This is a genomic window from Proteus sp. fly-1089 (assembly GCF_040138965.1).
Taxonomy (GTDB): domain Bacteria; phylum Pseudomonadota; class Gammaproteobacteria; order Enterobacterales; family Enterobacteriaceae; genus Proteus; species Proteus vulgaris_B.
Map to the genome: position 1 here is coordinate 368,049 of NZ_JBEETS010000002.1, position 115,343 is coordinate 483,391.

Genomic DNA, 115,343 nt, shown 5'->3' on the forward strand with positions numbered 1-115,343 from the left:
AATCGACACTTTCTCTTGGTATTTTACATTCATCAACGTCACTATCAATGCACAAACCGCAATTATAGCTGCCAAACCAAATCCACCACGATACCCTATTGTTGCCGTTAAACTCACTAACATCATTGCACACGCCATTTCACCAATATCACGCATACTTTGTACCGCGGTCATATCAGTACCGGCTTGATTATCGGTTGACGCAAAACGCATACCTGCGGTCATAATAGCCACAGAAGTGATCCCTGATGATAAAGAGCCTAATACAATACACACAGCAACTATTGTAAGATTGATAGAGCCTATTGATTGTGAAAGCCATAATAATGAGGAACCTAAAGCACACAGTAATCCGACAGAAAAAGCGCGCCACACACCAATTTTATTAATTAACCAAGCACCACCGCCACAACCGAAGAAAAGGGTTACCATGCCACCCATCATGCCCATTTTCCCAATCTCTGCTAAAGACCAACCACTGTCACTTAAAAAGAGCTTTGCTAAACCAAAGCCCGAAACTGCGGTTACTGCTGAAAGCAATGTCAGTGTTAATAGTCTTACCGCTCCTTTTCTCTGTACCGTTTTTAATAGGCTTGCATTAGGTGAATCATCATTTTCACCCTCATCATATTTTGCTTTTTGACGAAATAACGTAATAAAAAATAAACTGATAGCGGGCACTAAGGCAAATAACAATAATGCGGTATGCTGGCCTAATTTATCAGTGAGGATCATCATACCTGCTCCGCCTAAGAAAAAGCCGCCCATCACGCCTGCAATTTGAACTGCATTTATTTTCGATAATAACGTGCCACTCGCATGCTCAGCGGCCATACCATCTGTTGCAATATCCTGTGTAGCACTGGCTAATGAAGCGATAGCTAATAAAGTGACCCCCCATTTTGCTGTTTCGATAGAAATACCAAGGATTGCTAATAATAATAAACAGAACGTCACAATGATCTGCATGGGTATAATCCAGCTACGGCGACGACCTAAAGATTTAAACCAATAATTATCAACCACTGGCGCCCATAAAAATTTTAATACCCATGGCAACCCAACTAATGGAATAAATGCGATTGCACTTAAAGCCGAACCTTCTTGACGTAATAATGTAGGCAATGCATCCATCGCAATTCCCATCGGAATACCTTGTGCTAAATAAAGTAAACCTAGCGTTATCACTAATTGTCGATGTTTTAATAATTCTTGCATAACAGACTCCAATTACTGTCTTTTTAGTAGAAAAAGACCTATCAAAAAATAAAAAATAGCACTGATCAACAAGGCACAACTTATCCACCACAAAGCAGCATGGGTTATAAATAAGTGACTAAAGACACTGATAAATAAAACCACACTACTGATAGTTAAAATAAGAAAAGTAAGTTGGATCACTTGCGGATAAAAAAAATAAAAAAGAAGCGTTATCAACCAAACACCAAAAAAAGGCAGTATCGGTGATAACGCGGAGAAAATAGCGAAAGGAAGTAAACATGTACTGGCAAAAATTAATCCAGAACAACTCCCTAACACTAAACGGGAACTGATATTAATAGGCTTTTTTAATGCCCAAATTACTAATCCACTAAAGGTCAATACACAGGCCATCATTCCCATTAGGCAATGAAGTACCGATAAACTAAAGTTTGCTGAACCTGCCCATAAATATTGGCCATAATGCAAAGGTTGAACAGCAATAAAAGCACGTGTCCAAAATTGCTGAGACACGGAACTTTTTTCCGCAATCCAATGGTTATCTAAGCCAGAAAAAAATAACTGCTCAAAATTAGCGGTGCTGGGTAAATATAAATGAATACCACTCACCGTAATTTGCTGTTCAGTATTACTTCTATTTTTCCAATTAATAGTTTCAGGAATAAAGTCTGGTTTTTCTTGTGAAAGTTGAATTAATAATGAGCTAGGAGAAGATGCAATAAGCTCAGATGAAACAGGCGTTGATTGTCCCATTAATTTCATCATGACTTGTACTGGAGCATCTGGCTCTACATATTTTGCGAGCATTAATGTACCAAATGCCCCTAATCCTGATAATGCTCCAGTTAATGCAAACATTACTAACCAAGGATAACTCCATAATCCAATTACATTATGTAAATCAAAGAAAAATAGCCTACGCCCTTGATTAAAACGGAGTCGAAATAGTTGATAAACTTTACGGTGATGAATAACAATGCCAGTTATTAGTAATAGCGCAAACACAAAACCAAACAAACTAATAAATAACCGCCCAGAAAAACCCATAAATAGATTTTTATGTAAATTAACAATAGGAGAGATAACTTCTCTTACCGTAATTTCTTCACCCGTTTGTGCATTTAATTGCAGTGAACAATCCCCCATTCCTTGGCAGAAAGTAATAATTGGATGGTCTATAGAGGGTAATTTCACACTATTGAAACCGTTTTTACCTAATAGATATTCGCCTTTTGCTAATAACTGTTCTAATGGCAATAACTCTCTATCTAACGGCTTAAATTGAGTCCATAAATTTAAATTTTCATGTGCTAATGACCATGTTCCTGTCAATAGAATAATAAATAATAGAATACCAAACAAAGAACCCACTTGGTGATGAAGTTGTAAAAATTGGCGCTTTAATATTGCTTTCATACGATAAATTCCATCAATATTAAAGGTAATGGCCACCAGCTCCATGCGCGCCAAAATACCTGTTTTCCATTTAGTGAGAATAAGCTAAAACAGAGCAATCCACATAAACAGACAACGGGTAAAAAGACGGCTGCATATAGGCGATTAAGGGGATCAGTGCTGGGATAAAATGTTGCTATCAGTAATGACAGCGTAATACTCCCTATTACGCTACCTAAAACAGCACAACTGATCAGCAGTGCTTTTTGCATTAGAAATCAGCCTTGATATTCAACATAACGTTACGAGGTTCGCCGTAACGGTTATTCCATTGAGGTGAGAAAAGGCTTGAGTAATAACGTTTATCAAAGATGTTATTAATATTTAATGCAGCAGACCAATGTTCATTAATTTGGTAACCTAAACGCGAATTGAATACCGCATAGCCACCTTGGCGTAACGTAACTTCACCGTTTGTTTTGCTATATTCACTTTGCGCTTGAATACCACCACCCACACTCCACTTACGCGCATCCCAAGGTAACTGATAATTTGTCCACACTCTTACCATGTGGCGAGGCACTAATGAGTTAAAGCTATTTCCTTTATTCAAGGTATCTTCTTTATATTCTGTATCGGTATAGGTATAACCGACCGAGAGATCCCAAAATGGCGATAAGTACCCCATTCCTTCAATATCAAAACCTTGACTAACAACTTTGCCACCACTAATAAAATAGGTATTAAAACCACCGCCAGGATGTACCGGGTCTTCTTGTGGATTATTTTTCATGTCGATCCGGAAAACAGCGGCTGATACATTAAGCCCACCGTTCATCAACGCTCCTTTGATCCCGGTTTCAACTGTTTGTCCTTCCACTGGTTTCAACATGTCACCACTCCAGGTTTTCCCCGTTTGTGGTTGATAAACCGTAGAATAACTGCTGTACCATGACCATTGAGGTGCAAAGTCCCAAATCAAACCACCATAAGGGGTGATTTTTCCATTTTCAGTAAACTTAGCTTGGGGTTTTTTCACTTCCCACCAGCTCGCTCTCGCCCCTGCAATCAATGTTACTGGCTCAATAAGCTTGATCCGCCCCATTCCATAGACTCCAGTTTGTTCCGTTTTTGTCGCGCCTTGAGAGGAATAACCCGTTATTTGTGGTTTCGGTACACTATGAGGATCCCAACGATAAATATTTACAGGAACATTGAGAGGATCTTTAAATTGCCCAGTGTGCTGTTCTTCACTGGCTTTTGAGTAGCTCATTCCCACTATCAGATCATGTTGTAAGCCCCAACCATTAAGTTTTCCTGTGACGTTGGTATCAAGACTGGTTTGATAGTTATGAAACTTGTATGCTCCTCCCATTAGCATGGCACCATCACCGGTTTCAGGATCAATATTTCCCCATGCCCCTGCATACAACAAACGCGCTTTAGCATATTGATAATCGCCGTTGATTTTAAACAACCAATCATCATTAATTTGATGTTCAATTCCGGTAAATAACCGAGTGGTATCCCATTTAAAGCGATCCCAATCAGCATCTAAATAAGTTTTACGAGGAAGGTGTAAATCGCTACCATCTTTTCCCATTGGCACACCTGCCATATTGGTGATGGAGTCTATTGTTTGATATTGAATACCAGTACGTAATAGTGTGTTAGTCGTTAAGTCCGCATCCACTGTGGCATAAATCAAACGCGTCTTTTGATCTGAAATATCATAGAAAAAATCTTTATCTTCCCATGCCATTACGACACGACCGCGCACACTACCTTCTTGATTTAGACGTCCGCCCACATCGACTTCACCGCGATAACGGTTCCAACTCCCAGCCGTAAATGTTGCTTTTAATTGTGAGTCTAAAGGCGCATGTTTACGTACCATATTGACAGTTGCCGCAGGATTTCCCATTCCATGCATCAATCCGTTAGAGCCTTTTAAGATCTCTACACGCTCATACACTGCCATATCTTGTGGCGAACTTGCCATGTTTCCCATTAATGCGGGAACACCATCAAGTTCAAAGGCGTTAATTTGAAAACCACGTGCGTAATAAGCCGTTGTTAATAAAACAAAAGGTGCGCTAGTAACCCCATTAGCACGAGTCATCACTTCATCAAGAGTATTTAGGTTTTGATTTTCTATCTGTTCTCTATCTATCACAGAGACAGTTTGTGGGATCTCTCTAGGTTTAAGCGCCATTTTACTTAATGTACTAACACCAGGAGCAAGGTTATCTCGGTTTTGTGCTACGCTTTCAGTCACAACCAAAACATCGACTGCTTTATTATTTTCTGTTGCTGTATTTGCGATGGCAGAAAGTGAAAATAAAGCGGTAGAACACAAAATAGCACATTGTGTTAATGCCAATTTATTTTGTGTACGTTGATTTAATACTGGCGATAATTTCTGTGTTTTATCTAAGCCAGCTAAAGAAGAAATGTAAACCATATTCATCCCAAAACATTCAAATGATAATGGTTATCACTCTACCAATTTTAGGATTACGGTATTTTAGATTGCCAGATTATCTCTTTCGATTGCCAATCGATATTGATTGGCAATCAGTAAAGATCTAACACTCACAATGAGCCACAAAAATTCAGAAACCATGTTGAAGATGACAACAACGTATTAGGCGAACCTTCAGCAATCACTTTTCCGTTATCAAGCACAATCACGTGATCAGCATGTTTAGCAATATCAGGATCATGCGTGATCACAACACGAGTAGATGTTAGCTCTTCAAGATAACGTACCACTTTCTCACGACTGACGATGTCGAGGCTCGCCGTTGGCTCATCTAAAAATAAGATCTTAGGATCGGCTAATAATGAACGCGCTAAACATAGTCGCTGTTTTTGTCCACCGGAATAACGATCTCCCTGATCGCCCACATCTTCATCTAAATCTGTTTGAGTCACCGATAAATTCAATGCATTAAGTAGATGCAAAATATCATTATCACTGACAGTTGAGTTATCATCTTGTAATAATGACCAACGCAATGTGCCTCTAATCAATTGATTATGTTGAAATACAATTTGTCTTGTTTGCGCTAATACACTCTCAGATAAATCATTGACCCTTTTGTCTCCATAATAAATCTGCCCTTTATCAGCATCCCTAAGACGTGCCAAAACATGTAATAATGTTGTTTTACCCGCACCAGAACTGCCGACAATTGCCGTCATTTTTTTATCAGGGCATAGCACTGTTATGTTAGAAAGGATCAGCGCTCCTAAACTATTATTCACCTCCAGTTGTTCACAACGAATGTCATTGCTTTTAGGAGTATCACTTTGTTTTGGGCTTTGTAATGAGGGAGCATCCAACGTATTTTTTATTAAAGTAAGTGATTGTTTACTCTGCCTTAATGCTTGATCAATATGAGAAAGCTGAAATAAAGGTTCAATAAAACGAGCGATTAATACCACGACAGCCAACCACTGCGTTAAAGTAAGAGTATTAATATCAACATTCACTACACCAATAACTAAAACAGCAATGAAAATAACCTGAATACATAAAGAAAAAATCAGATGATAGGGTAAGCTTCGTTGTAATAATTGCACTTGTTGGTGGTGTTGATCCAATAAGTCTTGCTGTAATTGCTGTGAAAACAGCGTATTTCTCCCACTTTTTCGCAATAATACCTGATGTTGTGCAAAATCAGCCAATGTTTTAGCCACAACAGACTCTGCTGTTTGCAGTGTCACTTCTTGTCTATACAGCCCCTTGGCACTGATCCGCATCACTGCAACAAGTAATAATGCAGCTACGATAAAAATCAAAGCAAAAATGATGTTATAAAATAAAAGTCCAATAATTACAGTTAATGGCGTCACTACAACACTAATAACAGGCGCTAATAAATGGGCAGGGATACTCATTGCACTCATTGCAGCACCTGAGCATAACGTGTGTGCTTGAGGTGGTGGTGTTAAACTACGAGGTAAATGGCGGATCAACGCTTGAACTAAGATTTTCATCACCGTTGTACCCGCAAGAAAACCTTTTAATGTCGCAATGTACTGAAAAACAAGTGTAATTAATGTTAATCCCGCTAACATCCATAAATATTGGCTAGCATCCTGATCCCAATAGATAATAATCGGCAATAATAATAAACCACATAGCCCTTCTAAAATGGCGCTCAATACCATAAAACTGAGAGGATATTTTAAAGATAAGAGTAATGAAACAAAGGGATTAGTCTTCATTTTGCTCTCCTTGTTTCTGAACAAAATCACTATAGCGCTCACAATTGAGTAGCAAATCATCATGATTTCCCATTGCTACTAATCTTCCATCAACCATAAATATCACTCTGTTGGCTTGTTGTGCTAAAACCAGTGAATGTGTGACGATTATCCGTGTCATGGTTTTATTTTTTAATGCATTAAAAATATGTTGGGCATTATCAGGATCTAGTGCTGAAGAAGGTTCATCAGCCAATAACAGTGGGCTATTAGCAATGAAAGCACGCGCTATTGCCAAACGTTGTGCTTCACCGCCAGAAAGTGGCGTTTCATCATTAATTAAAGTAGATAAACCTCGGGGTAAGTTAGTAACGACTTCAGCAAAATATGTTTCATTCATTGCTGATTGTAGTTGCTCTTCACTGCAATGGGGATTAAATAACAATAAGTTATCTTTAATTGAATAAGGCAATGGTTGACTGTTTTGCATCACCACTGTAGTAATTTGGTTTAATGCATTACGTGAATACGTCTGTAAACGCTTATTCTCAACAAAAATCTCACCTGATGTTACATCCATAAATCGAGCAATCAGTTGTAGTAAAGAACTTTTTCCTGCACCAGAGGGGCCTACAATGGCAATAAACTCTCCTTTCTTAATTTCAAAATTAATATTATTGAGGATCTCTTTATCACCATACGAAAGGCAAACAGAGTGTGCTGTTAACGCTACGGCGTGAGATATCGTCTCTGTTGATAAATCACCATATTGCATTTCAGGCTGATTTAATAATTGCTGTATCCGCTGCGCTGATTTTTTTGCTACACGTAAGGCATCACCGCCATGCCCCATAGCCATAACAGGCTCTGCAATACGTCTTAACAATAAAATAAACAGTAATAAATCGGCCAATGGTAACGCTTGTTCAAAAATAGTAGCACCCAATAATAGCCATCCTGTTAATAAGGTGGCACTCAATAATAATTGGGTAAGTGATCCTAATAATCCAACTCGTTTAACCCAATTTTGAAAATGAAAAACAAAATTAAATAGTGCTTTCTCTGTTTTATCAACAATTCCTTTATGCGGAAATTGGCGTGCTACGAGAGGATTTTCAGCAAGAAGTTGATAATCTTCAAAGAGTATTTTCATTGCCTCATCACGCTGTTCACAATAGGTTTGATAACGTGATGATTGTGTTTGTTTAAAACAAAAATAAGCAATGATTAAAGGAATAAGAGAGAAAACCAGTAAAAAAGGATTTAATGTTGATAACACAATAATAGCAATAACAGGAACAACCATTAATTGCACGATATCAGCAGGTGCATGAGCAATTAATTGATGTAATGCTTTAATATCGCGCTGAACATATTGGTTGATACCATTTTTTCCTTGGCTAACAAACCAATTTAACGGTAATTTCTGCATTTTTTCTGATAATGCTAATCGTAATTGGTAGGTTAATTTTGCATCCATTAAATGTGTTAAATGAAATGCAATGGTTTGTGATATTAGCCATACAATGCCACCAATAACCGCAATAGTTAGCCAGAATGTATTAGTAGAAGGAAAAGAAACAATAAGTTGATAAAGTGCTAACCAAGGTACTAAAGAGCTAAAACCTGCAACAGCTTGTAGTAACAGCGCACCTATTAATAAAGGGCGATAAGGACGCAACAACATCCATAATTCATTATGCATAATAATCTCCACAACATCTTGTGGCACTATAGCGAAAAGGGTATTTTCCCTCTAGCAACAAGACTTTAGATTGCGTGACTATTACTTTCGATTTAGACGCATTTTGCTTATTTATTAAGCAAGATGGAAAAGATAGAATTAATTAAGTGTTTAATAGATGACAAATCAAGCGATGAAGATAATAAATATACCGATAAACCTAATAAAATCAATTAAGGCGTGAAATGCCCTTTGCGTACATCGCCCGGTAATATACCAAAACGTTTACGAAATGCGACGGAAAAATGAGCGGGTGTATAACCAACATAATAGGCAACACTTGAGATAGACTCCCCTTCATTTAGCAACATATTATATGCGGTTTGTAAACGATATTCTTGTAGCCAACCATAAACAGAATTGCCAAATAATTGACGAAAACCTTGAGTAAGTTTTCGAGTATTTAATCCCACACGAGTTGCTAATATTTCAAGCTTTGGTGGCGTTTCCATTTCAGCAATTAAAATTTCTTTGGCTTGTTTTAAACTGTTTTTTTCACGCTGACTTAATGGCCGATTGGCTGGCTCTTGTTCATGACATAAATATTGCAAACTTAATGAAGCAAATTCGCAAGCTTTACCTGAGTAGTAAAGTGGTTTTAAGGAATCGTGAACCGGATTTTGGAATAACTGCATGGTTAACGCTAAAAACGTATTATCCAAAGTCAGATGATGCAACATAAGTGATTGGTTTTGTCGCAGTATTGGAGGTAATAAAATATGTTGTTGCTCAAGCCACTGAGATGATAATTGCAATAATGTATATCTTAGGGGATCGCCAGATTTAAATTGATTCAATAAAGAATAACGTTCAACACTATTAGCAATAAAAATACTCGGTGTCGCTATCTCTATTTTCTGCCCATTGACACTTTCACTAATTACACTTCCACTATGAACAGCCACTAAATTAAAGCCGGCTTGATAAGTCTCTTCAATATGCAGATCTTCTGTAGTTTCTAATACACCTTGGCGTAATAGAATTTGGTCTTGAAAGCGATATTCTTCAACCTGCTGATGCTTAGGTTGATAACCAATATATGAATAGAATGAAGAGTGTTGAGACATAATAGAAAGATATCAGCAGAGTAAATAATCAGCTATGTTGTCAAACATTCAACGAAATAGCAATCATTATCATTTATATCCAAACTATCACAAAGAATAATTTAAAAGACAGGGTGCTTGTACCAAAACTCTGACAACTTGAAGAAAAATTGTGAGGGAGGAAACCTCCCCACCAAACTATTAATGACACATCAAAATAGCTTGAACGACTGTATTTCCGTTACTAATGTTAAGTGAACATAATCTTTCACCGACAATTAAAGCAAACATAAGTACCGTCACACAGACAACCGTAATGCCAAATAAGGTTATTTTCGTCAATTTGATTGACTCCTTTCAATGAAGGAGGCAGAATCAAGTTGTGAGTTTGTGAGACTGCCTCGGATTTTATACCTAATAAAATTCGGGGCTTTTCTCTTTTTGGCTCTAGCGAAATGCTTGAACCAAAACGATCCAAGCACCCGCCAATATAGTAACAGAAATTTCTCTATCCTCTATACCTTTTCCGTAGCAAATAACAAATTTAAATCAATTAAAACAACACGTTACTTAATGTCGCAAAATAATTTTCTCTTGACTCAAGCGACAAAAAAAGACAAAATCAACCCGCTAAAACAAAGAAATTAACTTATTTTATTTTCTTGACTCCTTACTTGAAAAAAAAGATCCGCACCCACCTCTTTGTTTTGCAATCGCCCCAAATAAATTTATTTGGGGCTTTCTTTTTTCCGTAAAATTTTCTTTTTTTTTAATAGCAATAAAAAAATAAAAAATCCCGAATACAAGTTTCCTCATATTCAGGATCATTATTACGGCAACAAATAAACTTAAGCTTTATTTATCTTTTTATGCATTTCTTGAACTGAAATAACACTCGCCGTAGGATCGGCCGCTAATGACAACGTTGTTGCAAATCCGCCATTTAACGTCGTGTCATAATGGACTTTATATCTTAATGCACTGCGACGAATAATTTTAGAATCTTCAATGGCTTGGCGACCAGATGTGGTATTAACAATATAGTCATATTCACCATTTTTAATTCTATCTTCAATATGCGGTCGCCCTTCATGTACTTTATTGACTAAACGTGGATTTATTCCCGCCTCACCTAATACAATGGCTGTACCATGTGTAGCATCTAATTCAAATCCACTTTTTAGTAATTTCGTTGCTAAATCAACAACTCGCTTTTTATCACCAGCACGCACAGAAAGAAGCGCTCTGCCTTTTTTCTTCATGGTAGAACTGCTGCCTAACATTGCTTTAGCAAAGGCTTGTGCAAAGGTTGCACCGACGCCCATTACTTCACCTGTTGAACGCATTTCTGGCCCTAAAATGGGATCAACGCCTGCAAATTTATTGAAAGGTAAAACGACTTCTTTTACTGAGTAATAAGGGGGAATAACTTCTTTTGTAACTCCCTGCTCTTCAAGAGTTTGGCCAATCATCACACGCGCGGCGACTTTGGCCAATGGCACACCTGTGGCTTTTGACACAAAAGGTACAGTACGAGCAGCGCGAGGATTGACTTCGATAAGGTAAACATCATCACCTTTTACCGCGAATTGTGCATTCATTAACCCTTTTACACCTAATTCAAACGCAAGCTCACGGACTTGTTTACGCATCACATCTTGAATTTCTTGGCTTAGGGTATAAGCAGGCAATGAGCAAGCGGAGTCACCAGAGTGAACACCCGCTTGTTCAATATGCTCCATAATACCGCCAATCACGACTTGCTTACCGTCACAAATCGCATCAATATCGACTTCAATCGCATCATCAAGAAAACGGTCTAACAACACTGGCGCATCGTTTGACACACTCACTGCGGTTTGGAAATAGCGACGTAAATCGACTTCATCGTAAACAATCTCCATTGCCCGTCCACCAAGTACATAAGACGGACGAACCACCAGCGGATAGCCAATCAATTGTGCTTTTTCTACAGCCTCTTCTAAAGCGGTTACAGTGGCATTTTCAGGCTGTTTAAGCCCCAATTTATCAACCGCTTTTTGGAAACGTTCACGATCTTCTGCTTTATCAATAGCATCTGGCGTTGTGCCAATAACTGGCACTCCTTCAGCTTCTAGCGCTCTGGCTAGTTTTAATGGTGTTTGTCCACCATATTGCACGATAACCCCTTTTGGTTTTTCGATACGTACAATTTCAAGCACATCTTCTAATGTGACTGGTTCAAAATAAAGTCTGTCAGAAGTGTCATAATCTGTTGAAACTGTTTCAGGGTTACAGTTCACCATAATGGTTTCGTAACCGTCTTCACGTAACGCAAGCGCCGCATGAACACAGCAATAATCAAATTCAATCCCTTGACCTATACGATTGGGTCCACCACCTAAGATCATCACTTTAGGTTTATCTTGATGTGGCTTTGCTTCGCACTCTTCTTCATAAGTCGAGTACATATAAGCCGTATCAGTAGCAAATTCTGCCGCACAAGTATCAACACGTTTATAGACAGGATGTAGCTGATATTGCTCACGTAATTGGCGAATGGCGTGCTCTTTTACGTTAAGTATTTTAGCTAAGCGTGCATCTGCAAAGCCTTTACGTTTTAACTGATGTAAAAAATCAGCACTCAACCCTTTGATACCGATTTCACTGACTTTTTCTTCAAGCCGAACGATTTCTTCAATTTGAACTAAGAACCAACGATCAATATTGGTGAGATTAAAGACGCCATCAACGGATAATCCAGCACGGAAAGCATCTGCGATATACCAAATCCGGTCAGAGCCTGCTTCTTTTAGCTCTCGACGAATTTTGGTTAATGCTTCAGGATCATCTAAATCAACTTTAGGATCAAAACCAGTAGCCCCAACTTCAAGGCCTCGTAACGCTTTTTGCATAGATTCTTGTAGCGTTCTACCAATTGCCATCACTTCGCCAACAGATTTCATTTGCGTGGTCAATCTATCGTTTGTTCCTGCAAATTTTTCGAAGTTAAAGCGAGGAATTTTTGTCACAACATAATCTATTGAAGGCTCGAAAGAGGCAGGTGTTCTTCCTCCTGTGATGTCATTCATCAGCTCATCAAGGGTATAACCTACCGCTAATTTTGCGGCAACTTTAGCAATTGGAAAGCCTGTTGCTTTGGATGCCAAGGCAGAAGAACGTGACACCCGAGGATTCATTTCAATAACAATCAAACGTCCTGTTTTCGGATCAACGGCAAACTGAACGTTAGATCCCCCTGTTTCAACGCCTATCTCACGTAATACCGCCATCGAGGCATTACGCATAATTTGATATTCTTTGTCGGTAAGGGTTTGTGCTGGCGCGACAGTAATGGAATCTCCCGTATGAATTCCCATTGCATCAAAGTTTTCGATAGAACAGACGATAATGCAGTTGTCGTTTTTATCGCGCACAACTTCCATTTCATACTCTTTCCAACCAATCAGTGATTCATCAATTAACAGTTCATTGGTTGGTGATAAATCTAAACCACGAGTACAAATTTCTTCAAATTCTTCACGATTATAGGCGATACCGCCCCCTGTACCGCCCATAGTAAATGATGGACGAATAATACAAGGAAAGCCAACCTGTTGTGCGACCGCAAACGCTTCATCAAGGTTATGTGCAATACCTGAACGTGCTGTATCTAAGCCGATTTTTTTCATCGATTTATCAAAGCGTTGTCTATCTTCTGCTTTATCAATCGCATCAGTTGTTGCCCCAATCATGGTGACGCCAAACTCAGCTAAAACACCTTGGCGCTCCAATTCTAAAGCGCAGTTCAGTGCTGTCTGCCCGCCCATTGTCGGTAATACTGCATCAGGACGTTCTTTTTCAATAATCTTTCTCACAACTTGCCAGTGAATAGGCTCAATGTACGTTGCATCAGCCATTTCAGGATCGGTCATAATGGTTGCAGGATTTGAATTTACCAAAACAACTCGATACCCCTCTTCACGTAGCGCTTTACATGCTTGAGCGCCTGAATAATCAAATTCACACGCTTGTCCGATTACGATCGGCCCTGCACCTAAAATCAGGATTGTTTTGATATCTGTTCTTTTAGCCATTTTCTTTCGCTCCTGATTTATTTTGTTGTTACTGATTGCAGGTTTTGACGATATTGCGCGATAAGTTCGATAAAGTGATCAAAAAGAGGTGCAGCATCATGTGGCCCAGGGCTGGCTTCTGGATGGCCTTGAAAACTGAATGCAGGTTTATCTGTGCGATGAATGCCTTGTAAAGAACCATCAAATAGAGATTTATGTGTCACACGTAAATTGGCAGGAAGAGAGGTTTCATCAACGGCAAATCCATGATTTTGCGCTGTGATCATCACCGTATTTTTATCTAAATCTTTAACTGGATGATTACCACCATGATGCCCAAATTTCATTTTGATGGTTTTTGCACCGCTGGCTAACGCTAAAAGCTGATGACCTAAACAGATGCCAAAGAGAGGAATATCGGTTGTTAAAAACGTTTGAATGGCGTTAATGGCATATTCACAGGGCTCTGGATCCCCGGGACCATTTGAAAGAAAAATACCATCAGGTGAAAGTGCTAAAACGTCTTGCGCAGGTGTTTGTGCTGGTACAATGGTAACTCGACACCCTCTATCCACCAGCATACGTAAAATATTACGTTTCACACCAAAATCATATGCCACAATATGCAATGGCAATTCATCTACTGATTTTGCTTTGGGTAACTCACCTTTTAATGTCCAACTTCCTTGAGTCCACTGATAAGGCTGTTTCACTGTTACCGTTTTTGCTAAGTCCATTCCTTTTAAACCAGGAAATGATCTGGCCTTTTCGAGAGCTTGTTGAGTATCAAGATGATTGCCTGCGATAATGCAACCGTTTTGCGCACCTTTTTCTCTCAATAAGCGTGTTAGCTTGCGTGTATCAATATCTGCAATCGCAACGATATTATGGCGTTTAAGATAATCAGATAATGTTTCTTGTGCACGATAGTTGCTCATCACTAATGGCAAATCACGAATAATTAAGCCTTGAGCATGAATGGTTTCTGATTCTTCGTCTGAATGATTAACGCCGGTGTTGCCAATGTGGGGATAGGTGAGAGTAACAATTTGTTGAGAGTAAGACGGGTCGGTTAGTATTTCTTGATAACCAGTCATTGAAGTATTAAAAACGACTTCACCGATGGCGGCGCCTTCTGCGCCAATCGACTTGCCATGGAATTCGGTCCCATCTTCTAGAACCAGTATAGCTGATTTAATCAAAACGCCCTCCAGAGAATAATAAATCACATTTCATGCATATTAATTCAGATTTAAGACTCTAAATCAATGCCAAAAATATAAAATTGGGCAAATTTTTGGCAAATTGGGCGCATTCTAAAGATCGAATGGACAGATGTCTAGAAAAAACACCTTTTTAATTAAAAAAATATCAATCATTAGCAATTTAATCAACCAAGTGACAATTAATATAACAAATCTTGCAAATTTAACCGTTTGCTTACTAAGATAATTTAAAATTGAGATTTTAAAAGAAAAAACAGAAGAATTGTGTCTATTTTTAGAAAAAAAACAGAAAAAACAAGAGATAACTAACATAAATAATAAAGAAGAGAATAAAAATAAAAAATGAAAGGAAAAAACTCACAGTTAAAAAAATAACCATGAGTTTTCAATTAATTATAAAAAATAATAAATCACAAATCCTCTAAAGAAAGAACATCTTTCATGTTATATAAGCCTGATTTTTTAGAGCTTAACCAAACAGCAGCCTTTACTGCACCATTTGCAAATGTCATTCGACTAGAAGCTTTGTGGCTTATCTCGACTCTTTCGCCAATATCGGCAAATATCGCAGTATGTTCACCCACAATATCACCTGCACGAATAGTAGCAAAACCAATACTTTTAGGGTCACGCTCTCCCGTATGCCCTACTCGCTCATAAACGGCACACTCTTTAAGATCACGACCTAATGCATCTGCAATAGATTCACCCATTGCTAATGCTGTGCCTGATGGTGCATCAACCTTATGGCGATGGTGCGCTTCTACAATTTCAATATCACTATAAGATCCCATCACTTTAGCGGCTTTTTCAAGTAATTTAAGCACCAAATTAACACCAACACTAAAGTTGGCTGCAAACACAATAGGGATGATTTTTGCTGCATCATCTATGGCTTTCTTGCCTTCATCATCAAAGCCTGTCGTACCGATAATCATACCTTTTTGTTGTTCTACACAAAATTCAATATGCGAAAGCGTGCCTTCTGGACGTGTAAAATCAATTAATACATCAAATGCATTAGCTTGTGCTAATAAGTTATCAGTTACCGTGACACCGATATGGCCAATGCCAGCCAACTCGCCCGCATCTGAGCCAATTAATGAAGAATTTGTACGTTCAAAAGCAGCACCTAGCACAGTTCCTTCTTGTTGAGAAATTGCCTGAATTAATTGGCGTCCCATGCGTCCACCAGCACCTACAACAGCAAGACGAAGTTCTTTTGCAGACATAACTAAATTTCTCCTTAACAATGCTTATGATCTCTATTTATTATTTACAGATTAACGATGTCATCCGTTTGATGCCAGTATTTAACGTTCTAGATAAGAAAAACACACCAAACAGCGCTAATTATCAGTAAAAGAGATGAATAGCATGATTATTCATTTAACTTTAGGTATAAAAAAAGCAGAGATTTAAACTCTGCTTTAAAAACCACGCTTTCTAGATGTCTTATTCGATAACTTTATAATCAAGTCGAAGTTCTTTAGGTACTTCAAAAACAATATTTTCTTCACGCCCTGATAATTCGATCACTTCATCAGCACCAAAGCTTTTTAGACGCTCTAATACCTGCTGTACTAAAATATCAGGGGCAGAAGCTCCTGCAGTCACTCCGACAATATTGACATTAGTCACCCATGACTCATCAATATCTTCAAAGCTATCGATAAGATAAGAAGGTTTTCCTGCACGCTGAGCCAATTCTGCTAAGCGGTTTGAATTTGATGAGTTCTTAGAACCAACAACAAAAACAACATCTGCTTTTTCAGCAAGTTCTCTCGCCGCTTCTTGACGATTGGTTGTTGCATAACAAATATCGTCTTTACGAGGCCCAATAATTTTGGGAAAACGTGCATTTAAAGCATCAATAACTTCAGATGTATCATCTACAGAAAGTGTTGTTTGGGTCATAAAACAAAGATTGTCTTCATCTTTGACTGTTAGCTTCCAGACATCAGCAGGTGACTCAACTAAATACATCCCTCCTTCAGGGTTATTGTATTGCCCCATTGTACCTTCAACTTCGGGATGCCCTGCATGACCGATTAGTATCGCCTCTTTACCTTTACGGCTAGCTCTAGCTACTTCCATATGAACTTTAGTTACTAATGGGCAAGTTGCATCATAAAGCATTGTTAAATTACGTGAACGAGCCTCTTGACGAATAGCTTGAGAAACACCATGAGCCGAAAAAATTAAAATCGCGTTATCGGGTACTTCTGAAATTTCTTCAATAAAGATAGCGCCACGTTCGCGTAAATCGTTAACTACATAACGGTTATGAACCACTTCGTGACGAACATAAATAGGTGCGCCATAGATTTCCAGAGCGCGGTCAACAATGCTGATAGCTCGGTCAACACCCGCACAAAAGCCTCGTGGGTTAGCCAGCAATATTTGCATGTGTTGTTTCCTCCTCAGGATTGATGCTGACAACTTCAATATCAAATGTCACTTCTTCTGACGCTAATGGGTGATTAAAATCAACCGTGACAGAATCTTCAGTGACATTTTTTACAATGCCCGGCATTTCACTGCCATTCATTGCTGTAAATAGCATGATAGTGCCAGCTTCTGGCACCCCAGACTCTGCAAAGTCAGAAGGCATAAAGTATTGGATCAAGTCAGGGTTGTATTTACCAAAAAGATGTTCGCCCGCAAGCGTAAAAGTTTTTTTATCTCCCGTTGATAACCCCAATAATTCAGCTTCTAAGGCTGGCGATAAACTTTCATCACCTAAACGAAAAAGAGCGGGTTTACCATGTGCTTGCGTAGATTCAGCAACAGAGCCATCGGCTAATTTTAAAGTGAAATTCAGCAATACCGCACTATTGTTGAGTACCTGCATAACCATACTAATACCTTCTATTAAGCGTAACCCCCGCCATAAGGCAGGGGTTATTTTAGTTAACTCATTGTCTGATTACTTTTGCTTTTTTGTATCTTGCGGACTGACATTTTTATCAGGGAAAAAGCTTTCAATGATAATAAGTCCAGCACCAATACAAATACCCATATCAGCAATATTAAAAGTGGGCCAATGCCAATCTCCGACATAAACATCAAGGAAATCGATAACAAACCCGTGGATCAGACGATCAGAAAGATTACCCAATGCTCCGCCAATAATAAGCGCATAAGCAATGTTACTTAGTTTGGCGTTCGCTTTATTTTTATACATCATTACTAATAAAGTAATGCAGATTGCTAATGCAATCAGTGCAAAAAACCAACGTTGCCATCCCCCTTTATCCGCTAAAAAGCTAAAGGCAGCACCATAGTTATGTGCGTAAGTGAAATTGAAAAAAGGCATCACAGCAACAGATTCATACAGACGAAATGTCTGCATGAAATACTGTTTTGTTCCTAAATCCAACACCACTACAGCAATTGCTAACCACAACCAGCGTAAACCTGTAGAGCAAAGTGTTTTCTTCATTAATTAAGCAAACTTACGTTCTTCACCGTTACCGGCTACGTTAGTAACACAGCGTCCGCATAATTCAGCGTGTTCCGCTACTTGACCGATATCTGTCGCATAATGCCAGCAACGAGGACATTTTTCGCCATCTGCTTTATTAAAGGCGATTTTTAAACCCGCCATATCAGAGGCTAATGCTGTTTCTGGTGCTTCACTAATATCAGCTACTGTCGCTTGAGATGTTAATAAAACAAAACGCAGTTCATTACCTAATGCATTTAATTTATCTGCTAAAGCGTTATCTGCATACAGTGTGACTGATGCTTCTAAAGAGCCACGTAGTTGTTTATCTGTACGTGCTTGCTCTAACACTTTATTGACTTCACCACGAACAGCCAGTAATTCAGCCCAGTAATCGTCATTTAAGGTTTCTGATGCATCTAAACCAAATAAATCAGTATACCACTCTTCAGTTAAGACATATTTTGCACGCTCACCTGGCAGTTCATTCCAGATTTCATCAGCAGTGAATGACATAACTGGCGCCATCCAACGAACTAATGCTTCACTGATATGGAATAATGCTGTTTGGCAACTACGACGAGCAACACTGTCGCTTTTCGCTGTGTATTGTCTGTCTTTAATGATATCTAGATAGAAAGAACCCATTTCCACTGAGCAGAATTGCATTAAGCGTTGAATAACATTATGGAAATCATAGTTTTCATAATGTTTTAAAATTTCTGCTTGTGCAGCTTGCGCACGCCCCACGGCCCAGCGATCTAACGTGACCATCTCTTCTGGCTTAACTTGATGTTTTGCAGGATCAAAACCATTCAAGTTTGCTAAGAAGAAGCGTGCAGTATTACGAATACGACGATAAGTATCCGCAGAACGTTTTAAGATCTCATCAGATACGGCGATTTCACCTGTATAATCTGTTGAGGCAACCCATAAACGTAAGATATCAGCACCTAATTTATCCATCACATCTTGAGGACTTACTGTGTTACCGATAGATTTAGACATTTTACGGCCTTGTCCATCTACGGTAAAACCATGTGTTAATACTTGGCGGTAAGGTGCTTTACCTTTGATTGCCGTTGAGATCATCAACGAAGACATAAACCAACCACGATGTTGGTCAGAGCCTTCTAAATACATATCGGCTGAATTACCATGGTATTCTGGGCGAGCATCAACAACGGTTGAGTGTGTTGATCCTGAGTCAAACCATACGTCCAGCGTATCTGGTGTTTTCATGTAATCGTCAGCTTCATCACCCAACACGTCACGAATATCTAAATCCCACCATGCTTGGATACCGCTAACTTCAACACGTTTTGCAACTTCTTCCATCAACTCTAAAGTACGTGGATGTGGCTCTTGTGTCTCTTTATGAACAAACAGAGACATTGGAGTACCCCAAGTACGTTGACGAGAAATACACCAATCAGGGCGGTTTTCAACCATTGACTCAATTCGTGCTTGGCCCCAATCAGGTATCCATTTAACACCCTTGATCTCTTTTAATGATTGTTGACGCAACCCATTTTTATCCATGCCAATAAACCATTGTGGTGTGGCACGGAAAATAACTGGAGTTTTATGTCTCCAACAGCAAGGATAACTGTGTTGCATCGCTTCGTGATGTAACAGAGCGCCTTTTTCTTTTAGCAACTCAACAATGACATCATTCGCTTTAAAAACAAAAACACCGTCTAATATTGGGTAAGTGCCAGGTAAATAACAACCATTTGGCCCAACTGGGTTTGCAACTTCTAAACCGTATTTTTGACCAACCACAAAGTCATCCGGACCATGACCTGGTGCAGTATGAACAGCCCCTGTACCTGCTTCTAAAGTAACGTGATCACCTAAAATAGCAGGAACATCAAAGCCCATAAACGGATGATTAAAGCGCAACAACTCTAGATCTGTACCTTTACATTCACCTAAAACAGCCCAGTCAGTTACGCCAATACGTTTCATGACGTATTCAACAAGATCAGCGGCTAAAATCAAACACTCATTATTAAATGAGACTAAGGCATAATTAAATTCTGCATTTAAAGCGATAGCGCGGTTAGCAGGTAATGTCCAAGGCGTTGTTGTCCAGATAACCAAAGAAATTGGTTTATCTGTTGCTGAGCCAAATTTAGCAGCAACGGCTTTTGAATCTACGGCGGTGAAACGCACATCGATAGAAGGGGATGTTTTATCGTAGTATTCGACTTCTGCTTCAGCCAATGATGAGCCACACGCGGTACACCAGTGAACAGGTTTAGCACCTTTTAATAGGTGACCATTTGCAATGATACGCGCCAAAGCACGGATAGTATTCGCTTCGGTTTTGTAGTCCATTGTGAGATAAGGTTTATCCCAATCACCCAAAACACCTAAACGAATGAAATCTTTTTTCTGTGCTTCAATTTGTTCGTAAGCGTATTTACGACATTCCTCGCGGAATTGTGCTGCAGATATTTTCTCTCCTGGTTTACCTACGATTTGTTCAACTTTTAGTTCAATAGGTAATCCATGACAATCCCATCCTGGAATGTACGGAGAATCAAAACCTGACAGCCCTTTGGATTTAATAATAATATCTTTGAGAATTTTGTTTACTGAGTGACCAATATGAATATTGCCGTTGGCGTATGGAGGGCCATCATGCAAAATAAATGTTTTTTTACCACTTTTCGCCTGACGAATAGCTTGATACAAACCTTCTTTGTACCAACGTGATAACATCTCTGGCTCGCGCTTTGCTAAATCCCCGCGCATAGGGAACCCTGTTTCTGGTAAGTTCAGGGTATTTTTATAGTCACTCATTCGATTCTCAGTTCCAATTTTCCGCTAGTTTATGACTCCGACTACTGCGATAAAAAATCCCTAGCAGTAGCCACATCATCTGCGATTTGCTGCTTCAATGCATCCAATGATGCAAATCGCTGTTCATTACGCAATTTCTTTCGTAACACAACATCAATACAACGTCCATATAAATCCATATTAACGTCGATTAAATGAACTTCTAATTGTACGCCTTTTCCTTTTACAGTTGGACGACTTCCGATATTTGCCACACCTGGCAAAGGTAATTGATTATCTGATAAATAGACATCAACGGCATAAACACCTTTCACTGGTGCAACTAAGCGCTTCATTGGAATATTGGCTGTCGGAAAACCAATAGTTCTACCCAATTCATTACCATGAACAACTCGCCCACAAACACTGTAAGGGTGTCCAAGAAGTGATTCAGCAAGAACTAAATCATCATTGAGTAACGCTTCTCTTACTGCGGTGCTACTGATACGTAACCCCTTATCGCAATAACTTTCTGTATTTGCGACGTCAAATCCATACCGAACACCTGCTTGTTGTAAAAAATGGAAATCACCTTCACGATTTTTGCCAAAGCGAAAGTCATCACCAATAGCAAGAAATTTCACCCCTAATTTATCGACCAGTAGAGATGAAACAAACTCTTCGGGTGTTTGTGCCGCAAATTGTTTATCAAATTTGACACACAAAAGGTAATCAATACCGCATTCAGCCAAATACTTTATCTTATCTCGTAAACGAGTCAGACGTGCTGGTGCTTTTTCTGGTAAAAAAAACTCAAGTGGTTGAGGCTCAAATGTCATCACAACCGTGGGTAATCCTCTCTGTGAGGCTTCTTGCTTCAAGTGTTTCAATAATGCCTGATGGCCTCGATGGACACCATCAAAATTCCCAATTGTTAAAACGCAACCATGATGTAGCGCTCTAATATTCTGTATACCGCGAATTAGCTCCATAACTGGCTCAATACCGTGGAAATTATTGGATTATACCTTGTCAAAGGCTTGAGAGTAACCCAATATATCAATGTTTATTGATGAGTAATATCTCGACAAGTCGATTCACTGTTGTTCTTAAATTTGATTGCTCACATCAAACAAAAATGGACTATCACTCGCTTCTTGGTTATAAAATCGCATAAAATCAATCGTAGATCCTCTTAGAATCTATTATTTATTACTCATATACACGATTTTGATGATTTTTTCACTCAAAAGACTGTATTCTACCCGCCTTAACTGATAAAATCTTGCGCCATCACAACGAAACAAGTGTCGCGTACAACGACGCTAATTTTGTATAAATCCATTGACAAACTTAGGTTGAAAAGGCATATTCCTTCACCTTTGTATTTGTCCTCGCTAGAATATATTTGGGAGTTGGAACTTGGCTAATATCAAATCAGCTAAGAAGCGTGCGGTTCAGTCTGAAAAGCGTCGTCAACACAACGCAAGCCGTCGTTCTATGATGCGTACTTACATCAAAAAAGTATACGCAGCAGTTGCTTCAGGTGATAAAGAAGCAGCACAAAAAGCATTTAATGACATGCAACCGATTGTTGACCGTCAGGCAACTAAAGGCTTAATTCATAAGAATAAAGCAGCACGTCATAAAGCTAATCTGCAAGCACAAATCAAAGCAATGTAATATTTGCTTTCTTGTGTTATAAAAAACCGGCTTATGCCGGTTTTTTGTTTTCTACTTTTTAACCATACTCACTTATGGATTTACAATACTCTTCTTATTCCCATTAAAAAGATCTGAAAAATCAGTATTACAAACGCGCTGAACCGCTGGATGCTGGATCATTCTCTCTGCAAAAATCGCGTAATACTCTTCTTTTACTGTATCAAGCATTCCAATTTCTTCGATATTACTATGAGCAAAAGTTTCATCGGTATACAGTGAAGGTGCTACAAAAATGGCATTATAATTTAATCCGAATGCTTTCATTAATGCAGCATCATCAAACTCTCCCAAAATTTCCACTTGCAGATTCTTATTACGTATCCACGTTAACAAATGGCGACCTAACATATATCGACGACCAGGGATCAGTAATTTTCGCTCTTCTAAACATTCAGGAAACGGTTTTTCAGGAAGTGGATGGCTACAAAAGAAACTCATATTACATTCACCGAGTTTTACAGAAAACAAGCCTTCTTGTTGTGAAGAATCTACTGGGCAATCCGATAAAATCATATCCAGCTTATGCTGGCTTAATTGTTCTAATAATAATTCATGCGTTGATTCAAAACAGCGCAAATGGATTTGCTCATGATCAATCACGGCCGTTTCTAATACGCGACTGACTAATTGTTTAGATAATGCATCCGCAACACCGACATCAAACAACAAGTTCGATTCACGACTATAGTTGACGATATCCAGCATCTCTTGGCTTAACATAAACATTTTATCGGCATAGCGAAAAATAAGCTGTCCCAATTCTGAAGGAACTAACCCCCTTCCTTGGCGTTTAAACAACTTACCACCCAATCTCTCTTCTAATGCTTTAATTTGCCCTGTAATTGTCTGAGGTGTCAGATACAGAGCTTCTGCTGCACCTACAACAGAGCCTTCTTTACACACATGCCAAAAATAATAAAGATGGTTAAAATTGAGATGTGACACCCGCATAGTTATCTTCCTTTCAACTTCTGTGCATTAAACACAGACTATGTAATAACGCATTAGTTTGCGATTGGCTTTCCTTGCATCCAATCCTCATAAAAACATCTACGGCACAATACACTGTATTGCACCGTAGATTTAAATATATAGCTCGGTATTTATTGTGTTGAGAAACTCAAATCCGTAATAAATTTCCTTATATTGACTTCGTTTTTGACTTCGGTAAAACAGAACGAAGCAACAAATATCCCACAACTGCAGCTACCGTTGAACCTACTAAAATACCCAGCTTAGAGTAGGTATTATAAGCTTCACTTGCACCATCAAATGCTAATCCTGCGATAAAGATAGACATAGTAAAACCGATACCACAGAGCACAGATACTGCAAATATTTGCTTAAGATTAATCGCATCTGGTAATTTTGCAATGCCTAGTTTTACCGAAACCCAACTAAAGAGGAAAATTCCAATCGGCTTACCCAAAAATAGTCCTAATGCGATACCTAACGGTAATGCGGATAACATGCCATCTAATGTCACACCATTTAAGGAAACCCCCGCATTACTAAATGCAAAGAGTGGCAAAATTAAATAGGCAACCCAAGGATGTAACACATGCTCTAATTCTTCAGAAGGCGAATCACCTTCTTTATTTCTTAATGGGATAATGAATCCAACTATGACACCCGCAATAGTGGCATGAATACCCGATTTTAAAATACACACCCACAAAACAAACCCAAGAACTAAATAAGCGGCGGTATTACCAACTTTACGCCAGTTCATTATGCCCAAAGCAATTACAATCACCCCAGCCAAAGCCAATGGCATCAGTGCAATACTCTTTGAATAAAAGAGTGCAATAATCACAATAACGCCCAAGTCATCGATGATCGCCAAAGCCAATAAGAAAACCTTTAATTCAACAGGGACACGCTTACCTAATAACGCCATCACCCCCAATGCAAATGCAATATCTGTTGCCGCTGGAATTGCCCAACCTTGTTGCCCAATAGGATCGGTATGATTGAACATAAGATAAACTAATGCAGGAGCTAACATTCCTCCTACAGCAGCAATTGCAGGGAAAATGGCTCTATCACGTTGAGCTAAAGAGCCTTCTTTTAATTCACGCTTAACTTCTAATCCAACCACCAAAAAGAAAATAGCCATTAAGGCATCATTTACCCAAAGTAGTAATGGCTTATCAAGTTCGAATGCACCAAACTTGAGCATAATAGGAATAGATAAAAACTCATTATACAAAGCACTTAGAGGTGTATTCGCCATAATCAATGCGATAATAGCAGCAATAATCAGAAGAATACCGCCTGATGCCTCTAATCTCAAAAATTGTCTAATAATTGCCGTCATAATATTAACCTCAAAATTACTAATCTTGTTAATAATATGCTAACCATGGATTCGTAAAAAACAGTTTATTTATGGATAACAATTCGTATTTTTCGAGTTAATTGAGAAATATTAAGTAAAACAAGATAGATAGTCGAAATTAATAAACATTAATTCTTAATAAAAAAACAAAACAATAATTTAAAAAATAATTTATAACGCATTAATAAATATATAATTTTTTTAATTATTGTTAAAAATAAGCATCTAATTTAATAAATGACACCAATCGATAAAATAGATCAAACATATTAATTTTTAATTATCAAAAAATAATACTATATTTATCTTTTCCGTTTATAACACCCTTAGATTATGAGGAAAAAAATGTTATATATTTCACTATTTACCCATTGTGTTATGGTTTTATAAAAATAATTTTCGCTTTAGTACAAAGGCCTCTATCAATATGTCGATTACCGTTTTTATTGCTGTGCTATTTGCCGCTGTCTTCCATGCATGTTGGAATGCATTAGTCAAAGTAGGTAGTGATCGATTTCTTGGGATCTCGTTACTTACCTTTTTTTCAGGTATTGTGACAATCCCAGCTCTGTTTTGGGTTGGACTTCCCGATATAGGAGCATGGAAATGGCTTATTCTTTCCGTCCTATTTCATATTGGGTACACCCTTTCTTTAAGCCGGTGTTATACCTTGGCAGACTTTAATCAGGTCTATCCGATTTCTCGTGGTAGTGCGCCATTAATGACCGCTGTTCTTGGTTTTTTTCTTTTTCATGAGACACTTCCTGTTACTGGCTTAATCGGCATTTTATTGATTATTTTAGGTATTATCCTTATTTCACGTAGCCGAAAAATAGCGACGCTTAATTTACGTAAAGATGCTCTCTTTTTTGCGCTCCTTACCGCATTATTTACCGCAAGTTATACCCTATCTGATGGTAATGGCTCCCGAGTGGGAGAAACACCTTTTGCTTATATTTTATGGCTCTTCTTTTTAAATGGTATCGCAATGTATTTGCTGGCATGGCTTCGTTATCGCCAACACTTAAAAACTAAAATAAAAAATTATTGGAAGCCCGCATTTTTAGGTGGTGTCATGCAATTAATCAGTTATGGCATAGTGATATGGGCAATGAGCCATGCTTCTATTGTGCTTGTGGCGGCATTAAGAGAAACCAGCGTACTATTTGCCATGGTTTTATCTGTTTATTTGCTAAAAGAACAATTTAACCGCAAACAATTATTAGCGTGTTTAGTCATTTTAGCCGGTATTGTCGCCATCAAGATGGGATAATCTTGAGCCACATTCAAATAAAAAGGCCCGATGATAAATACTGTCATCAGGCCTTTTTGAAAGGAGTAATAAAAATTATTTCGTTAAATCATCAAAGAATTTTTTCACACCATCTAGGAAGCTTTTAGAGCGCGGTGTATTTTTCTCACCACTTTTACCACCAAATGATTCACCAAGTTGTTCCATTAACTCTTTTTGTTTTTCATTGAGCTTAACAGGTGTTTCAACAACAACACGGCACATCAAATCACCGACAGTGCTACTACGTACAGACTTGACACCTTTACCTTTCATACGGAACATTTTGCCCGTTTGCGTTTCTGCTGGGATTTTAAGTTTTACACGGCCATCTAGTGTAGGAACTTCAATTTCGCCCCCCAAGGCAGCAATCGCAAAGTTAATCGGAACTTCGCAATAAAGGTTATTACCATCACGCTCAAATATATGATGTTGGCGAACATGAACCTGTACATATAAATCGCCTGCTGGTGCACCATTCTCGCCCGCTTCACCTTCACCGCTTAAACGGATCCGATCCCCTGTATCAACGCCAGCTGGGATTTTAACAGACAGTGTTTTATAACGCTCAACACGACCATCACCATGACATTTAGAACAAGGCTCTTTAATCACTTTACCGCGACCATGACACGTTGGACATGCTTGTTGTACAGTGAAGAAACCTTGACGTAAATGAACCTGACCCGCACCATGACAGGTAGAGCATGTTTCAGCCGAGGTACCTTCTTTAGCACCACTACCGTGGCATTTATCACAAGTTTCTAATGTCGGTATACGAATTTCTTTGGTTACACCACGAACCGCTTCTTCAAGCGTTAAATCCATGTTGTATTGTAAGTCAGATCCCCGTGATGCTCGTTGTTGACGGCGACCACCACCAAAAATATCACCAAAAACATCACCGAAAATATCACCAAAGTCAGCGCCACCACCGAAACCACCACCACCTTGGCCACCAAATCCGCCTTGCTCAAAAGCAGCATGACCATATTGATCGTAAGCTGCACGTTTTTGTGCATCACTTAAAATTTCGTAGGCTTCTTTGATTTCTTTAAATTTTGATTCTGACTCTTTATCACCCTGATTACGGTCTGGGTGATATTTCATTGCTAAACGCTTATATGCACGTTTAATTTCTTTTTCATCGGCGTTTTTGCTTAAACCGAGAACTTCGTAAAAATCTCTTTTTGCCATTCTAGATTACCCTTGACATAAGCACACGGGCGTAGAGTTTCCTCGACGCCCGTGTTCGGTATCAGTAACTATTCATAAGTGAGTTACCGTGGCCCGTTAAGGGCATTATTTCTTGTCTTTACCGTCAACTTCTTCAAATTCTGCATCGACAACATCATCATCTTTCTTCGCACTTGCATCTGCGCCAGCAGCATTACCTGCAGCACCAGCTTGTGCTTGTTGTTGTGCGATTTCTAACAATTTCTCAGAAGCTTCAACTAATGCTTTAATTTTTGCTTCGATAGCGTCTTTATCTTCACCTTTAGAAGCAATTTCTAACTCACTTACCGCTTTTTCGATAGCTTCTTTATCGTTCGCTGGTAATTTATCACCTGCTTCTTCAATTTGTTTACGAGTACCGTGAACTAATTGGTCAGCTTGGTTACGAGTTTGCACTAATTCTTCAAATTTACGGTCTGATTCTGCGTTGGCTTCTGCATCACGTACCATTTTTTGGATTTCTTCTTCATTTAAACCAGAAGAGGCTTTAATTGTGATGTTTTGCTCACGACCACTGTTTTTATCTTTAGCTGATACATGCAAAATACCATCAGCATCGATATCAAAAGTAACTTCGATTTGTGGCATACCGCGTGGCGCAGCCTGAATACCATCTAAGTTAAATTGACCCAGTGATTTATTATCACTAGCACGTTTACGTTCACCTTGTAATACGTGAATAGTTACTGCAGATTGGTTATCTTCTGCGGTAGAGAACACTTGGCTATGTTTAGTAGGAATTGTGGTATTTTTTGCAATCAGGGATGTCATTACACCACCCATTGTTTCGATACCTAAAGACAGTGGAGTTACGTCAAGTAACAGAACGTCTTTAACATCACCCGCTAATACACCGCCTTGAACAGCCGCACCCATTGCAACCGCTTCATCTGGGTTAACGTCTTTACGTGGTTCTTTACCAAAGAAGTCAGCAACAGTTTTCTGAACCATTGGCATACGAGTTTGACCACCAACCAGAATAACGTCGTTAACTTCACTTACTTTCAGGCCGGCATCTTCTAATGCAACACGTACTGGTTCCATTGAACGCTTAACTAAATCTTCAACTAAAGATTCTAGTTTTGCACGAGTTACTTTGATATTTAAATGTTTAGGGCCTGTTGCATCAGCAGTAACGTATGGCAAGTTAACATCTGTTTGTTGTGCTGAAGATAATTCAATTTTCGCTTTTTCAGCAGCTTCTTTCAGACGTTGCATTGCTAATGGATCGTTACGTAGATCAATGCCTTGTTCTTTTTTAAACTCATCAACTAAGTAGTTAATTAAACGGCTATCGAAGTCTTCACCACCTAAGTGAGTATCACCATTGGTTGACAGAACTTCATAGGTTTTTTCGCCATCTACTTCATCGATTTCGATGATAGAGATATCGAATGTACCACCACCTAAGTCATAAACTGCGATAGTACGGTTACCAACTTCACGATCTAAACCGTAAGCCAGAGCAGCCGCTGTTGGTTCGTTAATAATACGTTTAACTTCAAGACCTGCGATACGACCCGCATCTTTAGTTGCTTGACGTTGCGCATCATTAAAGTAAGCAGGAACAGTAATCACTGCTTCAGTAACAGCTTCACCTAAATAGTCTTCTGCTGTTTTCTTCATTTTTTTCAGGACTTCAGCAGATACTTGTGGCGGAGCCATTTTATCGTTACGAGCTTCAATCCAAGCATCACCATTATCAGCCTTAATAATTTTGTAAGGCATGATAGCGACATCACGTTGAACTTCTTCATCTTCAAAACGACGGCCAATTAAACGTTTGATGGCAAATAAAGTATTTTGTGGGTTAGTCACAGCCTGACGTTTTGCTGGCTGACCAACTAAGATTTCACCATCTTGTGCATATGCAACGATTGAAGGAGTAGTACGATCGCCCTCACTGTTTTCAATAACCCGAGCAGTTTTGCCATCCATTACAGCAACACAAGAGTTAGTTGTACCCAGGTCAATACCAATAATTTTACCCATTTAAACGCCTCCAAAGAGAATTCTTTATCAATTTGACTACCAATCTATATGAGGATGAATATTCATTTTTCAAGTCAAAAATTAATAGACTTAACAACATCATTTCAAAGCGGATATAAAATCAACGCAACTCAATAGTGGTAATTGCAGTTGAAAAGAAGATGGGGTCATAAATACATTCATCAAGGGGAATCATAAAAAAAAATGCAAAAAATACGAAAAAATTGGATCAGCCAAGTCTAAATAAATTAAAATTTATTACTTATCAAGTAGTTATATAATACGCAAATAATATCATGGTGAATTAACACACAAACTTTAAGACTTAACTCAAAACACAATCATAACCAATTGAAAATTAATATTTTTAATAAACAAAAAAGAAAAAAGAGATTGAATAGAATGAGGTTATTTTTGTACTACTTGAATACAGTACGAATTCCAAGCATGCATACAAACAGTTCAAATAACCTCTTAGATTATTTATGCAGAAGTAGAACGGCGGGCTGATTTCGGTCTAAAGGCTGTCACAATATCTTCGTTTGTTTCAACGTAAGGGCCATCTAGCAATTGGATACAATAAGGTACACTCGCAAAAATACCACTAACAATCACTTTGCCTTCGCTGTCTTTTAACCCTTCTAACGTTTCTGCAATCGCTTTAGGTTGTCCGGGTAAGTTTAAAATTAATGCTTGGTTACGAATAACACCCACTTGTCGGGATAAAATTGCAGTAGGTACAAATTTCAAACTAATTTGACGCATTTGTTCACCAAAACCAGGCATTTCTCTATCTGCAATGGCCAACGTCGCATCAGGAGTAACATCACGGCGTGCAGGCCCCGTTCCTCCCGTTGTTAGTACTAAATGGCAACCTGATTCATCAACAAGTTCACAAAGCGTTTGCTCAATCATCAATTGTTCATCTGGGATCAAACGAGATTCGATATGAAAAGGCGTTGTTAACGCAGTTTTTAGCCAAGCCTCTAAAGCGGGTAAGCCTTTATCTTCATAAACCCCACTTGATGCGCGATCAGAAACAGAAACTAACCCTATGCGTAATTCGTTCATATCAACCTCAATTAATCAATGACCATCTAACTTGCGCGCAGATATTACCATGAGAACACAAGAGAATTAAAAATAATCTCATTATATTAATGATGTTTAATATTTGATTATTGAGGACGGATAATAAAAATTGATAACTCTCTATTTTATTTATCGTTAACTAAAATAGAAAAAGGGAGCATAAGCTCCCTCTCTTTAATCCTAAATAATATTAATCAATATCATTCATCAATATATTTAGCTATATAAGACGCTGCTAAACTTTTAGCTTCTGCTAATTGTGCCGCATTTAATGCACGAGCAGTACGTTTTAGCATTGCTTCATCACCATCGCCATTTTCAACAGCAACAGTAAACCATGCATAAGCTTGTTTCAGATCACGTTTAACGCCTTTGCCGTAGTAATAGTTTAACGCAAGATTATTTTGTGCAAGACCATTACCTTGAATAGCTGATTTTCTGTACCATTCAACGGCTTTACGTGCATCTTTAGCCACACCATCACCTTCATCGTACATCACACCTAAGTTATTTTGTGCGTCACGATTACCTTGGTTTGCAGCCTTCGTATACCAGAAAACAGCTTTAGCACCGTTACGCTCTACACCCTCACCGTCATCATAAGAGACAGCAAGATTATATTGCGCATCAGAGTGGCCTTGTTCTGCTGCTTTCGTATACCAGACAACTGCTTTTTCATGATCTTGTTCTACACCGATACCTTCATCATAAGAGATACCAAGATTGTATTGCGCATCACTATCACCTTGCTCGCCAGCTTTAGTATACCAATACACGGCTTTCTCATGATCTTGCTCTACACCATCACCATCGTCATAAGAAACAGCAAGGTTGTATTGTGCTAAAGAAACGCCTTGAACCGCAGCTTTGTTATACCAATAAACTGCTTTTTCTGCATCGCGATCAATATCATCGCTCATGTCATACATAAGTGCTAAGTTTAATTGCGCTTCAGCATGACCTTGCTCTGCAGCTTTGGTATACCATTCCAGCGCTTTTTGTGCATCTTGTTCAACACCTTCGCCATTCTCATATTTTACGCCCAATTGATATTGAGACGCTGAGTTTCCACCTTCAGCACTTTTTTCAATTGCAGGTAAAGAGAAAGCGGTTTTGCTCTCTGCCATTGCAGCGCCACCAAAAAATAACGATGCAAGTACCGTTGCCAAGACAATCTTTTTCATAATTCACCAATAATAAATAGAGTATTTTAATAATATATTTTTATAATTATTACTGGATAAATAATATATTCCAATCAATTTAATCTTAAAATTTTCTTAAATGTTATTTTGAGAAGAAAAAAATGAAAATACCCACCTATAAAAGATGGGTATTTAAGATTTTTATAAGAATTTAACGACGAATTATAATAAATCCGCAATCATTTTCTCTAATTTTTCCTGATCGACAGCAAATTTACGAATACCGTCAGATAATTTATCTACTGCCATTGGATCTGCATTATGCTCCCAATAGAATTGTGCTTCAGTGATAGCTTCTGGACGTGCTTTCACTTCACCTTTATAAGATAACTTATGTTCAACTTCACCTTCAGCTTCTGATAATTCTTTTAACAGTGCTGGTGCGATAGTCAGGCGATCACAACCTGCTAATTCTAAAATCTCACCCATATTACGGAAGCTTGCGCCCATAACTACGGTGTTGTAACCGTGTTGTTTGTAATAATTATAGATTTCAGTCACAGAAATAACACCTGGATCTTCAGCAGGTGCAAATTCTTTTTTATCTGTATTAGCTTTATACCAATCCATGATACGACCAACAAATGGAGAAATCAGGTAAACACCTGCTTCAGCACATGCGCGCGCTTGAGCGAAAGAGAACAGTAAAGTCAGGTTACAGTTGATACCTTCTTTTTCTAATTGCTCTGCGGCACGAATACCCTGCCAAGTAGATGCTAATTTGATAAGAATACGATCGTTGCTAATACCTGCATCGTTATAAAGCTTCATTAAATGACGCGCTTTAACAATACAAGCTTCTGTATCATAAGAAAGACGTGCATCCACTTCTGTTGAAATACGACCAGGGATCAGTTTTAAAATTTCTAAACCGATATTTACTGCCAGCTTGTCACAAGCATCAACGATTTGTTGTTCACGAGAATCGCTTTGTGCGCGTGCCCATTCAATCGCTTCATCAATTAATTTACGATATTCAGGAATTTGAGCTGCATTTAAAATTAAAGATGGGTTGGTAGTTGCGTCTTGTGGTTGATACAGTTTCATTGCTGCAATGTCACCAGTGTCAGCAACAACCGTTGTCAGTTTACGCAAAGAAGTCAATTTGTTGGTCATTTTGTTTATCTCATCTACTAGGTAAATCTGTTTGCAGTCACCTGCGGATATCTATTGATAATAACATGGACTGCTCACACTACAAGACGCTTAGATTCATACAAAGCAATTATTTGAATGCCAAACGTTTTCGCAAAGCAAAAGCGGAAAAAAACAGAAGAAGATCATAAGCTGAATCGTTTAATTTGTCGATTTTTACGACAAATTAGCAAAATCATTGTTTTTTCCTATTGCTATAATTTAGTCTATCATCGAAAGAATTTGTTATATTCAGTCAATATTAAAATAACGTACCGAGGGAATTATGCTAATTACTATTTCACCAGCTAAAACACTGGATTTCGAATCGCCTTTAGCAACAACGCAGTTCACCCAACCTGAATTGCTAAAATATTCCCAGCAACTTATCGAAGAGTGCCGAAAATTATCTTCAAGTGATATCGCTAGTTTAATGAAAATAAGCGATAAATTAGCAGGATTAAATGCAGCACGTTTTGGTGAGTGGCAACCTAATTTCACACCAGAAAATGCACGCCAAGCTATTTTAGCATTTAAAGGTGATGTTTATACAGGCATGCAAGCCGAACTCTTTTCTGAAGATGATTTTCAATTTGCTCAACAACATTTACGCATACTTTCTGGCTTATATGGTGTATTGCGCCCTCTGGATTTAATGCAACCTTATCGTCTTGAAATGGGAATAAAACTAAAAAATAAAAAAGGGAGTGATTTATACCAATTTTGGGAAAACACCATTACAGAAACGTTAAACAAAGCGATTGAAGCACAAGGTGATAACGTTTTAGTTAATTTAGCCTCTGATGAATATTTTAAATCAGTTAATCCACAAAAACTCAATGCTGAAATTATTAAGCCTGTTTTTCTAGATGAGAAGAATGGAAAATACAAAGTCATTAGCTTTTACGCTAAAAAAGCGCGCGGATTAATGAGCCGTTTTATTATTCAAGAAAAACTCACTGACATAAAACAACTTAAAGAATTTGATTTAGAGGGTTATCAGTTTAACTCAGCAGAATCTGAAGGCAACACCTTAGTGTTTAAACGCGCAGAGCAATCTCTTTAATGAGTAAAGCCCACATTGAAATGTGGGCTTTACTGCTGATCTCTAATGCAAAATCAATACATAACGATCAATTTAAATGATTAATTATGACGGGTAATAATGACCAATTAGGTGTACTAGGAAGTTGCCCCCCGACCATCGAGGAAAGTTGTGTCTGATTAAATTGTGCCATTTCATAAATAATTGCCGATAAATTGACACTGTCTACTTCTTTTGCTTTCTGCTCAACTTGACATGAGGGTAAACTTTTGAAGTATTGATCTTTAATAGTTAACGTAAATTGATTATCCTGAGAACGAAATATTTCATCATCTCCTTCTCGTGATGAGATTAATGGTTTATTTTTATCAACCCCAGTAATAAATACCCTATTATGGCCTTGGTTATCCATGATAACCACATTTCCTTCACGTTGTGCTACCACGTAAATATCATTACCTACACTACCGTTCAGATAATCATGACCTTTATCTGAAATAAGTAAGTCATTACCCTCACCACCATAAAGTTTATCATTTCCCTCTTCGGCTAGAAGAATATGATGCCCTTTTTCTACAATCAATATATCATCACCGGCTCCTCCCGAGATCACTGAACTTGCTTCATTATGATTAATGACAATATCATTCCCTTCAAATACATCAATAATTGGTAATAATTCAATATTAGGAATATCTTGCTGTTTAAATGCCTGAGATAACAAAGAGGGTTCAGTATTATGCTGGTATACGTCCGATCCATTCCTAAGAAATTTATTAAATATAATATTATTTTGAATAACTAAATTATCATCACCCGATGATATTTCAAAAACATCAGGTACTATAGGAACAAGTAATCCATTTTCTTTATATTTATTAGGTAAAGAAAAAACCTTACTATCTTTATCAATAATACGAAATGTTAAGTTTTGGAATAAATTATTTTTTAATAACATTTCATTTATATCTAAATATAGATGTCCATTAGGATTGTAGCGATGAGAGAGAATACCATTATCTAACTTAAGCTCATAACCACTGACATCGGAAAGAATAATATTAGCACTGCTTTCTTTACTTTTATCAAAATTAGAGGAGTTAATAACTATATCAATATGCTCACCTTCAATGTTCGCAATAAATGTTTTTAATTGATAAGCATCTTGTCCATTACTCAGTTTTATTGTTGAATTTGGAGTCACTGAAAAATAAGTATTATCATCAGCACTACCTTCTAAAGTAAAGGAAATAACCTGGCCCAAAGCAATACCGCTGTATTTTAACTCAGGTAATAAGCTATACGCTTCATTATAATTAGAAAAAGTTGCTATAAGCTGTTTTTTTACTTCATCTAAATAAAAATGTGTCATTTTCTCCTTACGTTTTGAATAATTTTCCAAATAGCTAAAATTAAATAATACATTATTATTTGGCATCAAATTATCATTTATTGTTAACATAAAACCATCATCAGTAATCAAGTTATAATGATGATTAACTTCAGTACTTGTAATATTTTTATATACATTCTTTAATCTAATAAACGTTGGAATTATTTTATTTTCTTTATCTGAAAGAATTATTTTATTATTAACTTCAATAATAAGGTCTTCTTTATCACGAGTGATTTTTTTAATATCATTAAAGTAGTGCTCTAACTTTACAACACTATTACTTTTATTTTCAATATTTTCAAAAAGAGTAATATTAATCTTTTTTCTATCACTGTAATGTTTTGGTGCCAATGCGATAATATAAGTATCTTCACCATCTCCTCCTTCAGCAATCCCTTCAACTAACCGAATGACATCATTACCTTGATGACCATAAATCGTATCATTACCCGATACCCCATCAAGATAATTATCTTGATTATTACCAACCAGTAAATCATTCCCTTTATCACTGCCAATCACATTTTCAATACTGTCTAAATAAGCAATAACTTCATGAGATTGCAATTTTATATTCGGCATTGTATCAACAATCACTTTTGGAGCCCGTGTTTGTGTCTTCTTATCATGATAGAGATAAATTTTAGAGCCAAAGTTAAGGCTATTAGAGGGATTTAGTACATGAGTAAATTTTACGAAATTTGCCAATAAATTTACTTCATAACCTGAATGTATTTTTGATTTTTCAGCAATGCAAAGTGTATCATTACCTTCTCTTCCATAAAAACGGCTCGCAAATTGCGGAGATTTTGTCGTGTAAAGATTAAAAATATCATCTTTAATTCCTCCGCTTAACCGTTTAGTACCATTATAAATGTCAAAGGTATTTTTTGCGTTTTTCGGTGCTGCGATAATGTCATTGCCATTTTTAGTATTAAAATAGAAATCTTCATTTTCTTTGAATTGATAATAATAAACTTGCTGATTATTAACACAGTGTAACTCTTTATTTAAATCTTTTTTCAATGGTAAAATCTTATTTTCCGTCATAGTAATTTTATTTAGAAATTCATCATCAATCATTTCTAAATGACGAGCATCCCCTTTTTGAGGGACTATCTCTATAGTATATTTTTTTAGTTGATGGATATAAAAATCAAGATCAAAGATCAGCGTTTCATCGGTCGAAATTGCCTCCTGAGGTTCAAAATATTGATACTTTGTTTTTTTTAAAACTAAATGAGAAGATAAACTGGAAATTTTTTCAGCTTCTTCTTTAGACATTAATTCTGCTTGATTTTCAGCGATAAAAGTCACCATTGGTGGAATTAATAATCCAGTAGGATCCTTAAATAATTCAAAGACAACTTTATAATAATTTTTTGCTTTATATCGATATTCTTCATTAGTATAAAAATATTGACTATTTGGATTATATTTAACTAATTGTTGGTGGTAACTCTGACTCGCTTCTTCTGTTGATATTCTAAGATAATTTTTAGTATCCAATAAAGTAATTTCATTTTGTTTTTTAGCTGCAATCTTGCCAGTAAACGCGGCAAGAAAACCACTTTCTATTTCTTCCCATACAGTAAAAGAAACTTTATTTTTTGCATCTTCAACAACACGTACCGCATTATAAATAGTCGTTATTAATGCAACGGCGGCACCCACAACAATCCCTATAGGACCAGCAACGGTGCTTCCCGCCAAAATAGCAATAGAAACACCAATAGTAGCTAATGCCGATACAATAGCGAACGTACCGTTAACAATGTAATCATCACGTTTTCTCGCATTCGATTCTGATGATATTCGACTGAAATTATCGTACATGTTATAAATATCAAATCCCACAGAAAGTAGGTTTAATGCCATTCCCACACGAGTACTCATCTTTCCAGCATATTCCAAAGCATTTGTACGGTGTTTTAACATGCCTTTTGCTACCGCAATTTCAATGATTTCAGATAACCCGTTATAGGTCATTTCTGTCCACATTATGGCAAGATTAGCACTGATCTCTTTTCGCTGATCTTCACTTAAACTGTTATCCTTTAATAAATCCATCATATTTAAAGTTGAACTTATAGATTGCCACATACCAAAAGTGATATTTCCATAACCAATACCAGATATAATTTTCATATAACGTGGTATTTTTAAGGTTGGATAACGTAATTTATCCCAATAATTTTTATTTACGTCTACTTCATTTAATTCAATAATTTTTGCTAAACGCTCTTTTGCTGCTAAATAATCCATTCGGTTTATATCTGGTGAAAGTATTGAAGTAATATTTTTTTCTTTTTGATTTAATTGCTTTTTTAATAAAGAAATGATGGCATTATCATCATCACTACCTGATGCAGATAAGAAAAAATCATTAAGTTTATCTGCATAAAACGTTACCTTTTCATTTTTCAATGAAAATGCTTTTAGATCTGTTTTTAATATAGGCACATCATTAACATAACATCCTAATGAAGATAATATTTTTTTATTAATTTCAATATTATCAATTTTAATTGTATATTTATTATCCAAATCAAGTTTTATCTCTTTCCCCATAAGTGCGAATTTATTAAATAATGATATTGATTTAGTATCAAATTCGCTAATATGATAAATAGAACCTACTGTTTTATTACCCTCAATTCTATTTTTATAAATAATGTTATTTATTAAATTTAGTAAATCAGAAGTTATTTTATTTTTATCATGACCTATTATTTTTATACTACCAACCTTATTAATAAAAACATCAAATCTTATCATTCCTTCAGGAGAAGTATTAATGGTTAAATTTATTTTTTCGTGATCTATATCTAAGAGATAATTTCCTGGTTTTAATTCAATGATTATTTCATCTAATATGCCATAATTTAAGTGTTTAATATTTTCTTTTAGATCTTTACTCTCTGAAAGTGTTGAAAGCAATGTTTCAAAAAGAGATAAGTAGTGCTCTTCATGACTATTAATGTTATCTATCGAATTTTTATAATACAATTCCTCGATCATAGACAAGTGATCAATGCGCTCGACTTTATCTCTTATTTCACTTGATAAGTAATTAAATAAAATTAAAGAAGAGAAGTTTTCATTGCCTGAAAAAGAAAAATATTGAGGTAAATTTAAAAGTTTCTTTTGAAATGTATGATAACTATTTTTTTCTTGTTTATTTAAATCAGCAATGAATTGTGTAGTGATTTTTTTAAGATCTGTAGTTTCATTAATTTTTTGATTTGCATCATTGAAATTAGTACTTAGTGAATAAAACACCATCATATCTAGTTGATTAATAGTATATAAATACTTTTCTTGTGTTGATACTATTCGTAAAATCTCACCAATTAATTCATCCCCAGATAATGAAAAGAAATCAGATAATAATTGTTTAGAATTTTCTGATAGCTTTTTTATTACTCTGGGATCATCATTAATAGAACTAATTAATATTTTTATAGATACAATTTTATCTTTATTAAATAAGTCATGAACCTTATTATCAAATATATTCATGAAATTATTTTGATCAACATCATTAATAACAAATCGATTGAATCTCTTACTTACTAATGGATCATTAATTATTTCAATTAATTTATTTTTTATATCTTCATGAGAGTCAGAATGAAATAATTTAGAAAGTTCATCATAATATTTATATACTGAATAATCTATCGAAAATTTATGATAAATAATTCCATCAATAATTTCACTCGGTATCGCTAACTGAATTATTCTAGTTTCATCAATTAACATTTCATTTGTTATGCGTCTTTCAAAATCCTTATTAGGGTTAGTCATAATATCTAATTTATGTAAATCTAGAGGTTCTGTAATAAATTCCCTCATAGATTTACCATTTTTAAATTTAAAATTAATTAATGCCTCTGCGTTAATATTTAATATTTTATTAAACAAAAAATCGTCTGATTTTATTTTTTCTAATTTATATATTTTTTTAGCATTAATATCATCACCGTGAAAAAATTCTGTTAAATAATGTTTAAACTTATTTTCTTCTGAAAATTCAGCTAAGCCAAAATTAGGATCGTATAATCCATAGTTAGAATTATTTTTATTGCCCCATACAAATAAAGCATGATCTTTCGTATAAAGTTGTAAATAATTAGAAGATGTATTCTTATTATTAAAAAGACGATGAAAAACAGAGCTTAATGTTAGCTCATGAGTTTCTTGCTTAATACCCTCGGTGATTGAAGATAACGATAAATTACCACGACTAAGCTCTTGAAGTATAGAAAGTAAATTTTTCGTTGACTCATTTAATTCTAATTCATTATTTATTATTTTCTGCTTATTTATATCAGCATCAAAAAAATCAATTAACCAAGCCAGCTTTTTTAAAAATAATTGGCCACTTTGCTGATTTCCTTGATGCTCAAAATATTTCACTCCTGCAAATAACATACTTAATGATTCACAAAACCCTTCACCTCCCTCTTTTAATTTTGATAAAACAATCTTTTGAGGAAAAGAGAGAGATAATGCTTTACTATCAACCATTCCTTTCTTCTGAACTTTATTAAATAACTGAACAAATCGCTTTCTTTGTTTACCCAATTCTTCAAGACTTAATACTCTGTTATCTATTTCTCTAAGCAGTGCTCCTAGCTCCTCCATTTTTAAATTATATTTATTTTTTTCTATATAATTGAAAATATCATTTTCAGTCATATGACTTGAGAAATCATTAATAAAGTTAACAATTTTATTTCTATATCCAAATAGAAAATTGTTATCCTTTCTATAATCAGGATAAATAGAATTTATTTTTTTATATATTTTATTTGCATGATAAACACGATGATATTTTTTATTTTTTTCGATCGATGATATAGATTTTTCCGTCACCACTTCATTTAATATAAAGTCATTTATTATTTTATTTATTATATTTTTAGCATCAACAGGATCACTATAAAGAAGTGTTCCCTCAGTAGATAACATTATTTTATCATTGCTAATTTTGTATACTGGAACATTTATTTTTTGAGCAATGCCTTCAATAAATTGCTCACTATAAATAGAATTATAAATATTTTCTTTTTTACCTATATAAATAATTTTTTCGCTTGGAATGGTATTTTCATAGAGAGTATCGTATACATATTCAATTTCTTTTTTCTTCTTTACAATTTTACCAAAAACCCCCTCACTCTCCTCATAACTAATCATTGTGAATTTTATTTTTTTATCCTTACAAAAAGAGATAAATTCTTCTAATTGTGGGTATTTTTTAAATAAATTATTTATTAATTCATTCTTCACGCCTGTGATATTAAAAAATCTAATTTCTTGATTTAGATCTGTGGGGAAAATATCAATAAAAACATGAGATATATCATTATTTAAAATAATATTCTTATTATCTAATAAATATTTAATTATTTTTTCATCATATTCAAACAATACATTATGAGTATCTAGTTCAGAAATATATAATTCTATTGATTTATTTATTAATTTTTCTGGATCTTCCTCTTCAATATAAAATCTATTGGGAAAGTATTCTGCATCATTATCTTCCTTATAGATACTTTCTAATTCAGAGATCTCTTTTTGTAATAAAAAATCTTTATAATCTTGAGTGGAATATGTACTAATATAGATTTCATTATAAGTTTTATCTTTATAAATTATTTTTTTATCCAATTGATTTTCTATTACTTCTAATAAATAATTAATTGCAGGATCTTCCCTATTATTATTTAATTGATTATAGGTAATATTAGTATAAACTTTATCATTTGAAATGATAAAAAAACCGTCCTTTATATATTCAATACTTATCCCATCAATAATATTTTTTATATTTTCTTTTTCCAGCATAAAATAGTAATTTTTATAATTTATTTTATCAACACTACTTCTATTATTTAATAAAAAATTACTCTTTATATTATTATAAATAAAATCACTGATACCAAAATAACTTCCATTAGTCTCTGATACAATAATTTGATAAATTCTAGCTGCTACTGAGCTGTTTTTTGATGCTATAGATAAAAAGTTATCTTTATTAATATTTACAAAATAATTAAAAATCTTACTTTCTAATTTTTTGTATATTTTATTTAATATTTCATTAACTGAGCTATTTTCATATTGTTTAATATAATCAGGAATAATTTTTAATAATTCAATACTAGCAACAATTTTATTAAAATAAATATTTCCATTTAATATTTTAAGATTAGATAAAATAGCTGACAATCTTATTTTTGACTGTCCTATTGCCAAATCTTTATTTATATTAATTAAGTTTTCAAAGTAATTATCTTGAAAATCAATATATCCTCTATTATTTTCTCTTACACTAGGAAAATTAATTAATGTTGGTGTAATAATAGCTTCACCATCGCTATCTTTGCCTACAATCATTTTATTTATTGATTTATCATGGGTGATTTTATCAATATTTTTTTGAATATATAAAATAGTTTCATTAATAGAATTACTTTCAATACTTACTTCTATGCTCCTATTATTATCTAATATTTCAAAAATTAATGTATTCTCATCAATTAATTCAATTACTTTCCCTTTAATATTATCTTTAAATTCTAAAGAAAACCCTATTTTTTTTAAGTTCTCAACTAAGTTTTTATTTTTTTCTGCTAGACTTTCACTCCATTTAGTTTGGTAAAATGGGTTACTATTTTCTTCACACTCAACGATCCCAATATATTTTTTTCCTTTTCTAATTATGGGTTTATAATTAGATAATAACCATTTAAACTTATCTTTAAAATCATCAAAATGATAGAATTCAAATACTCCCAAGTTTGCATCAAACAATGAAAGAAAATATTCTTTCTCTGTATATACCTTTAATGAAAAGGCAATGTTATGAACTTCAGTTTGTATATGTGAATAATAGTTTTTTTTATTAATTATATTATCCATGATGATATTTAAAAAATCATCTATAGTTGATTCCCTTCTTTCTTTTAATGTTAATCCCATACTATAAATATATTGACTAAAACTAACCTCTTTATTATTAAACATCTCTCTTGGATCATAAATATATAAATCAAGATATTCTTTATATTTTCTAACCCTCCAATAGTCATCATAATGTGAAAACTGAGAAGATTGAGAATAAAATATTTTTTTTGTTTCCTCCATTAGTCTCATTAAATTGTATTCAACTTCATTATTAATCAAAATATTTTCCAATGCTTTTATTTTTTTATTTTTAGTATTGAAATAAAGTAACTCTGCACATTTTTTTAACCATATGATATAGTTAGTTCCATATTCTACACCATTATTTCTTATTTCTAATAAATAGTTCATACTTAACCCATAACAAAGCCCTCCTATCGCTTCATCATGCGAAAATTCATAGGTCGATTCAGCTGTTCCCAGTATACTAATATATTCCATTATATTCCTCATTGGTATAATGAAATCACTATCTTGATTAAATTCAATGTATCTATTATTTTTTGAAATCTTCGTTTTTATCCATTTATTTTCTTTTTGGCTAAAAATGGTTTCAATTCCATCATCCGCCTCTTTATAATATTGCATTGCTATATTTATACTTAACTCTATAGAGTCACTATAAATATGTAATATTGTTTCTCTTTTTTTCTCTTTATTTTTAACAATAAAAACAGATTTACTTTTGTTAGATTCTATCATTCTTAACGTATAATTATCATCCAATTCTCCTTCACCTTGTTTTTTTATGCTTTCTACCCATTCATTAAGCATAAAGTCTTTATTTACAATCCAATCACTTCTATAATAATAATTATTAATAAATTCATATTTTTGATATGAATTTACCTTTAAAGTCTCTAACTTATCTATATTTTTTAAATTTATAATGACATCACTAACCAAGTCACTTTTAGTATTAAAAAATTTAACAATATTATCAATAGAATAAATCGATATATAAACACCCTCACCTTCATTTATATAACAATAATAATATCCATTATTAGTAAGGATACTATGAACACCATCATTTTTATTGTGAAAATATGTTTCTATTTTATATTTCTTTACTAATGAAGGTTTCATTTCCTTTTGTTTTTTATAATTAAAAATAAGAGTATTTATATTTAAATTAATATTGTCTTCTATTTTTTTTATGACATAATTCTCAATTCTATTATTTTTAACATTCAAGTCATATAAATCAATAGTGTTTTTGATTTCTAATAAATAACCATTGGAAAAATATTCCCCTTTGTCTATCAGCTTATTTATATAACTTAATAACAACGCATTTTTGATTACATTATTATTAACATCTCTATTTCCAATTATTTCTCTTATGAACCTCTCAATATTATTTGAAATTTCATTAATTATGTCATTTACTAAAATCCTTTTATTATTTTTCATATTCCATTTCTTCTATTCTTTATTAAAATAACACCACTAACATTATAAATAGATAATATTCTAATTATTAAAACATTAACTTTTATAAATACTATTATTAGATGTTTTCTTTTTGTTGACTTGTGTAGATTTTATATTTGAAAAATTAATAGAAAGAAATAACTATAATTGCTTATTTAAAAAAAACGCCAGTATTTCACTGGCGTTTTTTATTGAGATCCTAGTAAATTATTTTATTTTGGTGCACGTTCTAATAAAAATTCACGTAATTTAGTAAAATCAGCTGGTAAAAAATGTGATAGTAATTCTTTATCTGCTCGCTCTGCTAATTCTTGAGGTAATGGTAGCTCCCCCCCTAAAATACGCTCTACACTTTCTTTAAACTTCGCTGGGTGCGCAGTACCTAAGAATAAGCCGTATTCACCCTCTTGAAGCTCATCACGTAATAAACGATAAGCAACAGCAGCATGTGGCTCTGAAATATAACCTTTTTTTGCAAGCTCACGTACTGTCTCTTCCGTTGTTTTATCACTAACAGCACCATGAGCCAGATCAGAGAGATCCCACTCTTTGCGACGGTACAATTCTTCAATACGTGGCCAGTTATTAGGCTGGCTAACATCCATTGCATTAGAAAGAGTTGCAACAGTACGGTGAGGTTCCCATTTACCATTATCTAAATAGCGAGGAACTGTATCATTTACGTTTGTTGCTGCAATAAAGCGTTTAACAGGTAACCCTAAAGATTTCGCTAATAGGCCCGCAGTTAAATCACCAAAGTTACCACTTGGCACAGAAATCACGAGTTGTTCATGTTTTTCAGCAGGAATTTGGGCAACGGCTTCAAAGTAATAACAAATTTGAGCCAATAGTCGGCTGATATTGATGGAGTTTGCTGAGTTCAAATACATTGTTTTCTTTAAGAACTCATCATCAAAAGCTTGTTTTACTAATGATTGACAAGCATCGAAGTCATCTTTAATTGCAACAGTGTGAATATTTTCACCTAATGTACAGAACAATTTTTCCTGTAATGGGCTAATTTTGCCTTCAGGATAAAGAATAACAACTTGTACATTTTCTAATTTGTAGAATGCATGAGCAACGGCAGCACCAGTGTCACCAGATGTTGCAGTTAAAATAGTTACAGGTTGATTGCCTGCAACTTCTGACAACATCTGTGCCATAAAGCGGCCACCAAAGTCTTTAAATGCTAATGTTGGACCGTGGAAAAGCTCTAAACAACTTATGTCGTCTTCAACCTGAGTCACTGGTGCAGGAAATGCAAATGCAGTGTTAATTCGTTTTGCTAATACATCAGCAGGAATTTCATCACCTATAAATGCCGTTAAAATACGGCTACTGCGTGTTGCAAAATCAAGCGCTAATAATTCATCAATTTCAGCTTTAGTAAACGACGGTAAGTCCTGTGGAAAAAAGAGACCTTGGTGCTTACCTAAACCTTGCTTTACCGCTTGAGCAAAGCTAACTTGCTCTTGATTATCTTTCAAATTGTATAATTTCATGACTTACCCTATCTGTCTTGCGCCACGCGTATCTAAACGGCAGATATGTACAAAACCTTCACTGTTTTGTACATAGTGTTGTTTTAACCATTCGGCCATATCTTGTGCAATTTCTAATGAATCGGTAATGGTAAAAAGAGTAGGGCCTGAGCCTGAAATGCCACAAGCCAATGCCCCTTTCTTTTGTGAAGCTTCTCTGGCTTTTTCAAATCCTGGAAGCAACTGAGTGCGGTAAGGTTCAGCTATCACATCTTTCATTAAATTTGCTGCTAATTCAGGTTGTTGAGTATGACAAGCATGAATAAAACCAGATAAATAGCGTCCGTGATTAATGATATCTGCCTTAGCATATTCTTTTGGCAATATGGCTCTGGCTTGTGCGGTAGAGACTTTAATTCCAGGATAAGCCATTACCCAGTACCAATCTTCAAATGTCGGTACAGATTGGCAAATGATGTCATTTTGTTCAAGAATGAGTTGTAGACCACCTAAATAGCAAGGTGCAACATTATCATAGTGCACACTTCCTGAAATACGCCCTTCCAACTCACCCATCATTAATAATAATTGTCTTTCATTGAAAGGCTTTTTAGCGAACTCATTAAGTGCAACTAATGCAGCAACAACAGAGCAAGCACTTGATCCTAAACCAGAACCAATTGGCATATTTTTTTCTAAAACCATTGCCACAGGAAGTTCTTTGCCTAGTTTCTCACAGAATAACTGCCAGCATTGATACACTATATTTTGTTTAGGATCAGTGGGTAATTTGCTGACAAAGTGCCCTTTACTTTCCAGTGTAAATGATGAAGCCGCATCAACGGTGACACAATCTCCAAGCAATTGCCCATCAATAGGTGAAACCGCAGCGCCAAGAACATCAAACCCGACACTCACGTTACCTATTGATGCCGGTGCGTAAAATTTAACCACGCTTAAACTCCCAATTTCCATGATAAGGTACGTAATACATCTGCAAACACTCCAGCGGCAGTAACATCATTACCCGCACCATATCCACGTAACACTAATGGAATTGGCTGATAGTAGCGAGTGTAAAAGGCTAAAGCATTTTCACCATTTTTTACTTTAAACAGAGGATCATTAGCATCAACAGCCATCATTTTAACTTGGCATTGACCTTCATTAATAACACCAACATAGCGTAATACTTTGCCTGCTTTTTGTGCTTCTTCGACTTTAGCGTCAAATTCAACATCAACTTGAGGTAAACGATTTAAGAAACTTGCAACATCACCTGTGCTGTCAAATGAAGTCGGTAACACTGGCTCTACATCGATATCACTTAACTCTAATTTATAACCCGCTTCGCGGGCTAAAATCAGCAATTTACGCGCAACATCCATACCCGAAAGATCATCACGAGGATCAGGTTCTGTGAAACCTTTTTCTTTCGCTGAAAACGTTGCTTCTGACAAGCTCTTACCCTCGTCTAATTGGCCAAAAATGTAAGAGAGTGAGCCTGAAAGAATACCATTAAATTGAACCAATTCATCACCTGCATTAAGCAAGTTCTGTAGGTTTTCAATGACTGGTAAACCTGCACCCACGTTAGTGTCATACAAAAATTTACGACGTGAAGCTTCAGCAGCTTGTCGGATTTGATAGTAATAATCCATCGACAGCGTATTCGCTTTTTTGTTTGGTGTAACCACATTAAAACCATTTTGTAAGAAATTTGCGTATTGTTGCGCAATTTCCTCGTTTGATGTGCAATCAACAATCACTGGATTTAAGAAGTGGTACTCTTTTTCTAAGCGAATAAGTTGACTAAAACTAAAAGGAGCTTTGGCTTCTTTTAAGGCTTGTTGCCAATTATCTAAATCAATACCTTGCATATTCGTTAACATGGCGCGTGAATTGGCAATGCCACATACACGAAGATCGATATGTTTATTTTTCAACCATGCCTGTTGGCGATGAATTTGTTCAATTAATGCATTACCTACACCACCCGCACCAATCACAAAAACTTCAACGATTTGATTTGTGTTGAATAGCATTTGGTGACATAACCGTACCGCATTAGTTGCTGAATCATTGGCAATAACTGCAGAAATAGAGCGTTCAGACGATCCTTGAGCAATGGCAACAATATTAATATTGCCTCGTGTTAACGCAGAGAAGAATCGTGCTGAAATCCCTTTCAGAGTACGCATGCCATCACCTACGACTGAGATAATCGCTACGTTTTCCATGATATCTAATGGATCAAGCACACCATCTTTTAATTCTAAATAAAATTCATCTGATAATGCTTTTTGCGCTCTTATTAATTCTTTTTGTGGCACACAAAAGCTGATGCTGTATTCAGAAGAAGACTGTGTAATAAGAACAACAGAAATACCTGCTCTCGACATCACAGAGAATACGCGAGCTGCCATCCCTACCATACCTTTCATACCAGGGCCTGATACGTTGATCATCGCCATGTTATTAAGATTGGTGATCCCTTTAACAGGAGTACTCTCATCTTTTTGGCCATCGCCAATCAGTGTACCCGGTGCATCAGGATTACCTGTATTTTTAATCAAACAAGGAATTTGGAATTGGGCGATTGGAGCAATAGTGCGAGGATGAAGTACTTTAGCACCGAAGTAAGACAGCTCCATTGCCTCTTGATATGACATGCCCTTCAATAAACGAGCATCAGGTACTAAGCGTGGATCACAAGTATAAACACCGTCAACATCAGTCCAAATTTCACAGCATTCAGCACGTAAACAAGCTGCTAATACTGCGGCTGAGTAGTCTGAACCATTACGGCCTAATACAACCAGTTCACCTTTTTCATTACCTGCGGTAAAACCAGCCATTAAAATTATATCGTCTTTTGCGATATTAAGTTCCAAGATGCGACGAGTAGATTCAGGAATATCAACGGTAGATTCTAGGTAGTGACCTTGTGCGAGTAAGTTTTTTACAGGATCAATAACGGTGACATTATAACCACGAGCTTGTAAAACAGACTCCATAATGGCGATAGAGAGCTTTTCACCACGGCAAATCATCGCTGCATTGATGCTATCAGGGCATTGACCTAATAAAGAAATACCATGAAGAATATGTTTGATCTCGGCAAATTCACGTTCAACCTTATCTTTTAGGCGCTCATAGTCAAAGCCTGGCTGTTTTTCTCTTAATCCTTGTAATAAATTAGCAAAAATTTGCTCGGCTTCTCGTACTTGAGTGAGAGGATCTTCACCTTCTGCCGTTTTTTCAATCATTGCAACCAAATAATTCGTTATTTTGGCTGGTGCTGATAATACAAGAGCGACTTGTCCTTGTTCTCTTTTTTTCTCAGCGATATCAGCAACATTCAGCACACGCTCTGCATTAGCAACTGAAGTTCCCCCAAATTTTAACACTCGCATACAACTCTCCTGATTTTTCACCCAAAAAAAAACCCGCATTTCTCAATGCGGGCTTTTTCGATTTTCGTTTTTTATATGCGACAGCCCGTCCCGCAATATAAAATTCCGGTGGTGGTGGTAATAATTGTCATTTTAGCTGGGCTGTAAATACGCATAACTATCCTGTCTGTCTCAAATTTAGTTTGACTATATACTGGTTAAAGCAAAGCGAGAGAGATGTCAAATTTTTTCTTTTTTTTACACAAAAAATAAATCTCACTTAAATGAAATTTTTTCGAACACTACCTCTAGTGTGGTATAGATATTCCTACCACAAAGGGATAAACAAAGAAAATAAAGCTACTATTTTGGGGTTATTTGGGTATTTGTACTTTTATAAGGAATAAGGTATTTTAGGCTCCTTTAATTTGTGTAACAAAACTGGTAAAAAAAATAATCCCCACTATATTTAACATATATTTTTCTTTTACATTACATAAATCAAATTATATAGTTAACTATTGAAATCAGGGTTAAGCTGTTATCTTGATTTTGATATGTGTCAACAAAAGTTAGCTTTTTAGATGGTATTTAATACAACTGGTGTTATATTGCTGTTAATAGACTATGGGCGTTTTGCATTCTGATTTTAGCGTTCATTGTCGATTAAAATCGTAATTTTTTTGTAATAACGTGATGGTTATTTATCGAATTTCAATCTGGGTCTAGTTTTTGCGTGCTAATAACAAAAATGAATAACCACACAAGTGCACACACAGAAGTTAAACACAGATTTCCTTTTTCTATTTTTGGTAATTTTAGGTAGCAAATATGCAAACCCCGCACATTCTGATTGTTGAAGACGAAGTAGTTACTCGTAATACCCTGAAAAGCATATTCGAAGCTGAAGGGTATATCGTACACGAAGCCACTGATGGCAACGAAATGCACAATGTTCTATCTGATCATGATATTAATCTGGTTATTATGGACATTAACCTTCCTGGTAAAAATGGGCTGTTACTGGCTCGTGAATTACGTGAACAGGCAAGTGTTGCATTAATGTTCCTAACAGGTCGTGATAATGAAGTAGATAAAATCTTAGGCCTTGAAATTGGCGCTGATGATTATATTACTAAACCATTTAACCCTCGTGAATTAACGATTCGTGCTCGTAACTTATTGTCACGTACCATGAATTTAGTTAATGGCACAGAAGAACGCCGTTTAGTCGAGAGCTATAAATTCAATGGTTGGGAGCTCGATATTAACAGTCGCTCACTGATCAGCCCTGCTGGTGAACAATACAAATTACCACGCAGTGAATTTCGTGCGATGCTACATTTCTGCGAGAATCCAGGAAAAATTCAAACTCGTGCAGAATTACTGAAGAAAATGACAGGCCGTGAATTGAAACCTCATGATCGTACTGTTGACGTTACTATTCGTCGTATTCGTAAGCATTTCGAATCTACACCAGATACACCTGAAATCATTGCTACAATCCATGGCGAAGGTTATCGTTTCTGTGGTGATTTAGACGAGTGATTTGATTTCATCTCAAACACTTACTAAGAAAAAACCCCTGAATGAAATTCGGGGGTTTTCTTTATGTAGTATCGTATTAATAAAATAACAAAAGGTGAAAATTGATCTCAACAACTATTTTGAAAAAAAATATAGCTATTTTTTAAAAAAAATTTTAAACCTCATTCATATTAATTTTATTAATCATTAAGTTATCTAATTAATAAAAATCACTCTTTCCACGGCATAATAGGCACGGCACTGATCGCATTTTTTGGCGAGCCATCAATGACCTTATCGGAATAAGTTAAGTAAATCAGTGCATGACGTTCTTTATCGTAAAAACGGACAACTTGAAGTTTTTTAAAGACTAAAGATGTTCTTTTTTGGAAAACTACATCACCTCGATTTTTTCCTTTAATCACCTTTTCACTTAACTCAATAGGCCCCACTTGCTGGCAAGAAATTGCCGCATCCGCCGTATCTTCAGCAAGACCTAGACTTCCTGAGATCCCACCTGTTTTTGCACGACTTAAATAACAGGTCACATTTTTAACTTCAGGATCATCAAATGCCTCAATCACAATTTTATGATTAGCACCAAAAAACTTAAATACAGTATCGACATAACCAATTTCTTCCGCTTTTGCCATGAAAGAAAAAGGGAGTAAGATAGACACCGCTAGCATCTTTTTGAAATTTAACATATTTACTTTGTTCCATTGAAAAGATGAAAGAATAATTAGGTCTAGAATAAAACAATCTTTTGCTAACTGATAGAAGAATTTGTGTACATCAGTCGTTGAAAAAGACTATATTTTACGACTGCCTAACAATATAACTTGTTATAGATGTTCAAGCTATTTAACATCTACCGCAATAAATAAACGAATATGACTAAGGGAGATGTATGGATCAAACCAACATCATACGTGATTTGCTCGCTTGGCTTGATAGTAACCTTGATAAGCCATTATCCCTCGATAATGTCGCAACCAAAGCAGGTTACTCCAAGTGGCATCTACAACGCATGTTTAAAGAAGTTACAGGACAAGCGATTGGTTCTTATATTCGTTCAAGGCGTCTATCGCGCGCGGCTGTTGCATTACGTTTAACGAGCCGCCCCATTTTAGACATTGCTTTGCAATATCGTTTTGATTCTCAACAGACGTTTACCCGTGCTTTTAAAAAACAATTTGATAGGACTCCGGCACTTTATCGTCGTACTGATGAATGGTGCGCGGTGGGAATTTGCCCACCTATTACCCTAGATCCTCAAAATTTACCAAAATGGGAATTTGTACAATTACCTGAGAAAAAACTTATTGGTATTGAGCAAACATGTAGCCATACACTTGAGCAATGGGCTGAAGCTTGTTCCGATATGCGCCAAACATTCTGGCGTTACTATATGAGCAAAATAAATGCGGTTCCTCACCAAGTTTATGGTCTTCATCATGCACAACATAGTGATGAACATGAAGATGAGCAACGTGTGCTTTATACCACTGCCGTTGAGCCTGACTATGCAACATTTATTGAGGATGATGCAGCCCATGAAGTCTCATTAGCCGGTGGTGATTACATTCGCTTTGATTTCGAAGGCGAGGCAAAACGAGGGGCAATGCAGGAGTTTTTATTCCTAATTTATGGTGTTTGTTTACCTAAAATGGGATTAACTCGCCGTAAAGGTTATGACGTCGAAAAATACTACCTTAAAAATGTGCGTTACAGCAATGAGATGGTGACAGAGCCACAAGATCATATACAACGCTTTGAATATTACATCCCCATTAAACGTGAAGATGTAACCGCATAAGAAAAAGCTCTCTTGATAGTCACGTCAAAGAGAGCTTTTATTTTTTAGCGTTGAACTTCATCTAGTGCTATATCAGTAAGATGACTCACATCTCCAGCCGTTTCAATCACCCAACCATTGGCAAGCCAAGGGCTATTTTGATAATCGACACGAGAAATTGAACAATTACGCAGTCTTAAACGGCGTTCTGCATATGCAGGTAATCCCAAGACGGTACTCAGCAAACATCCTAATGCAATACCATGGCTCACTAAGAGTGGGCGACTATTTTCGGGTAAATCAAGGCATTGATTTAACGCAGCCTGCATTCGACTCGCTAATTCTGCCATTGATTCTCCTTGGGGAATTCGCCCATCAGGTGTACCATCAATCAAACTCTTGCGCCAAGCCTCTTCTTGTGTCTTTAATGTTGCGATCTCTCGCTGTTCAAGAACGCCCATATTGAGTTCACGTAAACGTGAGTCAGTTATCACTTCACAACCACAAGCTTGTGCAATGATTTCTGCCGTTTGACGAGTGCGGCCAAGATCGCTTGAGATAATGTGGGTAATACCCGCTGATTTTACTTTTTCAGCAACTTGCTGTGCTTGACGCACACCATTTGCTGTTAGTGGGCTATCAGATTGCCCTTGAATACGTCTCGCCACGTTCCATTCAGTTTCACCGTGGCGAACAAGATAGACCTGTAACATACATTTTTTCCGTTATACTGCTCTAATTTTTCAAAGGATGATTAATTCATTATGTATCATGTCATTGCAGCCACTACGAATCCAGCAAAAATCAACGCGATAAAACTCGCTTTTGAGCAAGTGTTCGGTAAAGATACCTTTGATATTGAAGATATTAATGTCGATAGCCGTGTTCCACAACAACCTATCGGAAATACAGAAACGAGAACTGGCGCACGTCAGCGTGTAATGGCGGCTCGTCAAGTTCGCCCCGAAGCAGATTTTTGGGTAGGTGTTGAAGCCGGTATTGAAGATGATATGACTTTCGCTTGGATTGTTGTCGAACATGGAAAAATTCGTGGAGAATCACGTTCTGCAAGTCTTATGCTACCAGAGCAGATCTTAAAAGGGGTCCGTGAAGGCAGAGAGCTTGGTGATGAAATGGCTTTTTTAACCAAAATTGACAATATTAAACAACGTGGTGGTGCAATTGGTTATTTTACCGATGGCCTACTCAGTCGTACTTCTGTTTACCAGCAAGCATTAGTTCTGGCATTAGTGCCAGTGACTCATGATATCTATAAAGAACTCAATCAAAAAGAAGATTAATAATTAATCTGGTATGTGTTTTTTAGGTAAAAAGAAAGCAAAAAGCCATTTAATCAAATAATTAAATGGCTTTTTATCTTTCTAGCCCACATTATTATAATACAACTATTTTTTTGTCATTAGCTCTTTTTCTAGCCATAACTTCACTTCATGTGGTGCTGTTTTTAAGCTATTAGAGCCTCTAGTAATAGTCGCAATACCAACACCTAGCTCTTCTTTTAGCTCACGCTGACTTAAATCTCCCCGCATTAGCTCTTGCACAATGCGTACTCGTGTCGCCAAAGCACTTCGTTCATCAGGTGTCATTAAAAGCTGTAAAATAGGAAAATGCACATCTTGCTCAAATGCATGTTGTAATAACTCAACGAATCTTAGCCAGTGTTCATTCTCTTCAGGTGATAATGCAGGATCTTGCATCGTAAAAGCCTCTTTTTGCCACACTCATTAACTAGTACAAACTATATCATACTTTGCTAATGTACAAAGAGGCTCCCACGATAAATCGCCTTTTTATCCCTTAATAACGACTATTCCATTCATTCTCAGTTAACACCGGTTGTTGTTCACCCGCAAAATAGCTATAAAAAACAGCAAAAGAGAGTACATTTTTGACATAACCACGCGTTTCTGCAAAAGGAATACTTTCTACAAACGCAATAGCATCTAATTGACCATTTGCATCAGATAACCAACGATCAACACGCGCAGGCCCTGCATTATATGCAGCACTTGCCAAAATACGGTTTTGGTTAAATCGTTGATAAACAGAATCAAGATAAGCAGTACCAATCTCAATGTTTTTTACCGGATTAGTTAATTGCGCACTACTGACATAACCCGTAATACCTGCTTGTTTTACCGTAAATTCAGCCGTTTTTGGCATTACCTGCATTAAACCGGTTGCACCAGCTGAAGAGCGTGCTTGTGGGTTCCACGCGCTTTCTTGGCGAGCGATGGCCATTGCATAATTACGATCTATCGATTTATCTTGCGTGTATTGTTCAAACTCGTTTTTCCAGGCAAGAGGAAAACGTTCTTCTAAGTGATCCCACATTTTTCCTGTAATAGTGGCTTGCACTGCTAAATCAGCCCATTTTTGTTCAAATGCATAGCGTGCTAATTCAGACTGCATTTGTGCGGGTTGCGAAGCAACATAGTTTGCCCACTCTGAGCGCGCTAAGTTGTCCATTTGCCAATACATTAATTCGCGAACACGTTGTACTTCTGGCTGATTAGGGATGCTTGATGAAACACTCGGTGCTTTATCTATCACCATCACATAAGGCTTACCTAATTTGGTTGCGGCAACCATTGGATAAAAACCACGATTTTGCGTCAGCGCTTCTAAAATAGCTTGTGCTTCGCTATTTTTACCTTGAGATTGCAATACCATTGCACGCCAATAACGCCACTCTTCCTTATTTTTACTTTCAGGAGAGAGTCTTTCTAACCACAACGCCAATTCCGCTGGTTGGTTTTGGCTTAATGCTAAGCGTACACGACGTTCACGCAGTGTATCTGATGCGGTATCTTGAATAACGTTATCACGCCATTTTACCTGCTCTGGTGTGGCATAAGGCATATATTGCCACGCTACAGTATCACGCATTAATTGGCGTTCACTCGCCGTCATTTTTTGGGCATGTGCGATATTATCCAGTTGCGCTCTAGCCGCATCTGCATCTTTTCTTGCCCAACGTGAAAATGCCGATTGTATGATAGAACGAGTAAAATCGGTTGGTGAAAGCGCAGTTGCATAGCGCCCAACTAAGTTTGGATAGTCTTGTAATTCAACTAAAGCATCACTAATCGTTTGATAGTTTTCTGGAAGGCGTCTTGCTAAGTAAGCCGCAAGTCCTGTATTTCCATTTTTAATTGCTAAGTTAATTCGTTCTAATACTAACTCTGGTGTTAATTGATTAGCTTTTTGCCATTCATCAAAAAGGGGATCACAACTTGATGGCATTGATGTGCCGTTTAGCCATGCTTCTTTAGCTCCCATCCATGCCGTTTGAATATCACCGGTTGCCCACTTGGCATAATAATAGTTACATCTAGCTGCTTTGGGGTTAGGTGGATTAGGGCTAAAAGTCAGTAAATTTTGCCATTCTTGACGCTTAGCCAATTCATTTACAAATAACGAAGGAAGTGCTTTTGCTGGCGGTAATGTCGGATATTTCGCAACAAACTCACTCACTGCGGCAGGCGCAATAACATCAAGATTATCGGTGATTTGGCGATATTCCAGATAGGGATAAAGTGGATAGTTTTCTAATGTTGGGAGTAATTTTTCAACTTCATCTATTTTTTTAAGATCCCATGCCGCTTTAATCTCTTGATAGCGAACACGTTGTTCACTTAATGAATCCGCTTGTGCCCATGCTGAAAAACACAAAGCCCCTATTGCGACTGCTAATGACCACTTTTGCTTAACCACGTAATGCCTCCCACCTCAAATAGAACCACCAAATACTGAATACATTAGCTAATATGATAATCATTAACAATGTAAGTTCCCCTCTTTAAGAGAAATTTTCATTACTTTCAGAGGAAGCACGAAAGGTAGATAAAAACCTCGCTTTTGACTAAGGTTTTCTTTTATAAATCGGGTATACTGGCGACTTTCATCATTTTCGGGTCTTTGGCAAATTACTGACATTGACTTTGCTATTGTTCATTTAGGTGCTCTAAAAACGCAGCTTAATTACAAAAAATTTGTTTTTATTGCGAAAAACGGCACCTCAGAGAAAATCTCTTTTATAATCAAAGGGTAATTATAGTGGCTCAATACGTTTATAGTATGTTGCGTGTCGGGAAAATTGTCCCACCCAAACGACATATCCTTAAAAACATTTCACTCAGCTTCTTTCCGGGCGCGAAAATTGGTGTGCTTGGTCTAAATGGTGCCGGTAAATCAACATTACTTCGCATTATGGCGGGTATCGATACCGATATTGAAGGTGAAGCACGTCCACAACCAGGTCTTAAAATTGGTTATTTACCACAAGAACCAAAATTAAATCCTGAACATACCGTACGTGAAGCCGTTGAAGAAGCCGTTAGCGAACTAAAAAACGCATTAAACCGCCTTGATGAAGTTTACGCAGCTTATGCCGATCCTGATGCTGATTTTGATAAATTAGCTAAAGAACAAGGCCAATTAGAAGCGATTATTCAATCTCATGATGGTCATAACCTTGAAAATCAATTAGAGCGCGCAGCAGAAGCACTGCGCTTACCTGAGTGGGACGCTAAAATTGAGAAACTTTCAGGGGGTGAACGCCGCCGTGTTGCTATCTGTCGTCTTCTGTTAGAAAAACCAGATATGCTGTTATTAGATGAACCAACTAACCACTTAGACGCAGAATCTGTGGCTTGGTTAGAACGTTTCTTACACGATTATGAAGGAACTGTTGTTGCAATCACGCATGACCGTTACTTCCTTGATAACGTAGCAGGTTGGATTTTAGAACTTGACCGTGGTGAAGGTATTCCATGGGAAGGTAACTACTCTTCATGGTTAGAGCAAAAAGACGCACGTCTTGAGCAAGAAGCAGCAACTGAAGCAGCTCGCCATAAATCTATTCAGAAAGAACTTGAATGGATCCGTCAAAATCCTAAAGGCCGTCAAGCAAAAGGTAAGGCTCGTCTGGCCCGCTTTGAAGAACTTAATAGCGTTGATTATCAAAAACGTAATGAAACCAGTGAACTCTTTATTCCACCTGGACCGCGTTTAGGGGATAAAGTGTTAGAAATTAATAATCTAACAAAATCTTATGGTGATCGCGTTCTGATTGATGATTTAAGCTTCTCTATTCCTAAAGGGGCTATTGTGGGTATTATCGGCCCTAACGGTGCGGGTAAATCAACGCTATTTCGTATGATCTCCGGTCAAGAACAACCAGACTCAGGTACTTTAGTGCTGGGTGATACTGTTAAGTTAGCATCTGTTGATCAGTTCCGCGACAGCATGGATGACAGTAAAACGGTTTGGGAAGAAGTCTCAGGTGGCCAAGACATTATGCGTATTGGTAACTTTGAAATTCCAAGCCGTGCCTATGTTGGTCGCTTTAACTTTAAAGGCGTTGACCAAGGTAAACGTGTTGGCGAACTTTCTGGTGGTGAGCGTGGTCGTTTACACCTCGCTAAATTGCTACAAGTTGGCGGCAATATGTTACTGCTCGATGAACCCACCAACGACCTCGACGTTGAAACTTTACGTGCATTAGAAAATGCCCTGTTAGAGTTCCCAGGTTGTGCCATGGTTATTTCCCATGACCGTTGGTTCCTTGACCGTATTGCCACACATATCATCGATTACCAAGATGAAGGTAAAGTGGAATTCTTCGAAGGTAACTTTACTGAATATGAAGAATACAAAAAACGGACATTAGGCAAAGATGCTCTTGAGCCTCGTCGCATGAAGTACAAACGAATGAGCAAATAATCGAATTTATTTACTCTATTTTATAGCAAAAAAAGCAGAGATTATTCTCTGCTTTTTTATAGTTATATAACTATATGAGTTTGAAATTTAATAAATAATTGTAGAACCGTATTAATTAACTCTCTTGCCTGTAATCAAAACTTAAAGGTGCCGTAAATGAAATATTCCCATTAACTAAACGATTACTCTCCGGTGCAGGAAATGGTGAAGCTCGCTTAATGGTATTTAACGCCTCTCTATCAAGAATTCGATTACCTGATGATGTTTCCACTTTCGCATCTAATAACTCACCTTTTGCATTTAACACAATAGAAACTTGTGTCACGCCTGTCGCTTTAAAACGTATTGCGGTTCTTGGGTAACGTTTATACATCTCAATATGGCTATGTATTAAACTTTCCCATCCCATTTGTCCACTTGCCGAAGAAGAAGAGAAACTATTAAATTGAGCACTACTGCTTGTATTAGAACCAGAAATAGGTGCGCTTGTTACATCTGATGGGGCTTCTGAGACAGGAAGATCATCAGGCACTTTCACCGCAACGGGTTTTGGCTTCACCACAGGTTTTACTTTCGGTTTTTCTGGGATACGTTCATAAGTACCTTGTGCTACTACTGGCATTTTAGGTAAATCCAATACTTCTTTCACAGGCTCTGGTTCTGTTTCTGCGGGTTCAGGAACAGACATCACTTTTTCAGGCCCAACAGGGACATCTTTTGTTTCTGCCTTAGCTAATTGATAGATACCAAGATCCATTGTCATTGCGGGTGGTAAAACACCATGGCGTTCATCTTTAGAGGTTATCCAACCAATAGCGACAACGACTAGCGTTGTATGAAATAAAATACTGGCAGTTAATCCACCAATAGAAAATGACCCACGGCGTGAAAAAGTCGCCGACATACTACTCATAATTCTTGCCTCTGATTTTCTTTCTGATGAATTATAGGCATAATACAAACACAAATGATATTGCTTATTATTAATAATACAATAAAAAATTAGCTTGATAATTATCATAACTTGTTCGCATGAGAAGCAGTAAGAGCTTATTATTTCACTCTTTTTTAGACACCAGAGATTATGGCTAGCGATAAATCATTGGCACAAAAAATTAGTTGTGCCTATCAATCAACCTATGGACAACTTGTGCGTTTTTTCCACAAACGTACGGGTAATTACCATGATGCAGATGATTTGTCTCAAGATGTGTTTACACTATGGTTAAACAGAAAAGAACAAACACCTGTACAAGAACAGCGTGCTTTTTTGTTTAAAATAGCGAACCACGTTTTGATTGACCATTGGAGAAAAAATCAAAAGCAGAAAAATATCTATCAGGATGATTATGCATTAGATGATGCAGCTCAAAATTATACAACTGAGCTTGATCCGGGATACGTCCTTGAGCATCAACAACGTTTAGATCTACTTAGTGAAGCAATTGCAACATTACCTCCTCGTCGTCGAGAAGCCTTCGTTCTTTATCGTTTTGATGGATTATCACAAAGCGAGATAGCGGAACATATGGAAATTTCGATCAGCATGGTGGAAAAACATATTGCGGCTGCTCTATTACATTGCAAAAGATACGTCGATGCAGGACAGGAGAAATGCACGAATGATGAGTAAGCCGGAAAAAAACATACCGGAAACTAAACCTCACACAGATGAGGGCGCAGATCCTCTTTTTTTAGAAACTGATGATGAATTACTCAATGATACTATTGATGAGCAAGCCGCTCTTTGGTTCACCCGACAACACAGCCAAAGAATGACCTCCAAACAACGCCAAGAATTTAAAGAATGGATAGAAAATGATATAAATCGGCAAGCATATCAAGATATTGCAGGTATTTGGCGTCAATGTGATGCATTATCACGACCAACAATAACCACCATTGAAAAGAAAAAACGTTCTCTTTGGCGTCCCGCTATCCACACTACCGCAACTTTTTGCCTACTCACTGTTTTATATCTTCCTTATAGTCATTTACCCGCATTACTAATGGATAATATGACGCTTGCAACCAGTGACTTACCAAAAGAGATGACCTTAGCTGATGGCTCTAAAGTCTATTTAGACAGAAACACGCAAGTCAGAGTCGCTTATGTACAAGAAGAAAGGCGATTATGGTTAGATAAAGGCCAAGCTTATTTCAAAGTAAAACCAAACCATTACCGCCCATTTTATGTGCATGCAGATACACGATTAATTAAAGTTGTCGGTACTGAATTTGAAGTCAGTCGATATGATGACAACCAAATTAACGTTGCTGTACATCAAGGGATCGTCGAAGTTAAAGCAACCCCTAAATCCTCTCCAGCCTATTTGTACGCAGGCTCTCAAGCCACCAGCAAATTAGCCAGTGATAGTTTTGTTATCTCTTCGGTTAATATTGATTCCGTAGGAAGTTGGCGTTTTGGTCAACTGCATTTCTTTGAACAACCATTGAATGAAGTGATAACGAAACTGAAACCTTACCTAGATATCAATATTCAATTTTCCTCCCCTGATATTGCCAAAATGAAAGTCTCTGGCGTTGCCAATATTAGCGATGCAAAAGGCTTTATTACCGCAATTCCACTTATATTGCCGGTTAATGTGGTTTTCACCGATAAAAATAATGCGTTAATTATCAATAAGTAAAAATAAATATGAAAAATATTCTTTTTTACAGGTGAGGATAATTCTCATTTCACCCTCTTCCCTAATAACAACAATTATTAAGTTAGTGAATGGGATTGGTGAAATGAGAATGAATAACAAAAAAGGGACCCTCAAGAGGTCTCTGCTAGCATTGCTAATAAGTACCACTATTGCCGCACCTTGCGCTTATGCATCTGCAATTTCAGTGGCTTTACCAGAACAATCTTTAGCTGATTCATTAAGTGCCATTGCAAAACAAGGGCAAGTCCAAATTTTATTTGATGCTAATTCGGTCAAAAACCTACGTGCTCCAGCACTTTCAGGTCAATTTGAAACCCAAACTGCATTACAAAAAGTCTTAATTGGTAGTGGGTTAGAGATTATTCCACAAGGAAGTGGATTTGTTATTCGCCCTCTCGCAACGACTAATGCGATTGTTATTCCTGAAGTTAAAGTCACGGGTGTAGGTAGTGCTTATCATCCTGCTACCGATGTTGTTTCCGCGCCACAATACATCACCGCAGAAGAGATCAAACAGCGTAATACGGGTGATGGTAATATCACTGACTTACTAAAAAGTAACCCCGCGGTTCAATTTTCTAATAATGACAGCACATCAATGAATCAGGGTGAAATTAAACCTTCACGTATTTCTATTCATGGTTCTAGTAGTTATCAAAACTCATATAAACTTGATGGTGTCAGTTTTAACAATGACTTTGACCCAGCAAAATCAGATTTAGGTGAAACCAACACTCGCATTAGTAGTGATGAACAAGGTATGTACCTTGATAGTCGTTTAATTGATAGCGTCGCGGTTTACGATAATAACATTCCTGTTGAATTTGGTGGGTTCACCGGAGGCACTGTTGAAGTACAAAGCCGTCGCTGGTCTGGTGAAACGCATGCCAATGCCTATTACCGCACAACACGATCAAGCTGGAATAATATTTTTACTGATCCAAAACTGAATTTTGATACAGCAAACAATGATTTTAGTAACCCTGCACGCTTCCAGAAAAAATACGACAAACAAAACTTCGGTGGTTGGTTTGAAACTAGCTTAACGGATAATACAGGACTTATTTTCTCTGCATCACGTCGTGAATCAACCATTCCGATGATGATCAGTTCAGAAGGCGGTATTATTCGCCATCCTGATGGTGAATTGGAACAAGTTGAACAAACACCGCATTATAAAGATCAAACTCGGACCTCCGATAACTATTTTATTAAATACTCTTGGGATATTTCAGAAAAGCAAACATTTGATTTATCAACAAATATAGCTAGATACAAAAGTTATTTATTCTCCGGTTCGGTTTATAACTCAGGTTATGACAACGAGCATAATGGCTTAAGTTTTACTGCACTTTATAAACATCAACTTGATCTTGGTTCATTAGAATTAACAGCGGGTTATCAAAATCTGGAAGATAAGCGAACCAATGCTCAAGACTATTTTGTCACCATTAAAGACTATACCGATTGGGAACACCCACAACAAATTAGTAGTGGTGGACAAGGTGACCTTAAAAGTAAACAAGAAACCTATAATGCCAAAAGTATTATGAGATTTAATGCTGTTGAATGGGGTGCGGTAAGCCACCAACCAACAACAGGATTTGAAGTAAGCCGTACTAAAGGCTCTTACATTCGCGATAATACCTACTACAACTATACCTATACTGGCTCCACATGGGATGATCAGTGGATGGGGTCATTACAACAAACAACGCGTTTCTTAGCGGGTACTTATGATGCCTCTTATACCAACTACTCGATTTATCTTGATGATAATATTCAATACAAACGCCTGACATTACGTCCAGGTATTCGTTTAGATAGAGATGATTTTGTTCAAAAAAATAATATCTCACCACGTTTAAGTGGTACTTATGATATTTGGGGCACAGGTAACACCTTAATTATTGGTGGTGTAAACCGTTATTACGGTCGTTCAATGCTGACTTATGCACTTTATGGCGCACAGAATGCAGGCTTACAACACTGCTACTACTCTTGTGATAACGATAATCCAAGTGATTGGGAAAACCGTACTGACTTTGAAGGTGTCGATTCACTAAAAACGCCTTACAACGATGAAATTACCTTAGGTTTACAACAAGAAATCGTATCCACCACGTGGCGTTTACAATACGTTCATCGTGAAGGTCGTGACGAAGTGCGTAGTGATACCAAATATCCAAATGACAAAGATAAAATAAGAATCCGCCATTTTAATAATAATGGACGTAGCACTCACGACACCGTAACACTTTCTGTCAGAAATAGTCAGCCGTGGGAATTAGCTCAAGCTGACCATGTATTTAATGCCTCTATTAGCTGGCAACAAAGTAAGACAAATACCCCGAAAGACACTGGTTATGCCAATTTCGACCCAAGTTCGCAAGGAATGAACTATGACAAAGTATGGTATGACGGAAAAATCATCAATGCCAAAGACTTACCTTCTGGCAATTTTAACTCACCATTAAAAGTCACCGCTGAACTCACCAGTGTTTGGGATGATTTGGATTTGACTTGGTATAACCGTCTTCAATGGAATGGCGCTCGTTCACAAGCGGAGAAAGCCAATAATGGCTCCCCAAGACCAAGTGAATATGGCCCATTATTCGAATACAAAAAACGTAATTACAGCAGTCGTTTTTCTTGGGATACCAAATTGGGTTGGAAACCTGAATTTGCTTATGGCGTAGGTATCTCTGTTGAAGTGAATAACGTCCTTAACACTAAAAATGTAACTGACTACTTCACTTATCAAGATAAAGATTACAAATCGTATGAACCAGGTCGTCAGTTCTGGTTACAAGTCAGCTACGACTATTAATAAATTGACGAAGTTAATGTGAGCAACCAAGTCGATACACAATAAAAATATGACCAATAAGCAATGAAAACAATAAAACAATTTTTCTATTTAGTTTCACCTTTTTGGGGGCGGCGTGCCGCCCTTTACTGCTGGTTTCTATTGATTGTCTCTTTGACCTTAACCCTGTCATCCGTCTGGTTTAACGTCAAAATGAATGAATGGAATGGCGGTTTCTATAACGCATTACAACAACTTGATGGGCAAGCACTCTACAAGCTTCTTCAGCAATTTGTCATTATTATTGCAGGATTAATTACTGTTGTGGTAATGGGCGATTTCTTACGTCAAAAAATGGTTATTCGCTGGCGCGAAGGCATGACTGAACAAGTGCTCGATCGCTGGTTATCAAAAAACAGTAAACACTACATGTTAAGGCTGACTTCTCAAGAGCCTGATAACCCGGATCAACGTATTGCAGAAGATATTCGTTTACTAATCGAATCAACAATGCGTTTAACCGTAACATTTTTGCACTCGTTACTCACCCTTATTTCTTTTGCCACCATTCTTTGGTCACTGTCTGGCGCTATCTCTTTCACATTAGGGGGCAGCGAGTGGACAATTCCCGGCTATATGTTCTGGGCTTGCATTATCTATACCATTATCGGGATCACCATTACGCAGTTTATTGGTTCACCATTGCGTAAGATTAATATGGATAAGCAACGCAAAGAAGCCGATTACCGTACTGCGCTTATCACCCGTAAACAACATGGCGATGCGATTGCAGGTCAGCGTGGTGAAATGAGTGATCGCAATGAATTAATGAGTCGCTTTTTAGGGGTTATTCATAACTGGAATAACCTTATTCGCTACGAAAGAAATCTTGCATTCTTCACTGTCGGCTATCAACAAGCTACTGCGATGGCACCGATTATTTTTGCCTTACCTAAATTTCTTGCTGGTGAGTTAATGCTGGGGGGATTAATGCAGTTGAGACAAGCATTCTCTAGTGTTGCAGGGGCATTAAGCTGGTTTATTTTCTCGTATAAAGAAATTGCGGCATGGCAAGCAACGGTGACGCGTCTTTATAATTTCGTGGTACTGTTAGAGCACGACCATGAGCAAGAAATCACTGATTTAAATGACAAAAATATTAAATTAAAAACCAATCTTTCTCTGTTTATGCAAGATGACAGCCTGTTAATCCAAGATATTAACTTCTCTGTAAAAGCGGGTGAGTTAACCGTTATTGAAGGTTGCTCAGGTTTAGGTAAATCAACACTGCTTAGAGCATTAAGTGGGCATTGGCCTTATTTCAAAGGGGAAATTCAACGCTCACCAAATGTGTGTTGGATCCCACAGCGTATGTATCTGCCTTTTGCTCGTTTAGACAGTTTGCTCGCTTATCCTTGTCAGCCTAATCAATTCTCCACTAAAGAGTATGAAGAAGCGCTTCATTTGGTGGGCTTAGATAAAATAAAAAATCAACTTTCACTTGAAACGGATTGGACAACACGCCTATCAGGTGGTGAGCAACAACGTCTTATTTTTGCCCGTTTATTACTCAATAAACCTGATCTTATTTTATTAGATGAAACCACCTCTGCACTTGATGAACAAAATGCATTGAACATGTTGCAGTTGCTAAAACAACATCTGCCAACTGCAGGTATTGCCTTAGTGAGCCACCAGCGCTTTACACATGTGATTGCAGATAATGTGATTTCACTCAAAGCCCCTACCGTGTCCTCCTCTCAACCTGCTGGAGTTACCGAATATGTATCGTAAATTACTGATTGTTTCCGTCAGTCTTTCCCTTTTAGGGTGTGCGGCAAGCAGCCCTAATCAAAATGACAAAAGCGCGCTATTACTGCGCCCTGATGTTCGCCATTTTACCCTAGATAATGGTTTAGACGTCTACTTACTACAACGCCCACAAAGCGGTGTTGAAATGCGTTTATTAGTCAAGAGTGGTTCTGTACAAGAAGATGAAAAACAGCTCGGTTTTTCACACTTTACTGAACATATGGCATTTAAAGGTACAACCCATTTTCCGGGTACAACGGGCTTTAAACAGCTTGAAAGCCTAGGCATGAAATTAGGTAGTCACGTTAATGCCGCGACAAGTTTAAATGCGACAACTTATAAACTGTCATTGCCGAATGCAAACCCGATCCAAATTAAAACAGGGTTAAAAATCTTATCAGACTGGGCATTTGAAATGACATTTGACCCTATTGAGTTTGATAAAGAGCGCCCTGTTATTGTTGAAGAGTGGCGTTTGCGCCAAGGTATCGGTTTTCGTATTAACCGCCAGTTAGAAGAATTACGTTATTACGGAAGCCGTTATCTGGAGCGTGATCCTATTGGCGATTTAAAAATTGTTAAACATGGCGATGTGAAAGATGCAAAACGCTATTACGATACTTGGTATCAACCAGAAAGAATGGCATTAGTACTGGTTGGTAACTTTAATCAGGGCGATGCTATTGCGGATATTAAGCAACTGTTTAACGCTAAAAATAGCGAAAACAAAGGAATTGATGATCCTTCTTGGCACAATTTTATCGATCATAAAGATCTACTGGTTAAAACGATTTTCGACAAAGAGCAAGGTTCACGTATTTTACAATTTACCTTACAGCGGACTTTACCAGCACCTTTAAATAGTCGACAAGGTCAATATGAAGATTTAATGGATTCATTATGGCTATCAATTTTAAATCAACGTTTCTCCACTATCGTTGATAATGGCTTAACGGCTTCCATTAGCGCTAATGCTCAAGGTGCAATGTTAGACTCTCGTCGTTCACAACAATTGATGATTGCCCACCCTAAAGGTAATGATTACCAAGGTACATTAGATATCTTATTTACAGAAGTTCAACGCCTCGCCTCTGTTCCAGTGACTCAAGAAGAGTTAGATAATGCCCGGAACGCAATGCTAAAACGCCTAAGCCAACAAGCTGCGGGTGAAGAGCGTTATGAGCACGATTATTTAGCCAACCAAATCACAACAGCCATTGAATTGGAAATGCCAATTCAAACTAAAAAACAGGCCCTAAATTTAAGCTATCAATTAATCAATAAAGTGACCCCTGAAACATTGTCAGCTTATTTTGCCCAATATCTAAAACAGGCTTCACCACGAGTTGCTGTGATTGGTCCGGATAGTGATGCTAATTTATTTAATGCAACTAAAGTAGCACAACGTTGGCAAGAAATTAGACAGTCAAATCCAGGAGCATTTACCCTAAAAACACAGGCTGTTGTATTAGATATTAAACCTGAACTCACAGGTTCAATTGTTTCAACGCAATCACTCCCTATTGAAAAAACGCAACAGTGGACTCTGAGCAATAACGTAAAAGTAATTGTGAAAAATGACAGTTATCTCAAAGATAATATTCAAGTTTCACTGCGTATTCCGGGAGGTTCATCACTTGAAACAAACCAAAGCTTAGGAATGGTGCAATGGGCATTGAAATTACCTGAAGTGAGTGGATACAGTCATTACAACGCACGTGAATTAGCGCTATTTACCAAGCAACATCAAATTAGTTTGCGCCCTTACAGCGAACTGTTATTCCATGGTTTCCGTGGCGAAGCACCAATTGATGAATTAGAAACCTTGCTAACATTACTGCATCTAAAAATAACTTCTCCACAATTTAATGGTGAGAAGTTAGAGCAACAGAAGCAAGCCATGGCATTAGGTATTTCAAAAACCCCCGTTGAACGCACGTTCTTAGATAATATCAATAAAGAAAGTTATCAAAATGGTGAACGCCTTGTAGTTTCACCTCAAGGTACTTGGAAGCAATTTACAGCCCAACAATTACAGCAAACAAACCAAATGATCTTAGGGCAACCTGCTGATATGACATTAGTTATCAGTGGCCCTGTCAATATTAATCAGGTAAAACCTCTGATTGAACGCTGGATCGCAAGTCTTCCGACACGCTCGGAACAGCGTCTATTCTGGGCAGATCCTGCCATTAATCCAAAGCTAACGTCATTTAGCAAAACATACCCTATCGCAAGCAGTGATAAGAGTATGGTAAGTATTCAATATGCAGCACCAGCTCAATGGTCACAACAACAAGTACTTGCGTTAAATTTACTGGATACCGTGATCAGTCAACGTTTAAGACTCAATCTACGTGAAAGAGCGGGTGGAATTTATTCACTTGGATTCTCTGAAATGTTAACGAAAGTGCCTACAAGCTACTATACCGGCCGTTTAAACTTTACGGCATCACCTGAGCGTGCAGATGAATTAATTGCCCTTGCTCGTAAAGTCGTGAATGAAGTTAAACAGTCAGGCATTACAGAGAAAGAGCTACAAGAGGCTAAAAATATCTGGCTAACTGAAAATTCACAGGTAAATGACAGTGCAAGTTATTGGACAGAAGCCCTTGCTCAAGTTGCAACTGATGACCAACAGTATCAGCGTTTACTTACTGATCCTGCCATTATAAAAACATTAAATGTTAACGATATAAATCAAGTGGCTCACCAATGGTTAGGTGAAAATGAGAAGGTCTTTAAGCTAACACCTGCGGATAAAAAATAATCCACATTTAAAATCAATAAGTTATAATATTTCCTAAAAGAAAACGCCCAGTTCTAATGTAAATACATTTAGAAATCTGGGCGTTTGTTCATCAATTCTAATCAAGTCATAGCAATTAAATTCAAATTTATTGACTATTAAATTTGCTAATCTTTTTTAATGGCAAAACGACCGCTACCTAAAAACATCACAGCAATTGCCGCAAATAAATAGAAGCCCGCACTTTCTGGTGCCCATCCCCCTGTTTTGGGATTTAATGCAAATAGATCACCTGAGTGAACCATCAAGACAGCAACAAACATTGTACCGGCCAAAACAAGTGCTGAGGCGCGAGTAAATAGACCAATAATCAGTAAGATAGGTGCGACAACCTCCCCAATTACTGTACCGTATGCAATAAAGGCGGGTAGATTAAAATTAGCTAACATACCCTGAATACCAGCTAATCCACCCGGCTCCATTTTATGAAGTCCATGTAATAACATTAAAACTCCAAGAGAAACACGTAGTATCAATTTACCCAAGTCAGAACAGTCAACAAGTTGATTAAATTTATTAATCATAACGTCTCCAAATTCAAAATAGTGATGTGTGCTTTTAATACGTATTAATAGGTACACTACATTATATGATGAAATATTATGAATGAGTGTGATTTTTATTATCACTATTTGTTCTCATTAAGTAATCACTTAGATTATTATTGCTTTATAACGTGCTATTCACCTTTTCCATGATTAAGATCACAACTTGTTAACATAATGAACTCTTAATCTCTCACTTCTCGTTATGCTATAGATATCTCATCTGACCAGTCTAAAAAGGGTATCTGATGGCACATTATTCTCATCTATTTTCTCCCCTTGATTTAGGGTTTACTGTACTGAAAAACCGAATGTTAATGGGCTCTATGCATACTGGTCTTGAAGAAGACCCTAAAGATGCTCCAAAACTTGCACAATTTTATGCACAAAGAGCCGCCGCAGGCGTTGCACTTATTGTTACAGGAGGGATATCACCTAATAAGCAAGGTGTATTATTACCACACGCCGCAACATTAATGTCTGAATCCCAGCTTGCACCACATCAATTGGTTACTGATGCCGTTCATCAGCAAGGTGGAAAAATTGCATTACAGATATTGCATACTGGTCGTTATAGTTACCAACCTAATTTGGTGGCGCCTTCTGCTATTCAATCACCAATAACCCCTTTTATGCCAAAAGAAATGAGTCATGAACAAATTGAACAAACTATTGATGACTACATTCACTGCGCTCAATTAGCTCAAAAAGCGGGCTATGATGGTGTTGAGATAATGGGATCTGAAGGTTATTTAATTAATCAGTTTTTAGTTAACCATACGAATCAGCGTGACGATCAATGGGGTGGTAATATTGAAAATCGTTGTCGCTTCGCTTTACGTATTCTTGAAGGCATAAAAAAAGCCGTTGGTGAGCAGTTTATTATTATTTACCGTCTTTCTATGCTGGATTTAATTAAAAATGGTTCAGATGCATCAGAAGTTGTTTATCTTGCCAAAGCTGTTGAGAAAGCTGGCGCTACAATGATCAATACAGGGATTGGCTGGCATGAAGCTCGAATTCCAACGATAGCCACGATGGTACCAAGAAGCCAATTTGCGAATGTAACACGCGAATTAATGGGCCAAGTGAATATTCCTCTTATTACATCAAACCGTATTAACACACCACAAACCGCAGAAGCTATTTTAGCAGAAGGCTGTGCCGACATGATTTCAATGGCACGCCCTTTTCTTGCTGATCCTGAGTTCGTTCTAAAAGCACAATTAGGGCGTGAAGATGAAATCAATACCTGCATTGCTTGCAATCAAGCGTGCCTTGATGAAATATTTTCAGGGCAAACAGCATCTTGTTTAGTCAATCCTTTTGCTTGTCGAGAAACCGAACTTCTGGTTACTCCAACCCAACAACCTAAAAAACTGGCTGTTGTCGGCGCAGGACCTGCGGGATTATCTTTTGCTATAACAGCGGCTAAACGTGGTCACCATGTAACACTCTTTGAAAAAGAAGATGTTATTGGTGGGCAGTTGAATATTGCTAGCCAAATTCCCGGAAAAGAAGAGTTTAAGGAAACCTTGCGTTACTTTAAACGACAGTTACAACTCACTGGTGTGATTGTTAAAAATAATACTGAAGCTACTCCTCATCATCTTAAACACTTTGATGAAATTATTTTAGCCAGTGGTGTAATACCACACCTTCCTGATATAGAAGGCCGAGATAATACAATTGTTAAAACTTATTTGGATGTTTTAAAGCACCATCAACCCGTGGGTAAAAGAGTCGTGATTATTGGTAGCGGAGGTATTGGCTTTGATACCGGTCTCTATCTTACGCAAAAAGGGCAATGCAGTAGCCTAAGCCCCTGTGCTTTTAACAAAGAATGGGGCATTGATCCGACGCTTTCATATCGTGGCGGAATAAAACCAGAAAATCACTTAAAAGGTGATAATAAACAGATTGTTATGACTCAACGCAAAGCCGGAAAGATAGGATTGAATTTAGGTAAAACAACGGGTTGGATACATCGTTTAACGCTAGAGAAAAAAGGCGTTAAATTCTTAACGCATTGCCATTATCAACAAATTACACCAGAAGGTCTTGTTATTGAACAAGATGGAAAACAGCAACTTCTTATGGCAGATAATATTATATTGTGTACAGGGCAACGCGCTTATCATCCTTTGCTTACTTCTTTAGAAAATATCCATACAAAAGTCCATCTTATCGGCGGCGCTAAAGATGCTAGCGCATTAGATGCAAAACGTGCTATTAGGCAAGGAACAGAATTAGCTCTCAATATTTAATCCTTTTTCAGTGCTTGAGTAAAAAAGAAACCCCACATAAAAATGTGGGGTTCTATTTTTTTATTATTGATTATTATTTTTACAGCTCTTCCTGTCTTACTACTTACCCTTTTTACCCATTATTTTTTTCAGTTAATGGATTATCTGAAATACGATTATCTTCTGCGATACAGACTGTTGCAGTAAAGAGAACATCTGTTGATGAATTCAGTGCAGTTTCAGCTGAATCTTGTAATACACCAATCATCACACCCACGGCAACCACTTGCATAGCAATATCATTGCTAATACCAAACATGCTACAAGCTAGTGGAATTAACAGTAAAGATCCCCCAGCAACACCAGATGCACCACATGCACAAACTGCAGCAACAAGGCTTAATAATAGTGCAGTTGGCACATCAACTGGCATACCTAATGTATTGACTGCCGCTAATGTCAAAATAGTGATAGTAATTGCCGCACCACCCATATTGATGGTCGCACCTAATGGAATTGAGACAGAATAAGTGTCTTCATCTAAATTCATACGACGACACATTGCCATATTCACAGGGATGTTTGCTGCTGAACTACGTGTAAAGAAGGCGGTTACACCACTTTCACGCAAACATGCCCATACTAATGGGTATGGGTTACTGCGGATTTTCCAAAATACAATCAGTGGATTCACGACTAAAGCAACAAACAGCATACAGCCAATCAGTACAATCAGGACCTGTAAATAACCCGCTAAAACTTCAAAGCCAGTTGTTGCGATAGTTGACGACACTAAACCAAAAATACCAATAGGGGCTAAACGAATAACAACACGTACCAAGTTTGTCACTGCATCCGCTAAATCTTGTGTTAAAGCTTTAGTGGTATCACTTGCATGGCGTAATGCTAAACCTAACCCAATAGACCATGCTAAGATCCCCATGTAGTTGCCGTTGATAAGCGCATCAACAGGGTTTGCTACCACATTAATTAATACCCCTTTAAGCACTTCAGCGATATTTTCAGGTGGTGACAGTTGTGATTCATTAACAACTAGCGTTAAAACTGATGGGAACATAAAGCTTGCAACAACAGCAGTTAATGCAGCAAAGAACGTTGCTAGCAGATATAAAACTAGCACAGGGCGAATATTTGATTTTTGCCCTTGACGGTGATTAGCAATCGAAGCCATTACCAGCACCCATACCAAGACTGGCGCAACAGCTTTTAGAGCATTAATAAACAGAGTACCTAACAAACTCATCATCTTGGCAACTTCTGGTGCTAACCAAGCGAGTAAGATCCCTGCAACTAAACCAACGAGTATTTGTTTGACGAGGCTTCCCTTAAAGAACAGGCTGAAGACTCTGGATTGTTGTTTATCCATAGCTATTCCATTACTTAAAATAATATTTAAAAAAAGCATTTTTGAGTGTTTGCAATGCCAGTATAAGGAATTGAATCGCGCTGAAAAGCTGATTATGCAAAATATACAGCATTAACCGTTATTGTTAACAAAAAGATAACATAACTGTGATCATAATAGGATTTTGTTCTTTTTAGTATACCAATTAGAAATGAAAGAAATTATTATTATCAGTAAGTTATACTGGGTCATGTTACTTATTTTTTATTTTCACTCTGCTATTTTTTATTCTTTCAATCAATTGATTGTTTTTTTTATTAACATAATCACTAACAATTAATCACGCTATCTATTCATAACTGTATAAATAACAGACAAAAAAAGATGTGTAATATAAATAAGATAACCTTTTATTTTCTTTCAAATAATATTAAAAATTTATCTTTTTTTGATTAAAACAAAATGTGATATTTCTCTTCTTAGCATTATAGCTCTTAAGGTTTTCTTTTAAAAAATTCCCTACTCTGAATTCGAAAAGAGATTAGATGTCTATTTTTCAAGATCCCATATCTATGGATAAGTTATCTCGTTATCGAGTTAAAAAATTTTCTGTCTAGTTTTTCCTGATTTTGTTAGAGTGTTGCTGTTTTAAACAATGAAAAATAGACCCTATGAAGTGGAAAACGGGTAAATGGGTTACAACACTTATTGAATTTACATTTACCCCCAAATGACTCAGTTTTAGGAAGCCTTTTATATGGAAATCGTAAGAGAGCTCTTCTTGGCGCTATGGCATCAAGATTACGAAACCTTAGCTAATCCCTCATTAATATGGATTATCTACATTTTATTATTCACCATACTATTCCTAGAAAACGGAGTATTGCCCGCTGCTTTCTTACCAGGAGATAGCTTATTAATTTTAGTGGGTGTGTTAATTGCTAAAGATACAATGGACTTTCCATTGACCTTACTTATTTTAACCGCAGGTGCGAGCCTAGGGTGCTGGCTGGGCTATCTTCAAGGACGATGGCTTGGTAATACAAAACTAGTGCGTAGTTGGCTGTCACATCTACCAGAACATTATCACCAGCGCGCACATGGGCTTTTTCATCGCCATGGCTTAGCCGCATTACTTATTGGTCGTTTTTTAGCGTTCGTTAGAACATTGTTACCAACCATTGCTGGCCTTGCTGGATTGAATAATACCCGCTTTCAAATTTTCAATTGGCTAAGCGGTTTTTTATGGGTAGGTATTTTAACAACGCTAGGCTATTTACTCGGTAACAGTCCGCTATTTCGCCAATACGAACACTATTTAATGAATATTCTTATGCTATTACCTGTTTGCCTATTAGTGATCGGTTTAATTGGTAGCATTTGGGTGGTTATTAAAAAGAAAAGAAAAGCTTAATACGAATTAAATACTATCAAGATATTCCGATAGGAATTACACAGCAAAAAATAATAGAGACCTGTTTCATCATATTGAACAGGTCTTTTTTTCAGAATACACACTTCTAAGCTCCTTTAATCCTCCCATTTAATTAAGATTTATCTCTTTTTTTCACTTTTAAGTCGTTATTTAATTTCATTAAGCTGTAAAATTAGTCTATTGTTATAAGTACTACATTCTATCTCTATTAAAGGAGTTAATTATGTCTCAACAACGTTCAAATGAAGATCTGCGTAGTGAATTGAAATCTCTTGCTGATACTCTAGAAGAAGTACTGAACTCCTCTGCAGATAAATCCAAAGAAGAAATCCAAAGTCTGCGTGCAAAAGCAGAATCGGCAATAAAAGGTTCTCGTGCAAAACTCAGTGATGCAGGTCGAGAAATTGTCGATAACACGAAAGAAATGGCAGGAAAAGCAGATAACTATGTTCGTGAAAATCCATGGACAGGTATTGGTATCGGTGCTGCTGTTGGTGTTGTTCTTGGCGTTCTACTTGCAAAACGCTAATTTATAATGAGTGATACTCAAAGACCACAGGGCCCCGCATCTGGGGTTCTGAATTCTCTCAGTAGAATTGGTGCTATCGTTATAGGCATGGTTGAAACTCGCCTACAATTAATAGCTATTGAACTGGAAGAAGAAAAAACCACCTTGATCCAGCTTATTTTAATGGCTGGAGTCACCTTGTTACTTACCGCATTCGGTCTAATGAGCCTGCTTATATTGTTATTTTGGGTTATTCCCCCAGAATACCGAATTTATACTTTAGCGGTTACAACAGCGATTTTGCTTTTTTGCGCCCTTATTGGCGCCATCATGACATTAAAGAAAGCACGAAATTCCACCTTATTAGGCGATACTCGCCAACAACTGGAATTAGATAAACGTCTTTTGGAGCAATATCATGATGAACAAACAAAATAAGCAGAGTGTTCTATCAAGACGTAAAAAGCTGTTGTTGAATAAAATTCAGCAACAGCGCTCTGATTTGGGCCAAGGTACACAAACTTGGCTTGATGTGACAGAGCCTTATGACAAAGCGTGGCGGATTTTAGTCTCTTTAAAACCTGCTTTTTTAGTAGGTGCTAGTTTTATCTCTCTTTACAGTATTAAACACCCTAAAAAAATCATACGGTTAGGACAACGCGCTATCGGTGCAATTGGCTTAATTCGAGCAATACAGAAGTCCTTCAAAAAAACCTCAGATTGAACATCAATTTTTTTGTCTAAGAATGTTAATTCTTCTTAATATTCTCTTTTTCAATTTCCCATTATTATCTATCTCACACCGTAACCGTGGTTATTAAATCTAAAAGTAGAAAAATAACCGACGAAAATACAAATATAAACAGATATACATTGCAGATAATAGAGTTTTATTAGGAATAAATATTATGAAAAAATTTGAAGACATTGCGTTATTAATTGCCCGTATTTTAATGCCGATTTTATTTATCAGCGCAGGCTACGGAAAAATTGGCGCATATGAAGGTACACAGCAATATATGCAAGCAATGGGCGTTCCCGGTTTCTTATTACCACTGACTATTTTATTAGAATTAGGTGGTGGATTAGCAATCTTATTTGGTTTCTTAACTCGCACCACTGCAATTTTTACTGCAGTCTTTACTCTCTTAACCGCCTTACTGTTCCACAGTAATTTTGCTGAAGGCATGAACCAATTAATGTTTATGAAAAACATGACAATTGCAGGCGGATATTTATTACTCGTTGTGACAGGCCCGGGTAAATGGAGCTTAGATCGTATTTTCAATAAAAACTGGTAAGATGGCATCTTGAAATAAAAAAGATCCCTGAGGGGATCTTTTTTATGCGACAAAGATAAAATAGATCGATATTCCGCTCACTGTTAATTATTTTTTATCATTAGCAAAGAGTTTAGGAATTTCACGTAAGCACCACGATTTGGCTTCACCCATGCTGTCTCTTCGCCATGCCATAATAATATTATTTTCATGATGATATTCTGGGCCAACAACACGTAAGCGCCCTTCTTTAATATCATCTTCAATTAAATCAATTGGCATTGTCGCCACACCTAAACCTGCAATTAACGCTCGGCGCTTATCTTCGATAGAACTGACCGTTAAACGACGTTGTTTATCTAATAATAATACGGTTAAAACAGGGCGTTCTCTTGCCGTATCTGCAATTGCAATGCCCCGATATTTTAAACGAGTTTCTTCTGCTAATGGTTCAGGCTCGTTATGGATCGGGTGATCTGGGCTGGCAACGTAAACACTAGTGGTATTGTATAAAGGGCGAAAGTTGATTTCAGATGAAGTGCGAAAATGCATATCGGGTGAAATCACAATATCGCATTTACCACTTTCTAAACTTTCCCATGCCCCTGCTAATACCTCTGTCACTAATGACAGTTGTGTATTGGATTTTTCAGCTAATTTTTCAACCAAAGGAAAGAGACGAGATGCGGGTGTCAGTGCTTCACAAACAATAGTGATATGTGGCTCCCAACCTCTTGCTAAGGCTTCTGCATCTGACGTTAATTTGTCAGCAGCCTCAAGTAATATACGTCCTCTATCAAGTAGCATCCTGCCAACATTGGTAAATTTAGTTCTATGACCAGAACGGTCAAAAAGGACAACATCTAAATCTTCTTCTAATTTTTGCATGGTATAACTAAGTGCCGATGGAACTCGATTTAGTTCATCAGCCGCAGCCGCAAAACTCCCTCTACGATCAATGGCATCCATGACTCGTAAAGATTCCAACGTAATTGCTTTGTCTTTACTCATTATACTTATCTCTATCAAATAATTTGATTATAGGCACCAGATTAACTTGCTAACAATAGACAGTCCATACCTCTATGATAAATATATTGATAATCTACTCGAAAAATACCGCCATGATAAAATACAGAACAGCACAACAGTGTGGTAAAGCGGATTATGGTTGGCTACAAGCTCGCTACACATTTTCCTTTGGCCACTATTTTGACCCTCATTTTTTAGACTATGGCACGCTAAGAGTTCTTAACCAAGAAGTGCTTGCACCAAATTCTGAATTTAAAGCAAAGACCTATCCTCATGTTGATGTGGTTAATCTTATTCTTCAAGGGGAAGCGACATACCTAGATAATATGGGACGGACAGTCACAGCAAAAGAAAATGAGTGCTTACTTATTTCGCCTCATAATACAGAAACCTATATTGAGAAAAATAGCAGCCCAGATACGCCATTAACCCGTATCCAGTTGTGGCTAAATGCTTGTCCACAACAAGAAAGTTTAGCTTCACAAAAATTGATATTAGATGAAAATTTAAAATATCAATTATTAGCTTCACCTACGGGTGATGATGGCTCGTTAATGTTAAGGCAAACTATTTGGCTTTATCATATTCATTTGCAAGCAGGTGATGAAATTACACTCCCAATAAAAGGACAGAAAGGCTTTTTACAATCCATAAAAGGCGGCACCTATTTGCAAACATCAACACAAGAAAATGGGCAAATACAGTGTGGTGATGGCGCGTTTATTCAAGATAGCCATAGCATCACATTAAAAAGCTCGGTTAATTTTCGTGGCTTATTTATTGATATAATTTCGTAATGAGACGTTTAAATCGGCATAAAAGTAGAAAACCCTCGACACACAATGTGAATCGAGGGTTTTTTATGAGGTGAGTTGACCGTTAAGCCGGGTTCTGTCGTGGACAACCATTCATCTAGGCCAGAACTTGCGCGCTGGCTCCAGCAACCTACCCGGGTTCAATGCGGGCCGCACCATAAGAACCCCTATTTGGTCTTGCTCCGGGTGGAGTTTACCATGCCACAAACTGTTACCAGTTGCGCGGTGCGCTCTTACCGCACCCTTTCACCCTTACCTGATCCTGAAAACAGGCCATCGGCGGTTTACTCTCTGCTGCACTTGTCGTAGGCTCGCGCCTCCCAGACGTTATCTGGCACCCTGCCCTGTGGAGCCCGGACTTTCCTCCCCTCTATCCGTCTCCCCCGAAGGGACAACGATAAAGCAGCGGTTGTCTAGTCAACTCAGGGTGCGGATTATAGGGATTCTGATAGAAAATGTATAGCAAAAGAAGCTAAAAAATCACTTTACTCGTCTTGAGCTTCACCATTTTGCTCAATAACGTGTTTATAAAGTGCATTTTTCTTCACGCCATAAATCTCAGCCGTCACAGCAGCTGCTTTTTTCAGAGGTAACTCTTTTTGTAAAATCGCAAGTGTTCGCAACACTTCAGGGGAAAAATCATTATCAACGGGTTTTTCATACCCCTCAACAATGAGAACCATCTCACCTTTACGGCGATTTTCATCTTCAAGTACCCATTTGAGTAATTCACCCACTGGCATACCTTGAATAGTTTCCCACGTTTTTGTGAGCTCTCTCGCTAATACTACGTAGCGATCTTCACCCCAAACTGTCACCATATCAGCTAAACTATCTAACAGCCGATGTGTTGACTCATAAAAAATCAATGTACGAGGTTCTTCTGACAATTCACGTAGGCAATCTTGGCGACTTTTTGTTTTTGCTGGTAAAAAACCTTCATAACAAAAACGATCAGAAGGAAGCCCTGCAGCAGAAAGTGCCGTAATAGCAGCACAAGCGCCAGGCAGTGGCACGACATTTATGCCATGTTTACGACATTGATTGACTAAATGATAGCCAGGATCGTTAATTAATGGTGTACCTGCATCAGAGACTAATGCGATACTTAGCCCCTGTTGTAATTTGCTAATTAATTGATCTGCTTTTTGCTGTTCATTATGATCATGTAACGCATACAAACGTGCGTTAATGGCAAAATGCTGTAATAGAAGCCCTGTATGACGGGTATCTTCTGCAGCAATTAAATCGACATGAGACAGCACATCTAGTGCCCGCTGGGTGATATCGCCCAGATTACCAATAGGTGTGGGTACTATGTACAGTGTGGATGTCGTTACCGCTGCTCGATTAGGTTGATTCATTGTTTATTCCGAATGACCGATTTAAAATTGAGCATAATTATAAAACATCACTGGGTACAGTATGCTTTCCTCAATTTTTGTGCGTTTTAAAACAGGTTTATCCTATACTGCGATACTCTCTGCGCTGATTATGTCAGGTTGTACCCTGACGGGGCAACAAGAACAACCTCTCACTCCCGCTGCAAAAGCAGAAATGGAGATGAAACAATTTCAAAAAGTGATTGATGATGCTCAAGGGCTGGCATCTTTAGATGTTATTAGAGCCTATATTGGGTTAGAAACATTAATTACTGATCCTGAGCTACATCAGAAAAATATTGATGATACATGGCTCACACTGACCAAACTCACACCAGAACAACGCCGTGGTGTGGTTATCAAAGCAGATGAAAATACCCTGCAAGGTTGGTTAGATTTACTCAACACATATGAATACAACAAAGATGATGCTGATAAGCTATCAACTGCCGTGAGAGAATGGCAAACTCGCTATCCTCGTAACCCAGCAGCGTTAACACTCCCTGTATCATTATTACGTCTTTCACAGCCTTCTGTTAGTACAAGTAGCCAAATCGCATTATTGTTGCCTTTAACAGGGCAAGCTAAAGTATTTGGAGAGGCTATTCGCCAAGGCTTCCTTGATGCGCAAAGTGGCTTACCACAACCTCAAGCAATGCCTGAGCCAGAATCCCCTAAAAATGATGACAGCCTTGCTTCAATCTTAGAAGAATTAGGCATCAAAAATACTGAAACACCGACAACGGATACCGCACAAGAAACAACTGAAAAAACTGAAACGACTCAAGATAAAGAAAAAGAGAGTTCTGCATTTTCAAGTAACACCACACTGCGTTTAGATCCCGTTGCACAAAATGCACGCCAAGTAATTGTTTATGATACTAATAGCCAACCTATTGATGTCTTACTGAAAAAAGTACAACAAGATGGCGCTAACTTAATTGTCGGTCCTCTGCTAAAACCAGAAGTAATGAAAACTATTGAACTTCAAAGTGGCTTACCGGTATTAGCATTAAACGAGTTAGATACAATTCCTTCTGCAACGACCGTCTGTTTCTTCTCTCTTTCACCTGAAGATGAAACCCGTAATGCAGCACAACACTTGCGTCAGCAACAAAAAGCAAACCCATTAATTATTGTTCCAGATAATAAATTTGGCCAAAGAATGGCACAAACTTTTGCTGATGAATGGCAACGTACAGGTGGCGGTACAGTTTTACAACAAACCTTTAGTTCTGTTGAAAGCTTAAAAGCATCGATTAATCGCGGTGTCGGTATTCGTATGACAGGAACACCTATTTTACCAACAGAAAATGCACCTCTGCCATTAGACTCTCAATCTATTCCATCTGCTGGTGGTGCGATTGATTCGGTTTACATCATTGCTACCAGTGATGAATTAACTTTAATTAAACCTATGATCGATATGGCGATCAGTACCCAAAAACGCCCACCGATTTATGTTAGCTCTCGTAGCAATCAAGGTGGAACAGGCCCTGATTTCCGCATGGAAATGGATGGCATTCAATTTAGTGATATTCCATTGATGACTGGCGCTAATTTGCCGTTAATGCAAAAAGCATCAAGTAAATTTGCGAACGATTACTCATTAATGCGTCTTTATGCTATGGGAATTGATGCATGGTCATTAGCAAACAATTACAATGATCTGACAAAAGGTACATTACGTTTTAATGGTATTTCAGGCTCACTACGTGTTGAAGATAACTGTACTGTTTATAGACAACTTCCTTGGATGCAATTTAAACAAGGTAAAATTGAACCTGTTACACAGTAATAGATATACTCCGTTATCATAAAAATAAGCCGCCTTTATGGCGGTTTGTTTTATGAGTAATGAAGGAAGAAAATCATGGATGATTTTTCTAAAAGCCCTTACTTTTTAGGGCTGTACTATGAACAAAAAGCGCTAAAATACTTACGCAAACAAGGATTAATATTCATTGCGCGTAATGTCCGATATCCCTGCGGAGAAATTGATCTTATTATGCAGGAAAACAAGACATGGGTATTTGTTGAGGTTCGTTTTAGATATAACACCTTATTTGGTGATGCGATAAGCTCCATTACCTACTCTAAACGGCGTCGCTTATGGCGTACAGCAAAGTGTTGGTTAGCACAGCGCCAAGAAAGTATCGAGACATCAGACTGTCGCTTTGATGTTTGTGCATTTAATCAACGCCAGTTAATATGGTTAAAAAACATTCTCGATTATACGGAATTTATTCGTTAAATTAGATTATATAGGTCTTAACGTGCTTGATAGAATCAAAGTCTGCTTTACAGAGAGTATCCAAACTCAAATTGCAGCAGCAGAAGCATTACCTGATGCTATTTCCAGAGCCGCCATGATGATGGTTCAATCGTTATTAAATGGCCATAAAATATTAAGCTGTGGAAACGGTAGCTCAGCAGCAACAGCACAGCGATTTGCCGCAAGCATGATCCATCGTTTTGAAACAGAACGTCCAAGTTTGCCTGCATTATCGTTAAACACAGATAGCGTGGTGATGACTGCAATTATGGGGAATCAGCAACACGATGAGATCTACGCTAAACAAGTGCGCGCATTAGGACAAGCTGGAGATGTGCTACTTGCTATTTCGACACACGGTAACAGTCGAAGCATTATTAAAGCCGTTGAAGCCGCTGTAACACGAGATATGACCATTGTTGCATTAACAGGCTATGATGGCGGAGAGCTTGCAGGGTTATTAGGCCCTCAAGACGTTGAGATTCGTATTCCTTCTCAACGTACCGTCAGAATACAGGAAGTTCAGATGCTAACAGTCAATTGTCTCTGCGATTTAATTGATAATACATTATTCCCACATCAGGATGACTAAGGAGTTACTATGAAATTGCTTCCTATCACTGCAGTGCTGTGCTCTGCGCTTTTACTGCAAGGTTGCATCGGTGCCGCTGTTGTCGGCACGGCTGCTGTTGCAGGCAAAACTGCAACTGATCCTCGCTCATTAGGGCAACAAGTTGATGATGGTACATTGGAAGCGCGTGTTTCTGGTGCTCTAAATAAAAATGAACAAATCAAGAAAAGCAATTCACGTATTGTGGCGACTGCTTATCAAGGCAATATCTTATTAACAGGTCAAAGCCCTGATATGTCCGTTGCCGATACGGCAAAACAAGTCGCAAGTAAAGTTGAAGGCGTGAATAACGTCTATAACGAAGTCCGCCAAGGCGAGCCGGTGACATTAGGCACTGCATCATCAGATACATGGTTAACAACCAAAGTTCGCTCTCAAATTTTAGGCAGTGATTCAGTCAAATCCTCGTCGGTAAAAGTGATCACTGAAAATGGTGAGGTGTTCTTATTTGGTATTTTAACTCGCCAAGAAGGGGCTGCTGTTGCGAAAATAGCCAGTGAAACCAAAGGGGTCGTTAAAGTAACCACCGCATTTACTTACCTTAATTAATCCCGCATTTTGATATCGTTTTGTATTATCCTGCCAGTATCAGTCTTTGTGAATAATAACTGATACTGGCAGTGTCTCTCTTAACTAAAATCGAATTGCAATAAAATAGGCTGTTAGCGTCTTAACATCCCTTTATCGATGATAAAATCAATAATAGTTTCCAAGCCTACTTTTTCTTTTAAGTTGGTGAAAACGTAAGGCTTCACAGGACGCATTCTTGCAGTATCAGCTTCCATTACTTCTAATGAGGCGCCAACATAAGGAGCTAGATCGATCTTATTGATCACGAGCAGATCAGAATGAGTAATACCCGGGCCACCTTTACGTGGAATTTTTTCCCCTTCCGCCACATCAATAACATAAATGGTTAAATCTGCAAGCTCTGGACTAAAAGTGGCACTCAAGTTATCACCACCACTCTCCACAAAAACAATATCAAGATCCTTGTGACGTATTGCCAACTCTTCAACCGCGGCAAGATTCATCGAAGCATCTTCACGGATAGCGGTATGAGGACATCCCCCTGTTTCCACACCAATAATACGATCAGCGTCTAATGCTTCGGCACGCGTTAAGATCTTGGCATCTTCTTGGGTATAAATATCGTTTGTAACAACCGCGATTTCATATGTATCACGCATTGCTTTACAAAGAACTTCTAACAGTGCTGTCTTGCCTGATCCAACAGGGCCGCCAACACCGATACGCAGTGGTTGATTATATTCTTGCATATAGGTTTCTCATGAGCGAAAAAGTCGAGTGTATTGTGTTTCATGACGACTACTGGCAATAATTTGCGCAGGTGTAAAACTCCCAATATCTTCAGTGGGCCAATGTGCAGATTGCTCAACAATCGCAGGGATCTGTTCTGCTAATGTAAACAAAATTTTCTGTCCTGCACTTTGTCCTAATGGAATAAGTTTTACACCTGACATCACCGTATTTTCAAGCCACCCCCAAGCATAAGCACAACATAATTTTTCAGAGGAAATGTTCCATTTCACAGCTGCTAACGCAAATGCCATCAGTTGTGTCTGTTTTACACAGGCTTGTAAGGTTTCATCTAACTCAATATCTAATTGAGGAAGTAAACGAGCAAAAGCAATACCTCGTTGGCGCTCTTCTTGTCGTAATTCTTTAGTTTCACGACTTGCGACAATAAAATCACACCAATATTTCACTTCACTCATTTTAGTTTGAGCTAAGCTTTCTTGTAATCGTCGTAATATAGGGAGCTCTAACGTTGCTAAAGTACCTGTCATTTGAGTACTTAACCAAGCCGTTAACGTTTGAGGACAACAAACCCAACCTTTTTCAATTGCCCACTCTAGCCCTTGAGAATAAGTAAACGATCCCACCGGTAAAGAAGGACTGACTAATTGATATAAGCGTAGATCTGCAAGCATCAATAGGCTCCCTTATTCAAATAATTAGTGATGATGATGGTGATCGTCATGAGAATGATGATGATGACCACCTGATGATCCACCGTAAGCGCCCGGTTCTGGCTGATACTTCTCTAAGCCAACGACGACGTTTGCGCCTAAGCCTCTCGCCATATCATCTAAAACATGATCGTGAAAATAGCGACACCAGCCAGCTTCAATTTGTAATGGAACATGGCGATTGCCTAAGTGATAACAAACCCTAGCTAATAACAGCGGATCTTCGCTATACACTGTAGAAACTTGCTCTTTTGCGGCTTCAATTGTGACTAGCGTATTATCTTCTGACAGTAAAATATCGCCCTCTTTTAGCACCGTACCACGGGGCAAAAACAACCCAGCTTCTTGCCCATCACTTAATGTGACTTTTAAACGGCTTTTGGTTCTTTCATCCATCGTTAAGCACAAAGTAAGAGCCGATGTTTCTCGTGTTGCTATTTCAAGTGCTTTTGGTTGATCAATAAGTTGAGTAAATCTTTTCATTCTCTATGTTCTCAATAACACGCCGATTAAAAGAGGAAGTAGCGTTGTGCCATCGGTAATTGTGTTGCAGGCTCACACACTAATGGCACACCATCTGCTTTCACAATATAAGTTTGTGGATCTAGCTCAATATGTGGCACATAGCTATTGTGGATCATCGATGCTTTTGACACGCTACGACAACCTTGGACTCGACCAATTAAGCTCTTTAAGCCAAGCTTTTCAGGCACACCGGCTTCAATGCCGGCTTTTGACATAAAGATCATTGACGTTTGGTATTTTGCTTTACCTAAACAGGCATACATTGGGCGATAATGCACAGGCTGAGGCGTTGGAATAGCTGCGTTAATATCCCCCATTGGTGCATAAGCAACCATTCCACCTTTCATGATCAATGCGGGTTTCACGCCAAAGAAAGCCGGTTCCCATAAAACCAGATCAGCCAACTTCCCTTTTTCAATAGAACCCACTTCATGTGCAATACCATGCGCTAAAGCAGGATTAATAGTGTATTTCGCTACATAGCGTTTAATGCGACAGTTATCACTTTCAGCAGTATCACCTTCTAATGTACCGCGTTGTAATTTCATTTTGTGCGCACATTGCCAAGTACGAAGAATAACTTCACCTACGCGCCCCATTGCCTGTGAGTCTGACGACATAACAGAAATAGCACCCATATCATGTAAGATATCTTCCGCAGCAATAGTTTCGCGACGAATACGAGATTCAGCAAAGGCCACATCTTCTGGAATAGAAGGATCAAGGTGATGGCAAACCATTAACATATCGAGATGTTCATCTACCGTGTTAATGGTATAAGGCATCGTTGGGTTGGTTGATGCAGGTAAAATATTCGGTTCCCCAACTGATTTAATCACATCCGGCGCATGCCCACCGCCAGCACCTTCTGTATGGAAAACGTGGATCACACGACCTGCTATCGCTTTTACCGTTTCTTCATAAAAACCACCTTCATTTAAGGTGTCAGAGTGAATAGCGACTTGCACATCCATTTCATCAGCAACATTAAGGCAATTGTGAATTGCCATTGGTGTTGCGCCCCAATCTTCATGAATTTTTAGACCAATAGCCCCTGCTTCAATCTGCTCACGAACTGCTTCCGGTCTACTCACGCAACCTTTACCAAATAACCCCACATTAATAGGCAATTCATCAACGGCTTCTAGCATGCGATGCATGTTCCAAATACCCGGCGTGACTGTGGTTGCATTCGTTCCTGCAACGGGCCCTGTGCCACCACCAATAAAAGTAGTCACACCAGAGACTAAACCTTCTTGTGCTTGTTGAGGACAGATAAAGTGAATATGGGTATCAACACCACCAGCAGTAACAATTTTACCTTCACCCGCAACCACTTCAGTGGCAGGCCCTACGATAATATCCACATTAGGTTGCACATCAGGGTTGCCTGCTTTACCGATACCCACAATACGGCCATCTTTAATACCGATATCCGCTTTTACGATACCCCAATGGTCTAAAATTATGGCGTTAGTGATAAGCACATCAACACACTCGGCATTGACAACTTGGCTTTGCCCCATGCCATCACGAATAACTTTACCACCACCAAATTTAACCTCTTCACCATAAGTGGTGAAATCTTTTTCAATTTCAAGAAAAAGCTCTGTATCGGCTAATCGCAGACGATCGCCTGTTGTTGGGCCAAACATGTCTGCATAAGCTTGACGTGAGATAGTTTTCATTTTTTCTCACTCTCCAATTTACCCATCACTTTGCCGTGAAAACCATAAATTTCACGTTTTCCTGCAAAAGCCACTAATTCAACTGTACGGCTTTGACCGGGTTCAAAACGAACCGCCATACCTGCTGGAATATTTAAACGAAAACCCAATGTGCCTTTTCGCTCAAATTTCAGCGCATCATTTACCTCATAGAAATGATAATGAGACCCCACCTGTACGGGTCTATCACCATGATTAGCCACTTGTATTGTCTTTGTTTCTCGGCCTACATTAAGCTCAATATCGCCTAATGTTTGGTTAACTCTAATTTCACCGGGTATCATGTTGTTACCTACACAATAGGATCATGGATAGAAACAAGTTTTGTACCATCAGGAAACGTACACTCTACTTGAATGTCTTTTATCATTTCTGGTACCCCTTCCATCACCTGCTCTGCCGTTAAAACAGTGCGTCCTTCACTCATTAACTGGGCAACGGTTTTACCATCACGAGCACCTTCCATAATGGCACAACTAATCAATGCAACTGCTTCAGGATAATTAAGCTTAAGCCCTCTCGCTAAGCGTCTTTCAGCAACAAGGCCCGCTGTAAAAAGCAGTAATTTATCTTTTTCTCTTGGTGTTAATTCCATTTCTGCTCCTAAAATTAACGATTATGTCGCCCATATACGAGGCGGCTCAGGGCAATACCCTAACCAGTGTTGTCTGACGGTTTGCCAAACTTGAGCAAAACACGCCATCATCGGCTCTGTTTGTGAGCCTAATAGCCGTAAAACTAAAATACCGTCTACATCGGTTAAACCATATTCGATAACAGGGTTATAAGAGGCTGAAAAAGCCTCAACACATTGTTGAATAAGATTTTTTAATTCATCAGTTGCTGGATAAATATAAAGCGAACCCAACATGGGAAACTCACGCATTGCGGCGGCTTTATTTTGTAAACCATTAACAAAAAGCGATTCTGTTAATGTCAGCTTTTCATCAATATAAAAATTAAAGCGCCCTTTAACATTGCCATTTTCAAACCATTCATTTAAAACCGGACGACCAAAACATTGAATTTCCCACCCAATAAATCTGGCAGTAGATGCAATATGAATATGTGTTTCTAGATGTACTTGAGCATCAGGAAAAAAAATATTCTCCTGTGGAAGCCACTCTAAAAAACCATTCGATGCGACCTTTAATGTTTGAATTTGACGAGCCACACCACCAGCACTACGGTAAAACTTGGTTGCACCAGGTGTGGTAAGCAATGCATGAGCTTCAGATTGAACATCAATATTGATCAGTAATTTATCACCACCGACTACCCCACCTGGAGGATGGAGTAAATAAGTGTGTGCAATACCTTGCTCAGGATAAAAAGGACGCTGAACCATTAGCGGGCCAACATGGCGTTTTTCTGTAAGACGTGTCATTCCCCGTTTTACGTCATAACGTAAAACGATTTCAGCAAGCCAACCCTTCCCTGAAAAGTCAGACATACTCACTCCTGCCAACTCGGCAAAATTATCAATAAATCAGGAAAATACGTGAAAACATACAGCACTATCCATAAGATTGTGTCATTCAAAATCAAATAGAAAATAAGCTAATGAATGTTGGATAGGGTGTGGGTAAAAAGACAAACTGTGATAACCTAAAAACAGGATAATCCCCTTCGTCTGTGACGCGCGATTCTACACCTTATTACGAAAAATGCGTTTTAAATAAATAGCATTTTATTTAGAAAAAATAACACTGATTAAAATAAATGTAGAAAATGAGCGTATATCTATATTGTCATCTTTTATCAACGGGATTATATTCTGTGCGACTGTCGTGCAGTTTCGCATGATAGCTCTCATTCTTAACTAGAATAATCTCTCTATTTATTCTAGATATAACTTATTCGTTTATACAATAAATGAGTTCATATTAAATATTTAAGCAACATTGATGCTTAGCTTGCCTGCGGTATATTGGAGATTATGGAATACAAACACATTCTGTCTTCTAACCAGATGTCTTTAAAAACGTTTTACATCGAAAATCCGATGATAGCGATGGTTAGTGGCGCAAAAGGTACAATTTGCATCAATGGACAAACTATTGATGTATCAACCCATTTGACTCTTATTATTCCCAAATATAGCCAAGTTTCCTGTGATATTGTTAATCAATTCACCCATAAATCGATTGAACTACATACCCTCGTTTTATGCGAAACAGAGCTTCAATCTGTCTTTTCTTTATTAAAGCCTTTAATTAAATCAAGCTCTCCACTGACAAGCCATCTTCCTGCTTATCATTTATCCACACCTGAAGTGGTAAAAAGCAACTTTGGCATACTCAAACAGTGTTTACCGCTACCTCATGGCTCTCCTTCTCAAGAAACCATGTTTATGCAACAGTGTCTGTTCTTTATTTTAATGGCGGTATATCAAGAAGGCGTCGATATTTTAAATATCTTCCGATTTAATTATGACGAGCCAAAAAATCAGGCAATTACGCATTTAATCACACAAGATCCACAACGAAAATGGCATTTAGAAGATGTAGCAAAAACGCTCTTTACCACCCCATCAACACTGCGTCGCCATTTAAATAAAGAAGGGGTTTCATTTTGCCAATTATTATTAGATGTCCGAATGGGGATCGCCTTAAATTATCTAACATTCTCTAATTATTCTGTCTTTCAAATCAGCCATCGTTGTGGCTTTGGGAGTAATGCCTATTTTTGCGATGCTTTTAAACGTAAATACGGTATCACGCCATCACAATTTCGAATTCAATCTCGTCAGGCTAATGATCCTTCTGCAATAACGAAATTGTCAGAAAAAATTGCAGAGCCAGATAGAAAAATATTTCAAACTTTATAATGTTATGACAAATCATTTTTCTTTAAAAAAGTGACTCCACCTAATAATCGCATTTGATTTAGGATCCACTGTTGACGTTTTAAGACGTAAGCTGAAGGTTTATTGACGTGATAGATGTGGGGATTAGGTAAAACTGCAGCTAATAGGGCTGCTTCTTGTTGAGTAAGTTGTTTAGCAGGCTTTCTAAAATAATGTTGGGAGGCCTGTTCTACACCAAAGATCCCATCACCAAACTCAACAATATTTAGATATACCGTTAAAATACGTTTTTTTGACCAGATCAGCTCAACAACGGGCGTCATGCCTGCTTCAAGCCCTTTTCTTATCCAACTACGACCATCCCATAAAAAAAGATTTTTGACTGTTTGTTGAGAAATTGTCGATGCACCTCGTAATGTTTTCCCACCGTTATGATTTTTTTTGAAAACTTTCTCAATAGCATCAAAATCAAAACCCCAATGTTTGGGGAAATTTTGATCTTCAGAAGCAATAACCGCCAAATACATCGCTGGTGCTATCTCTTTTTCACCAACCCAAGTGGAATGAGACACATAAGAGAAATCAAACTCACTCCAAGCAGAAATTTGTCTTTGGATCATAACAGCAGAAAAAGGCACTGGTAAAAAAGAAAACAGCACAACTATTAACAGCCACAAAGCAATTAGAATAATTAATAGTTTCTTTAACTTTCTCACCAGTGTCATCTGCTGTTTTCGCCTATACATTAAGCCATTTCAAGGACTTTCTTAACCAATTTCTCAATACCTACCTGTGCTTGTGCAATAGACTGCGCAAGCATATATGCAGGAGTGGTTACTACTCGATATTCTTCATCAACAACAATGTCATCAACAGGGCAATCTATATGGATCCCCCCCATTTTTTCAATAGCACTGGCTGTTGCAATATCATTTCCTATTGTTAATTTAACTGGAGCATTTAACATTTTCGGTAACATAACGGGAGCAATACAGATTAACCCTAATGGTTTTTTCTGTTGATGCATGGCTTGAACAAACCTTAAGAGATCTTTGTTAATTTCACACTCACTCCCTTTCGTGGCAAAGTTGCATAAATTCTTCGCAGCACCAAAGCCACCAGGAATAATGACTGCATCAAAGTTTTCGGCCTTTGCATCTGATAAAGGGGATATTTTTCCACGAGAAATACGCGAAGATTCTTCCATCATATTTCTTTTTTCTGATTTTTCCTCACCTGTAATATGATTAATTACAGTTGGTTGTAAATCATTAGGTGAAAAATAATGAACTTCAGCATTATTTTGGCTTAAAGCAAGCATTGTTAGTACTGATTCATGGATTTCGCTTCCATCAAACACACCACAGCCACTTAAAATTACCGCAATTGATTTCATATCTTTCTCCATTTGTAGTAGATTACTAGTTACCCATTTATAGGTGTAAACACCAATCGCCATCACATATTTAAATGTTTCTTGTAACAAAAAAACTTATCTTTGCTATTTTGTTGCTTGTATGATGTATGGAATAGTTTCATCCTATTCGCCTATGCAATGAGAATCAAAAAAAGCGGATAGAAAAGTTTCCCTGGTGTTGGCGCAGTATTCGCGCACCCCAACCTTCGGTTGGGGTTATTTTTTTCTAGCCCCTGCTAACCAGTTTCTTAAACTTTCCACATCCTTTCTCCAATCCTTCCCTAGTTCATCTACCCACTCTTGCACATTGTCCCACCAAGCAGGTAATTCCGGTGATTGGATCTGTTTAGCGAGTTGCTGTAAATGTTTTAAACCAATAGAACCCGCGGCTCCTTTGATTTTATGTCCTTCCTCAGTGATGCCCTTCTGATCACGTGCTGTCAGATTAGATTCGAGGACTGACATATAACTTGGCATCATCTTTTCAAAAACATCTAAACCATCAGTGATTAATTGAGGTCCGACAAGTTCGATGTATTGATTCAGCATGTCTATATCTAACAACTCTTCATTTTTATTCAACAATTCCGATGGCTCATTACATGGCACAGAAACCGCACCATCTCCCCAGAATTTGTTGATAATTGCGGTAAGCGCATCTACAGAAAGTGGTTTACTCAATACGTCGTTCATTCCCGCATCTAAATACTCTTTTTTATCTTTCAAAACATTTGCAGTTAATGCAATCAATGGCGGAAGTTCATTACTGTCAAATTCTTGACGTAATTTTCTTGAAATATCAAACCCTGTCATATCAGGTAATTGAATGTCTAATAGCACTAAATCATATTCATCAGGCTTAAACATCGATAAAGCTTCTTGTCCGGTCATTGCTACATCAACGGTATTACCTAACTTCTCTAAAACTGAACAGGCGACAATAACGTTAAGCTCAATATCTTCAACAAGCAGAATATTTAATGCTGGCAATAAGAACTCATCATCATTCTCAATATCAAGATGTTCTTCAATCGTAGGAGCAACGATAGTGAGCGTGAAGACAGATCCCTTACCTAACTCACTCTCTACATGAATATCACCGCCCATATGCTGTGCTAGGCGTTTTGAAACGGCAAGTCCAATCCCTGTTCCTGTTGCAGAACGTCCACCTTGACTATCATTGACTTGATAGTACATTGCGAAAATCTTCTCAAGCTCACTTTTAGGGATACCGATACCACTGTCTTTGACTTCGAAGAACAACTTATCAGGGGCTTCTTGCCAAATGCGAACTTTGATTTCACCTTCTTGCGTAAATTTCACAGCATTACCAATGAGATTCCATAAGATCTGACGTAATCGAGTTCCGTCAGAGGTTATTTTATGTGGTAAGGTTTCCTCTGCTTCGAGTGTGAATTTCAATCCTTTTGGCTGTACTAACAACCCTGAAAGGTTTTCTAAATCAGAAATAAATTCAGTAAAATCGATTGGCTGGTTATCTAGCTGAATTTTTCGACGCTCAATCTTATCCATTTCAATCACGTCATTGAAAATATTACCTAACGTAATCGCACTCACATGGATCGTTTTTAAATAATTGAGTTGCTCTGGTGAAAGCTCGGTATCCAATAAAATACGACTTAACCCAACAATGCCATTAAGCGGTGTACGCAATTCATGGCTGATTGTTGAGATAAAGGTAGTTTTATCACGGCTAGCGTTCTCTAACGCGTCTTGATAGCGCTTACGCTCTGTAATGTCACGTCCAAAGCCCATTAATCCATGACGCTTACCAATACGGTCATAAAACGGCACTTTACGTAATTCAAAACAGGCTTTTCGCCCATCCGGGTAAACCAGCCACTGCTCATACGTAAGTGAGACATTGTGACGAAAAACTTTCTCATCGGTTTCCATCACTTTTATCGCAATATCTTCGTCATATACATCAAGTGGTGTTAAACCGATAAGTTGCTTCTCACTTTTACCCGTCAGTAATTCTGTTGCGCGGTTACATCCTGAAAATTCATTATCTTCATTACGGTAATAAACCAAGTCAGGAGAGGCATCAAGGAATGAACGTAACAGTGAAGATTGTTGTTCCAGTTCTATTTGCGTCAACTCACGACGCTTCATTTCATTTTTGAGTTTTTCCAAAAGTTCGAGATGCGCTTTTTCAACTTTTTCACGCTCTTGAATTTCCAAGTTTAATTGCTCAATATTCTCTTTTAATTGAGAATTAAGCTCTAAATCACGCTGTCGCATTACACCAAGCTTATCTACCATACGAGATAAACGGCGTCGTGATTCCTCCAGTTGTTCAACGACAACCGAAAGAAAATAGACAGCCCAAGGCGTAATAATCAGCCCAAAGAAAATAGAGCGAACAAGGTCAATACTGGTAACATCACCTGCAAGCAAGAATGTTACCGCCATTTGAACAACCATCGCTAAAACAACTAATGCAGAAGCTAACAACAACGAGAAGCGAATAAGCCCTAGCCTCATCATTAAGTCAACGTAGTATTGGGCAAGCCCTTTGAGCAATTTCATTGAAAACTCCAATATATTGAATCTATGGAATGATAACCCAAAAATGAATTGGCGCAGTGGCGAACATTCAGAAATCTAATTAAGAGAGGCTATTTTTCATTATTTTGTTTGATTTAACTGTTTATTTTCTCTCAACAAGCCTATCCGAGATATATGCATTCATAAAAATAATACAAAACCAAGTAACATAAACAATAGAGATATCAACGATAAATAGACCTTATTAGGAAAAATTCAATTTGTCTTTTTTTATACAAAATGTATAAAAACAATAAAATTCCAAAATCAATATATCCATTAGAATAACTCACTACCCGTTTTTATCATTAAAGGATGAGATAAAGCTAAACCGCTCAAATAAAGTGATATAGCTCACATTAAAAAATCACTTCCTTACTATTTTAAAATAGAATAATTTAGTTATTAATCAATATATTAAAATAAAAACTTCCTTATCTGTTTTATCTCAGTCAAATATCCCTACACATTGACCTGATTTTTATTTATCGATAAGTTGAAAAGGCATTGCATAGCAATATAAAAAACACATCAAGCTAGGCAAACACAACATCACCCGACTGAGTACCCATAAATTTACCTACATACTTTGAGCCAAAACGTTCCTTTGCGCTCTTTTTTGAGGTGCCCAGTAAACTAAGTAGGAAGCAAAAAATGTTCTATCAAAAGACACAGGAAAAAGACAATTGTGGGTTTGGATTGATCGCGCATATTGAAGGGCAAGCCAGCCATAAGATTGTCAGAAATGCCATACATGGTCTCGCCAGAATGCAACATCGTGGCGCTATTCTTTCTGATGGTAAAACTGGCGATGGTTGCGGATTACTCTTACAAAAACCAGAACGTTTTTTCCAATTAGTTGCACAAGAAAAAGGCTGGCATTTAGCAAAAAATTACGCAGTAGGGATGCTATTTTTAAGCCAAGATCCCAATATTGCCACACAATGCCGTCTCATTGTCGAAGAGGAACTACAACGTGAAACGCTTTCTATTGTTGGGTGGCGTAAAGTTCCTATCAACACAGATATTCTAGGCAGCATTGCCCTTTCTTCGCTTCCTTTAATCGAACAAGTCTTTGTTAATGCCCCTGCAGGCTGGCGGATAAGTGATATTGAAAGACGGCTCTTTATTACCCGTAGACGAATTGAAAAGCGTATCACTGACAGTGATTTTTATATTTGTAGCCTTTCCAATTTGGTGACGGTTTATAAAGGCCTTTGTATGGCCATCGATTTACCGCGTTTTTTTACCGACCTCGCTGATCTACGCATGGAATCTTCAATTTGCTTATTCCACCAGCGTTTTTCCACTAATACCACACCAAGATGGCCACTCGCCCAACCTTTTCGTTATTTAGCACATAACGGCGAAATTAATACCATCACAGGTAATCGCCAATGGGCCAGAGCCCGCGCCTATAAATTTCATACCCCACTTATTCCTGATCTACAAAGTGCCGCTCCTTTTGTGAATGAAAGTGGCTCAGATTCAAGTTCACTCGACAATATGCTAGAGCTTTTTCTCAATGGTGGTATGGATATTGTTCGTTCTATGCGATTACTCGTTCCTCCTGCGTGGCAAAATAATCCTCAAATGGACGATGATTTGCGGGCATTTTTTGATTTTAACTCAATGCACATGGAGCCTTGGGATGGTCCGGCTGGTATTGTGTTATCAGATGGCCGTTATGCAGCTTGTACTCTTGATAGAAACGGTTTACGCCCCGCTCGCTATGTGATCACCACAGATAACATCATTACTTGTGCTTCTGAAATTGGTATTTGGGATTATCAGCCTGATGAAGTACGAGAAAAAGGACGTGTTGGCCCCGGTGAACTAATGGTAATTGATACTCATAATGGACGTATTTTACACTCAGCTGAAACCGATGAAGATTTAAAAAGGCGTCATCCTTATAAATTGTGGCTTGAACGTAACGTTAAGCGTTTAACACCATTTGAAGCACTACCAGAACAACAAGCAACTGGCCAACGAGCCTTTGATGACACATTATTAGCAACGTATCAAAAACAATTTGCATATAGCCAAGAAGAGCTAGAAAACATTTTGCATGTACTTGCAGAAAATGGACAAGAAGCCACAGGTTCAATGGGTGATGACACTCCATTTGCAGTGTTATCTCAACGTCCACGTCTTATTTATGACTATTTTAGACAGAAGTTTGCACAGGTCACGAATCCACCAATAGACTCATTAAGAGAAGCTCATGTCATGTCTTTAGCGACATGTATTGGACGTGAAATGAATGTGTTCTGCGAAGCTGAAGGCCAAGCTCATCGGCTCAGTTTTAAATCCCCTATTTTACTCTATAGCGATTTTCAACAACTTATTAATCAAGAAAGTCCCTATTACCGCGCTATTCATCTTGATATCACGTATCAACCAATAGGATCTAACCTAGAAACAGCTTTGCGCCAATTATGTGTAAAAGCACAACAGGAAGTCCGCAACGGTGCTGTTTTACTGATTTTATCAGATAGAAATATCGCTAAAGAGCGACTACCTATTCCTGCACCTATGGCGGTGGGTGCAGTACAAAAAGCATTAGTAGATAATAACTTACGCTGTGATGCCAATATTATTGTCGAAACTGCCAGTGCCCGTGATCCACACCATTTCGCCGTTTTACTCGGATTTGGTGCTACCGCGATCTACCCTTATCTTGCTTACGAATCTTTAGCTCAACGTGTTGATAAAAAAATCCTGCAAGGCTCTTATGCCCAAATGATGCTCAATTACCGTAATGGTATAAATAAAGGCCTGTATAAAATCATGTCTAAAATGGGCATTTCAACCGTCGCCTCTTACCGTTGCTCTCAACTTTTTGAAGCTGTCGGATTAAACGATAACGTTGTTAAGCTCTGTTTTGCAGGTGTTGATAATCGGATTAATGGCGCTGACTTTAGTGATTTTGAACATGACTTATTTAATCTATCAAAACGAGCCTGGTTAACTCGTTATCCTTTAGAAACAGGTGGATTATTAAAATATGCGCATAAAGGTGAATACCATGCCTACAACCCCGATGTCGTTCAAGCATTACAGAAAGCTGTAAATAGTGGGGAATATACTGACTATCAGCACTATGCAAACCTTGTGCAACAACGCCCAATAACAACATTACGCGATATGTTAGTGCTTAATAAAAAGGCAACAGCCATCTCAATTGAAGAAGTCGAGTCTGAAACCGAATTATTTAAACGCTTTGATACTGCGGCAATGTCAATTGGCGCATTAAGCCGAGAAGCTCATGAAGCCCTTGCAGAAGCGATGAATACCTTAGGTGGTTTTTCAAATTCAGGAGAAGGTGGCGAAGATCCAACACGTTACGGCACCAATAAAGTCTCACGGATCAAACAAATTGCTTCAGGCCGCTTTGGTGTGACCCCCTCTTATTTAATGAGTGCTGATGTTTTACAAATCAAAGTGGCACAAGGGGCAAAGCCGGGTGAAGGTGGACAACTTCCCGGTGATAAAGTGACACCTTATATTGCGCAACTGCGTTATGCTGTACCCGGTGTCACTCTAATATCACCCCCTCCTCATCACGATATCTACTCTATTGAAGATTTAGCTCAGCTTATTTTTGATTTAAAACAGATAAACCCAACGGCACTGATTTCTGTAAAATTGGTTTCAGAACCAGGTGTTGGCACTATTGCCACCGGTGTTGCCAAAGCTTATGCCGATTTGATCACTATTGCAGGTTATGACGGGGGGACAGGAGCAAGTCCACTAACCTCCGTAAAATATGCTGGAAGCCCGTGGGAATTAGGTTTGGTTGAAACACAACAAGCGCTAGTGTCAAATAATCTACGTCACAAAATTCGTTTACAAATCGATGGTGGATTAAAAACAGGTTTAGATATCATTAAAGCGGCAATCTTAGGCGCGGAGAGTTTTGGGTTTGGTACAGGCCCCATGGTGGCACTAGGCTGTAAATATTTGCGTATTTGTCATTTAAATAATTGCGCAATGGGTGTTGCAACCCAAGATGAAACTCTCCGCCGTAATCATTATCACGGATTACCAGAACGCGTTATTAACTACTTCCGTTTTATTGCGCAAGAAACTCGTGAATTAATGGCCTTACTCGGTGTTAGAAAAATCACGGATTTAATTGGTCGAACCGACCTGCTTTCATGCCTTGAAGGCGTTAGCAGTAAGCAACAAAAACTCTCCTTAGGTGGATTGTTAGAAACCGCAACGTCACCATCAGGTTATGCGCTTTATTGTCAGGAAAACAATAATACTTATGATAAGGGCGAATTAAACCAACGCATTGTTATTCAAACCATTCAAGCAGTTGAGCAGCAAAAAAGTCAAACGTATTATTTTGATATTCGTAATACTGACCGTTCTGTTGGCGCAACATTATCTGGCATTATTGCTAAGAAATATGGCGAAAGTGGCCTATCTGCAACCCCGATTAAACTTCATTTTACAGGAACAGCTGGCCAAAGTTTTGGCGTCTGGAATGCTCAAGGTGTTGAATTAACCTTAGTAGGCGATGCCAATGATTATGTAGGAAAAGGCATGGCGGGAGGACGTATTATTATTTCCCCTCCTGTTGGCTCTGCCTTTAAAAATCATCACGCCACGATTATGGGTAATACCTGTCTTTATGGCGCTACAGGTGGAAAACTTTATGCGTCAGGTTTAGCTGGCGAGCGTTTTGCAGTGAGAAACTCTGGTGCAATTGCAGTGGTTGAAGGTGTCGGCGATAACGGTTGTGAATATATGACGGGGGGTATTGTCTGCATTCTGGGCAAAACCGGTATTAACTTTGGCGCAGGAATGACAGGTGGATTTGCCTATCTGTTAGATGAAGATTCAACATTATCACAACGGATCAATACTTCATCTATTGAGTTGCTTCCTGTTGCATCCTTTGCCATTCTCGCTGAACATTTACGAGGCATGATTGCAGAACATGTAAGATTAACAAGCTCACAGCAAGGCGAAATGTTACTTTCACAGTGGGAATATTGGTCACAACACTTTAAATTAGTTAAGCCCAAATCCAGTGATGTCAATGCGTTACTTGGTCATCCTCGCCGTTCATCTGCTGAATTACGCGTTCAGGCACAATAGGAGAATATTATGAGTCAGAATGTGTATCAGTTTATCGACTTAAATCGTATTGAACCGACCAAAAAACCATTAGCTATTCGCAAAATTGAATTTGTTGAAATATATGAAGCTTTTTCACCGCAACAAGCCACTGCACAAGCTGATCGCTGTTTAGGTTGTGGTAATCCATATTGTGAATGGAAATGCCCTGTTCATAATTACATCCCGAACTGGCTAAAGCTTGCAAATGAAGGGCGCATTATTGAAGCCGCTGAGCTTTCTCATCAAACAAACAGTTTGCCGGAAATTTGTGGTCGTGTTTGCCCTCAAGATAGGCTTTGTGAAGGCGCCTGTACACTCAATGATGATTTTGGTGCCGTTACAATTGGCAATATTGAACGTTATATCAACGACACCGCTTTAGCACAAGGATGGCGTCCCGATCTTTCTCAGGTAACAATGACCGATAAAAAAGTCGCAATTATCGGTGCAGGCCCTGCGGGTCTTGCCTGTGCAGATGTTCTTATTCGACAAGGTGTAAAACCTGTTGTTTATGATAAGCACCCTGAAATTGGTGGCTTACTTACATTTGGTATCCCTTCTTTTAAACTCGAAAAGTCGCTGATGATCCGACGTCGTGAGCTATTTAGTGAAATGGGTATTGAATTTTGCCTTAATACTGAAGTTGGTAAAGATATCACTCTAGATACTCTTATTACGCAATATGATGCTGTTTTTCTTGGATTAGGTACTTATCACAGTCTAAGTGGTCATTTTTCTAATGAAAAGGCAGAGGGAGTTTATAGCGCACTGCCTTATTTAATTGGTAATACTCGTTATTTAATGGGGTATAACGAAGATCCTCAAACACCTTATATTGACCTTAAAGATAAAAATGTTGTGGTATTAGGTGGGGGTGATACTGCAATGGATTGTGTTCGCACAGCCATTCGACAAGAAGCGAATAAAGTTACCTGTGTCTATCGCCGTGATGAAAACAATATGCCAGGTTCTAAACGTGAAGTGAAAAATGCCAAAGAAGAAGGAGGTGAATTTTTATTTAATCTCCAACCTATGGATATTGAAGTCGATAATCAAAATAAAGTGGTTGGTATTCGCGTTATAAAAACTAAAAATGATAAAACATTAATTCCTATTGAAGGTAGTGAACATGAATTACCTGCCGATGCTGTTATTCTCGCATTTGGCTTTAAACCTGCACATTATCCGTGGTTAGATGAAAATAATATTGAATATACATCTTCAGGGCGAATTATTATTTCAAACAATCAAGAAATACCAAATCAAACAACAAATCCTAAAGTATTTGCAGGGGGAGATATTGTTCGAGGCTCTGATCTTGTAGTGACAGCAATAGCTGAGGGAAGAGAGGCAGCAGAAGGCATTTTGCAGTATTTATCCTGTTAAATATCGTTTATTTTTGATATTTAAAATAACAATTTCTCTTGCTAATTATCCCATTTAATTTAAGTGGGATAATTTTATTAATGTTTTATTACTATAAATAATATTTAAGGATCATAAAAATATCCCATCAAATAATCATTCTCATTACCATTTAATATAAATTATTAAATAATATTTTGATAAAAACAGATATTATTTTTTGTATCAAAATAACACTCTTAACCTATAGTAAATATAATTTCTTTTCGTATTTTTTACTTTATCTCTTTTTATTTAACTTTTCCGTCATCTTTTAATGGTAATTGTTTTACAGCATTTGTTAATAACATCACAGTCTAAAAAAATAGATTTTATTTCGGCTACTAAATTTGATAACAATCAAATATTGTCAACCTACCAACTTCATAATGGAGTCACCTAATAACTTTACAGAAAAATATAATTTATTGATGTTAGGTTCGTTTTCACAATTAATAGTATTGTCATAATTAACTAGGGGATCACTATGGTGATGCAACTGATAGCAGTAGCCGTTATTATTGTAACTGTCTATTTGCTAATAAAAAAATATGAAACCCGAATGGTGCTTATTGGTGCGGGCTTATTACTCTGTATTTTAAGCCTATCCCCATTAGATGCGTTTACCGCATTTAGTGAGCGCATGGTGTCTTCATCATTAATTCAAGCAATCTGTGCGAGTATGGGTTTTGCTTATGTTATGAAATACACCAAATGTGATATGCATCTGGTGCACGTATTATCAAAAGTAATGACTCGTCTTGGTTTCTTCCTTATTCCAGCAACAGTTATTGTCACTTATTTCATTAATATCGCAATCCCTTCAGCAGCAGGTTGTGCTGCGGCGGTAGGCGCGACATTAATCCCATTATTAATCGCAGCCCGTATTCACCCAGCTATCGCTGGTGGTGCCGTGTTATGTGGTACTATCGGTTCAATGTTAAGCCCAGGTATGTCGCATAATGCCTTCGTTGCTAACATGGCTAATATGGAAGTGGTTGACTTAATTGCTCGCCATAGCCCATACAGCTTAATGGCTGGTGGTATTGCTGCGGTTTCACTCGCTGTTGTCGCTTTAGTGAAAAAAGAGTTCAAAATGGCTTCTGTTACTGGTGATGCATCTTCTTCATCAGCGCAGGCAACTCCAGAAGCTATTCGCCCGAACTATTTATACGCAACAGCACCTTTCATTCCATTAATCCTGTTGATCCTGCCATTCTTTGAAACTTTCAGTACATTTAAACTGTCAGTACCAGCAGCAATGTTAATTGGTTCTATCTATGCCCTGTTCATCACATTAACGAACCCTGCTCAAATTACTAAAGAGTTCTTTAAAGGTATGGGTAATGCTTATGGTGATGTATTAGGTATCATCATTGCAGCAGCCGTATTCGCAGCAGGTCTGAAAGCATCTGGTTTAATCGATGCGTTCATCAACTTCTTAACTCACTCTCCTGAATTTGCTCGTTGGGGTGGTACTTTAGGGCCATTCTTAATGGGTATTATCACAGGTTCTGGTGACGCAGCAGCATTCGCATTCAACGAAACAGTAACACCTCATGCTGCACAATTTGGTTATGAAATCCCAGACATGGGTATGGCCGCAGCGTTATCTGGCGCATTAGGTCGTACAATGTCACCACTGGCAGGAGCAGCGATTGTTTGTGCTGGCCTTGCAAATGTTAACCCTATGGAAATCGCAAAACGTACTGCACCAGGTATGATTATCGGCGTCATCGCTGTTGCGTTATTCATGTTATAAGTGGAGAAATGAATATGTCAGCAATTACACTAGAAAAATTAATAAAATGGCGTCGTGAGTTTCACCAATACCCAGAAATTGGCTGGTCAGAATTTTTAACCACAGCGAAAATCGTCAAAGAATTACGTAGCTTAGGTTTAGAAGTTAAAGTTGGCCCAGACGTTATCAATCAAGAGTTTGCTTTTGGTCGCCGTCGTCAAGTTGTTGAAAAAGGCCTAGCGGTTGCAAGAGAGCATAAAGTTGATGAAGCCCTACTTGACGAAATGAAAGAACTAACAGGTTGTGTGGCTATCTTTGATAGTGGCAAAGCAGGTCCAACCGTAGCGCTGCGTTTTGATATCGACTGTGTAGGTGTTAACGAAGCAACAGAAGCCAAACATCGTCCTCATGCTGAGAACTTTGCTTCTTGCCATGCTGGCGAAATGCACGCTTGTGGTCACGATGGACACATTTCTATCGGTTTAGGTGTTGCTCACTGGTTAGTTGAAAATAAAGATAAAGTTGTTGGTAAAGTTAAAATCTTATTCCAACCAGCTGAAGAAGGTGTTCGTGGTGCTCGTGCGATGGCTGAAAGTGGTATCGCAGATGATGCCGATTACTTTTTAGGTGCGCACTTAGGCTTTATCGCAAATAGTGGTGAAATTGTTATTAACCCAACACATTTCTTATGTACTACTAAATATGACTTCCGTTTTAAAGGTGCGCCATCTCACGCAGGTGCAGAACCAGAATTAGGTCGTAATGCGTTAGCTGGTGCTTGCCACGCAGCAACACAAATGCTGGGTATTTCTCGCCATGGTAAAGGGATGTCACGTATCAACATCGGTGTATTAAAAGCCGGTGAAGGCCGTAATGTCACCCCAGCTAATGCTGAAATGCAAATTGAAGTTCGCGGTGAAAATGAAGAGATCAACAGTTTTATGGCTGCCAATGCAGTACGTATGGCTGAAGGCGCAGCGCATAGCTTCCAGTTAGAAATGGAAAGCGAAATTATGGGTGAAGCCGTTGACCTCACAAATGACCAAGAACTCATTGATGTCATGACCAAAGTCGTTGGTAAACATGCAGAGTTAACCGCAGTTGCCACTCGCCCATTCGGGGGAAGTGAAGATGCGACTGTATTAGCAAAACGCGTACAACGTTGTGGTGGTAAATCACTGTATTTCGTTGTTGGTGCCGATAGAACTGCGGGTCACCACCAAGCAGGCTTTGATTTCGATGAAAAACAATTAATGACCGCGGTTGATCTTTACACTGGTTGTTTAGAAGAACTGCTGAAATAGTTTTGTGATACAATTTAATAAAGCGCTCTATATTTCTATAGAGCGCTTTTTTTTGGTGCGACAATCAAAGCACTACGCACCACACTCGGCGCTCCACAAAAAAAGCCCAGTTTATTTAAACTGGGCTTTCTATTCATACAAATAAGATGATCTCTTACTTCACAACACGTAATGACGGGCGGCCTGTTGGGCGAGGTGGCTCAGGATCATCATCCGGTGAAGATGTATCGGTTTCTACCGTACCATCAGTGACAAGCGATAAGCCTTCATTAACAGGCGTTAAAGTATTTTCTTCACTTTCATCTTCAGCAAACTGTAATGATGCACCAGATTCATAGGCAGGTTCTGGCTCAAACATCATTCCCGCACCGTTTTCTCTCGCATAAATAGCCATAACAGCAGCCATAGGCACTCGCACTTTACGAGGTATGCCACCAAAACTTGCACTAAATAAAACCTGATACAGCGTTAACTCAAGGTCATCAACAGCACGAGAGGCAATATTTAGTACAATTTGACCATCATGTGCGTATTCCATAGGAACTTGAACACCGACGATATTCACATCAACAACTAAATGTGGTGTTAACTCGTTTTCGACGATCCAGTCATAATACGCACGTAATAAATGCGGACGACGCGGAGACATATCCATGATCTCCATACTTCATTACCCTCTTGAAGGTAAGCGCATTTCACGCTCTGCTTCGGTTAATGAGGCGAGGAAAGAATCACGCTCAAAAACACGTTGCATATAAATTTGTACATCTTTAGCACCAGCACCGCTTAAATCCACGCCTAATACTGGTAAACGCCATAGAAGCGGAGCTAAGTAGCAATCTACTAAGCTGAATTCTTCACTCATAAAGTAAGGATATTCTTTAAACACAGGCGATACAGCCAGTAGCTCTTCAGCTAACTGTTTACGAGCTGCATTGGCTTGTTGTTCTGTTCCTTTCTCAATGGTGTTCATTAAAGAATACCAATCATGCTCGATGCGATGCATCATTAAACGGCTGCTACCACGAGCAACTGGATAAACCGGCATTAAAGGAGGATGAGGGAAGCGCTCATCAAGGTATTCCATGATGATACGTGAATCATACAGAGTCAGCTCACGATCGACCAAAGTCGGTACACTTTGGTAAGGGTTCAGATCGATAAGATCCTGTGGAAGATTACCAGCTTCAACCTGTTCAATTTCAACACTGACACCTTTCTCCGCTAGGACAATTCTGACCTGATGGCTGAAAATATCAGTCGGACCGGAAAACAAAGTCATTACCGAACGTTTGTTGGCAGCGACAGCCATGAAAACCTCCAAGTTAATCAATTAAAGAAATGAATTGGCACAATACCTTTTCCATTTCCCCATTCCTAAAAGACAAGCACATAAACGCAGTTAACTTAAATAAATATCTAAGTTATTAACTACATTGGGTAACTACCTGTATAAAAAGTGTTATCGCGGGATAATCTTATTCTACAGGGTTAAAAACTCACCTGTCTTTGCGGCACATATCATTATCAAGTAATACCAAAATAATCATTCAACAATCATTATTGTCATAATAATTTTGGTATTGCTTTAAAATGAATAACAGACACTATCGTTGATACACCATCGGCAACATTGTGAAATTAGAGTAAGAAAGACACCGAAGCCCGTTATTCTACCAGAATTCATGTTACTTAGGGGGGCTTATGCAAATAATTCAATATAATATGCTAGGTTACTTTAAAAGTAAGATTATAATATCAAAAAACAAATATATATAGAATAAACATCCAAAAAATAGGTTTTTTAATCGCTCAGTTATCTTACATATAGCCTATTTTCGTGGCCATTGTCTCAATACATTAGCAAGATTATGTTTTTATTATCAATAAACACAAATTAATCAGAAATAAAAAACCCGCCTGTGAAGACGGGTTTTCAACATCAAATTGATATCTAAAAGATAACAAATTAACGTTTAGAGAACTGTGGACGACGACGTGCTTTACGCAGACCCACTTTCTTACGTTCAACAGAACGCGCATCACGGGTAACGAAACCAGCTTTACGCAGATCAGAACGTAGAGTCTCATCATATTCCATCAGTGCACGAGTGATACCGTGACGGATCGCGCCAGCTTGACCAGAGATACCACCACCTTTAACAGTGATGTATAAATCTAATTTACCCAGCATATCAACTAATTCCAGCGGTTGACGAACAACCATACGTGCTGTTTCGCGGCCGAAGTAAACTTCTAGGCTACGTTTGTTGATTACGATATTACCGCTACCTGGCTTAATGAAGACACGTGCGGAAGAACTTTTGCGGCGACCTGTGCCGTAGTATTGATTATCAGCCATTGCCTATTATCCCGATTAAATGTCCAGAACTTGCGGTTGTTGTGCCGCGTGGTTGTGCTCAGATCCTGCGTAAACTTTCAGTTTACGATACATCGCACGACCCAGTGGCCCTTTTGGCAGCATGCCTTTTACCGCGATTTCGATTACACGCTCAGGACTACGGGCGATCATCTCTTCGAAAGTCGCTTGTTTGATACCACCTACGTGACCCGTATGACGGTAATAAACTTTGTCAGTACGTTTGTGACCAGTTACGGCTACTTTCTCAGCGTTTAAAACGATGATGTAGTCACCAGTATCAACGTGCGGAGTATATTCCGCTTTGTGCTTACCGCGTAAACGGCTAGCAATTTCAGTTGCTAAACGGCCTAAAGTTTTGCCGTCTGCATCAACAACATACCAGTCGCGTTTTACGGTTTCTGGTTTAGCTGTAAAAGTTTTCATTATTGAAAATTACCCAATGTTTAGTTACACGTTGGTGAACGCTCGGTTCAAATACTATTGAGGTTCACACGACTCTTGTGTCCAGCAAACCTACCCCTTCGAGTAGCACTGCTGACTCTAAAATGCGAGTTTTTTGGGAAATAAAAAACTTGCTGCAACGTGGGGTCGCAAGATTATAGAGAAGTCAGAAAAAAAAATCGAGTCATAATTGAAAAACAATTGAATTCTTTTTCAATATTTCAGCGAAAAAAACGAATTTAGCACTTTTTTCTGATTTGACTGATAAATTCTTGCTACCTGAAGAGAAGAATTGTTCCTTTCCAGAGCGTTTGTAAGCTGCCTAATGCTTTCTATTTTCATATAAAAAAACATCAAGCAACTTAACCTGCGCCATCCTACCATAATGAAAGATGACTTTCTTCAAGAATTAAACATTAAGCGAGATGAGGTTGCACCAAATATTCTTCACTTTGCATCTCTTGTAGACGAGAAAGACAACGTTGATATTCAAACTGTAAAAAATCACCTTGGTAAATCGCATTCATTTCAACATCGGCATTAATAATCAGTTTCACTCTACGTTCATAAAACTCATCAACTAATGCTAAAAACCGACGAGCAACATCTTCATTTAACGCGTTCATTTGCGTCATTTCATATAATAAAACAGTGTGATAATGCTTAGAAAGTTCGATGTAATCAAGCTGGCTACGTGCTTCTACACATAAAGTTGTAAAATTAACTGCCAGCACACCATTAGCGACTTTTCTGACTTTCATCGGCCGATGGTTAATGGTTAAAGTAACATCGGCTTGTGGTTCAGTGGTTACTAAGTGAGAAAAAACTCTCTCCATTTCTTGACGGTTTTTATCACTTAATGGTGATAAAAAAAGATGTGCTTGTGTTAACGCTCTTAAACGATAATCAATACCTGCATCGACATTTAAAATGTCGCAATGATGTTTGATTTGTTCTATTGCGGGTAAAAAACGAGAGCGCTGTAATCCGTTGCGATAAAGCTCGTCAGGAGGAATATTCGATGTTGCGACCAGAGTGATCCCTCTAGCAAATAATGCTTCTAGTAACGTACCTAAAATCATGGCATCCGTAATATCAGAAACAAAAAACTCATCAAAACAAAGCACATCTGTTTGTGCTTTAAAGCCATCAGCAATAATTTCTAATGGATCCTCTTGTCCTTGTAAGCTTTTTAGCTCTTCTTGAACACGTAACATAAAACGATGAAAGTGGAGTCGCAACTTTCGCTCTGTTGGTAAACTTTGATAAAACATATCCATAAGCCATGTTTTACCTCGTCCCACTCCACCCCACATATACAAACCACGTTCTGGTGCAACAAGCTGTTTTTTTGTGCGAATTCGCCCGAATAATCGTTGTGTTAACGAATTTTTTTCTGGTGGAGTCTCTTTTAATAATGCATGGTATATCTGTTGAAGATGGAGAACAGTTTTTCGCTGAACATCATCAGGTTGATAATCACCTTGCGTCAATGCGGCTTCATAAAGTGATAATGGCGTACTAACAGTCATGAATGCCCTCTTATCCTTAATTTTCTGACATACTAGGTTGTGTCTGTCGAATGCCCCTATTATAAGCATTAAGAATTGTTTTAACATCAACGTAACACAGGAATTTCATATTAAGCTTAAGGATATTATTCCACCCATGCCTTTTAGCGGTTATGATGTTATAAGAATCCATCGTCCTCACTATTAGATGAAAAGGAGTTGCCATGGTTTGGGTTTATGCACTGATTGGATTAGTTGTAGGTCTTATTATCGGCGCACTTGCAATGCGTTACGGTAACAGCACCCTTCGCCAACAAGATGCTATAAAAGCAGAGTTAGATACAAAAAAAGAAGAACTGGACACTTATCGCAATGAGCTTGTCAGCCACTTTGCTAGAAGCGCTGAACTATTAGATAACATGGCGAGAGATTACCGTCAGCTTTACCAACATATGGCAAAAAGCTCTAATGAGCTCATGCCAGACATGCCTGCTCAAGATAATCCATTTAATTACCGATTAAGTGAATCTGAAGCGGCAAATGATCAATCTCCAATAAAAATGCCACCTCGTGATTACTCCGAAGGAGCATCTGGGTTGTTCAGACCTACAGAGAAAAAAGACAATTAATATTAAAACGCCACATTTATTGTGGCGTTTTTCTTTCTATTAAATACCATAAAATGGTAATTATTTGCTATGGTTTTAAAGATAGCTTTTGTCTTGTAAATCCGTGTAAAAGGAAGCAAAGTGCATCATGTCTTAATGAACTTTCCTTTGTTAGTACAGGTCTTAATGACATCGTGCTCATTTTGAGCAATAAATTTTATTTTGATAACTGTATCAAGAGACTCTAATTCATGTTGACTAAAAAAAGAAAATTATTACTTAGTGCATTAGCAATGAGTGTCGGGCTTTCACTCTCAACTATCCCAGCAACCAGCATGGCTGCATTACCTGCGGTTATGCCATCGGGAGAACAACTCCCAAGCCTTGCACCTATGTTAGAAAAAGTGCTACCAGCCGTTGTCAGTGTGCATGTTTCAGGAACACGAGTACAAAGCCAACAAGTGCCTGAAGAGTTTAAATTTTTCTTTGGTCCTAATTTTCCATCACAACAACAGAGTATTCGCCCTTTTGAAGGCTTAGGCTCAGGCGTCATTATTGATGCACAAAAAGGCTATGTATTAACCAATAATCATGTTGTTGATGGTGCAGATAAAATTCAACTGCAAATTAATGATGGTCGTGAATTTAGCGCCAAATTAATTGGTAGTGATCCACAAACAGATATTGCCTTACTGCAAATTGAAAAACCAACAAATTTAACAGCAATAAAAATGGCAGACTCAGACCAACTACGCGTTGGTGACTTTGCTGTTGCAGTGGGTAACCCATTTGGTTTAGGTCAAACCGCAACATCCGGTATTATTTCTGCATTAGGCCGTAGTGGCTTAAACCTTGAAGGTTTAGAGAACTTTATTCAAACAGATGCTTCTATCAATCGTGGTAACTCTGGTGGCGCATTAGTTAACTTAAATGGTGAGTTAATCGGAATTAACACCGCTATTTTAGCACCGGGGGGCGGCAATATCGGTATCGGCTTTGCTATCCCAAGTAATATGGCACGAGATCTTAGCCAACAACTGATTTCTCATGGCGAAGTTAAACGAGGCATCTTAGGTATTCGTGGTACAGAAATGAATTCTGATCTGGCGAAATCCTTTAATATTGATGCACAACGTGGTGCTTTTGTCAGCGAAGTTTTACCTGATTCATCTGCAGCAAAAGCAGGTATTAAACCGGGTGACGTTTTAATTTCTGTTGATGGAAAACGTATCAATAGTTTTGCAGAGTTACGAGCTAAGGTCGGTACAACACCTCCAGGTAAAGAAATTCTGATTGGCTTAATCCGTCAAGGTAAACCAATGGATGTTAAAGTGACATTAGAGAAACAATCGGCAGATGCAACACGCGCAGATAACTTCTCTCCTGCACTACAAGGTGCCACATTAAGCAACTACTTAAATAAACAAGTCAAAGCTGTTGCTGTGGATTCTGTAGAGAAAGATTCAGCAGCCGCTGCATCTGGTTTACAGAAAGGCGACCTGATTATCGGTATCAATAATACACCAATAGCATCATTAGGCGATTTACGTAAAGCCATTGATGCTAAACCACCTGTTCTTGCATTAAACATACAGCGTGGTAATGATGAAATTTACCTACTGTTACGTAATACACCGCGCTAAGAAGTAAGCTTTAACCTATCTAATTTATTGATTTCCTTAGCCCTGTAATATTGATTATAGGGCTTTTTTTTATGTTAATTTTTGATAAGACTCATTAGCTTAAAAGAGGATATTATGCACTGATCTATGCTTTCATAAGTTAAACTATGCTATTCTCATCACTTCTACGCAAATAATCTCACGGTCAGACATAAATACGGGATTTTTATGTTAACTAAGTTACTGCGATCGACACTGATTGGCCTTTTAACAGCAGCAATTCTTTTGATTGCAGTCCCTTCGATCCGTCCTATTTTTATTGAACACCTAATTAATGGTGATTTTCTTAATGCTCCTTTTAGCTACAACACGGCAGTACGACGTGCAGCACCTGCTGTCGTCAATGTTTATAGCAGTACCATGGGAAGCTTTTCTCAAGAAGGTCGCGAGCTGACCTCTTTAGGTGCGGGCGTTATTATGGATGGGCGAGGTTATATTCTAACAAATCAACATGTTATTAATAATGCTGATCAGATTATTGTTGCATTACAAAATGGTGATCTTTATGAAGGCTTACTTGTTGGTTCTGATCCTTTGACTGATTTAGCCGTTTTAAAAATTGATGCTGATAAGCTTCCGACGATCCCCATTAATAGCAAACGGATCTCACATGTAGGGGATGTTGTACTTGCTATTGGTAACCCATTTAATATTGGGCAAACCATTACTCAAGGGATAATTAGTGCAACAGGCCGCGTGGGATTAAGTCCAACACGTTACCAAAACTTTCTACAAACAGATGCCTCAATTAATGAAGGCAACTCAGGTGGAGCACTTATTAATACAGAGGGTGAACTGGTGGGTATTAATACCATGACGTTTGACTCAGGAACCTACAATGGGTATCGCCCAAGTGCTGAAGGTCTAGGCTTTGCTATTCCAACTGAACTGGCTGTAAAAATCATGAATAAACTTATTCGTGATGGTCGTGTCATTCGCGGTTTTATCGGTATCACAGCCAAAGAACTACCAAGAATTCGCTCGTCAAATACTGATATTAAACAAATCCAAGGGCTACGTATTTTCCGGATCTCACCAAACAGTCCAGCAGATAAAGCAGGCATAAAAACAGGTGATATTATACTTAGCATCAACCATGCTCCTGCCACTTCTGCCATGGAAATGATGGACTATATTGCAGAGACTCGCCCCGGCACAGTATTACCCGTTACGTTATTACGTGAGGGTAATGAGCTCAATGTTGATGTGACTATTTCTGAATACCAACCAGAATCGTAACTCACATGAAATCTTCCTATTACCAACTAATAGGGAGATTTCATATAAAACGTCGCACTTTGTAAGCAATTTTCTTGAAAGTTTTCTGTATTACGATAATTCTCTAACGTGCTGTGATTACAACCGCTATATTCTCCTTCTTTAGTGCCATCATTTTGCCAACCACAAACTGGGCAGATCTCAAAAAATGCCTCATTTTTATCTTTAAAGACAAAATAATGACAAGCGACACAACTCACTTCAAGAGGAAGGTGACAACTGCGTTTCTCTATCAAAGTAATCTCCTATTACAATAACGAATAAAGTGAAATTTTATTCATTTTTATTCGGTTTACTCGCTAGTGAATTATGTTCAACAGCATGCCAAATTTTTTCCGCTTTTCGTCCAATTAGAATCAATGAAATAGCTAGGATAAAGAAGAAAATAGCACTATGTAAGCTATCCCAGAAATATTCAAAAAAACGAGTGTAAAGATTAATACCTAGGAATGTCAGGCCAAAGCCTCTTAACATGCCATCATCGGTTTTAAGACTGATATAGATACAAATAACGGAAACAACACCAAATAACAGTGCCCAAGGTAACAAATTCGCACTTGAAGTACGATACCAAGTATCAGGATCGTAATTGCCGAAAATAGACATTATCCATAACGCAATAAAAAGATAAGTAAGTCCCATTATTTTTGTCATAGTAAATAAACGACGGTGTAACAACACATTCTGTAAGAAATAACAGCCTGCTAATAACACTGCGCCAAAGAGAACAAATCGGATAGGATAGTTCATCCCTAACCAATAAGCGCCCCAACCTGACATATAACCTGTCTCAGCGCCAAACCAATTCCCTAACATCAATAAGAAAAATAACCACACCAATGATGAACGACTGATAAAACCAATCACACCATAAATCACACAACCAATTAAAAAGAGAGGTGCAATATGGCCACTTCCTGTATCCAGTAACTCACCGAGTTGCCAAAGAAAAATAGCGGTAAACATTACACCTAAAAAAAGAATAAATTCGGTACTATAGTGCCATTGTGTTTCTTTTCGCTGACGTTTAAATCCCCAAAGATAAAGTATGCAGGCAATAAGTGCTGGAGATATCACGCGCATAATTTCAGAAACACTAAAAATTTCAATTAGATAATAAACTAATGCGCTGTCACTAAAGATACTGCCAACAGCAATAATCAAGCACACAATCGCTATCCAAAACGCGTAACGACTCAACCTTTTCCAATCAAAAGGGATGCGTTGCAATGTACTTCCTAGTTGCTGATGTTCTTGCTCTGAAATCTCACCAGATTGCCGCCATTTATCAAGCGCTTGGCGAATAAGATATTCTTGTTTCCTTGTTACCTGCATATTTGTTCCTTTCATTCAGCTCATAGCGTTTTTTCTAAAACGGGCCTATTTTTCTTACTGTATCTTGCCACGAAAGAAATACCTTATGAATTATCCTATTCTATTGAGAGTTCTATTGAAATAATGCGCAAAAAAAAACCATAGCACAACAATGCACTATGGTTTTAAATGGTTAAGAAAGATAACTAAAATAGATTAGTCATTAGCGCGTAAACGTTCTATTTTCGCCCCTAATCCTTGTAATTTAGCTTCAATATTTTCATACCCACGATCGATATGATAAATACGATCCACAATAGTGGTGCCTTCAGCGATACAGCCCGCAAGGACTAAACTTGCAGAAGCACGTAAATCAGTAGCCATCACTTGTGCGCCTGAAAGTTTTTCAACACCATGGCATAACACAGTATTACTTTCTATTTCAGCGTGAGCCCCCATGCGAATTAACTCAGGAATGTGCATAAAGCGATTTTCAAAAATGGTTTCTGTGATCATTCCTGCGCCTTCAGCAACTAAGTTTAAAAGGCTAAATTGTGCTTGCATATCAGTTGGGAAACCTGGATGTGGCGCTGTACGTAAGGTTACTGCTTTAGGGCGTTTACCATGCATATCAAGGCTTATCCAATCTTCACCCACTTCTATATCTGCACCCGCTTCACGTAATTTTGCCAACACAGCATCTAATGTATCTGGCTTTGCATTACGACAAACAACGCGACCACGAGAAACAGCGGCAGCAACTAAAAAAGTACCTGTTTCAATACGATCAGGTAGAATTTGATAAGTACCACCACCAAGGCGTTCTACACCTTCGATAGTAATACTGTCTGTACCTGCACCGCTGATTTTGGCGCCTAATGTATTAAGGAAGTTGGCAGTATCTTCAATTTCAGGCTCTCTTGCCGCATTCTCAATGATAGTTTTACCTTCGGCTAACACTGCTGCAGTCATAATAGTGATAGTGGCGCCCACACTCACTTTATCCATGACAATATGTGCGCCTTTTAAACGCCCATCAACACGAGCTTTTACATAACCTTCATCAAGAGTGATTTCAGCGCCTAATTGCTCTAAACCAGTAATATGAAGATCAACTGGACGAGCACCAATGGCACAACCACCGGGTAAAGAAACCTGACCTTGACCAAAACGCGCAACCAATGGCCCTAAAGCCCAAATAGACGCACGCATGGTTTTAACTAGCTCGTAAGGTGCACAGAATTCATTGATATTACGAGCATCAACGAAAACAGAGCCGTTACGTTCAACATTGGTTCCTAAGCGATTAAGTAATTTAATCGTTGTATCAATATCTTTTAACTTAGGAACATTGGTTAATTCTACTGGCTCTTCGGCAAGGATCGCAGCGAACAGGATTGGCAATGCAGCGTTTTTCGCGCCTGAAATAGTGACCTCACCTGATAAACAGGTTGGTCCTTGTACTCTAAATTTATCCATCTGTAGAACTCTCTTTTTTATTTTGCTGTACGCTGTATACCTACTGAATCAAAGCCCGTTAAGCTTACGATCCCTCTTCCACTCTTCAGGTGTGTAGGCTTTAATAGACAAAGCGTGAATACGGTTATCTGCGATATATTCCATCAAAGGGGCATAAATGGTTTGTTGCTGTTTTACTCTGCTCATTCCCTCAAACATAGCGCCAACAACGACAACTTGAAAATGACTACCATCACCGTTAACGATGACTTCATCTAAAGACAGGCTGCCCATTAATACTTGTTTGATTTCATTTGTATCCATAATTGCTCAATCTCAACGTTAAAATAATAATCAGTCGTCTATCCTAATGGAATCCGCCCTACTCTTAAACCATCAAAAACCCCCTTAATGATAAAAGTATCATGAAGGGGGCGTTTTAATCGCTTTTACTTAAAACCCGTATTAGGCAATATTCATAATTTCATCAAGATCATAGAGAGTAATGAGAGTCTGAAAACGCTCACTCACACCTTGAATAATAAATTGGCGATGTTGTGCTTCCATCTCTGCTTTTAGGTGAACAAAAAGCGCCAATCCTGTTGAATCAATATGACTCAATGCCGAAATATCAATAATATTGATATCTGCTAATAATGCTTTACGTTGTTGCCAAGCAGGTAATAACGTTTCGCGATCTAACGTTCCTTGAAAAAAAAGGATATCGCCCTTTTTTTCCCAATTTAACGAGGATGACATCTTATTTTTTCTCATCCAGTGTGATTGGCGTTTTGGCACTAATTTCTAACTGTTTTGTTAAACCATCGACACCTTTAGAATTTAAAATATCTGACCACTCATTCTGTTTTGTGGTGATCATGCTGACACCTTCCGCAATCATGTCATAAGCCTGCCATTCACCTGTTTTACTATTTTTGCGCCATTGAAAATCAAGACGAACAGGTGGGCGACCATTTTTATCAATAATGGTAACGCGAATAGTGAGGTTTGTTTTATCTGCGAACGGTTTTGCAGGCTCAATACGGTATTCTTGTCCTTCATACATCGCTAATGCTTGACCATATACTTGAGCAAGATACGCTTCAAATGCAGTAAAATATGCATCGCGTTGAGCAGGTGTTGCAGTACGATAATGAGGCCCTAATACTAATGCACCTGCATATTTAATTTGTACATATGGCAATAATTCTTGTTGAACAATTTGACGTAAAACTTCAGGGTTTTTACGAATTTCAGGCTGTTCATTTTTTAATTTAGTAAACGTCTTTTGTGCGGCATCTTCCATCAATGTGTATGGATTGGTTTTATCTACAGCCATCGCAAAAGGTGTAATGACTAACAGTGCGACCATCAATAAGCGTTTAAACATACTTTCGCTCTCCTAAAAAGGTTTTAATAATAGGATGCTTTACCTAATAAAATGTATAAATACATCCTATAAGAATTAATGATTAAGGTAATGCTGGATGTTCTTCCGTCGAGTCAGATTCAGATTTTGCTGAACCATCACCATCCCCTGTTTTATAAAGGAACTGACCGATAAGATCCTCTAGTACCATTGCTGAATTGGTATTGGTGATCCGTCCTCCGTCTTTGAGCAGAGTAGAATCTAATGCTTCATCATAAAAACCTAAATTCAATGCAAGGAACTGCTCACCTAATAAACCAGATGTACGAATAGACAATGAGCTACTTTCTGGAATGTGGTCATAAAGACTCAAAATATCGAGCGCGACTTCGGGGCGATAGTTCCCTTCATCTTCTTCTTTTAAGGTGATAGAAGAAACACGGCCAATCACCACACCACCAATCTTAACTGGGGAACGTTCTTTTAGTCCGCCAATATTACCGAAGCTGGCATAAACACGATAAGTCGGTTGATTACCCATTTCTTTAATATCAGCCACTTTTAGGCATAAGAAAATCACAGCGGCTAGCGCAATCAGAACAAATAGACCAACCCAAACTTCAATTTTTTTACTTTGCATGACTTAGTTCCCAAACATCAGTGCTGTTAGCACAAAATCTAAACCCAATACGGCTAACGATGAATGAACAACAGTACGTGTTGTTGCTCTGCTAATCCCTTCTGATGTTGGGATTGCGTCATACCCGTTAAAGAGCGCTATCCAAGTGACAGTAATGGCAAAAACGACACTCTTAATAAAGCAATTCACTAAATCTAATCGCCATTCAACGGCACCTTGCATAGATGCCCAGAAAAAGCCTTCATCGATCCCTTTCCAATCCACACCAACAATGGCACCACCCCAAATACCGATGGCAACAAAAATAAGTGAAAGCAATGGCATGCTAATTAAACCAGCCCAAAAACGGGGTGCAACGACTCGCCGTAAAGGATCGACTGCCATCATTTCTAAACTGGAAATTTGTTCTGTAGCTTTCATTAAACCGATTTCTGCTGTTAATGCGGA

The 115,343-nt window shown here is 37.9% G+C and carries 90 protein-coding genes and 1 other RNA gene (2 of these 91 cut by a window edge); 31 read left to right on the top strand and 60 right to left on the bottom strand.

What is annotated here, in order from left to right; all coding sequences use genetic code 11:
• From ABN080_RS08160 to ribF, 16 genes are all read right to left on the bottom strand, one after another.
• On the bottom strand, nucleotides 1-1,218 hold the 5' portion of the coding sequence (locus tag ABN080_RS08160; protein WP_349440800.1) for a RhtX/FptX family siderophore transporter. Its footprint begins 6 nt before the window's first position; the window shows 1,218 of its 1,224 coding nt (coding positions 1-1,218); its start codon is at nucleotides 1,216-1,218; its stop codon lies beyond the left edge, outside the window.
• A gap of 12 nt (nucleotides 1,219-1,230) precedes the next feature.
• Nucleotides 1,231-2,637, bottom strand: coding sequence for a PepSY-associated TM helix domain-containing protein (locus ABN080_RS08165; protein WP_349440801.1), 1,407 nt, complete (start codon nucleotides 2,635-2,637; stop codon nucleotides 1,231-1,233).
• On the bottom strand, nucleotides 2,634-2,888 hold the full coding sequence (locus ABN080_RS08170) for a hypothetical protein (RefSeq protein WP_072069454.1): 255 nt from the start codon (nucleotides 2,886-2,888) through the stop codon (nucleotides 2,634-2,636). The genes ABN080_RS08165 and ABN080_RS08170 overlap by 4 nt, the downstream gene beginning before the upstream one ends.
• A complete protein-coding gene (locus tag ABN080_RS08175; RefSeq protein ID WP_349440802.1) occupies nucleotides 2,888-5,080 on the bottom strand; it encodes a TonB-dependent siderophore receptor in 2,193 nt (730 codons plus the stop codon). Before ABN080_RS08175 ends, ABN080_RS08170 begins: the two co-directional genes overlap by 1 nt.
• Nucleotides 5,081-5,211: 131 nt before the next feature.
• Entirely contained in the window at nucleotides 5,212-6,852 is a 1,641-nt protein-coding gene (locus ABN080_RS08180) for an ATP-binding cassette domain-containing protein (RefSeq protein WP_349440804.1), read from the bottom strand.
• Nucleotides 6,842-8,536: an ABC transporter ATP-binding protein gene (locus ABN080_RS08185; protein WP_349440805.1), complete on the bottom strand. Its 1,695-nt coding sequence runs from the start codon at nucleotides 8,534-8,536 to the stop codon at nucleotides 6,842-6,844. Before ABN080_RS08185 ends, ABN080_RS08180 begins: the two co-directional genes overlap by 11 nt.
• 212 nt (nucleotides 8,537-8,748) lie before the next feature.
• A complete protein-coding gene (locus ABN080_RS08190; protein ID WP_151434260.1) occupies nucleotides 8,749-9,642 on the bottom strand; it encodes an AraC family transcriptional regulator in 894 nt (297 codons plus the stop codon).
• A gap of 180 nt (nucleotides 9,643-9,822) precedes the next feature.
• Nucleotides 9,823-9,963 carry a Hok/Gef family protein gene (locus ABN080_RS08195; RefSeq protein WP_072069458.1) on the bottom strand — a complete coding sequence of 47 codons (141 nt, stop codon included), beginning with the start codon at nucleotides 9,961-9,963 and terminating at the stop codon, nucleotides 9,823-9,825.
• A gap of 506 nt (nucleotides 9,964-10,469) precedes the next feature.
• Nucleotides 10,470-13,697: a carbamoyl-phosphate synthase large subunit gene (carB, locus tag ABN080_RS08200; RefSeq protein WP_349440806.1), complete on the bottom strand. Its 3,228-nt coding sequence runs from the start codon at nucleotides 13,695-13,697 to the stop codon at nucleotides 10,470-10,472.
• Nucleotides 13,698-13,714: 17 nt separating this feature from the next.
• Nucleotides 13,715-14,878 (bottom strand): glutamine-hydrolyzing carbamoyl-phosphate synthase small subunit, encoded by a 1,164-nt coding sequence (gene carA, locus ABN080_RS08205; RefSeq protein ID WP_072069460.1) that lies wholly within the window; start codon nucleotides 14,876-14,878, stop codon nucleotides 13,715-13,717.
• A 434-nt stretch (nucleotides 14,879-15,312) separates the two neighbouring features.
• Complete coding sequence (gene dapB, locus ABN080_RS08210) at nucleotides 15,313-16,134, bottom strand: 4-hydroxy-tetrahydrodipicolinate reductase (RefSeq protein ID WP_197269558.1); 822 nt, start codon at nucleotides 16,132-16,134, stop codon at nucleotides 15,313-15,315.
• Nucleotides 16,135-16,357: 223 nt separating this feature from the next.
• Nucleotides 16,358-17,311 (bottom strand): 4-hydroxy-3-methylbut-2-enyl diphosphate reductase, encoded by a 954-nt coding sequence (ispH, locus tag ABN080_RS08215; RefSeq protein WP_072069462.1) that lies wholly within the window; start codon nucleotides 17,309-17,311, stop codon nucleotides 16,358-16,360.
• Nucleotides 17,292-17,762 (bottom strand): FKBP-type peptidyl-prolyl cis-trans isomerase, encoded by a 471-nt coding sequence (fkpB, locus tag ABN080_RS08220; protein WP_349440807.1) that lies wholly within the window; start codon nucleotides 17,760-17,762, stop codon nucleotides 17,292-17,294. Before fkpB ends, ispH begins: the two co-directional genes overlap by 20 nt.
• Nucleotides 17,763-17,831: 69 nt before the next feature.
• Entirely contained in the window at nucleotides 17,832-18,347 is a 516-nt protein-coding gene (lspA, locus tag ABN080_RS08225; RefSeq protein ID WP_196553503.1) for a signal peptidase II, read from the bottom strand.
• A gap of 3 nt (nucleotides 18,348-18,350) precedes the next feature.
• Entirely contained in the window at nucleotides 18,351-21,161 is a 2,811-nt protein-coding gene (gene ileS, locus ABN080_RS08230; RefSeq protein WP_349440808.1) for an isoleucine--tRNA ligase, read from the bottom strand.
• A 41-nt stretch (nucleotides 21,162-21,202) separates the two neighbouring features.
• Nucleotides 21,203-22,132, bottom strand: a complete 930-nt coding sequence (ribF, locus tag ABN080_RS08235) for a bifunctional riboflavin kinase/FAD synthetase (RefSeq protein ID WP_115350507.1) — start codon at nucleotides 22,130-22,132, stop codon at nucleotides 21,203-21,205.
• A 430-nt stretch (nucleotides 22,133-22,562) separates the two neighbouring features.
• On the opposite strand from ribF, the gene rpsT reads away from it, so the two are divergent.
• A complete protein-coding gene (gene rpsT / locus ABN080_RS08240) occupies nucleotides 22,563-22,823 on the top strand; it encodes a 30S ribosomal protein S20 (RefSeq protein WP_004248964.1) in 261 nt (86 codons plus the stop codon).
• A 72-nt stretch (nucleotides 22,824-22,895) separates the two neighbouring features.
• Here rpsT and nhaR read toward each other — a convergent pair whose 3' ends face one another.
• On the bottom strand, nucleotides 22,896-23,816 hold the full coding sequence (gene nhaR, locus ABN080_RS08245) for a transcriptional activator NhaR (RefSeq protein WP_196553501.1): 921 nt from the start codon (nucleotides 23,814-23,816) through the stop codon (nucleotides 22,896-22,898).
• A 190-nt stretch (nucleotides 23,817-24,006) separates the two neighbouring features.
• Entirely contained in the window at nucleotides 24,007-25,185 is a 1,179-nt protein-coding gene (gene nhaA, locus ABN080_RS08250) for a Na+/H+ antiporter NhaA (protein ID WP_196553500.1), read from the bottom strand.
• Nucleotides 25,186-25,633: 448 nt separating this feature from the next.
• Between nhaA and ABN080_RS08255 the strand changes: the two genes are divergently transcribed.
• Nucleotides 25,634-26,479: a DMT family transporter gene (locus ABN080_RS08255; protein ID WP_196553499.1), complete on the top strand. Its 846-nt coding sequence runs from the start codon at nucleotides 25,634-25,636 to the stop codon at nucleotides 26,477-26,479.
• Nucleotides 26,480-26,554: 75 nt separating this feature from the next.
• Here the strand turns inward: ABN080_RS08255 and dnaJ are convergent, their stop codons facing one another.
• The 5 genes from dnaJ to tal form a co-directional block, all read right to left on the bottom strand.
• Nucleotides 26,555-27,694, bottom strand: coding sequence for a molecular chaperone DnaJ (dnaJ, locus tag ABN080_RS08260; protein WP_164525931.1), 1,140 nt, complete (start codon nucleotides 27,692-27,694; stop codon nucleotides 26,555-26,557).
• 105 nt (nucleotides 27,695-27,799) lie between these two features.
• Entirely contained in the window at nucleotides 27,800-29,725 is a 1,926-nt protein-coding gene (gene dnaK / locus ABN080_RS08265; RefSeq protein WP_196553498.1) for a molecular chaperone DnaK, read from the bottom strand.
• Nucleotides 29,726-30,208: 483 nt separating this feature from the next.
• Complete coding sequence (gene mog / locus ABN080_RS08270; protein ID WP_072069470.1) at nucleotides 30,209-30,796, bottom strand: molybdopterin adenylyltransferase; 588 nt, start codon at nucleotides 30,794-30,796, stop codon at nucleotides 30,209-30,211.
• A 221-nt stretch (nucleotides 30,797-31,017) separates the two neighbouring features.
• The gene (locus ABN080_RS08275; protein WP_349440809.1) at nucleotides 31,018-32,001 is read right to left on the bottom strand and encodes an SEL1-like repeat protein; all 984 of its coding nucleotides are present in this window, start codon (nucleotides 31,999-32,001) and stop codon (nucleotides 31,018-31,020) included.
• A 183-nt stretch (nucleotides 32,002-32,184) separates the two neighbouring features.
• Nucleotides 32,185-33,138, bottom strand: a complete 954-nt coding sequence (gene tal, locus ABN080_RS08280) for a transaldolase (RefSeq protein WP_072069472.1) — start codon at nucleotides 33,136-33,138, stop codon at nucleotides 32,185-32,187.
• Nucleotides 33,139-33,442: 304 nt separating this feature from the next.
• On the opposite strand from tal, the gene yaaA reads away from it, so the two are divergent.
• Nucleotides 33,443-34,222, top strand: coding sequence for a peroxide stress protein YaaA (yaaA, locus tag ABN080_RS08285; RefSeq protein WP_349440810.1), 780 nt, complete (start codon nucleotides 33,443-33,445; stop codon nucleotides 34,220-34,222).
• Between the two features lie 67 nt (nucleotides 34,223-34,289).
• Here the strand turns inward: yaaA and ABN080_RS08290 are convergent, their stop codons facing one another.
• The 4 genes from ABN080_RS08290 to thrA all read right to left on the bottom strand — a co-directional run bounded on the left by ABN080_RS08290 (nucleotide 34,290) and on the right by thrA (nucleotide 48,915).
• Nucleotides 34,290-43,994: an Mcf1 protease effector domain-containing protein gene (locus tag ABN080_RS08290; protein ID WP_349440811.1), complete on the bottom strand. Its 9,705-nt coding sequence runs from the start codon at nucleotides 43,992-43,994 to the stop codon at nucleotides 34,290-34,292.
• Between the two features lie 233 nt (nucleotides 43,995-44,227).
• Nucleotides 44,228-45,520, bottom strand: coding sequence for a threonine synthase (gene thrC, locus ABN080_RS08295; RefSeq protein WP_349440812.1), 1,293 nt, complete (start codon nucleotides 45,518-45,520; stop codon nucleotides 44,228-44,230).
• A 3-nt stretch (nucleotides 45,521-45,523) separates the two neighbouring features.
• Nucleotides 45,524-46,453: a homoserine kinase gene (thrB, locus tag ABN080_RS08300; RefSeq protein ID WP_502935109.1), complete on the bottom strand. Its 930-nt coding sequence runs from the start codon at nucleotides 46,451-46,453 to the stop codon at nucleotides 45,524-45,526.
• Between the two features lie 2 nt (nucleotides 46,454-46,455).
• Complete coding sequence (thrA, locus tag ABN080_RS08305; protein ID WP_349440815.1) at nucleotides 46,456-48,915, bottom strand: bifunctional aspartate kinase/homoserine dehydrogenase I; 2,460 nt, start codon at nucleotides 48,913-48,915, stop codon at nucleotides 46,456-46,458.
• 810 nt (nucleotides 48,916-49,725) lie between these two features.
• On the opposite strand from thrA, the gene arcA reads away from it, so the two are divergent.
• Nucleotides 49,726-50,442: a two-component system response regulator ArcA gene (arcA, locus tag ABN080_RS08310; RefSeq protein WP_006535263.1), complete on the top strand. Its 717-nt coding sequence runs from the start codon at nucleotides 49,726-49,728 to the stop codon at nucleotides 50,440-50,442.
• A gap of 209 nt (nucleotides 50,443-50,651) precedes the next feature.
• Here arcA and creA read toward each other — a convergent pair whose 3' ends face one another.
• The gene (gene creA / locus ABN080_RS08315; RefSeq protein WP_176694743.1) at nucleotides 50,652-51,110 is read right to left on the bottom strand and encodes a protein CreA; all 459 of its coding nucleotides are present in this window, start codon (nucleotides 51,108-51,110) and stop codon (nucleotides 50,652-50,654) included.
• A 221-nt stretch (nucleotides 51,111-51,331) separates the two neighbouring features.
• Here creA and robA point away from each other — a divergent pair, with 221 nt between their 5' ends.
• On the top strand, nucleotides 51,332-52,240 hold the full coding sequence (gene robA, locus ABN080_RS08320; protein WP_196554764.1) for an MDR efflux pump AcrAB transcriptional activator RobA: 909 nt from the start codon (nucleotides 51,332-51,334) through the stop codon (nucleotides 52,238-52,240).
• Nucleotides 52,241-52,284: 44 nt separating this feature from the next.
• Here robA and gpmB read toward each other — a convergent pair whose 3' ends face one another.
• A complete protein-coding gene (gpmB, locus tag ABN080_RS08325; protein ID WP_196554765.1) occupies nucleotides 52,285-52,932 on the bottom strand; it encodes a 2,3-diphosphoglycerate-dependent phosphoglycerate mutase GpmB in 648 nt (215 codons plus the stop codon).
• 51 nt (nucleotides 52,933-52,983) lie between these two features.
• Between gpmB and yjjX the strand changes: the two genes are divergently transcribed.
• The gene (gene yjjX / locus ABN080_RS08330) at nucleotides 52,984-53,520 is read left to right on the top strand and encodes an inosine/xanthosine triphosphatase (RefSeq protein WP_072071037.1); all 537 of its coding nucleotides are present in this window, start codon (nucleotides 52,984-52,986) and stop codon (nucleotides 53,518-53,520) included.
• 105 nt (nucleotides 53,521-53,625) lie between these two features.
• Here yjjX and trpR read toward each other — a convergent pair whose 3' ends face one another.
• Together trpR and sltY are read right to left on the bottom strand one after the other, a co-directional pair.
• Entirely contained in the window at nucleotides 53,626-53,937 is a 312-nt protein-coding gene (gene trpR, locus ABN080_RS08335; protein ID WP_072063739.1) for a trp operon repressor, read from the bottom strand.
• 100 nt (nucleotides 53,938-54,037) lie between these two features.
• Nucleotides 54,038-55,957: a murein transglycosylase gene (sltY, locus tag ABN080_RS08340; RefSeq protein ID WP_349440816.1), complete on the bottom strand. Its 1,920-nt coding sequence runs from the start codon at nucleotides 55,955-55,957 to the stop codon at nucleotides 54,038-54,040.
• A 342-nt stretch (nucleotides 55,958-56,299) separates the two neighbouring features.
• Between sltY and ettA the strand changes: the two genes are divergently transcribed.
• Nucleotides 56,300-57,967, top strand: a complete 1,668-nt coding sequence (ettA, locus tag ABN080_RS08345) for an energy-dependent translational throttle protein EttA (protein ID WP_072071039.1) — start codon at nucleotides 56,300-56,302, stop codon at nucleotides 57,965-57,967.
• A gap of 115 nt (nucleotides 57,968-58,082) precedes the next feature.
• On the opposite strand, the gene ABN080_RS08350 is transcribed toward ettA, so the two are convergent.
• A complete protein-coding gene (locus ABN080_RS08350; RefSeq protein WP_349440817.1) occupies nucleotides 58,083-58,880 on the bottom strand; it encodes an energy transducer TonB in 798 nt (265 codons plus the stop codon).
• 171 nt (nucleotides 58,881-59,051) lie between these two features.
• Here ABN080_RS08350 and ABN080_RS08355 point away from each other — a divergent pair, with 171 nt between their 5' ends.
• The 5 genes from ABN080_RS08355 (at nucleotide 59,052) to ABN080_RS08375 (ending at nucleotide 68,030) form a co-directional block, all read left to right on the top strand.
• Entirely contained in the window at nucleotides 59,052-59,600 is a 549-nt protein-coding gene (locus ABN080_RS08355; protein ID WP_349440818.1) for an RNA polymerase sigma factor, read from the top strand.
• Entirely contained in the window at nucleotides 59,590-60,618 is a 1,029-nt protein-coding gene (locus ABN080_RS08360) for a FecR family protein (protein ID WP_349440819.1), read from the top strand. The genes ABN080_RS08355 and ABN080_RS08360 overlap by 11 nt, the downstream gene beginning before the upstream one ends.
• A 103-nt stretch (nucleotides 60,619-60,721) precedes the next feature.
• Nucleotides 60,722-63,469: a secretin and TonB N-terminal domain-containing protein gene (locus ABN080_RS08365; protein ID WP_349440820.1), complete on the top strand. Its 2,748-nt coding sequence runs from the start codon at nucleotides 60,722-60,724 to the stop codon at nucleotides 63,467-63,469.
• A gap of 63 nt (nucleotides 63,470-63,532) precedes the next feature.
• Nucleotides 63,533-65,242, top strand: a complete 1,710-nt coding sequence (locus ABN080_RS08370; RefSeq protein ID WP_349440821.1) for an ABC transporter ATP-binding protein/permease — start codon at nucleotides 63,533-63,535, stop codon at nucleotides 65,240-65,242.
• On the top strand, nucleotides 65,232-68,030 hold the full coding sequence (locus ABN080_RS08375) for a M16 family metallopeptidase (RefSeq protein WP_349440822.1): 2,799 nt from the start codon (nucleotides 65,232-65,234) through the stop codon (nucleotides 68,028-68,030). The genes ABN080_RS08370 and ABN080_RS08375 overlap by 11 nt, the downstream gene beginning before the upstream one ends.
• A gap of 146 nt (nucleotides 68,031-68,176) precedes the next feature.
• Here the strand turns inward: ABN080_RS08375 and ABN080_RS08380 are convergent, their stop codons facing one another.
• On the bottom strand, nucleotides 68,177-68,593 hold the full coding sequence (locus ABN080_RS08380; protein WP_072071044.1) for a DoxX family protein: 417 nt from the start codon (nucleotides 68,591-68,593) through the stop codon (nucleotides 68,177-68,179).
• A 269-nt stretch (nucleotides 68,594-68,862) separates the two neighbouring features.
• Between ABN080_RS08380 and ABN080_RS08385 the strand changes: the two genes are divergently transcribed.
• On the top strand, nucleotides 68,863-70,881 hold the full coding sequence (locus ABN080_RS08385) for an oxidoreductase (RefSeq protein WP_349440823.1): 2,019 nt from the start codon (nucleotides 68,863-68,865) through the stop codon (nucleotides 70,879-70,881).
• Between the two features lie 112 nt (nucleotides 70,882-70,993).
• Here the strand turns inward: ABN080_RS08385 and sstT are convergent, their stop codons facing one another.
• Complete coding sequence (gene sstT, locus ABN080_RS08390; protein ID WP_072071046.1) at nucleotides 70,994-72,247, bottom strand: serine/threonine transporter SstT; 1,254 nt, start codon at nucleotides 72,245-72,247, stop codon at nucleotides 70,994-70,996.
• A gap of 736 nt (nucleotides 72,248-72,983) precedes the next feature.
• Here sstT and ABN080_RS08395 point away from each other — a divergent pair.
• The 5 genes from ABN080_RS08395 to ABN080_RS08415 all read left to right on the top strand — a co-directional run bounded on the left by ABN080_RS08395 (nucleotide 72,984) and on the right by ABN080_RS08415 (nucleotide 75,470).
• Nucleotides 72,984-73,640: a DedA family protein gene (locus ABN080_RS08395; protein WP_196554772.1), complete on the top strand. Its 657-nt coding sequence runs from the start codon at nucleotides 72,984-72,986 to the stop codon at nucleotides 73,638-73,640.
• 244 nt (nucleotides 73,641-73,884) lie between these two features.
• Nucleotides 73,885-74,190 (top strand): ElaB/YgaM/YqjD family protein, encoded by a 306-nt coding sequence (locus ABN080_RS08400; protein WP_196554773.1) that lies wholly within the window; start codon nucleotides 73,885-73,887, stop codon nucleotides 74,188-74,190.
• A 6-nt stretch (nucleotides 74,191-74,196) separates the two neighbouring features.
• The gene (locus tag ABN080_RS08405) at nucleotides 74,197-74,607 is read left to right on the top strand and encodes a phage holin family protein (RefSeq protein ID WP_196554774.1); all 411 of its coding nucleotides are present in this window, start codon (nucleotides 74,197-74,199) and stop codon (nucleotides 74,605-74,607) included.
• Nucleotides 74,588-74,893 (top strand): YqjK-like family protein, encoded by a 306-nt coding sequence (locus ABN080_RS08410; RefSeq protein WP_231619333.1) that lies wholly within the window; start codon nucleotides 74,588-74,590, stop codon nucleotides 74,891-74,893. The genes ABN080_RS08405 and ABN080_RS08410 overlap by 20 nt, the downstream gene beginning before the upstream one ends.
• 184 nt (nucleotides 74,894-75,077) lie before the next feature.
• Nucleotides 75,078-75,470: a DoxX family protein gene (locus ABN080_RS08415; RefSeq protein WP_072071050.1), complete on the top strand. Its 393-nt coding sequence runs from the start codon at nucleotides 75,078-75,080 to the stop codon at nucleotides 75,468-75,470.
• A gap of 87 nt (nucleotides 75,471-75,557) precedes the next feature.
• On the opposite strand, the gene ABN080_RS08420 is transcribed toward ABN080_RS08415, so the two are convergent.
• A complete protein-coding gene (locus ABN080_RS08420; protein WP_072069738.1) occupies nucleotides 75,558-76,460 on the bottom strand; it encodes a LysR family transcriptional regulator in 903 nt (300 codons plus the stop codon).
• A 113-nt stretch (nucleotides 76,461-76,573) separates the two neighbouring features.
• Between ABN080_RS08420 and ABN080_RS08425 the strand changes: the two genes are divergently transcribed.
• The gene (locus tag ABN080_RS08425) at nucleotides 76,574-77,278 is read left to right on the top strand and encodes a pirin family protein (RefSeq protein ID WP_349440824.1); all 705 of its coding nucleotides are present in this window, start codon (nucleotides 76,574-76,576) and stop codon (nucleotides 77,276-77,278) included.
• A gap of 67 nt (nucleotides 77,279-77,345) precedes the next feature.
• On the opposite strand, the gene rnpB is transcribed toward ABN080_RS08425, so the two are convergent.
• Together rnpB and rsmI are read right to left on the bottom strand one after the other, a co-directional pair.
• Nucleotides 77,346-77,721, bottom strand: an RNA gene (gene rnpB, locus ABN080_RS08430) — RNase P RNA component class A.
• 60 nt (nucleotides 77,722-77,781) lie between these two features.
• Nucleotides 77,782-78,660 (bottom strand): 16S rRNA (cytidine(1402)-2'-O)-methyltransferase, encoded by an 879-nt coding sequence (rsmI, locus tag ABN080_RS08435; RefSeq protein ID WP_072069740.1) that lies wholly within the window; start codon nucleotides 78,658-78,660, stop codon nucleotides 77,782-77,784.
• A 61-nt stretch (nucleotides 78,661-78,721) separates the two neighbouring features.
• Here rsmI and ABN080_RS08440 point away from each other — a divergent pair, with 61 nt between their 5' ends.
• The 4 genes from ABN080_RS08440 (at nucleotide 78,722) to dolP (ending at nucleotide 82,133) form a co-directional block, all read left to right on the top strand.
• A complete protein-coding gene (locus tag ABN080_RS08440; protein WP_349440825.1) occupies nucleotides 78,722-80,476 on the top strand; it encodes a penicillin-binding protein activator in 1,755 nt (584 codons plus the stop codon).
• A gap of 75 nt (nucleotides 80,477-80,551) precedes the next feature.
• The gene (locus ABN080_RS08445) at nucleotides 80,552-80,932 is read left to right on the top strand and encodes a YraN family protein (protein ID WP_072069741.1); all 381 of its coding nucleotides are present in this window, start codon (nucleotides 80,552-80,554) and stop codon (nucleotides 80,930-80,932) included.
• 22 nt (nucleotides 80,933-80,954) lie between these two features.
• A complete protein-coding gene (diaA, locus tag ABN080_RS08450) occupies nucleotides 80,955-81,545 on the top strand; it encodes a DnaA initiator-associating protein DiaA (protein ID WP_004245257.1) in 591 nt (196 codons plus the stop codon).
• 9 nt (nucleotides 81,546-81,554) lie between these two features.
• Nucleotides 81,555-82,133, top strand: a complete 579-nt coding sequence (gene dolP / locus ABN080_RS08455) for a division/outer membrane stress-associated lipid-binding lipoprotein (RefSeq protein ID WP_072069742.1) — start codon at nucleotides 81,555-81,557, stop codon at nucleotides 82,131-82,133.
• Between the two features lie 113 nt (nucleotides 82,134-82,246).
• Here dolP and ureG read toward each other — a convergent pair whose 3' ends face one another.
• Genes ureG through ABN080_RS08490 form a run of 7 tightly spaced genes read right to left on the bottom strand, consistent with a single transcriptional unit; the run spans nucleotide 82,247 to nucleotide 87,283 of the window.
• Nucleotides 82,247-82,864 (bottom strand): urease accessory protein UreG, encoded by a 618-nt coding sequence (gene ureG / locus ABN080_RS08460; protein ID WP_072069743.1) that lies wholly within the window; start codon nucleotides 82,862-82,864, stop codon nucleotides 82,247-82,249.
• A 9-nt stretch (nucleotides 82,865-82,873) separates the two neighbouring features.
• Complete coding sequence (locus ABN080_RS08465; RefSeq protein ID WP_072069744.1) at nucleotides 82,874-83,539, bottom strand: urease accessory protein UreF; 666 nt, start codon at nucleotides 83,537-83,539, stop codon at nucleotides 82,874-82,876.
• Nucleotides 83,540-83,563: 24 nt separating this feature from the next.
• Complete coding sequence (gene ureE, locus ABN080_RS08470) at nucleotides 83,564-84,061, bottom strand: urease accessory protein UreE (protein ID WP_196554777.1); 498 nt, start codon at nucleotides 84,059-84,061, stop codon at nucleotides 83,564-83,566.
• Nucleotides 84,062-84,087: 26 nt separating this feature from the next.
• Complete coding sequence (ureC, locus tag ABN080_RS08475; protein ID WP_196554778.1) at nucleotides 84,088-85,791, bottom strand: urease subunit alpha; 1,704 nt, start codon at nucleotides 85,789-85,791, stop codon at nucleotides 84,088-84,090.
• Nucleotides 85,788-86,114: an urease subunit beta gene (locus ABN080_RS08480; RefSeq protein WP_196554779.1), complete on the bottom strand. Its 327-nt coding sequence runs from the start codon at nucleotides 86,112-86,114 to the stop codon at nucleotides 85,788-85,790. Before ABN080_RS08480 ends, ureC begins: the two co-directional genes overlap by 4 nt.
• An 8-nt stretch (nucleotides 86,115-86,122) precedes the next feature.
• On the bottom strand, nucleotides 86,123-86,425 hold the full coding sequence (locus ABN080_RS08485) for an urease subunit gamma (protein ID WP_004908484.1): 303 nt from the start codon (nucleotides 86,423-86,425) through the stop codon (nucleotides 86,123-86,125).
• Between the two features lie 21 nt (nucleotides 86,426-86,446).
• Entirely contained in the window at nucleotides 86,447-87,283 is an 837-nt protein-coding gene (locus tag ABN080_RS08490) for an urease accessory protein UreD (RefSeq protein WP_349440826.1), read from the bottom strand.
• Between the two features lie 486 nt (nucleotides 87,284-87,769).
• On the opposite strand from ABN080_RS08490, the gene ABN080_RS08495 reads away from it, so the two are divergent.
• A complete protein-coding gene (locus ABN080_RS08495; protein WP_196554781.1) occupies nucleotides 87,770-88,660 on the top strand; it encodes an AraC family transcriptional regulator in 891 nt (296 codons plus the stop codon).
• A 2-nt stretch (nucleotides 88,661-88,662) separates the two neighbouring features.
• On the opposite strand, the gene mtgA is transcribed toward ABN080_RS08495, so the two are convergent.
• The 3 genes from mtgA to arcB all read right to left on the bottom strand — a co-directional run bounded on the left by mtgA (nucleotide 88,663) and on the right by arcB (nucleotide 92,609).
• Nucleotides 88,663-89,364 (bottom strand): monofunctional biosynthetic peptidoglycan transglycosylase, encoded by a 702-nt coding sequence (mtgA, locus tag ABN080_RS08500; protein WP_196554782.1) that lies wholly within the window; start codon nucleotides 89,362-89,364, stop codon nucleotides 88,663-88,665.
• Between the two features lie 20 nt (nucleotides 89,365-89,384).
• On the bottom strand, nucleotides 89,385-90,035 hold the full coding sequence (elbB, locus tag ABN080_RS08505; RefSeq protein ID WP_072069863.1) for an isoprenoid biosynthesis glyoxalase ElbB: 651 nt from the start codon (nucleotides 90,033-90,035) through the stop codon (nucleotides 89,385-89,387).
• Nucleotides 90,036-90,272: 237 nt separating this feature from the next.
• Nucleotides 90,273-92,609 (bottom strand): aerobic respiration two-component sensor histidine kinase ArcB, encoded by a 2,337-nt coding sequence (arcB, locus tag ABN080_RS08510; RefSeq protein WP_196554783.1) that lies wholly within the window; start codon nucleotides 92,607-92,609, stop codon nucleotides 90,273-90,275.
• Between the two features lie 672 nt (nucleotides 92,610-93,281).
• Here arcB and gltB point away from each other — a divergent pair.
• From gltB to ABN080_RS08530, 4 genes are all read left to right on the top strand, one after another.
• Nucleotides 93,282-97,742 carry a glutamate synthase large subunit gene (gltB, locus tag ABN080_RS08515; protein WP_349440827.1) on the top strand — a complete coding sequence of 1,487 codons (4,461 nt, stop codon included), beginning with the start codon at nucleotides 93,282-93,284 and terminating at the stop codon, nucleotides 97,740-97,742.
• Nucleotides 97,743-97,751: 9 nt separating this feature from the next.
• On the top strand, nucleotides 97,752-99,149 hold the full coding sequence (locus tag ABN080_RS08520; RefSeq protein WP_349440828.1) for a glutamate synthase small subunit GltD family protein: 1,398 nt from the start codon (nucleotides 97,752-97,754) through the stop codon (nucleotides 99,147-99,149).
• Between the two features lie 505 nt (nucleotides 99,150-99,654).
• A complete protein-coding gene (gene dcuC / locus ABN080_RS08525; RefSeq protein ID WP_072069754.1) occupies nucleotides 99,655-100,929 on the top strand; it encodes a C4-dicarboxylate transporter DcuC in 1,275 nt (424 codons plus the stop codon).
• Nucleotides 100,930-100,943: 14 nt separating this feature from the next.
• The gene (locus ABN080_RS08530; protein WP_349440829.1) at nucleotides 100,944-102,212 is read left to right on the top strand and encodes an amidohydrolase; all 1,269 of its coding nucleotides are present in this window, start codon (nucleotides 100,944-100,946) and stop codon (nucleotides 102,210-102,212) included.
• Nucleotides 102,213-102,366: 154 nt separating this feature from the next.
• Here ABN080_RS08530 and sspB read toward each other — a convergent pair whose 3' ends face one another.
• The 5 genes from sspB to zapE all read right to left on the bottom strand — a co-directional run bounded on the left by sspB (nucleotide 102,367) and on the right by zapE (nucleotide 106,568).
• A complete protein-coding gene (gene sspB / locus ABN080_RS08535; protein ID WP_072069756.1) occupies nucleotides 102,367-102,876 on the bottom strand; it encodes a ClpXP protease specificity-enhancing factor in 510 nt (169 codons plus the stop codon).
• A 6-nt stretch (nucleotides 102,877-102,882) separates the two neighbouring features.
• Nucleotides 102,883-103,524 carry a stringent starvation protein SspA gene (gene sspA, locus ABN080_RS08540; protein WP_023582862.1) on the bottom strand — a complete coding sequence of 214 codons (642 nt, stop codon included), beginning with the start codon at nucleotides 103,522-103,524 and terminating at the stop codon, nucleotides 102,883-102,885.
• A gap of 657 nt (nucleotides 103,525-104,181) precedes the next feature.
• Nucleotides 104,182-104,574 carry a 30S ribosomal protein S9 gene (rpsI, locus tag ABN080_RS08545; RefSeq protein WP_004245284.1) on the bottom strand — a complete coding sequence of 131 codons (393 nt, stop codon included), beginning with the start codon at nucleotides 104,572-104,574 and terminating at the stop codon, nucleotides 104,182-104,184.
• Between the two features lie 15 nt (nucleotides 104,575-104,589).
• Complete coding sequence (rplM, locus tag ABN080_RS08550; protein ID WP_006535327.1) at nucleotides 104,590-105,018, bottom strand: 50S ribosomal protein L13; 429 nt, start codon at nucleotides 105,016-105,018, stop codon at nucleotides 104,590-104,592.
• Nucleotides 105,019-105,452: 434 nt separating this feature from the next.
• Nucleotides 105,453-106,568, bottom strand: coding sequence for a cell division protein ZapE (gene zapE, locus ABN080_RS08555; protein WP_349439256.1), 1,116 nt, complete (start codon nucleotides 106,566-106,568; stop codon nucleotides 105,453-105,455).
• Nucleotides 106,569-106,771: 203 nt separating this feature from the next.
• On the opposite strand from zapE, the gene zapG reads away from it, so the two are divergent.
• From zapG to degS, 3 genes are all read left to right on the top strand, one after another.
• A complete protein-coding gene (gene zapG / locus ABN080_RS08560; RefSeq protein ID WP_109409272.1) occupies nucleotides 106,772-107,176 on the top strand; it encodes a Z-ring associated protein ZapG in 405 nt (134 codons plus the stop codon).
• 230 nt (nucleotides 107,177-107,406) lie between these two features.
• Entirely contained in the window at nucleotides 107,407-108,798 is a 1,392-nt protein-coding gene (gene degQ, locus ABN080_RS08565; protein WP_166539197.1) for a serine endoprotease DegQ, read from the top strand.
• 207 nt (nucleotides 108,799-109,005) lie between these two features.
• The gene (gene degS / locus ABN080_RS08570; RefSeq protein WP_072069761.1) at nucleotides 109,006-110,076 is read left to right on the top strand and encodes an outer membrane-stress sensor serine endopeptidase DegS; all 1,071 of its coding nucleotides are present in this window, start codon (nucleotides 109,006-109,008) and stop codon (nucleotides 110,074-110,076) included.
• 26 nt (nucleotides 110,077-110,102) lie between these two features.
• Here degS and ABN080_RS08575 read toward each other — a convergent pair whose 3' ends face one another.
• The 8 genes from ABN080_RS08575 to mlaE form a co-directional block, all read right to left on the bottom strand.
• Nucleotides 110,103-110,351, bottom strand: a complete 249-nt coding sequence (locus ABN080_RS08575) for a CPCC family cysteine-rich protein (RefSeq protein ID WP_349439257.1) — start codon at nucleotides 110,349-110,351, stop codon at nucleotides 110,103-110,105.
• A 37-nt stretch (nucleotides 110,352-110,388) separates the two neighbouring features.
• Entirely contained in the window at nucleotides 110,389-111,450 is a 1,062-nt protein-coding gene (locus tag ABN080_RS08580; protein ID WP_196554789.1) for a DUF2157 domain-containing protein, read from the bottom strand.
• Between the two features lie 195 nt (nucleotides 111,451-111,645).
• Nucleotides 111,646-112,908 (bottom strand): UDP-N-acetylglucosamine 1-carboxyvinyltransferase, encoded by a 1,263-nt coding sequence (gene murA / locus ABN080_RS08585; protein ID WP_109409265.1) that lies wholly within the window; start codon nucleotides 112,906-112,908, stop codon nucleotides 111,646-111,648.
• A gap of 48 nt (nucleotides 112,909-112,956) precedes the next feature.
• Nucleotides 112,957-113,211: a BolA family iron metabolism protein IbaG gene (ibaG, locus tag ABN080_RS08590; RefSeq protein ID WP_072069765.1), complete on the bottom strand. Its 255-nt coding sequence runs from the start codon at nucleotides 113,209-113,211 to the stop codon at nucleotides 112,957-112,959.
• Nucleotides 113,212-113,352: 141 nt separating this feature from the next.
• Nucleotides 113,353-113,646 carry a lipid asymmetry maintenance protein MlaB gene (mlaB, locus tag ABN080_RS08595; RefSeq protein ID WP_072069766.1) on the bottom strand — a complete coding sequence of 98 codons (294 nt, stop codon included), beginning with the start codon at nucleotides 113,644-113,646 and terminating at the stop codon, nucleotides 113,353-113,355.
• 1 nt (nucleotide 113,647) lies between these two features.
• Complete coding sequence (gene mlaC, locus ABN080_RS08600; protein ID WP_036933065.1) at nucleotides 113,648-114,277, bottom strand: phospholipid-binding protein MlaC; 630 nt, start codon at nucleotides 114,275-114,277, stop codon at nucleotides 113,648-113,650.
• An 82-nt stretch (nucleotides 114,278-114,359) separates the two neighbouring features.
• Nucleotides 114,360-114,896 carry an outer membrane lipid asymmetry maintenance protein MlaD gene (mlaD, locus tag ABN080_RS08605; RefSeq protein ID WP_072069767.1) on the bottom strand — a complete coding sequence of 179 codons (537 nt, stop codon included), beginning with the start codon at nucleotides 114,894-114,896 and terminating at the stop codon, nucleotides 114,360-114,362.
• Nucleotides 114,897-114,899: 3 nt separating this feature from the next.
• Nucleotides 114,900-115,343 carry the 3' portion of a lipid asymmetry maintenance ABC transporter permease subunit MlaE gene (mlaE, locus tag ABN080_RS08610; protein ID WP_072069768.1) on the bottom strand. The gene runs 336 nt beyond the window's last position, so the window shows 444 of its 780 coding nt (coding positions 337-780); its start codon lies off the right edge, out of view; it ends in the stop codon at nucleotides 114,900-114,902.

Coding starts and splice junctions, on each gene's coding strand:
- robA (WP_196554764.1), top strand. CDS start 51,332: ATGGATCAAACCAACATCATACGTGATTTGCTCGCTTGGCTTGATAGT.
- gpmB (WP_196554765.1), bottom strand. CDS start 52,932: ATGTTACAGGTCTATCTTGTTCGCCACGGTGAAACTGAATGGAACGTG.
- ABN080_RS08165 (WP_349440801.1), bottom strand. CDS start 2,637: ATGAAAGCAATATTAAAGCGCCAATTTTTACAACTTCATCACCAAGTG.
- ureG (WP_072069743.1), bottom strand. CDS start 82,864: ATGCAAGAATATAATCAACCACTGCGTATCGGTGTTGGCGGCCCTGTT.
- ABN080_RS08400 (WP_196554773.1), top strand. CDS start 73,885: ATGTCTCAACAACGTTCAAATGAAGATCTGCGTAGTGAATTGAAATCT.
- rsmI (WP_072069740.1), bottom strand. CDS start 78,660: ATGAATCAACCTAATCGAGCAGCGGTAACGACATCCACACTGTACATA.
- ileS (WP_349440808.1), bottom strand. CDS start 21,161: ATGAGTGACTATAAAAATACCCTGAACTTACCAGAAACAGGGTTCCCT.
- degQ (WP_166539197.1), top strand. CDS start 107,407: ATGTTGACTAAAAAAAGAAAATTATTACTTAGTGCATTAGCAATGAGT.
- dapB (WP_197269558.1), bottom strand. CDS start 16,134: ATGTCTGCAAAAGAACTTCGTCTTGCTGTTGTAGGTGCTGGTGGACGC.
- trpR (WP_072063739.1), bottom strand. CDS start 53,937: ATGCAAGATCCTGCATTATCACCTGAAGAGAATGAACACTGGCTAAGA.
- sstT (WP_072071046.1), bottom strand. CDS start 72,247: ATGGATAAACAACAATCCAGAGTCTTCAGCCTGTTCTTTAAGGGAAGC.
- arcB (WP_196554783.1), bottom strand. CDS start 92,609: ATGAAATTGCTCAAAGGGCTTGCCCAATACTACGTTGACTTAATGATG.
- ureE (WP_196554777.1), bottom strand. CDS start 84,061: ATGAAAAGATTTACTCAACTTATTGATCAACCAAAAGCACTTGAAATA.
- ABN080_RS08175 (WP_349440802.1), bottom strand. CDS start 5,080: ATGGTTTACATTTCTTCTTTAGCTGGCTTAGATAAAACACAGAAATTA.
- sspA (WP_023582862.1), bottom strand. CDS start 103,524: ATGGCTGTCGCTGCCAACAAACGTTCGGTAATGACTTTGTTTTCCGGT.
- ABN080_RS08365 (WP_349440820.1), top strand. CDS start 60,722: ATGAGAATGAATAACAAAAAAGGGACCCTCAAGAGGTCTCTGCTAGCA.
- ABN080_RS08355 (WP_349440818.1), top strand. CDS start 59,052: ATGGCTAGCGATAAATCATTGGCACAAAAAATTAGTTGTGCCTATCAA.
- ABN080_RS08580 (WP_196554789.1), bottom strand. CDS start 111,450: ATGCAGGTAACAAGGAAACAAGAATATCTTATTCGCCAAGCGCTTGAT.
- creA (WP_176694743.1), bottom strand. CDS start 51,110: ATGCTAGCGGTGTCTATCTTACTCCCTTTTTCTTTCATGGCAAAAGCG.
- nhaA (WP_196553500.1), bottom strand. CDS start 25,185: ATGACGGCAATTATTAGACAATTTTTGAGATTAGAGGCATCAGGCGGT.
- ABN080_RS08440 (WP_349440825.1), top strand. CDS start 78,722: ATGCTTTCCTCAATTTTTGTGCGTTTTAAAACAGGTTTATCCTATACT.
- yjjX (WP_072071037.1), top strand. CDS start 52,984: ATGTATCATGTCATTGCAGCCACTACGAATCCAGCAAAAATCAACGCG.
- ABN080_RS08370 (WP_349440821.1), top strand. CDS start 63,533: ATGAAAACAATAAAACAATTTTTCTATTTAGTTTCACCTTTTTGGGGG.
- ABN080_RS08465 (WP_072069744.1), bottom strand. CDS start 83,539: ATGCTTGCAGATCTACGCTTATATCAATTAGTCAGTCCTTCTTTACCG.
- nhaR (WP_196553501.1), bottom strand. CDS start 23,816: ATGCGGGTGTCACATCTCAATTTTAACCATCTTTATTATTTTTGGCAT.
- ABN080_RS08490 (WP_349440826.1), bottom strand. CDS start 87,283: ATGTCTGACTTTTCAGGGAAGGGTTGGCTTGCTGAAATCGTTTTACGT.
- ABN080_RS08185 (WP_349440805.1), bottom strand. CDS start 8,536: ATGCATAATGAATTATGGATGTTGTTGCGTCCTTATCGCCCTTTATTA.
- dolP (WP_072069742.1), top strand. CDS start 81,555: ATGAAATTGCTTCCTATCACTGCAGTGCTGTGCTCTGCGCTTTTACTG.
- murA (WP_109409265.1), bottom strand. CDS start 112,908: ATGGATAAATTTAGAGTACAAGGACCAACCTGTTTATCAGGTGAGGTC.
- mlaC (WP_036933065.1), bottom strand. CDS start 114,277: ATGTTTAAACGCTTATTGATGGTCGCACTGTTAGTCATTACACCTTTT.
- fkpB (WP_349440807.1), bottom strand. CDS start 17,762: ATGGTTATGCAGGTACTCAACAATAGTGCGGTATTGCTGAATTTCACT.
- ibaG (WP_072069765.1), bottom strand. CDS start 113,211: ATGGATACAAATGAAATCAAACAAGTATTAATGGGCAGCCTGTCTTTA.
- rpsI (WP_004245284.1), bottom strand. CDS start 104,574: ATGGCTGATAATCAATACTACGGCACAGGTCGCCGCAAAAGTTCTTCC.
- ribF (WP_115350507.1), bottom strand. CDS start 22,132: ATGGAGCTAATTCGCGGTATACAGAATATTAGAGCGCTACATCATGGT.
- yaaA (WP_349440810.1), top strand. CDS start 33,443: ATGCTAATTACTATTTCACCAGCTAAAACACTGGATTTCGAATCGCCT.
- lspA (WP_196553503.1), bottom strand. CDS start 18,347: ATGAAGAAAACACTTTGCTCTACAGGTTTACGCTGGTTGTGGTTAGCA.
- ABN080_RS08530 (WP_349440829.1), top strand. CDS start 100,944: ATGTCAGCAATTACACTAGAAAAATTAATAAAATGGCGTCGTGAGTTT.
- tal (WP_072069472.1), bottom strand. CDS start 33,138: ATGACCAACAAATTGACTTCTTTGCGTAAACTGACAACGGTTGTTGCT.
- ABN080_RS08360 (WP_349440819.1), top strand. CDS start 59,590: ATGATGAGTAAGCCGGAAAAAAACATACCGGAAACTAAACCTCACACA.
- sspB (WP_072069756.1), bottom strand. CDS start 102,876: ATGGAGATCATGGATATGTCTCCGCGTCGTCCGCATTTATTACGTGCG.
- carB (WP_349440806.1), bottom strand. CDS start 13,697: ATGGCTAAAAGAACAGATATCAAAACAATCCTGATTTTAGGTGCAGGG.
- thrC (WP_349440812.1), bottom strand. CDS start 45,520: ATGAAATTATACAATTTGAAAGATAATCAAGAGCAAGTTAGCTTTGCT.
- ABN080_RS08180 (WP_349440804.1), bottom strand. CDS start 6,852: ATGAAGACTAATCCCTTTGTTTCATTACTCTTATCTTTAAAATATCCT.
- thrA (WP_349440815.1), bottom strand. CDS start 48,915: ATGCGAGTGTTAAAATTTGGGGGAACTTCAGTTGCTAATGCAGAGCGT.
- zapE (WP_349439256.1), bottom strand. CDS start 106,568: ATGACTGTTAGTACGCCATTATCACTTTATGAAGCCGCATTGACGCAA.
- ABN080_RS08420 (WP_072069738.1), bottom strand. CDS start 76,460: ATGAGTAAAGACAAAGCAATTACGTTGGAATCTTTACGAGTCATGGAT.
- elbB (WP_072069863.1), bottom strand. CDS start 90,035: ATGAAATCAATTGCGGTAATTTTAAGTGGCTGTGGTGTGTTTGATGGA.
- arcA (WP_006535263.1), top strand. CDS start 49,726: ATGCAAACCCCGCACATTCTGATTGTTGAAGACGAAGTAGTTACTCGT.
- mtgA (WP_196554782.1), bottom strand. CDS start 89,364: ATGACACTGGTGAGAAAGTTAAAGAAACTATTAATTATTCTAATTGCT.
- ispH (WP_072069462.1), bottom strand. CDS start 17,311: ATGCAAATATTGCTGGCTAACCCACGAGGCTTTTGTGCGGGTGTTGAC.
- ABN080_RS08410 (WP_231619333.1), top strand. CDS start 74,588: ATGATGAACAAACAAAATAAGCAGAGTGTTCTATCAAGACGTAAAAAG.
- ABN080_RS08395 (WP_196554772.1), top strand. CDS start 72,984: ATGGAAATCGTAAGAGAGCTCTTCTTGGCGCTATGGCATCAAGATTAC.
- ABN080_RS08380 (WP_072071044.1), bottom strand. CDS start 68,593: ATGATTAATAAATTTAATCAACTTGTTGACTGTTCTGACTTGGGTAAA.
- zapG (WP_109409272.1), top strand. CDS start 106,772: ATGGTTTGGGTTTATGCACTGATTGGATTAGTTGTAGGTCTTATTATC.
- ABN080_RS08480 (WP_196554779.1), bottom strand. CDS start 86,114: ATGATACCCGGTGAAATTAGAGTTAACCAAACATTAGGCGATATTGAG.
- ABN080_RS08275 (WP_349440809.1), bottom strand. CDS start 32,001: ATGAAAAAGATTGTCTTGGCAACGGTACTTGCATCGTTATTTTTTGGT.
- ABN080_RS08495 (WP_196554781.1), top strand. CDS start 87,770: ATGGAATACAAACACATTCTGTCTTCTAACCAGATGTCTTTAAAAACG.
- rplM (WP_006535327.1), bottom strand. CDS start 105,018: ATGAAAACTTTTACAGCTAAACCAGAAACCGTAAAACGCGACTGGTAT.
- ABN080_RS08425 (WP_349440824.1), top strand. CDS start 76,574: ATGATAAAATACAGAACAGCACAACAGTGTGGTAAAGCGGATTATGGT.
- mog (WP_072069470.1), bottom strand. CDS start 30,796: ATGAACGAATTACGCATAGGGTTAGTTTCTGTTTCTGATCGCGCATCA.
- ABN080_RS08485 (WP_004908484.1), bottom strand. CDS start 86,425: ATGGAATTAACACCAAGAGAAAAAGATAAATTACTGCTTTTTACAGCG.
- ABN080_RS08520 (WP_349440828.1), top strand. CDS start 97,752: ATGAGTCAGAATGTGTATCAGTTTATCGACTTAAATCGTATTGAACCG.
- ABN080_RS08385 (WP_349440823.1), top strand. CDS start 68,863: ATGGCACATTATTCTCATCTATTTTCTCCCCTTGATTTAGGGTTTACT.
- ABN080_RS08375 (WP_349440822.1), top strand. CDS start 65,232: ATGTATCGTAAATTACTGATTGTTTCCGTCAGTCTTTCCCTTTTAGGG.
- dnaK (WP_196553498.1), bottom strand. CDS start 29,725: ATGGGTAAAATTATTGGTATTGACCTGGGTACAACTAACTCTTGTGTT.
- mlaB (WP_072069766.1), bottom strand. CDS start 113,646: ATGTCATCCTCGTTAAATTGGGAAAAAAAGGGCGATATCCTTTTTTTT.
- ABN080_RS08170 (WP_072069454.1), bottom strand. CDS start 2,888: ATGCAAAAAGCACTGCTGATCAGTTGTGCTGTTTTAGGTAGCGTAATA.
- dcuC (WP_072069754.1), top strand. CDS start 99,655: ATGGTGATGCAACTGATAGCAGTAGCCGTTATTATTGTAACTGTCTAT.
- ureC (WP_196554778.1), bottom strand. CDS start 85,791: ATGAAAACTATCTCACGTCAAGCTTATGCAGACATGTTTGGCCCAACA.
- ABN080_RS08445 (WP_072069741.1), top strand. CDS start 80,552: ATGGATGATTTTTCTAAAAGCCCTTACTTTTTAGGGCTGTACTATGAA.
- mlaD (WP_072069767.1), bottom strand. CDS start 114,896: ATGCAAAGTAAAAAAATTGAAGTTTGGGTTGGTCTATTTGTTCTGATT.
- ABN080_RS08190 (WP_151434260.1), bottom strand. CDS start 9,642: ATGTCTCAACACTCTTCATTCTATTCATATATTGGTTATCAACCTAAG.
- dnaJ (WP_164525931.1), bottom strand. CDS start 27,694: ATGGCAAAAAGAGATTTTTACGAAGTTCTCGGTTTAAGCAAAAACGCC.
- ABN080_RS08290 (WP_349440811.1), bottom strand. CDS start 43,994: ATGAAAAATAATAAAAGGATTTTAGTAAATGACATAATTAATGAAATT.
- degS (WP_072069761.1), top strand. CDS start 109,006: ATGTTAACTAAGTTACTGCGATCGACACTGATTGGCCTTTTAACAGCA.
- ABN080_RS08350 (WP_349440817.1), bottom strand. CDS start 58,880: ATGAGTAGTATGTCGGCGACTTTTTCACGCCGTGGGTCATTTTCTATT.
- ABN080_RS08405 (WP_196554774.1), top strand. CDS start 74,197: ATGAGTGATACTCAAAGACCACAGGGCCCCGCATCTGGGGTTCTGAAT.
- gltB (WP_349440827.1), top strand. CDS start 93,282: ATGTTCTATCAAAAGACACAGGAAAAAGACAATTGTGGGTTTGGATTG.
- ABN080_RS08255 (WP_196553499.1), top strand. CDS start 25,634: ATGTCGATTACCGTTTTTATTGCTGTGCTATTTGCCGCTGTCTTCCAT.
- ABN080_RS08415 (WP_072071050.1), top strand. CDS start 75,078: ATGAAAAAATTTGAAGACATTGCGTTATTAATTGCCCGTATTTTAATG.